110 protein-coding genes, 3 tRNA genes and 1 riboswitch (1 of these 114 running past the window's edge) are annotated in these 115,343 nt (G+C 42.6%); of the genes, 24 read left to right on the top strand and 89 right to left on the bottom strand.

What is annotated here, in order from left to right; translation table 11 throughout:
* From CLHUN_RS09865 to CLHUN_RS09760, 23 genes are all read right to left on the bottom strand, one after another.
* A protein-coding gene (locus tag CLHUN_RS09865) for a hypothetical protein (protein WP_080064419.1) crosses the window boundary here: on the bottom strand, nt 1-689 show its 5' portion. 679 nt of this gene lie to the left of the window's left edge; only the first 689 of its 1,368 coding nucleotides appear in the window; its start codon is at nt 687-689; the stop codon falls past the left edge of the window.
* A 48-nt stretch (nt 690-737) separates the two neighbouring features.
* On the bottom strand, nt 738-2,096 hold the full coding sequence (locus CLHUN_RS09860) for a hypothetical protein (protein WP_080064418.1): 1,359 nt from the start codon (nt 2,094-2,096) through the stop codon (nt 738-740).
* Nucleotides 2,072-3,298, bottom strand: a complete 1,227-nt coding sequence (locus tag CLHUN_RS09855) for an O-antigen ligase family protein (protein WP_080064417.1) — start codon at nt 3,296-3,298, stop codon at nt 2,072-2,074. The genes CLHUN_RS09860 and CLHUN_RS09855 overlap by 25 nt, the downstream gene beginning before the upstream one ends.
* A 62-nt stretch (nt 3,299-3,360) precedes the next feature.
* Nucleotides 3,361-4,449: a glycosyltransferase gene (locus CLHUN_RS09850; protein ID WP_080064416.1), complete on the bottom strand. Its 1,089-nt coding sequence runs from the start codon at nt 4,447-4,449 to the stop codon at nt 3,361-3,363.
* Nucleotides 4,450-4,483: 34 nt separating this feature from the next.
* On the bottom strand, nt 4,484-5,587 hold the full coding sequence (locus tag CLHUN_RS09845) for a glycosyltransferase family 1 protein (protein ID WP_133051103.1): 1,104 nt from the start codon (nt 5,585-5,587) through the stop codon (nt 4,484-4,486).
* Between the two features lie 10 nt (nt 5,588-5,597).
* Nucleotides 5,598-7,010 carry a sugar transferase gene (locus CLHUN_RS09840; protein ID WP_165755719.1) on the bottom strand — a complete coding sequence of 471 codons (1,413 nt, stop codon included), beginning with the start codon at nt 7,008-7,010 and terminating at the stop codon, nt 5,598-5,600.
* A gap of 301 nt (nt 7,011-7,311) precedes the next feature.
* A complete protein-coding gene (locus CLHUN_RS09835; RefSeq protein ID WP_165755718.1) occupies nt 7,312-9,225 on the bottom strand; it encodes a sensor histidine kinase in 1,914 nt (637 codons plus the stop codon).
* Complete coding sequence (locus CLHUN_RS09830; RefSeq protein WP_080064412.1) at nt 9,209-10,384, bottom strand: response regulator; 1,176 nt, start codon at nt 10,382-10,384, stop codon at nt 9,209-9,211. The genes CLHUN_RS09835 and CLHUN_RS09830 overlap by 17 nt, the downstream gene beginning before the upstream one ends.
* Nucleotides 10,385-10,613: 229 nt before the next feature.
* Nucleotides 10,614-11,147, bottom strand: coding sequence for a 2-oxoacid:acceptor oxidoreductase family protein (locus CLHUN_RS09825; RefSeq protein WP_080064411.1), 534 nt, complete (start codon nt 11,145-11,147; stop codon nt 10,614-10,616).
* Nucleotides 11,144-11,278 (bottom strand): hypothetical protein, encoded by a 135-nt coding sequence (locus CLHUN_RS22685; RefSeq protein WP_278247532.1) that lies wholly within the window; start codon nt 11,276-11,278, stop codon nt 11,144-11,146. The genes CLHUN_RS09825 and CLHUN_RS22685 overlap by 4 nt, the downstream gene beginning before the upstream one ends.
* A 3-nt stretch (nt 11,279-11,281) precedes the next feature.
* Nucleotides 11,282-12,028, bottom strand: a complete 747-nt coding sequence (locus CLHUN_RS09820) for a thiamine pyrophosphate-dependent enzyme (protein ID WP_080064410.1) — start codon at nt 12,026-12,028, stop codon at nt 11,282-11,284.
* Nucleotides 12,029-12,077: 49 nt separating this feature from the next.
* Complete coding sequence (locus CLHUN_RS09815) at nt 12,078-13,133, bottom strand: 3-methyl-2-oxobutanoate dehydrogenase subunit VorB (RefSeq protein ID WP_080064447.1); 1,056 nt, start codon at nt 13,131-13,133, stop codon at nt 12,078-12,080.
* An 81-nt stretch (nt 13,134-13,214) separates the two neighbouring features.
* Complete coding sequence (locus CLHUN_RS09810; RefSeq protein WP_080064409.1) at nt 13,215-13,421, bottom strand: 4Fe-4S dicluster domain-containing protein; 207 nt, start codon at nt 13,419-13,421, stop codon at nt 13,215-13,217.
* A 265-nt stretch (nt 13,422-13,686) separates the two neighbouring features.
* A complete protein-coding gene (locus CLHUN_RS09805) occupies nt 13,687-14,403 on the bottom strand; it encodes an ABC transporter ATP-binding protein (RefSeq protein ID WP_080064408.1) in 717 nt (238 codons plus the stop codon).
* A 129-nt stretch (nt 14,404-14,532) separates the two neighbouring features.
* Nucleotides 14,533-15,936, bottom strand: coding sequence for a hypothetical protein (locus tag CLHUN_RS09800; protein WP_080064407.1), 1,404 nt, complete (start codon nt 15,934-15,936; stop codon nt 14,533-14,535).
* An 11-nt stretch (nt 15,937-15,947) separates the two neighbouring features.
* Entirely contained in the window at nt 15,948-16,730 is a 783-nt protein-coding gene (locus CLHUN_RS09795; RefSeq protein WP_080064406.1) for a hypothetical protein, read from the bottom strand.
* 76 nt (nt 16,731-16,806) lie between these two features.
* Nucleotides 16,807-17,184: a GntR family transcriptional regulator gene (locus CLHUN_RS09790; RefSeq protein WP_080064405.1), complete on the bottom strand. Its 378-nt coding sequence runs from the start codon at nt 17,182-17,184 to the stop codon at nt 16,807-16,809.
* A 149-nt stretch (nt 17,185-17,333) separates the two neighbouring features.
* The gene (locus CLHUN_RS09785; protein WP_080064404.1) at nt 17,334-18,014 is read right to left on the bottom strand and encodes a nucleotide-binding protein; all 681 of its coding nucleotides are present in this window, start codon (nt 18,012-18,014) and stop codon (nt 17,334-17,336) included.
* A gap of 33 nt (nt 18,015-18,047) precedes the next feature.
* Nucleotides 18,048-18,824 carry a tRNA threonylcarbamoyladenosine dehydratase gene (locus tag CLHUN_RS09780; protein WP_080064403.1) on the bottom strand — a complete coding sequence of 259 codons (777 nt, stop codon included), beginning with the start codon at nt 18,822-18,824 and terminating at the stop codon, nt 18,048-18,050.
* Nucleotides 18,825-18,883: 59 nt separating this feature from the next.
* Entirely contained in the window at nt 18,884-19,483 is a 600-nt protein-coding gene (locus tag CLHUN_RS09775) for a flavodoxin family protein (RefSeq protein ID WP_080064402.1), read from the bottom strand.
* Nucleotides 19,484-19,627: 144 nt separating this feature from the next.
* A complete protein-coding gene (locus tag CLHUN_RS09770) occupies nt 19,628-20,500 on the bottom strand; it encodes a hypothetical protein (RefSeq protein WP_080064401.1) in 873 nt (290 codons plus the stop codon).
* Nucleotides 20,501-20,596: 96 nt separating this feature from the next.
* Nucleotides 20,597-20,929 carry a hypothetical protein gene (locus CLHUN_RS09765; protein WP_080064400.1) on the bottom strand — a complete coding sequence of 111 codons (333 nt, stop codon included), beginning with the start codon at nt 20,927-20,929 and terminating at the stop codon, nt 20,597-20,599.
* A gap of 25 nt (nt 20,930-20,954) precedes the next feature.
* The gene (locus CLHUN_RS09760; RefSeq protein WP_080064399.1) at nt 20,955-21,812 is read right to left on the bottom strand and encodes an amidohydrolase family protein; all 858 of its coding nucleotides are present in this window, start codon (nt 21,810-21,812) and stop codon (nt 20,955-20,957) included.
* 189 nt (nt 21,813-22,001) lie between these two features.
* On the opposite strand from CLHUN_RS09760, the gene CLHUN_RS09755 reads away from it, so the two are divergent.
* Nucleotides 22,002-22,193 carry a ferredoxin gene (locus CLHUN_RS09755; RefSeq protein WP_080064398.1) on the top strand — a complete coding sequence of 64 codons (192 nt, stop codon included), beginning with the start codon at nt 22,002-22,004 and terminating at the stop codon, nt 22,191-22,193.
* A gap of 99 nt (nt 22,194-22,292) precedes the next feature.
* Here CLHUN_RS09755 and CLHUN_RS09750 read toward each other — a convergent pair whose 3' ends face one another.
* The 4 genes from CLHUN_RS09750 to gpr all read right to left on the bottom strand — a co-directional run bounded on the left by CLHUN_RS09750 (nt 22,293) and on the right by gpr (nt 27,448).
* The gene (locus CLHUN_RS09750; RefSeq protein ID WP_080064397.1) at nt 22,293-23,138 is read right to left on the bottom strand and encodes an AraC family transcriptional regulator; all 846 of its coding nucleotides are present in this window, start codon (nt 23,136-23,138) and stop codon (nt 22,293-22,295) included.
* A 103-nt stretch (nt 23,139-23,241) separates the two neighbouring features.
* Entirely contained in the window at nt 23,242-25,215 is a 1,974-nt protein-coding gene (gene ligA / locus CLHUN_RS09745; RefSeq protein WP_080064396.1) for an NAD-dependent DNA ligase LigA, read from the bottom strand.
* A gap of 114 nt (nt 25,216-25,329) precedes the next feature.
* On the bottom strand, nt 25,330-26,043 hold the full coding sequence (locus CLHUN_RS09740; protein ID WP_080064395.1) for a M50 family metallopeptidase: 714 nt from the start codon (nt 26,041-26,043) through the stop codon (nt 25,330-25,332).
* Nucleotides 26,044-26,440: 397 nt separating this feature from the next.
* On the bottom strand, nt 26,441-27,448 hold the full coding sequence (gpr, locus tag CLHUN_RS09735; protein ID WP_080064394.1) for a GPR endopeptidase: 1,008 nt from the start codon (nt 27,446-27,448) through the stop codon (nt 26,441-26,443).
* 208 nt (nt 27,449-27,656) lie between these two features.
* Between gpr and CLHUN_RS22125 the strand changes: the two genes are divergently transcribed.
* Complete coding sequence (locus CLHUN_RS22125) at nt 27,657-28,079, top strand: hypothetical protein (protein ID WP_165755717.1); 423 nt, start codon at nt 27,657-27,659, stop codon at nt 28,077-28,079.
* Entirely contained in the window at nt 28,000-28,446 is a 447-nt protein-coding gene (locus tag CLHUN_RS09730; RefSeq protein WP_080064393.1) for a hypothetical protein, read from the top strand. Before CLHUN_RS22125 ends, CLHUN_RS09730 begins: the two co-directional genes overlap by 80 nt.
* 84 nt (nt 28,447-28,530) lie before the next feature.
* On the opposite strand, the gene CLHUN_RS09725 is transcribed toward CLHUN_RS09730, so the two are convergent.
* Nucleotides 28,531-29,859: a hypothetical protein gene (locus CLHUN_RS09725; protein ID WP_080064392.1), complete on the bottom strand. Its 1,329-nt coding sequence runs from the start codon at nt 29,857-29,859 to the stop codon at nt 28,531-28,533.
* 665 nt (nt 29,860-30,524) lie between these two features.
* On the opposite strand from CLHUN_RS09725, the gene rpsT reads away from it, so the two are divergent.
* The gene (gene rpsT / locus CLHUN_RS09715) at nt 30,525-30,782 is read left to right on the top strand and encodes a 30S ribosomal protein S20 (RefSeq protein ID WP_080064390.1); all 258 of its coding nucleotides are present in this window, start codon (nt 30,525-30,527) and stop codon (nt 30,780-30,782) included.
* Between the two features lie 84 nt (nt 30,783-30,866).
* Here rpsT and hemW read toward each other — a convergent pair whose 3' ends face one another.
* Nucleotides 30,867-32,009, bottom strand: coding sequence for a radical SAM family heme chaperone HemW (gene hemW, locus CLHUN_RS09710; RefSeq protein ID WP_080064389.1), 1,143 nt, complete (start codon nt 32,007-32,009; stop codon nt 30,867-30,869).
* 308 nt (nt 32,010-32,317) lie between these two features.
* On the opposite strand from hemW, the gene CLHUN_RS09705 reads away from it, so the two are divergent.
* Nucleotides 32,318-33,670, top strand: coding sequence for an MATE family efflux transporter (locus CLHUN_RS09705; protein WP_080064388.1), 1,353 nt, complete (start codon nt 32,318-32,320; stop codon nt 33,668-33,670).
* An 81-nt stretch (nt 33,671-33,751) separates the two neighbouring features.
* Here the strand turns inward: CLHUN_RS09705 and CLHUN_RS09700 are convergent, their stop codons facing one another.
* From CLHUN_RS09700 to CLHUN_RS09615, 18 genes are all read right to left on the bottom strand, one after another.
* A complete protein-coding gene (locus CLHUN_RS09700) occupies nt 33,752-34,141 on the bottom strand; it encodes a VOC family protein (RefSeq protein WP_080064387.1) in 390 nt (129 codons plus the stop codon).
* Between the two features lie 45 nt (nt 34,142-34,186).
* On the bottom strand, nt 34,187-34,522 hold the full coding sequence (locus CLHUN_RS09695; protein ID WP_080064386.1) for a YnfA family protein: 336 nt from the start codon (nt 34,520-34,522) through the stop codon (nt 34,187-34,189).
* Between the two features lie 174 nt (nt 34,523-34,696).
* Nucleotides 34,697-35,509: an alpha/beta fold hydrolase gene (locus tag CLHUN_RS09690; RefSeq protein ID WP_080064385.1), complete on the bottom strand. Its 813-nt coding sequence runs from the start codon at nt 35,507-35,509 to the stop codon at nt 34,697-34,699.
* A gap of 71 nt (nt 35,510-35,580) precedes the next feature.
* The gene (locus CLHUN_RS09685) at nt 35,581-36,744 is read right to left on the bottom strand and encodes a YibE/F family protein (protein WP_080064384.1); all 1,164 of its coding nucleotides are present in this window, start codon (nt 36,742-36,744) and stop codon (nt 35,581-35,583) included.
* 174 nt (nt 36,745-36,918) lie between these two features.
* On the bottom strand, nt 36,919-38,454 hold the full coding sequence (locus CLHUN_RS09680) for an alkaline phosphatase (RefSeq protein WP_080064383.1): 1,536 nt from the start codon (nt 38,452-38,454) through the stop codon (nt 36,919-36,921).
* Between the two features lie 108 nt (nt 38,455-38,562).
* Nucleotides 38,563-39,192, bottom strand: a complete 630-nt coding sequence (gene thiE, locus CLHUN_RS09675; RefSeq protein ID WP_207559153.1) for a thiamine phosphate synthase — start codon at nt 39,190-39,192, stop codon at nt 38,563-38,565.
* The gene (thiM, locus tag CLHUN_RS09670; protein WP_080064382.1) at nt 39,182-40,003 is read right to left on the bottom strand and encodes a hydroxyethylthiazole kinase; all 822 of its coding nucleotides are present in this window, start codon (nt 40,001-40,003) and stop codon (nt 39,182-39,184) included. Before thiM ends, thiE begins: the two co-directional genes overlap by 11 nt.
* 68 nt (nt 40,004-40,071) lie before the next feature.
* The gene (thiC, locus tag CLHUN_RS09665; protein ID WP_080064381.1) at nt 40,072-41,400 is read right to left on the bottom strand and encodes a phosphomethylpyrimidine synthase ThiC; all 1,329 of its coding nucleotides are present in this window, start codon (nt 41,398-41,400) and stop codon (nt 40,072-40,074) included.
* 100 nt (nt 41,401-41,500) lie between these two features.
* Nucleotides 41,501-42,307 (bottom strand): bifunctional hydroxymethylpyrimidine kinase/phosphomethylpyrimidine kinase, encoded by an 807-nt coding sequence (gene thiD / locus CLHUN_RS09660; protein ID WP_080064445.1) that lies wholly within the window; start codon nt 42,305-42,307, stop codon nt 41,501-41,503.
* An 89-nt stretch (nt 42,308-42,396) separates the two neighbouring features.
* Nucleotides 42,397-42,512: riboswitch (TPP riboswitch) on the bottom strand.
* A 346-nt stretch (nt 42,513-42,858) separates the two neighbouring features.
* On the bottom strand, nt 42,859-43,254 hold the full coding sequence (locus tag CLHUN_RS09655) for a hypothetical protein (protein WP_080064380.1): 396 nt from the start codon (nt 43,252-43,254) through the stop codon (nt 42,859-42,861).
* A gap of 97 nt (nt 43,255-43,351) precedes the next feature.
* Complete coding sequence (locus tag CLHUN_RS09650) at nt 43,352-43,936, bottom strand: thymidine kinase (RefSeq protein ID WP_080064379.1); 585 nt, start codon at nt 43,934-43,936, stop codon at nt 43,352-43,354.
* Between the two features lie 239 nt (nt 43,937-44,175).
* Nucleotides 44,176-45,147, bottom strand: coding sequence for a tocopherol cyclase family protein (locus CLHUN_RS09645; protein ID WP_080064378.1), 972 nt, complete (start codon nt 45,145-45,147; stop codon nt 44,176-44,178).
* Between the two features lie 150 nt (nt 45,148-45,297).
* Nucleotides 45,298-45,738 (bottom strand): Fur family transcriptional regulator, encoded by a 441-nt coding sequence (locus CLHUN_RS09640; protein ID WP_080064377.1) that lies wholly within the window; start codon nt 45,736-45,738, stop codon nt 45,298-45,300.
* The gene (locus CLHUN_RS09635; protein WP_242656486.1) at nt 45,725-45,862 is read right to left on the bottom strand and encodes a hypothetical protein; all 138 of its coding nucleotides are present in this window, start codon (nt 45,860-45,862) and stop codon (nt 45,725-45,727) included. The genes CLHUN_RS09640 and CLHUN_RS09635 overlap by 14 nt, the downstream gene beginning before the upstream one ends.
* A gap of 134 nt (nt 45,863-45,996) precedes the next feature.
* On the bottom strand, nt 45,997-47,643 hold the full coding sequence (locus tag CLHUN_RS09630; RefSeq protein WP_080064375.1) for an S-layer homology domain-containing protein: 1,647 nt from the start codon (nt 47,641-47,643) through the stop codon (nt 45,997-45,999).
* 248 nt (nt 47,644-47,891) lie between these two features.
* Complete coding sequence (secA, locus tag CLHUN_RS09625) at nt 47,892-50,624, bottom strand: preprotein translocase subunit SecA (protein ID WP_080064374.1); 2,733 nt, start codon at nt 50,622-50,624, stop codon at nt 47,892-47,894.
* A 238-nt stretch (nt 50,625-50,862) separates the two neighbouring features.
* Entirely contained in the window at nt 50,863-51,264 is a 402-nt protein-coding gene (locus CLHUN_RS09620; protein ID WP_080064373.1) for a hypothetical protein, read from the bottom strand.
* Nucleotides 51,265-51,282: 18 nt separating this feature from the next.
* Nucleotides 51,283-51,585 (bottom strand): YerC/YecD family TrpR-related protein, encoded by a 303-nt coding sequence (locus CLHUN_RS09615; RefSeq protein WP_080064372.1) that lies wholly within the window; start codon nt 51,583-51,585, stop codon nt 51,283-51,285.
* Nucleotides 51,586-51,803: 218 nt separating this feature from the next.
* Between CLHUN_RS09615 and CLHUN_RS09610 the strand changes: the two genes are divergently transcribed.
* Nucleotides 51,804-53,216, top strand: coding sequence for a hypothetical protein (locus CLHUN_RS09610; protein WP_080064371.1), 1,413 nt, complete (start codon nt 51,804-51,806; stop codon nt 53,214-53,216).
* Between the two features lie 90 nt (nt 53,217-53,306).
* Here the strand turns inward: CLHUN_RS09610 and CLHUN_RS09605 are convergent, their stop codons facing one another.
* The 6 genes from CLHUN_RS09605 to CLHUN_RS09580 all read right to left on the bottom strand — a co-directional run bounded on the left by CLHUN_RS09605 (nt 53,307) and on the right by CLHUN_RS09580 (nt 60,694).
* On the bottom strand, nt 53,307-53,846 hold the full coding sequence (locus CLHUN_RS09605; RefSeq protein ID WP_080064370.1) for an ECF transporter S component: 540 nt from the start codon (nt 53,844-53,846) through the stop codon (nt 53,307-53,309).
* 35 nt (nt 53,847-53,881) lie between these two features.
* Nucleotides 53,882-55,132: a homoserine dehydrogenase gene (locus tag CLHUN_RS09600; RefSeq protein ID WP_080064369.1), complete on the bottom strand. Its 1,251-nt coding sequence runs from the start codon at nt 55,130-55,132 to the stop codon at nt 53,882-53,884.
* 90 nt (nt 55,133-55,222) lie between these two features.
* Nucleotides 55,223-55,663, bottom strand: a complete 441-nt coding sequence (locus CLHUN_RS09595) for an ACT domain-containing protein (protein WP_080064368.1) — start codon at nt 55,661-55,663, stop codon at nt 55,223-55,225.
* A 155-nt stretch (nt 55,664-55,818) separates the two neighbouring features.
* Nucleotides 55,819-57,318 (bottom strand): threonine synthase, encoded by a 1,500-nt coding sequence (thrC, locus tag CLHUN_RS09590; protein WP_080064367.1) that lies wholly within the window; start codon nt 57,316-57,318, stop codon nt 55,819-55,821.
* A 148-nt stretch (nt 57,319-57,466) separates the two neighbouring features.
* Nucleotides 57,467-59,455 (bottom strand): methyl-accepting chemotaxis protein, encoded by a 1,989-nt coding sequence (locus tag CLHUN_RS09585; protein WP_080064366.1) that lies wholly within the window; start codon nt 59,453-59,455, stop codon nt 57,467-57,469.
* Nucleotides 59,456-59,620: 165 nt separating this feature from the next.
* Nucleotides 59,621-60,694, bottom strand: coding sequence for a patatin-like phospholipase family protein (locus tag CLHUN_RS09580; RefSeq protein ID WP_080064365.1), 1,074 nt, complete (start codon nt 60,692-60,694; stop codon nt 59,621-59,623).
* 251 nt (nt 60,695-60,945) lie between these two features.
* On the opposite strand from CLHUN_RS09580, the gene motA reads away from it, so the two are divergent.
* Nucleotides 60,946-61,743: a flagellar motor stator protein MotA gene (gene motA / locus CLHUN_RS09575; RefSeq protein WP_080064364.1), complete on the top strand. Its 798-nt coding sequence runs from the start codon at nt 60,946-60,948 to the stop codon at nt 61,741-61,743.
* Nucleotides 61,744-61,746: 3 nt separating this feature from the next.
* Entirely contained in the window at nt 61,747-62,472 is a 726-nt protein-coding gene (locus tag CLHUN_RS09570) for a flagellar motor protein MotB (RefSeq protein WP_080064363.1), read from the top strand.
* Nucleotides 62,473-62,538: 66 nt separating this feature from the next.
* Here the strand turns inward: CLHUN_RS09570 and CLHUN_RS09565 are convergent, their stop codons facing one another.
* The 4 genes from CLHUN_RS09565 to CLHUN_RS09550 form a co-directional block, all read right to left on the bottom strand.
* Nucleotides 62,539-63,675 carry a tetratricopeptide repeat protein gene (locus CLHUN_RS09565; RefSeq protein ID WP_242656485.1) on the bottom strand — a complete coding sequence of 379 codons (1,137 nt, stop codon included), beginning with the start codon at nt 63,673-63,675 and terminating at the stop codon, nt 62,539-62,541.
* 29 nt (nt 63,676-63,704) lie between these two features.
* Nucleotides 63,705-64,979, bottom strand: coding sequence for a bifunctional folylpolyglutamate synthase/dihydrofolate synthase (locus CLHUN_RS09560; protein ID WP_080064362.1), 1,275 nt, complete (start codon nt 64,977-64,979; stop codon nt 63,705-63,707).
* Between the two features lie 95 nt (nt 64,980-65,074).
* Nucleotides 65,075-65,659 (bottom strand): hypothetical protein, encoded by a 585-nt coding sequence (locus CLHUN_RS09555; protein WP_080064361.1) that lies wholly within the window; start codon nt 65,657-65,659, stop codon nt 65,075-65,077.
* 228 nt (nt 65,660-65,887) lie between these two features.
* Nucleotides 65,888-67,240, bottom strand: a complete 1,353-nt coding sequence (locus CLHUN_RS09550; RefSeq protein WP_080064360.1) for a glucose-6-phosphate isomerase — start codon at nt 67,238-67,240, stop codon at nt 65,888-65,890.
* Between the two features lie 290 nt (nt 67,241-67,530).
* Here CLHUN_RS09550 and CLHUN_RS09545 point away from each other — a divergent pair, with 290 nt between their 5' ends.
* The gene (locus CLHUN_RS09545; protein WP_080064359.1) at nt 67,531-67,758 is read left to right on the top strand and encodes an alpha/beta-type small acid-soluble spore protein; all 228 of its coding nucleotides are present in this window, start codon (nt 67,531-67,533) and stop codon (nt 67,756-67,758) included.
* A 69-nt stretch (nt 67,759-67,827) separates the two neighbouring features.
* On the opposite strand, the gene CLHUN_RS09540 is transcribed toward CLHUN_RS09545, so the two are convergent.
* Entirely contained in the window at nt 67,828-68,718 is an 891-nt protein-coding gene (locus CLHUN_RS09540) for an oxidoreductase (protein ID WP_080064358.1), read from the bottom strand.
* Nucleotides 68,719-69,047: 329 nt separating this feature from the next.
* Here CLHUN_RS09540 and CLHUN_RS09535 point away from each other — a divergent pair, with 329 nt between their 5' ends.
* Nucleotides 69,048-69,605, top strand: coding sequence for a TetR/AcrR family transcriptional regulator (locus CLHUN_RS09535; protein ID WP_080064357.1), 558 nt, complete (start codon nt 69,048-69,050; stop codon nt 69,603-69,605).
* A gap of 152 nt (nt 69,606-69,757) precedes the next feature.
* Here the strand turns inward: CLHUN_RS09535 and pheT are convergent, their stop codons facing one another.
* Both pheT and pheS read right to left on the bottom strand, forming a co-directional pair.
* Complete coding sequence (gene pheT, locus CLHUN_RS09530; RefSeq protein ID WP_080064356.1) at nt 69,758-72,139, bottom strand: phenylalanine--tRNA ligase subunit beta; 2,382 nt, start codon at nt 72,137-72,139, stop codon at nt 69,758-69,760.
* 12 nt (nt 72,140-72,151) lie between these two features.
* Complete coding sequence (pheS, locus tag CLHUN_RS09525) at nt 72,152-73,183, bottom strand: phenylalanine--tRNA ligase subunit alpha (RefSeq protein WP_080064355.1); 1,032 nt, start codon at nt 73,181-73,183, stop codon at nt 72,152-72,154.
* 706 nt (nt 73,184-73,889) lie between these two features.
* Between pheS and CLHUN_RS09520 the strand changes: the two genes are divergently transcribed.
* The 3 genes from CLHUN_RS09520 to CLHUN_RS09510 all read left to right on the top strand — a co-directional run bounded on the left by CLHUN_RS09520 (nt 73,890) and on the right by CLHUN_RS09510 (nt 76,739).
* Nucleotides 73,890-75,068 carry a hypothetical protein gene (locus tag CLHUN_RS09520; RefSeq protein ID WP_080064354.1) on the top strand — a complete coding sequence of 393 codons (1,179 nt, stop codon included), beginning with the start codon at nt 73,890-73,892 and terminating at the stop codon, nt 75,066-75,068.
* 47 nt (nt 75,069-75,115) lie between these two features.
* Complete coding sequence (locus CLHUN_RS09515) at nt 75,116-76,063, top strand: coiled-coil domain-containing protein (protein WP_080064353.1); 948 nt, start codon at nt 75,116-75,118, stop codon at nt 76,061-76,063.
* Between the two features lie 70 nt (nt 76,064-76,133).
* Nucleotides 76,134-76,739 carry an ABC transporter permease subunit gene (locus CLHUN_RS09510; protein WP_080064352.1) on the top strand — a complete coding sequence of 202 codons (606 nt, stop codon included), beginning with the start codon at nt 76,134-76,136 and terminating at the stop codon, nt 76,737-76,739.
* Nucleotides 76,740-76,805: 66 nt separating this feature from the next.
* On the opposite strand, the gene CLHUN_RS09505 is transcribed toward CLHUN_RS09510, so the two are convergent.
* The 9 genes from CLHUN_RS09505 to CLHUN_RS09465 all read right to left on the bottom strand — a co-directional run bounded on the left by CLHUN_RS09505 (nt 76,806) and on the right by CLHUN_RS09465 (nt 86,336).
* Nucleotides 76,806-79,160, bottom strand: coding sequence for a glycoside hydrolase family 94 protein (locus CLHUN_RS09505; protein ID WP_080064351.1), 2,355 nt, complete (start codon nt 79,158-79,160; stop codon nt 76,806-76,808).
* A gap of 98 nt (nt 79,161-79,258) precedes the next feature.
* Nucleotides 79,259-80,296 (bottom strand): LacI family DNA-binding transcriptional regulator, encoded by a 1,038-nt coding sequence (locus CLHUN_RS09500; protein ID WP_080064350.1) that lies wholly within the window; start codon nt 80,294-80,296, stop codon nt 79,259-79,261.
* Nucleotides 80,297-80,486: 190 nt separating this feature from the next.
* Nucleotides 80,487-81,284: a TrmH family RNA methyltransferase gene (locus tag CLHUN_RS09495; RefSeq protein WP_080064349.1), complete on the bottom strand. Its 798-nt coding sequence runs from the start codon at nt 81,282-81,284 to the stop codon at nt 80,487-80,489.
* A gap of 25 nt (nt 81,285-81,309) precedes the next feature.
* Nucleotides 81,310-82,044, bottom strand: a complete 735-nt coding sequence (locus tag CLHUN_RS09490; protein ID WP_080064348.1) for a PHP domain-containing protein — start codon at nt 82,042-82,044, stop codon at nt 81,310-81,312.
* 35 nt (nt 82,045-82,079) lie between these two features.
* Nucleotides 82,080-82,418, bottom strand: a complete 339-nt coding sequence (locus tag CLHUN_RS09485) for a DRTGG domain-containing protein (RefSeq protein ID WP_080064347.1) — start codon at nt 82,416-82,418, stop codon at nt 82,080-82,082.
* Nucleotides 82,419-82,449: 31 nt separating this feature from the next.
* Nucleotides 82,450-83,772 carry a [Fe-Fe] hydrogenase large subunit C-terminal domain-containing protein gene (locus CLHUN_RS09480; RefSeq protein ID WP_080064346.1) on the bottom strand — a complete coding sequence of 441 codons (1,323 nt, stop codon included), beginning with the start codon at nt 83,770-83,772 and terminating at the stop codon, nt 82,450-82,452.
* Between the two features lie 90 nt (nt 83,773-83,862).
* Nucleotides 83,863-84,285: an ATP-binding protein gene (locus tag CLHUN_RS09475; RefSeq protein ID WP_080064345.1), complete on the bottom strand. Its 423-nt coding sequence runs from the start codon at nt 84,283-84,285 to the stop codon at nt 83,863-83,865.
* A 3-nt stretch (nt 84,286-84,288) separates the two neighbouring features.
* Nucleotides 84,289-84,645, bottom strand: a complete 357-nt coding sequence (locus CLHUN_RS09470) for a hypothetical protein (protein WP_080064344.1) — start codon at nt 84,643-84,645, stop codon at nt 84,289-84,291.
* Between the two features lie 38 nt (nt 84,646-84,683).
* Nucleotides 84,684-86,336: a nucleoside kinase gene (locus CLHUN_RS09465; RefSeq protein WP_080064343.1), complete on the bottom strand. Its 1,653-nt coding sequence runs from the start codon at nt 86,334-86,336 to the stop codon at nt 84,684-84,686.
* Between the two features lie 333 nt (nt 86,337-86,669).
* On the opposite strand from CLHUN_RS09465, the gene CLHUN_RS09460 reads away from it, so the two are divergent.
* From CLHUN_RS09460 to CLHUN_RS09450, 3 genes are all read left to right on the top strand, one after another.
* Complete coding sequence (locus CLHUN_RS09460) at nt 86,670-88,292, top strand: peptide chain release factor 3 (protein WP_080064443.1); 1,623 nt, start codon at nt 86,670-86,672, stop codon at nt 88,290-88,292.
* Nucleotides 88,293-88,348: 56 nt separating this feature from the next.
* Nucleotides 88,349-88,425 (top strand) — tRNA-Gln (locus CLHUN_RS09455).
* A 3-nt stretch (nt 88,426-88,428) separates the two neighbouring features.
* Nucleotides 88,429-88,504 (top strand) — tRNA-Lys (locus CLHUN_RS09450).
* Nucleotides 88,505-88,647: 143 nt separating this feature from the next.
* On the opposite strand, the gene CLHUN_RS09445 is transcribed toward CLHUN_RS09450, so the two are convergent.
* Nucleotides 88,648-89,442, bottom strand: coding sequence for a class I SAM-dependent methyltransferase (locus CLHUN_RS09445; protein WP_080064342.1), 795 nt, complete (start codon nt 89,440-89,442; stop codon nt 88,648-88,650).
* Nucleotides 89,443-89,517: 75 nt separating this feature from the next.
* Nucleotides 89,518-89,594: transfer RNA gene (locus CLHUN_RS09440), tRNA-His, on the bottom strand.
* A 296-nt stretch (nt 89,595-89,890) separates the two neighbouring features.
* On the opposite strand from CLHUN_RS09440, the gene CLHUN_RS09435 reads away from it, so the two are divergent.
* Nucleotides 89,891-90,067 carry a zinc-ribbon domain-containing protein gene (locus tag CLHUN_RS09435; protein ID WP_080064341.1) on the top strand — a complete coding sequence of 59 codons (177 nt, stop codon included), beginning with the start codon at nt 89,891-89,893 and terminating at the stop codon, nt 90,065-90,067.
* Between the two features lie 62 nt (nt 90,068-90,129).
* Here CLHUN_RS09435 and CLHUN_RS09430 read toward each other — a convergent pair whose 3' ends face one another.
* From CLHUN_RS09430 to CLHUN_RS09420, 3 genes are all read right to left on the bottom strand, one after another.
* Complete coding sequence (locus CLHUN_RS09430) at nt 90,130-91,194, bottom strand: aldose epimerase family protein (protein WP_080064340.1); 1,065 nt, start codon at nt 91,192-91,194, stop codon at nt 90,130-90,132.
* 129 nt (nt 91,195-91,323) lie between these two features.
* Nucleotides 91,324-93,108, bottom strand: a complete 1,785-nt coding sequence (locus tag CLHUN_RS09425; protein WP_080064339.1) for an ABC transporter ATP-binding protein — start codon at nt 93,106-93,108, stop codon at nt 91,324-91,326.
* Nucleotides 93,108-94,853, bottom strand: a complete 1,746-nt coding sequence (locus tag CLHUN_RS09420) for an ABC transporter ATP-binding protein (RefSeq protein WP_080064338.1) — start codon at nt 94,851-94,853, stop codon at nt 93,108-93,110. The genes CLHUN_RS09425 and CLHUN_RS09420 overlap by 1 nt, the downstream gene beginning before the upstream one ends.
* Nucleotides 94,854-95,140: 287 nt before the next feature.
* On the opposite strand from CLHUN_RS09420, the gene CLHUN_RS09415 reads away from it, so the two are divergent.
* Nucleotides 95,141-95,992, top strand: coding sequence for an AraC family transcriptional regulator (locus tag CLHUN_RS09415; RefSeq protein WP_242656484.1), 852 nt, complete (start codon nt 95,141-95,143; stop codon nt 95,990-95,992).
* A 374-nt stretch (nt 95,993-96,366) separates the two neighbouring features.
* On the opposite strand, the gene CLHUN_RS09410 is transcribed toward CLHUN_RS09415, so the two are convergent.
* Nucleotides 96,367-97,182 (bottom strand): ZIP family metal transporter, encoded by an 816-nt coding sequence (locus CLHUN_RS09410; protein WP_080064442.1) that lies wholly within the window; start codon nt 97,180-97,182, stop codon nt 96,367-96,369.
* 424 nt (nt 97,183-97,606) lie between these two features.
* Here CLHUN_RS09410 and CLHUN_RS09405 point away from each other — a divergent pair, with 424 nt between their 5' ends.
* Together CLHUN_RS09405 and CLHUN_RS09400 are read left to right on the top strand one after the other, a co-directional pair.
* The gene (locus CLHUN_RS09405; RefSeq protein WP_080064336.1) at nt 97,607-98,557 is read left to right on the top strand and encodes a CAP domain-containing protein; all 951 of its coding nucleotides are present in this window, start codon (nt 97,607-97,609) and stop codon (nt 98,555-98,557) included.
* Between the two features lie 179 nt (nt 98,558-98,736).
* Nucleotides 98,737-99,003: a hypothetical protein gene (locus CLHUN_RS09400; protein WP_080064335.1), complete on the top strand. Its 267-nt coding sequence runs from the start codon at nt 98,737-98,739 to the stop codon at nt 99,001-99,003.
* A 97-nt stretch (nt 99,004-99,100) separates the two neighbouring features.
* Here the strand turns inward: CLHUN_RS09400 and mscL are convergent, their stop codons facing one another.
* On the bottom strand, nt 99,101-99,511 hold the full coding sequence (gene mscL, locus CLHUN_RS09395) for a large-conductance mechanosensitive channel protein MscL (RefSeq protein ID WP_080064441.1): 411 nt from the start codon (nt 99,509-99,511) through the stop codon (nt 99,101-99,103).
* Between the two features lie 365 nt (nt 99,512-99,876).
* Nucleotides 99,877-101,439, bottom strand: coding sequence for a hydroxylamine reductase (gene hcp, locus CLHUN_RS09390; RefSeq protein WP_080064334.1), 1,563 nt, complete (start codon nt 101,437-101,439; stop codon nt 99,877-99,879).
* Nucleotides 101,440-101,563: 124 nt separating this feature from the next.
* Between hcp and CLHUN_RS09385 the strand changes: the two genes are divergently transcribed.
* On the top strand, nt 101,564-102,241 hold the full coding sequence (locus tag CLHUN_RS09385; RefSeq protein ID WP_080064333.1) for a Crp/Fnr family transcriptional regulator: 678 nt from the start codon (nt 101,564-101,566) through the stop codon (nt 102,239-102,241).
* Between the two features lie 5 nt (nt 102,242-102,246).
* Here CLHUN_RS09385 and amrA read toward each other — a convergent pair whose 3' ends face one another.
* From amrA to CLHUN_RS09365, 4 genes are all read right to left on the bottom strand, one after another.
* Nucleotides 102,247-103,644, bottom strand: a complete 1,398-nt coding sequence (gene amrA / locus CLHUN_RS09380; RefSeq protein ID WP_080064332.1) for an AmmeMemoRadiSam system protein A — start codon at nt 103,642-103,644, stop codon at nt 102,247-102,249.
* A gap of 109 nt (nt 103,645-103,753) precedes the next feature.
* Nucleotides 103,754-104,326, bottom strand: coding sequence for a response regulator transcription factor (locus tag CLHUN_RS09375; protein WP_080064331.1), 573 nt, complete (start codon nt 104,324-104,326; stop codon nt 103,754-103,756).
* Nucleotides 104,323-105,711, bottom strand: coding sequence for a sensor histidine kinase (locus tag CLHUN_RS09370; RefSeq protein WP_080064330.1), 1,389 nt, complete (start codon nt 105,709-105,711; stop codon nt 104,323-104,325). Before CLHUN_RS09370 ends, CLHUN_RS09375 begins: the two co-directional genes overlap by 4 nt.
* Before the next feature lie 187 nt (nt 105,712-105,898).
* On the bottom strand, nt 105,899-107,074 hold the full coding sequence (locus CLHUN_RS09365) for an iron-containing alcohol dehydrogenase (RefSeq protein WP_080064329.1): 1,176 nt from the start codon (nt 107,072-107,074) through the stop codon (nt 105,899-105,901).
* A gap of 176 nt (nt 107,075-107,250) precedes the next feature.
* Here CLHUN_RS09365 and CLHUN_RS09360 point away from each other — a divergent pair, with 176 nt between their 5' ends.
* Nucleotides 107,251-108,321 carry an FIST signal transduction protein gene (locus tag CLHUN_RS09360; RefSeq protein ID WP_242656483.1) on the top strand — a complete coding sequence of 357 codons (1,071 nt, stop codon included), beginning with the start codon at nt 107,251-107,253 and terminating at the stop codon, nt 108,319-108,321.
* Between the two features lie 46 nt (nt 108,322-108,367).
* On the opposite strand, the gene CLHUN_RS09355 is transcribed toward CLHUN_RS09360, so the two are convergent.
* Both CLHUN_RS09355 and CLHUN_RS09350 read right to left on the bottom strand, forming a co-directional pair.
* Nucleotides 108,368-108,979 carry an HDIG domain-containing metalloprotein gene (locus CLHUN_RS09355; protein WP_080064328.1) on the bottom strand — a complete coding sequence of 204 codons (612 nt, stop codon included), beginning with the start codon at nt 108,977-108,979 and terminating at the stop codon, nt 108,368-108,370.
* A gap of 140 nt (nt 108,980-109,119) precedes the next feature.
* Complete coding sequence (locus CLHUN_RS09350) at nt 109,120-109,659, bottom strand: phosphohydrolase (protein ID WP_080064327.1); 540 nt, start codon at nt 109,657-109,659, stop codon at nt 109,120-109,122.
* Between the two features lie 197 nt (nt 109,660-109,856).
* Here CLHUN_RS09350 and CLHUN_RS09345 point away from each other — a divergent pair, with 197 nt between their 5' ends.
* Complete coding sequence (locus tag CLHUN_RS09345; protein WP_080064326.1) at nt 109,857-110,579, top strand: EcsC family protein; 723 nt, start codon at nt 109,857-109,859, stop codon at nt 110,577-110,579.
* A 241-nt stretch (nt 110,580-110,820) separates the two neighbouring features.
* On the opposite strand, the gene CLHUN_RS09340 is transcribed toward CLHUN_RS09345, so the two are convergent.
* The 6 genes from CLHUN_RS09340 to CLHUN_RS09315 all read right to left on the bottom strand — a co-directional run bounded on the left by CLHUN_RS09340 (nt 110,821) and on the right by CLHUN_RS09315 (nt 114,848).
* Nucleotides 110,821-111,753, bottom strand: coding sequence for a polysaccharide deacetylase family protein (locus CLHUN_RS09340; RefSeq protein WP_080064325.1), 933 nt, complete (start codon nt 111,751-111,753; stop codon nt 110,821-110,823).
* Between the two features lie 799 nt (nt 111,754-112,552).
* A complete protein-coding gene (locus CLHUN_RS09335; protein ID WP_080064324.1) occupies nt 112,553-112,900 on the bottom strand; it encodes a hypothetical protein in 348 nt (115 codons plus the stop codon).
* A gap of 139 nt (nt 112,901-113,039) precedes the next feature.
* Nucleotides 113,040-113,351 carry a hypothetical protein gene (locus CLHUN_RS09330; RefSeq protein ID WP_080064323.1) on the bottom strand — a complete coding sequence of 104 codons (312 nt, stop codon included), beginning with the start codon at nt 113,349-113,351 and terminating at the stop codon, nt 113,040-113,042.
* Nucleotides 113,352-113,517: 166 nt separating this feature from the next.
* Nucleotides 113,518-113,832 (bottom strand): TfoX/Sxy family protein, encoded by a 315-nt coding sequence (locus CLHUN_RS09325; protein WP_080064322.1) that lies wholly within the window; start codon nt 113,830-113,832, stop codon nt 113,518-113,520.
* 100 nt (nt 113,833-113,932) lie between these two features.
* Nucleotides 113,933-114,250, bottom strand: coding sequence for a carboxymuconolactone decarboxylase family protein (locus CLHUN_RS09320; RefSeq protein WP_080064321.1), 318 nt, complete (start codon nt 114,248-114,250; stop codon nt 113,933-113,935).
* On the bottom strand, nt 114,234-114,848 hold the full coding sequence (locus CLHUN_RS09315; RefSeq protein WP_080064320.1) for a TetR/AcrR family transcriptional regulator: 615 nt from the start codon (nt 114,846-114,848) through the stop codon (nt 114,234-114,236). The genes CLHUN_RS09320 and CLHUN_RS09315 overlap by 17 nt, the downstream gene beginning before the upstream one ends.
* Before the next feature lie 151 nt (nt 114,849-114,999).
* On the opposite strand from CLHUN_RS09315, the gene CLHUN_RS09310 reads away from it, so the two are divergent.
* Complete coding sequence (locus CLHUN_RS09310; protein WP_080064319.1) at nt 115,000-115,317, top strand: hypothetical protein; 318 nt, start codon at nt 115,000-115,002, stop codon at nt 115,315-115,317.
* The last annotated feature ends 26 nt before the right edge of the window (nt 115,318-115,343 follow it).

The raw sequence follows: 115,343 nt of genomic DNA, 5'->3' as shown, positions 1-115,343 counted from the left end.
AAATTCCTGAGATTATTGTATTCTCCCTGCAAGTCTACAAAATTCATGCCTGTTTTCGCGGACCTGAACTCTTTGCTCTCTGCATGCTTGTCAATCAGGTATGAAATAATGCCGTTTACTTTTCCCTCAAAGATTTCTGCCCTGTCCAAATAGTCATACTGTCCGGAAATGTCCTTATCGGAAAGATCGGGCAAATTTGATTGATTCAGGTATTTTTCAGCATAATACCTGTCATAGCTCTGCATTATGGCATCAAGCATATTTCTGGCATAAACACCGCTTTTATCGCTCCCCACCGTGTAGCTCACATAGTACTGAACAGGATAATAGGTATACTCTTCTCCCGCCTTAACCTTGGATTTCTTTATTTCATTTACCTGATCAGGTATGAGTGGTGTAATTACAACTGAACGCCTCACATCCTCTGTATTTATAGCAAGATTCAAGTCTCTGATGGCACTGGCTATAATGGAAGGAGTGATAATTTCATAAATATCAAATTTGTCACCTTTTGGATTCAAACCCTTTTCCGCATTGGCATCATTGTATTTGATAAGTATCTCCGCAGTATATGTCTGGTTTCTATTAACATAAAAATAAGCACAGCCAATACCTATGATAAGAATAATCACCACCAATAACTTCCATTTATAAACAGAACGAAATACATCCCAGATAGTAAGCTCCATAAAACTACCCCCAAATATCAATTAGTATAAAATTAAAATCCTGTTCCACTATGCATCAGACACCTGCAGCAATTCTTTTTCATTAGCTGCTCTGCTCCGTGAAGGCCGTCTGCTCTGCGGAGGCTTTCTGATTTCCATAAATACAAGCAGGACAAGCATGCCCAGGAAGGCTATAAGCCCGTAAAACAGGGCAGTCTTGATATATCCTGTGGTAAGCAGGTTTCTTATGCTGAAATCGGAAACCTTGCAGTTGATATAATTTTTGTTTTTGTAATTATAATAATCTTCAAGGGTGTCCTGAGAATTCTTGGCGTATTGTTCAAACTTTGCTTCTATTTTTCCTATCATTTCATCACAGATGCTTTTAAGCCTTCGTTGTTCTTCCGGAGTTATGGAGGTATCCGAATAGTCTTTTATAAGCTTGTTTCTGTTTTCTATTTCCTTCTTCAGGGTTTCTGCATTCACACCGGCATTCAGGGCTCTTTCGGTCAAGTAGTCCAGCCCTGTTTTTGTCTTATTCATATACAGATCGCTGTTCTTGTCAATTGAAGGAATGAAAAGTGAATAAACGATTGTGGAATCATAGGTTTGCATTCCCAGCTTGCTTACCTCATTCTCTTTTAAATACTTTGAGTATTCAACACTCAATTTTCCGATATCGTATTGAAGCTTATTGACCAGCTCCTGTTTATCTTTAGCAATTCTGGAGGTGTACACAAATGCTCTTAGTGCCGCTATATCTATTTCATTCAATCTCTTGTATTCATCTATTAGGTTTTCAAAACTCACATTTGTTTTTGTGGAGAGAAAAGACCCGTTCTCATACTTTTTAGCCGTGAGATAGTCTATGATGGATTTGGCCTTGCTGCTGAAAATATCCGGCACTTCAACATATTCATAATAATTCAAATCAAAATTGTTTTCAGAAAGCAAAATGCTTCTATCGGTATGGGTCTCTTTAAAGACCTCCTTATAGGTTTCAAACAAGGTATTGAGCAATTCTCTGGTGTGATTGGGAGAAAACTTTTTCTTCTGAGAATAGCTAAGCACATATTCATTTGGAAAATAGGTGAACTCTTTTCCTGTGGCCCTGGCAGCTTTTATCCTGTCATTAATGCGTGCCGGCACAATAGGATAGATGTTAATGCGGCTTCTCAAATATTCTACAGTAATATTCGGAAGGTCCAGCTTGCTCAGAGTCCTCTCCAATACTTTGTCAGAAGTGATTTCAAACATATTGAACCTGGTGCCGTCAGGATTAATCCCCTGCTCCGCTCCGGGATAGTTGATTGATATTGTCATGATACCATAGTTCATTTGAAGGATCGCCTTCAAAGAAACGCCCAGAAGCATTGCTATAAACACCATCAATACAATCCACTTTATATTTTTTCTGATTGTTTCCATATCAAACCATCCTTTACACCATCTTCATCATATTGAAAATTCATACCTGCCATCATCAGGATATTCCAAAAAGGCTTGTAATAAGCATACATTGTAAGTGTCATAGACAAGACAAGCATGCCGAACAAACTTACAGAAATCACCGGACTTTTTTTAAACTTACCCATGATTCCTACTGCAAACATACTGAAAAACAGCATCATTCCTATAAAGCCCTGGTCACACCATAGCTGCAGCCAATGGTTATGGGCGACTCCGTGCCCACTGAAGGCATTTGCAAAAAACACTGCGGTAGAGCCCAGTCCATATCCCAAAATCATTCCTTTTTCACTTTGCTTGATTGCATCAATTGTAATCGTCCATAGCTGCAGCCTCCCACTCCCCTGATCCTCTTCCAGACTGCTGATGCTCAGCCTTCCTTTAACATCCTCCGGCAGCATGGGCACAAAAAAATAGATGAAAACCATTGAAAGCAGTATAATCCCAAACAGTATTTTCACTTTATTAATGGCGCTTGTCCGCAGCGCAAAGAACACATATACCATAACAGCAGCAAGAACGGCAATAAGGCCGCCTCTTGAGCCGGTTCTGAAAACGACAAACACCATTGCCACCAACAACAATATATAAAAAATCCTGAATCTGTTTTTGAGGATAATTTTTTCTATACAAAACAAAACCGGCAGTATAAAATAACCGCATAACTGATTGGGGTCCTCACTTCCGCCTCCTATCCCCATTGTCACCCTGCCGCTGCCCTCTTCCAGGCTCACGCTTCCGATCAACATGATTGCCGTGGTTATTAAACCCACAATCACCCATGAATAAATCAGCAAATCACCTTCCCTTTTGTTGTATACTTTTAAGGTTATGAGGAAGAAAATTGCCGAGGTCTCAATGGTACCTCTCAATATGACAATTGCACCTTCACTTTTTAAAAGGAACAGGCTGCCAATGGAATATAAGAGATAGATGCCCAGCAAAAAATGAATGCTGTTGAATTTAATCCTGGTTTTCCCTATAAAAAGGTTGCAAATCAAAAAACCGCCCACAAGAATGGAAATATATTTAAGCAGGGAAGAACCACCCGGCAGAGGCACTATGGAAAAAGGCATGCATATGAAATACAAGGCGGCCAGCAATGCACCCAGGCTTATCTTCTGTTCTTTAAATTTGGTAATAGCCTTAAATTGCAGCTTCAATTCACTCCACCTTTTTATATAACTTCATATTTATATAACTTCATATTTATATAACTTCATATTTATATAACTTCATATTTATATAACTTCATATATTGACCGGTAACATAGTCCATATCAAACGCCTTTGCCTTTTCCATGTTATTTTGGGCCATCTGACACTGCAGTCCTTTATCCTCAATAAGCTTCAAAATTGCTCCGGACAAACCTTCGGCATCCCCGGAGGGCACCAAAAATCCGTTGACCCCATCCTCCACAATATCGGGAACTCCTCCCACTTCCGTCACCACTACCGGCAGCCCCACTGCCATAGCTTCAATAACAGAAAGGGGCAGACCTTCAAATAATGAACACAGTACAAAAATATCCGCCTTGCTCAACCACTTCCGTACCTCTGAAGAAATCCCTGCAAACTCAACCTTGTCACTGATTTTATACTTCTCCGCAAGAGACTGAAGGCTGCTTTTTTCTTCACCCTCTCCGACAAATACAAGTTTTGCATCTGACTTTTGCTTTAATACCAGGTTAAAGGCCTCTATAAGCAAGGCCTGATTCTTCCTTTTTGAAAGTGATGCAACATTTATAAGTGTACATGAAGCCTGCGTTTTCATTTGTTCTTTCGGAGAAAACTTTTCAATATCTATTCCATTATAGATAATGGGCACCTTTTCAGGGGCTAAGCCATATTCCTTTATAATGCCTTGCTGTATAATATGGGAAATAGCCACAGGTACGGTATTTAAATGCCGGTATGCCAGGCCTTGAAGTATCCTGTGGGCCTTCCCCAATTCCATTGAAGCCATATTGTGAACCGTATGTATACTTCTGCTTTTCCTATGGAACATAAACCATGGCAAAGCATAAATGGCCGCATGCAAATGGGTATGAACAACATCAGGCTTGATCTCCGACAGGGTTTTCCATAATTCCATAAAAGTCTTGATATCAAAGCCAAGTTTTTTATTTAAAAAAATCATCTCAATCTGATGCTCTCTCAATAACTTTTCATATGGATAATCCCGGCTTGGATAAAGACAGATTATTCTGACATCATGCCGGGGATTAACCCGTATTGCCAGGTCGGTAATCAGCTTTTCCGCACCTCCTGTGCCTAACAGTTGAATAATATGTACAATTTTTAGCCGCCCCAACTATATGCCTCCTTCCGAAAAACCTTCCCCTGTCTCACTGCAGATAGAAATCCTGAAGCCACCTGGCTTGTTCCCTGATGTCATACCCCGCATCAACTATGGCCTGTCTCATATTTCTCCTCACATAGCCGTTTTTACATTTCAAGATCATATCCGCCCAATGATTTGCCGGGCTGGAAAGCGGAATAAAGCTGCACAACCCCGTCACATCTGTCTCCCGGGTCACAGCATCAGAAAAAAAACATTGCAGGCCGGCAGCCTGTGCCTCTATTCCCACTACCGGCAAGCCCTCATAATGGGAGGGCAACAAAAAAACATCCATCCCCTGCATAAGTTCATTTATATCCGGCCGCTGCTCTAAAAAAACCACGGCAGCTTCCAGTCCCAGTGCATGTACTTTTTCTATGATTTCCTCTTTTCTTGAGCCTGCACCTATTAACACCAGCCTGGCGTCACTGTCTCTCAAATGAATCTCAAAAAATATATCTAAAATAAATGCATGATTTTTCTCATACTCAAACCGCCCGATGTGGCCTATTACAAACTTGTTCTCCAACTGCAACCCAGCTCTTACTCCTGCTCTTATCTCCTGGTTAAAGCTGAATTTCTCTGACTGTATTCCATTTCTAATAAGCCTGTAATCAGAGCGTCGCAGGATATTGCGGCCAAAGGCATATTTACCTGCTTCATTGGAACAGGCAAAATAATGCTGGGCACAAAACCTCAGGGGCAGCATGAGTATCCTCTCTGCAAATCCTTTTAGCGTTCGGTTCACAGATGTTGAATGTGAGTGGATTATGACTTTCTTCACACCATGCAGCTTTGCGATTATGCTGTAAATTACGCCGACGCTTGTAAGGTGTCCGTGCACCACTTCATATTCCTTGTGAGTCCTGAAAAACTGATCCAATGCTTTGACATACTTGAAAATATTTTTAAAAAACAATCTGGGAAGAATGTATATTTCCCCTCCCAATTGCCTTATCTCATCGTCAAAAACACCTGCCTCCTGATAATTGAGCAAAAAATCAAATTGTATCTTTGAATGGTCAATATTTCTGTAATAATTCATAATTACCATTTCTAATCCACCATAATGCATTTTCCCTGCAATTACCAGAATACGCTTAACAGCCACCTGACCCACCTCATACACATTTCTCCAAGGGAACCTTATCCTCCGTCTCCGCAGAATCCAGACGTTTGCAAAATTCTTGCGCCCTTCCTACTCCCTCTGCACTCTCTTTGTCAAATATAGCTTTCACTGTCAGCAAAATTATTTTAATATCCAGCCAGAAGGAATAATTGCTTATATAAAGCAAATCATACAGGGTCTTGTCCTCGGGTGTAGTCATATATCTTCCATATACCTGGGCCTGCCCGGTGATACCGGCCTTCACCACGAACCTTTTGTCATAATTCTCAATATACCCGCAGTACTGCTCTATAAATACCGCCCTCTCGGGTCGGGGACCGACAATGCTCATAGCTCCTGTCAAAACATTAAAAAGCTGTGGTAATTCGTCAAGCCTGAAGGTTCTCAATATCTTGCCGATTCTCGTAATCCTCTTATCATTCTCCGAGGCTAAAACAGGACCGGTTGAACCTTCGGCATTCTCCACCATGGTTCTGAATTTATACATCTTAAATGCCTTTCTATCCGTGGTAATTCTTTCCTGATAATAGAAAACAGGACCTTTGGAATCAATTTTTATCAGGAATGCAATGAGAAGGTACAGCGGAAGACCTGCTATTATACCAATTGAAGCTGTAATAATATCAAAAACCCTTTTTATGATTTTCTCATATTGGCTCAGCTCAAAAGATTTAATTCTGAGAACAGGCGTATCATCAAAGATTGTAATTTCTTTTTTCATCAGACTGGTATTTCGGAAATCAGGAATAATATAAATCTGTTTTTTTTCTTTAAATGCCTCTGATATTAATTGCTTGCTCAAATCCTCAGGAATGGAAGGGCAAATAAAGATACTTTGATATTGTTTGAATTCGTTTTTCAATAATGACTCAACGGCCTGCTTATCCTCAACATCAATCTGAATGTACCAGGCCTGATGCAGCTTGACATAGGCGTATTTGATTTTTCTGGCCAGGGCATTGTCAACTGCCTTTGATTCTATAACCAGAAGCTCCGCCTTACCTTCTGCATACTTAATGAATACGGAAACAATCACCTTATCAAGGCAAAGAAACACAAACATTGAGACAGCCATTATGATGAAAAACTGCTTATCCGGCAGTGTTAATAAAGGATTAAGGACAAAGCCGGCCACAATGGTTATGGCATTTACCAGCAGGGTAACCGCCAGTATGGATAATATGATTTCCTGTACGTTTCTTTTCTGTGTGGTATAGAATTCATATGTATATAGCATGATAAGGGTAACCGTTATGTAGATAGCGGGCAACTGCAGGGAAAAAAACATACCCGTCTGTCCGAAAAGCAGCATCGCTGCGAGAGCATAACTTATGATAACCGCTAAAATATCACTTAGCACAATTACAAAATCAACAAAAATATCATTATGCAATTTTATATCCATGTTCAGAACCCTTCCCAATATATGAATAATCAAGTTATCATGACTAAAGCCTGTAAAATTTCCCATCTCCAGCAGTCTGTAACCTCTTAAACCTATATTGCCCGGAGAAATTTAACCGCCGGCAATGTATTAATTCAGATGTTACAGGCCACAAGTGTGATTTGAACATTCTTATCTAATTATATACTTGGATTCTGAACATTTTCTGAACATTTTCTGAACATTATTTACTTTTTTTACATTTTCTATCATATACCGCGTTTTTACGGCATTCTTCATGTCAACGGCGGGCAGGTGGTGCTTAAGCCTTAGAATACGGAATTTCAAAGTAAACAGCCGTACCCGTCCCCTCCTTGGAATCTATATGAATGCATTCACCATATAAAAGCCTTAGCCGGCTGTTAATATTCCAGAGACCTATACCATCAGAACCTGAAGCCTTTTCAAAAACCTCTCTGATTTTGTCCTGCTGCATTCCCACCCCATTGTCTTTTATGCAAAAAAGCACGGTAGCCTGTTTCCTGCAAATAATCACATCTATCCTGCCGCCTTCCGGACGCGGCATGATTCCATAGCGTACCGCATTCTCAACAAGGGGCTGCAGGATGAGGGGGGGAATTTTCATATCTATATCCCTGTCTATCCGGTAGCAGATCTGCAATCTTTCTCCGAAACGTATTTTTTCAATGTTAATATAGGTTTTAAGGATCTCAATTTCCTTTTCAATGGGAACCAGGGCTTCCATATCTTTAAAATTAAAACTGCTTCTCAAATAATCGGCCAATTTAACAGTCAGTTCCCCTGCCTGTTCAGGTTGGTCAATACATAAAGCTGCAATGGAATTTAACGTATTATATAAAAAATGCGGTTTTATTTGAGAACGCAAAAAAGCGATTTCTGCCTTGTCAAGATGACTGGACATTTGTCCCATGGTCCAATAGGTTTCAAAAAAGCGTATGCTAAGAAAAAAGATTAACGTGACCATAAAGGCAACCATACTGAATTTTGAAAACAATATGTCTGACTTCAGGGAAAATGTGAACAGCAGGATGTCAGAAGCATAAAGATTCATAAATATAACGGAAAACAGCAAGGTCAGCATCTCAAATTCCTGTCTTTGTTCACCTTTAATATATTGCACAGCCACGCTTAACAAAAGTATCATGAGAACAAGTTGGTTAATTACCGAAAAAACAGCCTGAACCTGAGTGTAGAAGCGGATTGATGCAAACAGGTCCACTAATATGTTTGTTCCATATATGATACATATCATTTTTAAGCCGACGCTTGAAACTATTCCTTTTTTCAGTTGATAAAAAAACAATATGAGTGTGATAAATGCAGCAGAGGTACAAAGCTCTTTTATTCTATATGCCGAACTGAAGGACCAGTTTATAATTGTTAAAATAGTCCTCTCGTTCATCAAGACATTGTATAATGCAAAAAACAGACAAAACAAGGCAAAGGTTAAAAATACAAAATCCTTCCGGCCGGAAATGCGTGCCGTAATAAAAAGAATCAAATAAATTAAGGCAATGGTTAAAATGCTGATAAAAATTCCAAATTCAATCAGGTTGTCCTTTTGATGCCGGTGCAGAAGTTCCGGTGCTGTCCCCAGATAGATGGAGACAGAAATTCCAGCATTGATATACTCATAATTTGCAGCCTGCACAATAATTTCAAGATCGCCGCCGGTATGATCAAAAAAACCTATTTGAGGAATATTGCTGTATTGGCCATTTGTAGGCTTTTTGGACGGAACACCGTCTTGCAGGAGCTGGGCACCGTTCACGTATATCCTGCTTGAAAAACGAATGTTGTTTTTTTTGATACCAAGACTTCCGCTGTACCGGAAATCTTTAATAATCATACGGTATGTGGCACAGCCGTATATTGGAAAGGCAGTACCGTCAGCACCTTTTTTGCTCCATTGGTACGGAACCTCCATATATCCTGTAAGTAATGGGATATTTTCCGACTTTCCCTTAAAATCCTCAGGACTCAGCAATTGATTCCAATAGAATTCCCACTGGCCGTCCAGAGCGATGACCTTATTTCCCTCACCGCTCCAATTATCAAGCGACAGGACGCCTTTTTCCACTCTGTTGCCAGAGCCTTTCTTATCATCTGAATTCCACAGCATTGAGCTGCCCAGCAAAAAAAGTGATACCAGCAGCAAACATGCACAGACAATAATCCTATGTATTTTCCCCATTGAAATTCTCCCGTATTTCACCTTGTTCATCGTCCCGAATAAAGTGAAAATACTCATCAAAAGCAATCCCTAATTCTTCTCTGTATATTTTTTGTACCTTATTGTAGTGATTTCGCAAAGAAGTGTAGTCACCCATCTTTACGTATAATTTCATAAGCTTTCCGTGGATCTCATCCAGCAGGGCATTCTCCCGGATAATTAGCTGCAGGCATTTCTCCGCCCTGACATATAACCGTTTTGCTTCATAATATTCCGACATGCTGTTCAAAATCCTGATATAGTCTTTAGTATATCTTTCACGCTCTACTTCCGCCCAGAAATAATCCTCACCCTCAAAGTAATCTCCCCTGTACAAATTGAATAGCTTTTCGGCAAGCTGTATATTCTCTTCGTTAATATCAATCAATTCCAGAATTTCTTCCATTTCGGTGATGTCGCAATAAAATTTCTCCGTATCAAACAGGTAGCTGGAATTCCTGTAAATGACACATCCGTCAATACCTATATTCTTCAGTGTCCTGCGAATGGAATAAATACTTGTATGTAACAGCATGCTGGCTTTTTCAGGATCAGAATCAGGCCACAGGGCCTCTATTATTTTGTTTTTATGTACCAATTTGCCTTTGTAATGTACAAGATAGGCAAAAAGCTCAGCAGACTTTGCCGTTCTCCACAGCACCGCTTGCTTTTCCTGTTTGCTGTTAAGCACCTCCAAGCCTCCAAAGCACAAAATACGATATGCCTTTTCCCGTGTGCCGGCATCTCCGCCGGCATTATTTGCCGGTCCCAAGATACCTCTTGATGTCAAAATCCTCTCAACAGTTTTTCGGAACCGTTCTTTGGAAACGGGCTTTAAAAGGTAGTCCACTGCGTTTAATTCAAAAGCCTTTACTGCATATTCTTGAAATCCGGTCACAAAAATGATATTGATTTGGGGATTTATAGAGAATAGTTTTTCCGCCAGGCGGATTCCATTCATCCCCGGGATTTCCATATCAATAAACGCCAGGTCGATTACCTGCTGTTCACACTTTTTTATCGCTTCTTTATATCCTGTGAAGGTACCAACCAGCATAAGGTTTTCTTTATATGGTTTCAGCAAATGTTCCATCATCTTAAGAGCCAATATTTCATCGTCCACCAATATAGTTTTAAGCATCTTTCTATTCCTGCCTTTCCCTAAAGGGTTACCAATTTCAGTATTAATCGTCTATAGGGCAACAGGTTTATTATACTTTGCTTTTTTGGGTTTTACAAGAATTCCTGAATAAGAAACTTCTGCCAGGGCAAATAAAAATTCAGACCATAAGCCTGTTATAGTCTGAATTTCAAAATCAGATTCATTTAATTTACATGTGATTCAGATTGGTGAAATTAAAAAATTTATACTAATAGTTGCAGCCCATATCAAGAGCCTTCATTTCTTCAGGTATCATATGATGCTTCTTGGCAGGCAATACCTTTTTCAGCGCCAGCTCAAAGCTTTCCTTGGACACTATGCCCGTCTTCTCAAGGAGCTTGCCCAAAATGATTATGTTGGCATATGTAAGGTTTCCCATATCCGAAGCAAGCTGGGAGGCCGGAACTCCTGCAAAATCTATGTCCGTTCTCTTGGGTTTGGCGTCAACCAGTGAACTGTCCGATATGATCAGACCATTTGGCTCAACAAGCTTTTCAAATTTTTCAAGGGAAGGCCCGTTCATAACTACCAGGACATTTGCCGTGTCAAGAATTGGAGAACCCACAGGCTCCTCTGAAATTACAACCGCACAATTTGCAGTACCGCCTCTCATTTCAGGCCCGTAGGAAGGAAGCCATGACACATATTTGCCCTCCAGCATTCCGGCATATGCCAGCAGCCTTCCCGCCGATAAAATCCCCTGGCCTCCAAAGCCAGCAATAATCAATTCCAACTGCTTCATGCTAACCTCCAATCACGTGCTTTAAGCACGTCAGAAAAAAGTAATAAAAAGACACTTGTGGCTTTTTTCATGCGCGAAACCTGTTTTCGCGCCGGGAAGGGCAGAAATGAAACACTCAATGCTTTCTTCATGCTTTACACCTCCAAATCCTTCCCCTTAAAGTTACCTAACGGATAAAACGGCACCATATTCTGTTCAAGCCATTTCAAGGAGTCCACAGGATTTATGCCCCAGTTGGTGGGACAAGTGGAAAGTACCTCTACTATTGAAAAACCCTTTTGGGCTTTCTGAACCTGAAAGGCCTTCTTGATGGCAGCCTTGGTCTTATTTATGTTTTTAACGTCATGTACCGAGGTTCTTTCAACATAAACCGCTCCCTCCAGAGTTGAAAGCAGTTCACAGACCTTTACAGGGAAACCGTGTATTTCCGGCTTTCTGCCGTATGGAGACGTAGTGGTTACCTGATTCAGCAGGGTTGTAGGAGCCATTTGGCCCGAGGTCATACCATAGATGGCATTGTTGACAAATACCGTTGTTATTTTCTCACCTCTGGAAGCGGCGTGAACGATTTCCGCCGTGCCTATGGCTGCCAGGTCTCCGTCTCCCTGGTATGTAAATACAAAGTTGTCAGGATGCACCCTCTTTATTCCTGTGGCAACTGCCGGAGCTCTTCCGTGAGCAGCCTGAACGAAATCACAGTTGAAATATTCATAATTATTGTAGGCGCAGCCCACAGGTGATACACCTATTGTAGTTCCTTCTATCTCAAGTTCGTCAATAACTTCAGCTATGAGCCTGTGTATAATCCCATGTGTACATCCGGGACAATAGTGAAGGGACAAATCTTTTAAAGCATGAGGCTTTTTAAACACTGTTGCCATTTTCATTTTCCTTTCCGCTAATATTCAGCGACGTGATATTATAATAAAATTATTTTAAGATTTCCCTGATCTTGTTCAAAATCTCTTTCTGGCTTGGAACCATGCCGCCCATACGCCCGTAGAAATGCACCGGACATTTGCCGTTAACTGCAAGGCGTACATCTTCAACCATTTGTCCTGCGCTGAGCTCGACGCTCAGAAAAGCCTTGGGCGTTCCGGCATACTGTAGGAAAGCGGCGGCAGGGAAAGGCCAGAGTGATATGGGACGTATGAGCCCTACCTTTATGCCTTCCTTTTCGGCAGACTTTATAACATTTTTGATAATACGTGCAATCGTGCCGTAGGCAGTCACTATTATATCCGCATTTTCACAGTTGTAGGTCTCAACAAGGACTTCCTCCTGCTCTATCTGCCTGTATTTTGCCTGGAGCTTCATATTATGCCTTTCAAGAACTTCCGGCTGAATGTATATGGAGGTGATGTCATTGCTTTCCCTCTGCATTTTTGTGCCCGTTGTGGCCCACTTCTTATCATCGTGGTATATTTCTTCCTCATCTTTAAATTCCACGGCTTCCATCATCTGACCCAGCATACCGTCACCCATTATCATGGTAAGTATCCTGTATCTATCTGAAATATTAAAGGCCTTAACCGTTAATTCATAAAGCTCCTGAACACTGGAGGGAGCCAGCACTACCATTTTATAATCTCCGTGTCCCCCGCCCTTGACTGCCTGAAAATAGTCGCACTGTGCCGGAAGGATACCGCCCAGTCCCGGTCCGCAGCGTACAATATTCACGATAACGGCAGGAAGTTCTGCACCGGCAATATAGGAAATTCCTTCCTGCTTCAGGCTGATTCCCGGGCTTGAGGAAGAGGTAAGCACACGTGCGCCCGCTGCTGCTGCCCCGTATACCATATTTATGGCTGCAACCTCACTCTCCGCCTGAACAAATGTACCATTTATTTCCGGCATTTTTTTTGCCATATAATGTGCTATCTCTGTCTGCGGTGTGATAGGGTAGCCGAAATAATGCTTACAGCCCGCTCTTATGGCTGCCTCTGCAATTACTTCATTTCCCTTCATTAATAACTTTTCTGACATATTAAACTCCATTCCGCTGCCTTGCAGCAACAAATAGTTATAAAAGAACAATTTTGACATACAGGCTGTATTGCCGGTGCGTTATTTTTCAACCTCTATAACGCAATCAGGGCAAATGGTTGCACAGAAAGCGCAGCCAATGCATTTCTCCATTTCGTCCACGCCTGCAGGATGAAATCCCTTCTGGTTCAATTTGTCGGATTTCATTATGACAATTTTCTTAGGACATACTGTTACACAAAGCTTGCAGCCTTTGCATCTTTCCTCATGGAATATTGCTTTTGCCATTTTTAAAACCTCACTTGTATTTTTTATTTTAGCCAATTACCACTACAAATTTAAAATCCCGGGCCGGATTGAGTTCAATCAGCAGTAGCACTGAAGGCCGGGGATTCAGACAGACAATTGACTATACGATTATTTAGTAATTTAGAGAACTAAAACTATTGTTTATTATAAAACTCTTTGAAGCTATTTGCAAGTTAACCCTTTCCATTTATTATGCTGTTTTAGTGTTTTTTTGCAGGATTAATCCGGAGGGGCTGCAATAAATCTATTCCAATATACCCCGGTATTTACTCTCCTTGTAACCTGCCAGCTCCATAATCACCTGCGACAGTGTCTTACCCTGGATTTTCAGGTCATCCGGGCACACATCCGCCTTTATTCTTCCATTTTTGAGAACAAGGGCCCTGTCAATAAAATTTTCAATCTCATCAATATGATGTGTACTGATGAGAATAGTTTCATCTTCCCTTATACTTGCTGCCATCAGCTTTATAAAATCCTTCCGGGCAATAATATCCTCTCCCAGAAAGGGCTCGTCCATTATTATGTATTCGGCCATTTTTGAAAAGCCGGCACATATTTCCAGCTTGGCTTTCTGACCATATGAAAAGGTTTTTATTCTGTCGTTGGGCTCCAATTCAAAAAAACTGATAAGTTTCCTGTAGCGCTCCCAACTGAATTTTTTAAAATAGCTGCAAAGAAATTCACCGTACCGGTATGGTGTCATAAAAGGAAAATAGCTTCCCTCATGGGTTATAAATGCCATACGGTCATATATATCCCTCGGATTCCTGCCATCCACAAGCACCTGCCCCGACGTCAATTCCAGCAAGCCTATTGTAATCTTTAAAAAGGTACTTTTACCCGAACCGTTTTCTCCAAGAATACCAACAACCTCTCCGGAATTAATTACCGCACTTTCGTCCATAAGTCCAAGTGCCTTTGTTCCATAATATTTTTTTACATTTTTATATTCTATCATTTCATCTCCCACCTACGCGCATAGCGCGTACACAAATAGTAATGAAAGACACGTGGTGGCTTTCGCTGCGTGAAAGTCACTTTGACTTGCCACATGTATCTTTCACGCTAGCACCTCTTTAGCAGCTCTTCAGGTTGAAAACTTGACATTGCAGAAACGTCTGGCATCAAATGTGTCAAAGCCTCCGGAATCAGGGCCGTTTTGCTGCCTGTATATGAGATCCTGCACCGCATCGGATATGACTTCTCCCTTGTAAAGCAGCCTGCTGTCCCACCGGGACCTGTCATAGGCAAAAATGAAATAATTCTCAGGTCTCAATCCGCTGACAAACACTGAGTCCTTTGCTGCATACCCGCAAAAAATCAAAAGTTTGTTATTAACTACCGAAACATTCTCCAGATAGGTATATGTCTCTCCATCCACTTCAAGACCTTGGATAAAATATTCCAGAGTCAGTTTTTTATCAAGCTTTATTCCTACAATAATATCCTTTTCTTCCTTAAAGCAAAGGTTGAGGTTGTTTTCGTTGACAAAGAACTGCACGTTGTCACTTATTTCACTTCTGCCGAAATTCCGTACCTCAAGCTGGTCTATAAGTTCCCCCGTCTCCGGCTCATAAGCCCTGAAGGTAAGAACATCCTCTATAAGCAGGACCAGGACCAGTTTTCCCTGTACGCATTTCAGGGCGACAACCTCGGTATTTTTGTTGTCCTGCCTGAAGCCTGCAAGCTCGGTCACCCGTCCGGATTCTTTCTTGTTATCCCAGTCAGGCCAAACACTCCACTCGTCAATCCTGTATATTCCATTTGATCCCCTGGAGGATTTTTTTGCAGGAATGGTAAAATATAAATTTCCCGCAGCTTCAACTATGGAATCCATCTGGTTGCCTTTTCTGACAGGTATATTGGAATCGGAGCCGCCGGAGGCAATGACTTCTTCTCCGTCTTCTGTCTTCCGGTAGGTCTTCGTAAATTCAAACTCCATTTTATCCGACTTTGCACTGAGTCCGCTTTTAAATTTAATTCTTGTAAATTCACCAATCTTATCTATGTTTACATATAAGTCAATCTTGTCGGAAAGGGTTTTCCGGTCTGTATACTCTCCTGTACTCTCAGGCTGCGGCCATGTCTCCCCGCTGTACACCCGGTCACCCACGGTTTTTGAGGGTGTCTCGGCAACTTTAAGGTTTGCATCTGCTGAAACCTCTCCCGACACATTATAAACATAATCCGGGAAATCATAAAATGCCCAGTTTCCGGAAGACCATTGCGATCTTTCCATATCCGACTCACTATCATAGAAGCTGAAGTTTTTATCCACCTTGCCGTCTCTGATGCTGAAACGCAGCCCGTGATATTTATCCCGGACCACACCGCTCACGGTTATATCCCTGAGAAAGGCACTGTTCCCCTGAATATCCTTGAGGTATAAGGTTTGATTGTCTCTCTTTCCTATGATTATTCCCATAAGCAGGGCAATGACTGCCAAAGCTGCTGCCGCAGCAATTAGTGCCGTATGCCTTCCAGTTTTCATATAATACCCCCTCAGTCCAATATGGTGCTCCTCTTAGTCCAAATAAGGCATTGCCTTATATAATATACTGTGAATACCGAAAGAATGAGGCTGTAAATATAAAGCCTGCCCCCTCCTCCCGGGTTTTCGGCCCTGAGCCTGCCGGCCAGGATGAATACCATCAATATTACCTGTATTGCAGGTGCTGTGATGTATAAGAATTTTTTAGACAAAAAACAATACACAGAATAAAGTACCCCCGTCACAACGGCCAGATACATGAAAGCGGTGCATATGAAGCTCCCCACTCCCAGCGGATACAGGATTCTAAGAAAACCGGAGCGTACAAAGGCCAGAAACAGGCCGTTTACAGGTTCTTCAAATCTGATAAGACCACTTGTTTCAGTTACGGCAAAGGTTGTTGAAAACAGCAGATACCCCAGAAAAATGCTTATTAACTGGGAGGCCAGCAGCAGCAGCATGCCAGTCAGGCCTGACAACAGCTTTGAAACAAATATGCTGCCCCTGGAGCCGGGTATGGTCATAAGAGTATATATGCTCTTACTTCCTGAATAGTTTGACAGTACACTGTAAACGCAGACGGACAGAATCAGTACCAGGCATATAATAAAAACTATTGCCGTACCCGAAATATCTATCAGTTTTTCAAAGGGTATATATCTTCCAGGAGGATAATTTCTGTTTGAAATACACAGAAGCAGGTTCTGTCCTGCTATAAGCGCAAAGCATACAAGTAGTACCGCCCTCAATGTAAATGTGACTTCGAAATTAAAAAGTTTATAAAGCTTCTTCATAAAACCCCCGCTCTGTACTATCACCATAATACACAGATAAATCCCACCCGAACACAAACGCAGGTCAGGCTATTCTCTAGTCGCTGTCCCATTTATCTGTCAGCATCTGTATCACTTTTTTAAAGGATAGATTAACTTCCTTGGCAGCCGAAACAAATTCATTCACCATAGCTTCAGTAAGCTCGGCTTCTATTTTTGAATATATGGGAGCATCCACATAAACCATGCTGCCCACATTTGTATTTGTGACTATGAAGCCCTCATCCTCCATCAATTTATAGGCTTTTTGAGCCGTATTGGGATTAATGTTCAAAACTGCGGCCAGTTCGCGTCTTGAGGGCAGCTCTGTGCCGGTCTGAGCCTGTCTTAACAGTATTTTTCTTTTAACAAACCCGGCTATTTGAATATAAACAGGATCCTTATTATTCAGTATGAGACTCGAAAAATCCAGCACTGGCCAGCCACCTCCGCACAAGTGTATTATATCACTAATACACAAGGGTGTAAATATCGCAGCCGGTAAAATTTACAAATCCACGTCCGTCAGCAAAGTGTCCGTGGATTGTATGTATGGCTTTAGCTATATGTTTTGCGCTGCTGAGTCTAGCCCCTGTTCCAGGGAAGATGGATCAGCTTTCTCATTGCAAGCACTTCAGAACCGCATAAGCCGCTGCTGTCAAGCCTTCCCACAACTTCTTCCATGCCTGCGGTTATTCCAATGGGTATTCCAAGCTTTTCCGAAACTGCCGAGATGGTTTCATTACCTTCCAGCAGTATTTCAGGTGAGGTTTCCTCCAGCAGGTTGCTGTTATTTATCAATTTGGTAACCTTAATATTTGCACTATCCTCAATAAGTGCAAGCATCTCCATAATTTTTTCAGGGGTATCGGTCATACCCCTTCTGGTATTAATGACAAAAAACATTTCGTAATCATCGTTCAATATTTCTTCCTTAAATCTGGATACCGCCCTGGCGCCCAGATCGTCGCCGCCAACATCCAGCACAACCTTATATTCCTTATTCTGAAACAGAGAATAAATCTCCGGCGGAATGGCAGGTACATCTACATTTGTGTTTGCATATAACGGCAAAACAACCCTTATATTGTTTCTTTCCAGCTCTTCTCTGGCATCTGCTGTGCGGAAATACGGATTGACAATGTCAAAATCCACTATTGAGGTCTTAAGACCCGACTCGGCCAGCTTCAAGGCGGAATTAACCGCCACTTCGGTCTTTCCGCTTCCGAAGTGGCCGGTGAAAATATTTATACGTTTTTCAAACATCTTTATCTCCGTTTCCGATTTGCCTGTATAACGTCAAATCACCTGCTTACTTTTATCCCACTCTATAATATCCTTTATTACTTCTCCGGCAATTATCAAGCCCATTACCGACGGCACAAAGGGAAGGCTTCCCGGTATCTGATGCTTGACCGTGCATTTTCTTGTGGAGCCCTTTGGACAAATGCAGCCCGCACTGCAGCTAGAACTTTCAGTTTCAACAGGCTTCCTGGGCTCCTCCTTGGAGTAGACCACTTTGAGCTTCTTGATTCCTCTCAGCCTCAGTTCTTTTCTGACCACCTTTGCCAGAGGGTCCACGGAGGTTTTATATATATCCGACACCTCAAATCTGGTGGGGTCCAGCTTATTGCCTGCCCCCATGGCACTTATAACAGGTATTCCCAGCTTATCCGCCCTTACAACAAGATCGATCTTTGCAGTAACGGTATCTATGGCGTCTACAATGTAATCACAGGTTGTGTCCAATATCTCCTCCGCAACCTCCGGCATATAAAATTTTTGAATTATCTCCACCTGGCATTGAGGATTTATTTCCAGAATCCTGTCCCTCATTGCTTCAACCTTGGGTTTACCTACTGTCTTCCGAGTGGCATGTAGCTGCCTGTTCAAATTTGTCAGGCATACACAGTCATCATCAATCAGTACGATTTTACCAAGTCCGCACCTTACCAGGGCTTCAACGGTATATGAACCCACACCGCCCACTCCGAAAACTGCAACCTTGCTGTTTTGCAGTTTTTCCAACCCTGCTTTTCCTATGATCAATTCATTTCTTGAAAACTCATTCAGCATATAAAAACTCCATTTGTATATTGTTGATTTTAGTTATCTTCCTGTCAGGTAAAGCCTGCTTATAAATTCCTTATTCCCACTGTGGCGCGGCAAACCTCCACCAATCTCCTGCCGGATATTGCCGTCCGCTTTACGGCGTTTTCATCATCCTTTGCAGGCCGCATGGCACAAACACCGTGGTGCCCGCAGTCGTCGTCAATATATCCGTCTCCCACTATAATCATACCATTTACCAGCATCATATCGTGCATTGCCTTTAGAGCGGTCTCCTGGCCTCCAAATCTGGAAGTCCCCACACTGACTCCGACCCCCGCTTTGTTGTAAAGCCATTTATTTGCCCTTATCCTTCTGGTTTTATCAAACATGGCCTTGAGTTGTGCGGAAACACTGCCGAAATATACCGGACTGCCGACTACAATGCCGTCGGCTTTCTTCATTATTTCAAAAGCCTCTTCAAGGCGGCTGCCCTTATAGCAGATGCCGGTGCACGGATTGGAGCAAGCGGTGCAATACCCGTTCTTCTGCTCATTCATTATCTTTCCTATGTCCAGCAAGATGGTGTCGGCTCCCTGCCTGGAGCATTCCTCAAGCACCCTGCCCACCAGAAAGCTTGTATTTCCGTCCTGATTCGCACTGCCATTAAGGCCCACGATATACATTCAACATCACTCCAAAACAAAAAATATGCGTACTCATAAAAGAATACACCAATTGCGTGATGAAAACAAGTTGCCTCCGGTGTGCCGGTATAAATACGCAGGAGATAAAAACAAGACCTTCCGCCGGATGCCTGAAAGGACCTGCTATTCTATCACCCGCTTTGCCGTCACATTATACAGCAGTATGTTTTCCATGGATTTTTCCACTCCGTCCCTGGCACGTTTATTCTGCCTGAGCTGGCAGGTATTATTGTCCTGCCACTTTATAAAGTCATAGCTGTATATGGAAAATTTATCATTTACCTCCCCATGAGCAGAGAGCTCATTGCTGTTAAATAACAGACTGCCGTCTTTGCAGTCAAAAATTATCACGGTGTTTCTCTGGTTGCCTGATATATTCTGAGGACAGGACAGATATGAGCAAGCATTATACTTGCCGTCTGAGGACAGATAAAAATTCCCGAACAGTCCGATTTCCTGATAAATTTTTTCCAGCTTTGAGTTTTCCAGATCATAGGAATACAGCGCAGAATGAAAATAATCATATTCGGCCTTTCCCTCAAACAGGTAATAAATTTTTCCCATTTTTTCATTGAACAGCATATTTTTTATTACAAAGCCTTTTCCGTGCTTTTCCCTTAATTTGAACATATTTCTGATTTCTTTCAGCTTAACAGGTTCAATATCGCACCTTATGAGCTTTTCCTTGAGCTTGTATGTCAGGTTCAAGGTGACAAGTCCATAATTGTCTTCCGCCATAAAGGCATGCAAATCCACCTGGTTCTTATTTCCCAGTATAGCTATCTCTTCTTTTTTTACATAGATACTGCTGTTCATGCTTTTGACAGACCCCGATTCCCATCGGGCCTTTTTTTCAGTCCCCGTCTCCCGGTCTTCCCTTGCGGCAGGATAAGGATTCTTGCTGCTTTGAGCGGGGGGCTTGCTGTATAATATGGTCCCGCTTATTAAAACAGATATAAAAATAACATACAGTATAGATAAATATAGTCTCTTCATAAATGTCTCCATCTCAAAATATCTATATTGTATTTTATACAAATATGTTAAATGTATTTACATTAAAAATACCAGATAGTAAAATTTTTATGGTCTTTACCTTATTACCGCATCTATAACCAGCAGGAAAACGCCCGACAGTACAAGTGTGAAGCCATTAAGGCCCAGCAGTATCCCTGCTCCTTCCTTCCCCGGCTCATCCTCCTCCATATTCTGTTCAACTATGTCTGATACAGTCACTCTGCTCTGATTTTTTGCAATAATTATTAATATACCTGCAAGAACAGCAACCAACCCAATGAGGAAATAGGTTTCCTTCAGATTAAAATTAATTCTTTGAGAAATCAAATATGCCACAAGGCAAAAAACTGCAGCAATAGCCACACTGTAAACCAGAGTCAGCAAATACTTAAGCCTCCATTTGCTCATTTGACACCTACCTTCTTTCTATGCATTACAATTTAAAAAGTCTTTTTGCATTGCCGCTGAAAATAAGTTCCTTCTGATGATGGTCCAGTTTAAAATTCATTATCCTGTTCAAATCATGTATAGGGCTTCCCCATGGGAAATCCGAACCGAATATAATCCTGTCCGCGCCTACTTCGTTAATTATTGAAACCACCTGGCCGTCATCAAGCCAGCTTGGTTCATTTACATTCATTATATCGGGATAGCCGGTAATTACAATTGAAGTGTCCAAAAATACATTGGAATATTTTTTTGATACTTCCAGGCACCGGTCAATCTGGCCATCTGCCATGTGGGCAAGTATTACAGGCAGTTCAGGGTACTTTTCAATAACGGGTACTATACATTCAAAATCAGAATATTCATTCAATCTGGCATTTGAAACACGTCCGCAGTGTATCAGCACTGGAAAGCTCCTTTGGCTGCATGTCCTGAAGAGTTCATCCAGCCGCCGGTCTCTGACATCAAAGCCCTGTGCCATGGGATGGAGCTTAATGCCCCGGGCTCCTGCATTTATGTAGTTTTCTAGATGCTCAGTCAATACTCCTTCCATTTCCGGATGAAAGCTTACCAGAGGAATCAGCTTGCCTCCGGAATCCCCACCTGCCTTCAGAGTCCACAGATTGTTTTGATGGACTATTTTGGGCGGAGCGAAATTAACCATCACAGTCCTGTCAATGCCGCCTTCCTTCATGTTATTTAAAACATTGCTTATGGTTCCATTACCCGGATTGGCAAACTCTATATCATAGATTTTGTTAAAGGAAGCTATAATTCTTTCTGCAATGTCATCACTGGCAAAAGTGTGAACATGACTGTCTATTACCTCTATATCATTAACCATTTTAACCTCGAAGCCGTATATAAACCGCTTGCAATTTTCTATAATTTAATTTTAATATAACTCAACTTAAATTGAAAATCAATATTTATAAGTACATTGTATACACATTTTTTTGATCCGCCGTCAAGGCATATTATCAGAAATTATTGTAATAATAATTTTGAAACAAATTAATCAGGAGGTAATAAAATGAAAGCATCTGTAGATCAGGACGGCTGCATCAGTTGTGAATTGTGCGTATCAATTTGCCCGTCGGTATTCAGCATGAATGATGATAACAAAGCTGAGGCCATTGAGGACGATATCCCGGAAGAAACGGAACAAGATGCCGAGGACGCCAGGGACGGCTGTCCTGTAAGCGTAATAAACCTGGAAGAATAAGCCCGCTAAATAGCGATTACCGATGAAAGGCAAGCCGCAGGATTGCTTTTCATCGGTAATCATATATCGGTACTCCGGTTGAGTACCGCCAAAAAATCCTTATTGTTCCGTAACCACAGGAATCCATATTTCAACCAGATACTCCTCAGAATCAACATCATTTGAGAAGTATTTTTCTATGGTTGGCAAAGCAGACTGCTTATAGATGCTTTGAGGCAGGAATTCCCCGTAAATCCGTGCCCAGGTGTTGCCCAGCGTCGGATTGACAGGTCCGATGGATTCAAATACCAGCCACGTGGATTTCGGAACTGTAACTGTCTTCAAATCACTTACATTTTCGTAAGCAGTCTCAATACCCACCATATAGTCATTGAACCCCTGGTCGTTAAACCCGAAACACATGCCGTATGTATTGCCGTCCACTCCCACTTCCGCAAGTCTTTCAATTGTACCGTCTTTTTTGCAGGTATTCCAGAACTCCGGTATTACATTGTCCTCCAGTGATGAGGATACTATTTTTCCGGCAACCTTAAAGCTTTCTCTTTCTACAACACGATAATTCATCTCTGCATCTCCCCTGATTTTTAATGTAAAGGACAAGCGCGGAAAGGATTTGAGCTTGATATTCTGCTGCCGTGCATTTGCAGGCGGAATTCCATGCATTTTTTTGAAGGCTACACAGAAGGCATCAGAAGACTCATATCCATATTTGACAGCAAGATCAATCACCTTGCAGTCGGTGGACTGGAGCTCAAAGGCAGCCATTGTAAGCTTTCTTCTGCGGATATATTCCGAAAGAGTAATTCCCGTCAGCAAGGAGAAGGTTCTCAGAAATGCTCCTACGGGACACAGCACGATTCTGCCTATCTCATCATTGACTATTTCATCCTCCAGATGCTCTTCGATATATGCGATAACTGAATTAAGCCTTTCAATCCATTCCATTCGGCTTCTCCTTTCACTACAATTATAGTTCCTCTCATAAAAATCATCCCGTTATTTATGGAGCAAAAAATATAGGGGAGCTGTTTGCTATTGTCTTATTGTGCTATTGAGGCCTTTCGCCACCGTTGAGCCATTCCACAAACTGGCTTTCGGTAATGATGCTGATGCCCAGTTCCTTGGCTTTTTTGTTTTTGGAAGAGCCCGACAGGTTGTCGTTATTTATGAGATAATTGGTTTTGTTAGTCACAGAGCCGGTTACCTTTCCCCCATTTGCTTCAATAACCTCCTTCAGCTCATCACGGTTTTTAAACTGCTCCACTGAACCTGTAATTACAAATGCCATATTTTCAAAGCTGCTCCCCGTTTCAGAGACCTCTATTTTTTCAAATTCCAGTTCCTTGAGCAGGTCTTCAACAATCAGCTTCTTTTTAGGGTCTGCAAAGAACTTGACATATGCCTCTGCCATGACCTCCCCGATTCCGCCGATTTCCACAAGCTCATCAAATACCGCATTTTGAACGGCCTCCCAGTCATATTTAAAGTATCTGCAAATCAGCTTTGCATTTGACAAGCCTACATTTGGTATTCCAAGACTGTAGAGAAGCCTTATCACAGTTGATTTTCTGGCTTTATTAACGGATGCTGTCAGCTTGTTGAAGGATTTTTCGCCAAAGCCCTCCATTTCAACAATTTCCTGCTTGAACCTGTCAATATGGAATATATCGGCCAGTTCTTTTATAAGTCCCTTTGAAATCAACTTTTCTATGGTAGCCTCAGACAGCCCCTCAATATTCATGGCATCCCTGCTTACAAAATGAGTGAAGGACTTTATTTGCTTGGCCAGACATTCATCATTCAGGCAATATAAAAACTTGACTCCGTTTTCCTGCCGTAATTCCGTTTGAGCTTCACAGACAGGACAGTGCTTTGGAATACCTGCCGCCCCGCTTCTGGTGAAATTTTCAGAAATCTGAGGTATTATCATATTTGCCTTATAGACACCTATGGTATCTCCTATGCCAAGTTCCAGGCCTTCCATGATGCTGATATTGTGTATGCTGGCCCTGCTGACGGTTGTACCCTCCAGCTCCACAGGGTCAAATATTGCAATAGGGTTAATAAGGCCTGTCCTGGATGCACTCCATTCTATATCAAGAAGTTTTGTTTCCTTGATTTCATCACGCCATTTGAAGGCTATTGAGTCACGGGGAAATTTGGAGGTAGAGCCCAGAGATTCTCCATATGCTATGTTGTCAAAAGTCAGAACCAAACCGTCGGATGGAAAGTCATTTCCCTCTACCCGGTCATAAAACCACTGCACCGACGCCTCTATGTTTTCTGAATCCACCTCTTTGTACTCCACTATTTCAAAACCCTGCTGCTGTATCCATTCAAGCTGTGCAATCCTGGAATTGTTATATTCCGCATAATCCGCCCTTACCAGAGAAAACGCAAAAAAATGTACATTCCGCTCTGCGGTGATCCTGTTGTTTAACTGGCGCACAGAACCGCTGCACAGATTTCTGGGATTCTTATACCTGGCATCCACATCATCAATTTCACTGTTTATCTTCATAAAATCCGAATAGCGTATTATTGCTTCGCCACGCAATACCAGGGTGTCCTTGTAGGCAATATTTACCGGCAGATTTTTGAAAACCCTGGCATTATTTGTGATAACCTCGCCAATTTCGCCGCTGCCCCTGGTTACAGCCTTCACAAGGTTTCCTCCCTCATAGGTCAGAACTATGGTCAAACCATCCAGCTTCCAGGACAAGACACCCTTCCGATTCCCAAGCCATTCTTTCAGAGCGGGCACCTCTTTGGTTTTGTCAAGGGAAAGCATAGTTGTTTCATGCCTCTCCTTCGGAAGGTTTGAAAGCACTTCATAGCCCACATGTATGGTAGGACTGTTTGATAAGACAACTCCTGCTTCCTTTTCCAGCTCAACAAGCTCGTCATACAGCCTGTCATATTCGATGTTGGGCATGATTTCACGGTCCTCCATGTAATATGCCTTTGCAGCCTGGTTTAATATTTCAATTTTCTCCTTCATTATCTGAAGCTTGCTATCCATTTAATATCTCCTTTAGATGTATGATAATTGAGTAGTTATCTCACAGTTAATGCCTGTATGAATTTTACCAATAGATTTGCAGGGAGGCAGGGTGTCTGGGCTTTAAATATGGCCTCAGTACTTTTTTGAATACCTTCCGGATTTATTTTTTCTGCCTCTGAGCAGGATGACATAGACTGCGAAAAGAGAGATCCCCAGCCAAAGCACACCCCATACTACCGCAGGCGTATGAGTCAGTCTGGAAATAAGAACTGCGTCCGTGACCGGCATCCGGTCCAGCCTTATAAATCCAAATGCCTGGTTAACCTGCAGAAGCACGGTATCCACAAAGGTATCATATATGGCGTAGGTAACACTTCCTATCCCTATAATCTCAATAACCCAGTCATGGAGCCTGTCATTCTGTATCATATATATAATCAGCGCTGCAATGGCAAACACGACCGAGTAAAGCATGGTGAAGGATAATATACCCGAAAACCTGAAGGTGACCCCAAGAAAAATAATCGCAATGACACCTATTATGTATTTCTTAAACCTGGTGTTTTTCAAAAGCAATATGCAGCAGGCAAAGAGCACACTTCCCAGATAGCCTCCATTTGCAATGAGAAATGACGAAAGCCAGTCCTTGGGAAGTGAAGTAACATGACCGCTTTCATTGAAGTATATACTTAGTCCGGTAACCTTGCTTCCGGTTATTGCCGCCATAAATGCATGTCCCAGTTCATGAAGAAAAACTGTAAACAATTTGATGGGTTTTATGAAAATTGTATTCCATAAGGCCATCAGAACAACAAAGATAATAAAAATTCTCCAGGGCTGCTTCATTTGATTTCTCCATTCAGGATTTTATGTACTGCCCACTTCCGGACGAGCTTCAAATAACTGCTTGTATATGGCACTTTTGGCGAAAGCCGTCCTTGCGTGACTTGCAAACTTAATCTGTCAAACACTTTATTAACCAGTGGTCTGCAACATCTAAAACCTATATTGCCCGGCAATGTACGGATTCAGATGTTGCAGACCACCCTCACAACCAGTTGATTCCTAATAAAATTATAACCTGCAACCAAATAAAAGAAAAGTTATTCTATTCCAATTTTTTATTTCCTGCGGCTTTCCCTTATACCGCAGTTGTGCCGGCATCGAGCCCAGCCTGTCCCAATACCTGCACAACCGGACACCTGCAGAATTACAAGCTGGACTCCGTCTGCCGGAGCTTTAACTACATGAGGTACTTTTCCATTTCCTGCATGCCTATTCCCTCATGTAAAGCCATATTCAACCCGTTTGCCACAACCTTTGAAACCCTGCTGATAATATCGTCTATTTCCTTGGGGGTAACAATAAGCTGCCCTACAAACGGATTCAAGGCCTGTTTTATCAATTCATATTTTTCCTCCCTGTCTATGTTCTTAAGAGTACTGTAAAAGCTGGAATCAGAGGGAGACTCCTGCATCAGACTGTCTATTATCAGGTCCATGGCATCATTGGTAAGTGTGGCGGCATCCACCACTGTAGGAACTCCGATGGCCACCACAGGCATACCCAGAGTGGCTTTGCTCAGTTCCATCCTCTTGTTGCCAACCCCTCCTCCGGGAGCTATACCGGTGTCGGCAATCTGTATAGTGGTGCTGACACGTTCCATATTCCTTGCTGCCAATGCATCTATGGCTATAAGCGCATCAGGTTTTATCCTGTCCACCACACCCTTTACTATCTCACCGGTCTCGATTCCCGTAATTCCCATAACACCCGGGGAAATGGCACAAACCGGTTTCACACCCTCATCCACATGCTCAGGGACAAATTCCAGAAGATGCCTGGTCACCATCAGGTTTGATATGACCTTCGGACCCAGGGCATCGGGTGTGACATTCCAGTTGCCCAGCCCCACAACCAGGGTCATTGCATCGGGTTTCAGGTTGAGTATGGCCTTTATTTCTCTGGACATGGCATCTATGGTCTTCTGGTTGACTTCGGGGTTATTGTCCTTCAATTGAGGGATTTCAAGAGTGACATAGTTTCCCATTGGTTTTCCGATGGCCTGTTCGCCGGTTGGAGAGGTAATTCTGACTCTTGTTATTTTGACATCCTCATCACCTGCATTTTCAACCTCCACTCCCGGAGGGGATTTATGCTCCTCAGCCTGTTCTTTTGCCTGACTGCTGTTCATAAATATTTCATGTGCCTCAATTACAAGGTCAGTACGCCTGTTTGACAAATTTACCATAACTCGGCTCCTTTCTATAGCTGACAGAAAAATTGGTATACCGGTATTATTTCAAAAAAGCTTTGATTTTAGTATCAGAATTAAAGCTTATTTTATGAACTTTTGTATAGTAAAATCCACGTTCATGCTAAGATACAATACTAATATTGAAAAATTTAGAATTTTATAGTATTGTTTTGCATAAGTAACACTTTAGAATGAAAAAAAGTTGCTAAGTACCGATGTGGCAAATATAACAAATGGTTTTATGATAAATAGTGGTACTGGTCGTAGAATTGAGGCTACTAATAAAGAAAAAATCAAAGAGTTCATTAATATGTTGGATGAAAGAACCTACAGGAAAGCACTTAGAACTGGTTATTTATATACTTACGATTTTTATTTCGGAGATAAAATGCTTCTAGCAATAGTTGGTTGTGGAAACAATGTACATATTTATAATCAAGAAAGAACTATAGATGCATATTATGACGTGAGCAAAGAGATATCACTTGCTTGGATTGAAAAATGGTTTAATTCGATTAGGTCAAAAAAATATTGGAGTGTATTTTATGAAAAAAAAATTATTATGGATTATCATTCCCTTAATCTTGATAGTATCTATTTCTGTGCTATTATTTATTCAGATTAAGTACCCAAAAAAGACCTTTAGTGAACTTCTTGGAACGAATGAGTCAAATATAACAAAGGTATTAATGGTAAATAGTTTTACCGGTCATAGAATTGAGACTACTAACAAAGAAAAAATTAAAGAGCTCGTCAATTTATTGAATAATAGAACCTATAGAAAAGATTTCAAGCAGACAAATAGAACTGGTTATTTATATGCTTACGATTTTTATTCTGAGGATAAAATGCTTTTCAGAATAGTTGGTGGCGGAGATTATGTATATATTTTTAATAAAGAAAGAACTATAGATGCATTTTATGACGTGAGCAAAGAAATATCAATTTCGTCGATTGAACATTGGTTTAATTCAATCCCCTCAAAAAAATGAACATCTAATTTATAATAAGATATCAAAAAAAGACAAAGCCTACAGAGTCTGCTTTGTCTTTTTTGATACTATTTAATAAATATACTAATCGATCCTAAAGTTTATTGAAGAAAGGGTAGAATATTCTCTGCCATAGGCTATATAAACCGACCCTCCTGTTGAAGTCATTTGGGAGTTATCATATGTATCTATATACTGATGTCCGGATGAGCTTCCATTACGTATAAACTCTATATAACCAACTCCAGTAACCGAATGATTGTTAAAAAATGTTTGACCAGTCATAGAAATAATTGATGGTCCATAGCTCAAGTCAGATTTCACAGTATCCCCTGATGCATATCTATTTGTATTTGATGCAGCCCCATTATACCCTTTATAGCGTGCAACAGCTATAAGTCCATATCCTATATTATTTAAATCTGTGCTACCTTGACCGGATTCATCAAGTATTGTCTGCATGTTATTACGTAATAAAAGTATAGTATTATCAGTATCTACAGCACCTGTCGATTTATTTTTTAAAAGATTTGTTTTGCCTCTTGAATAATGCCAATAATGAAATATATTATATCCAGAAGTAGGGGCACATCCCGAAGGACCATCCCACAAAGAAGAAGTATACTGCTTTTGATTGGTAACACCATTATAATATTTTGAATTAATACTGCTATAAGGGTTATTGAACTCAAACGAAAGACTGTCTGTTACCCCGTCAGTATCAGTACCTATGTCATAAAGTGTAATACTCGATGCCAATACCTCAATTTCATCCCAAGTCTGATGGCTTTCGCTGTTTACACTCTTTTCAGGTGCCAATACTGGTGTATTCTCTGATGCTGGAATACTCTCTAACTTATTCTCAGAAATCAAATCCGCTGAACCGTCAGTATAATCAACCTTCGCTCCAAATTTTCCCGGTGCAAGCCAAACTACTTTTTTTGTCCTGACTTTTTTGAAAGAATTCAACGAATCTATTGAAGCAATTGAATCCATGCCAATTTTGCTATCTGCGATATTCAAATCCTCCATAGCTTCTTCGTCAAATTCTGTGTTGTTAACAGTGTAAGAATAGCTTAATATCGGAAAATCATTCTTGTTATTAGCTATTTCAACATAGCCTGCTGGCTGCTCACCAATCTTCAAATTAACAATATAGCTATGTAATTCATTTGAAGCATCAAAAACCTCTATAGGCTGTAGTGCAGTAACATTCCTGCCCTTCCAAGAAGATTGTTCATTTAGAGCTTGGTCAAACTTAACCTGATACAATGCTGCCGCCACCGCCTCAGTTTTAGATACCTCTGAGCTGTATTCCAAGCTGCTGTTTGCATTAACTGCCGGTGATGCAGATACAGGTACTAGCAAAGACAAGCTGATAAATAAGCATACACTTAACTTCTTTAGTGACATAATATACCTCCGTCATTAATTAGATTTTAGTCTAGTTGCTTTTGGGACTTTTACAGTATAGTATATGATTTTTGAATAACATGTAATATTCTGTAAACAATAAGCAAATTCAGCACTCCTGACAATTAAAACTCAAAAACATTTTTTAAAACTGTATATTTTTCTATTTTCCACACTATTCAAAGTCTGACTTTTATTTAAAAAAGTGATTACTATGTACCTCATCCGACCTAAAATTATATATATAACTTTTGTTCTTAAAATTCTGTTAATAGGTTATTTGCTCTGAATTACCCAATTTTTGCCCCTGCCCAACCTTCTTCTCCCTCTTCTTTCGCGTCAGTTTGCTATCCACCTTAAATCCAATTGCTGTCTTGGCGGTCGGTGGCACATTATTCTCAAACATCCTCCCTACATGATACATTAGTCTCGAAATTTCAAGTGCAACATTAGGCTCTCTGAACTTATTCATATTATACAGAAAGAATTGGGCATACTCATTTGCTCGGCAAAATAGAAAAATAAGGGTTAATGCTTGCATTTTCAAAAAGTTCATGGTAAAATATCATCTGTTATGGGCAAGAAGCGGTAATTTTACCGATTAAATATTTTTGTTTTTTTTGCTCACGTATTATGCGAATATAGGCTCGCAGGAGGTGAATAATTTGCCAAATATCAAATCTGCAATAAAGAGAGTGAAAGTTACTGAGACCAAGACTTTGAAGAACACTATCAGAAAATCTGCTCTTAAGACTACTGTTAAGAAATGTAAGGAAGCTATTGCCAATGGTGAGGGTGCTGCTGAAGCATACAAAGCAACAACCAAGGCTCTGGATAAAGCTGCAGCTAAAAATCTGCTTCACAAAAATACCGCTGCGAGAAGAAAGTCAAGGTTAGCTAAGGCTATTAACGCGGCAAAATAATTTTTTCATAAAAGCAAAAACTCAGGTAAAAGCACCTGAGTTTTTTTGTATTGTATGTAAATTTTGGGCTGCTTTGGCTGCCTGCTAGACAAATTCCACAAAAACCCTGTTAGCCAGGTCCAATCCCAGGCTTGTAAGCCTGATTCCATGGCTGTCTGTCTCAATAAGCTGCTGGTTTTTGAGTTTTTCAACCTTGGAAGCATAGGTTTTAAACATATCCTGATTGAACCTGTCTTCAAAAATATCCCTGTTAACTCCGTCAATCAGCCTTAATCCAAGAAACATGTATTCGGACATCTTCTCACAGAAATCCCTTACAAACCGTTCCTCAACAGGCTTTTCACCTCTCATCAGATAATCTGTATAGCCTTCGATGGAAGCCTGGTTTTCAAACCTGATGTCCTGAAGGAAGGAATGTGCCCCGGCACCCAAGCCCAGATACTCCAGACAGTTCCAGTAAATGAGGTTATGCCGGCACTCACGGCCTTCCCTGGCAAAATTTGAAAGCTCATAATGCCTGAAGCCCTGTTGTCTCAGGTAGTCAATTGCATAATGGTACATTTCCCTGTCAGCTTCATCCTCCATCTCAATAAGCTTGCCTGCTTCTTGCATATCACCGAATTTTGTACCTTCTTCAATCTTCAGGTCATAAGCTGAAATATGTGTTACGTCAAGGCCGGCCAATATGTTCAAGGTCTCCTTCCAATCTTCCATTGTCTGTCCGGGTATTCCGAATATTACATCTGCATTGATATTATCAAAGCCCGCGTTTTTAGCCATTTTTATGCTGGAGATAAAATCTTCGGAGGAATGCTGCCTTCCCAGAAATCCCAAAAGCTTTTCCTGATAAGCCTGCAAACCTATACTTAACCGATTTATTCCATATTGCCTGTATGCCCTGAGCTTTTCTTCCGTAATAGTGCCCGGGTTGCTTTCGATGCTGATTTCGCACTGCTCTGAAACATTGTACTTTTCCCTGACCGCATCCAGAATTTCTCCGATAAAACGGTGCTCCACACAGGATGGAGTTCCCCCGCCGATAAAAATGGTGCCGATATTGTTGTATACCATTTCCTTCCGGTACAGGTCAATTTCTCTCTGCATGCAGGCGAAGTACTCTTCAGCCAGGCCAAGCTTCCCCACGTAGGAGTTAAAATCGCAATAATTACATTTTGAGCCGCAAAAAGGAACATGAATATAAAGACCGGTTTTATTCATAAGTGACATACCTTCATCTCCTTTTGGTAATAATTTGATACACCTCTTATTTTATACTACCATATCATGATATGGTATTCCAACTTCTGCTATACCACTTTTTCACAATATTCAGCTCAAACCCCTCAGGACCATATAAAGACCCTTGCCAAAAAGCTTTTTCAACCGGCGTCCCTGCTGAAAAATAGGTTTTATTTATATATGGCATTATGGTATACTATTGGCCGGCAGCATCTAAAACTTATATCAGCCGTAGGAAATTTCCGGATTTGGATGTTGCCGGCCAATAAATAATATTCTTGAAACTGGTGATGAAAATGAAAACTAATGATGCATCCAGGGCCTTTTACAAAATGGCCTTCTCTCTCGTTGTTCCAATGGCACTTCAGAACCTGATAAATGTAGGAATATCTTCAATTGACGTCCTGTTGCTGGGCAAAGTCAGTGAAACCGTTTTGTCTGCCGCCTCACTGGCCGGACAGGTTCAATTCATAATGGTGCTGATTTTTTTCGGGCTGACCTCCGGAGCGGCTGTTTTAACTGCGCAGTATTGGGGCAAAGGCGATAAGGAAAGTATTATAAAAATAATGGGCATATGTATGAGATTCTCCCTGGTAATATCTTTTGTATTTACCTCGGCAGTACTGATTTTTCCGTTTCAGATCATGAGCATTTTTACTGATGAGAGCGATGTTATTGCAGAAGGGGTAAAGTATTTAAGAATTATATCCCTGTCCTATATTTTTATGGCCGTAACCATGATTTATCTGAATGTAATGAGAAGTGTAGAGAGGGTTTTGGTTTCAACCGTTGTATACCTTATCTCGCTTATTTCCAATGTGGCAATTGCTGCTGTTCTTATATTCGGCCTGTTCGGCCTTCCCAAGATGGGCATACAGGGTGCCGCCATTGCGACACTGGCGTCAAGAGGCTTTGAATTGGCAACTGTTATTGTATATGCCCGCAGGTATAACGATGTACTGCATTTCAGGCTTTCCAGCCTTTTTATAAGGGACAGGCTGCTATTCAAGGATTTTCTCAGGTACTCCATTCCAGTTACCCTGAATGAACTCATGTGGGGAGCCGGGGTCTCAATGAACGCTGTTGTTATCGGCCATCTGGGCAAGGCTGTGGTCTCCGCAAATTCTGTAGCTCAGATTTCCAGACAGCTTGCAACAGTCATAGCCTTCGGCCTTGCCAATGCAACAGCCATCACCGTGGGGAAGGCTATAGGAGAGAATAAGCTGGAAACTGCAAAGGATTACTCCCTCCGTTTTATAAAGCTCAGCATACTGGCGGGAATGGCCGGAGCTGCCGTTATTCTTGCTGCCAGGCCTGTAGCAATGTCGGTATTGAATCTGAAACCGGTTACCCGGGAATACCTGTCGGTCATGATGCTTGTCATGTCCTATTTCGTTGTGGCCCAGGCCCTCAATACCACTCTTGTGGTTGGAGTTTTCAGGGCAGGCGGAGATACCCGCTTCGGCCTTTTTCTTGATGTTGCGACAATGTGGGGCGGGTCAATTCTTATTGGAGCTTTGGCAGCCTTCATTTTTAAATGGAGCGTTCCGGTAGTGTATATCATACTGATGAGCGACGAGCTGATCAAAATACCCATTACCCTTGCACGGTACAAAGGCCGCAAATGGTTGAACAATGTTACCCGGTAACCCTCGGTCTGTCCCGTATCATTGACTTTTACGCATCATGAATACCCTTTTTTCTGCTGAGGGTTTCCAGTGCCGGAAGCATCATACGCACAAATACCAGAATACTCCGAATTTGTCAATTACATTTGCACAGCAGGTGTTCCACGGTAGCGGCCCCAGTGGCAGCAATACATTTCCGCCCTCGGCCAATATATTGTATGCCCTTTTGACCGCCTCCTCATTTCCAAGGCTGACACCAAAATTCATTGTAGGGTAATCGGCAGAAGAATGCCCTTTCATAAGCTCGCTTCCCACCTGGCTGCCTGCTTCGCTGACCGCCATCAGCAGCTCTCCGTCCAGGTAAAGTTCCACATGCATGAAGGTTCCGTCGGAATTCCTCACATTATATCCCAGTTCGGTTCCAAAAGCACTCTGATAAAACGGTACCGCTTCCTCACTGCCTTTAATATAAGCCTGCAAGGATATTTTCATAATGCACCTCCGCGGAATTTTTAACATATTTATATATCGGATTTTCTAAGCCCTTGGATAATACATGATTATTCCCACACCTACCAGAGCGATTGCACCGCCGATCAGATCAATCTTATCCGGAAGGACCTTGTCTACCTGCCAGCCCCACAGTATTGAAAGCACAATAAATATTCCTCCATAGGTTGCATATACCCGTCCAAAAGAGGCGCTGCCGGGCTGCAAAGCAGGCACAACTCCGTACAAGATAAGAATAACCGCGCCGGCAATCCCATACAGGATGCCTTTCCCCTCCCTTAACCACAGCCAGACCAGATACCCGCCGCCTATTTCAAAAATACCGGCCAATATAAAGTAAAACAAAGATTTTACGATTTCCATAAAAAATTCTTTTCCTCCCAAACCGCCTGCACCAGCAGCCCCTTTCCACCGGAAAACAGGTTCTCCCCTTCCGGCATGCAGGCTGAACTTAACTCATAGCAACACAACTAACTATAAGTATAAATTGGTATGAATTTAAGTCAAGGAAATTTGAAGGACAGCGGCTATTGACGCTTACTTCTCCGCAAAACTCATCAGCTCCTCGTTGAACCGGTCCTTCTCATCATAAAAGGTAGCGTGACCGCTGTATTTGAAAGGTACCAGTTTTGCATTTTTGATACCCTGCTTTTGTATCTCGCCAAGCGTAAAGGGCACAACCTTGTCATGTATACCGTGAATTATCAAAGTAGGAACCTGGATTTTAGACAGGTCGCTGAACAGCACCTCATTCAACCAGGTATTTGCAATGGCAGCCGTTGACCAGCCGGCAGCCTGCAGTCCAAGCTGAAAAAACCAGTTTGACAGCTCAGGCGTAATATATTGGAAGAAAAATATATCTGCAAAATCCCGAAGCATTTTTGGACGGTCATTATAGGTTCCTCGAATTATTTGCAGCACTGCTTCCTTGTCTATTCCATATGGAAAATTAGGCCGTTTGATAAGACTTGGAGCGGCAGCATCGAACAGTGCCAGCTTTGATGCCCCGAAGCCGTTGTGCCTGGCCATATACCTTATTGCAATGGCTCCGCCCGTTGAATGTCCTCCAAGTGTAAAATTGTTCAGCTTGATTGCCTCAACCACATCCCGCACATCGTCAGCCAGCCTGTTATAATCATAGCCCTCCCAAGGTTTGTCGGAATATCCAAAACCTCTGGTATCTATTCCAACACACCTGTATCCCATTTTAGGAAGCTGGTCAAACTGGTATTCGAACAATTTCGTACTTCCCGGCCAGCCGTGTAAAAACAGAATGGTCTTATTCCCGGACGGATTAAGATCTTCCACATACACCTTTACATTTTTCTCCACATTAACAAAATATCCCATGAATACCTCCATGTAAAAATTAAAATCTACAATAAAGTATTCAATTTATCAAATTATTGTGATAGCAGGTATTACAAATGTTCCGCATTAAGCTGGCCGGTTTCACTTCCTGCTTCCCGGCCCTCGGTGAACATTATGCCGGAAAATATTGCAGTCAGTGGTGCCACAGCTACCAAGCCGAAATTTCCCACCAGCGTGTGAAATATTTCAGCGGAAACGTACTTCAGGTTGAGTATGTTTACTATGGGCGTACCCTGGGCCATAAACACCATCAGAAGGCCTATAAAACCGCCTGAGTACGCCAGCAGCAATGTGGTGGACATTGTACCCATTACAACCTTTCCTATGTTAAAGCCCGATTTGATTGCCTCTCCGGCAGACATACGAGGATTCTTTTCCACAAGCTCATGGACAGCGGCGGCAATATCCACCGCAACATCCATAAGGGCTCCGGCAGAAGCAATAAAAGTTGCCGAAATAAAAATGCTGGTGAGATTCAAATGTCCATAGCCTGAATAAAGCAGGCTTTCAGAAAAAGGCATTATGGCCCCGTGAATTTTAAAAAGCTGTCCGAACAATACCGCCAGTACACAGCTCAGAACAGTGCCCGACAATGAGCCGGCTATGGCCGCCAGGGATTTTCTGTTGCAGCCTCCCACCAATAATATTATAAAAACCGTAAGGAAGGCCACAATGAACATTGAAATCAATATGGGATTCCAGCCCTTAAGGAGAGCGGGCACCAGCACCTTCCAGATAACTATCACCGACAGGATGAAGGACAGTATGGCCTTGGCGCCTGTCCAGCCTGCAAATACCAGCATCAACAACACAAAGCCGGCAAAGAGAATAAGCTCAAGATTAATTCTGTAATGGTCAATCAGTGTAATATATTTAACGGAGTTCCCTTCATAATCTATGACTGCCAGCGCCTTATCGCCGGATACAAATATCTTGTCCATTTCCAGCTTGCCGATCAGATTGTTCGTCCCTTCCGACTCCAAGCCCTTAAAACGTCCATCCAGTATCTTTACGCGGCATTTCTGTTCACCCTGCTTGATAATTCCTGTATCATAAAGGTTTGAGTTGTTTGTATCCATTATCCTTACAACTGCCCTGACACTGTTATTATATGCGGCCTGTTGGAAGCCGGTGGGTAAGCTGCAAAGTACTATTATCAGCAATACTACGGCTATGGCGGCTATTCTGTCCGGCTTAAAAAATTTTTTCAGCATCCTTAAATGTTCCTTCCCATAATTTATTGACATACGGTTTAATTATCCGGCAGCACAAGGTTAAGTATTTCCCGCAATACCCGGATATGGCTCTAACCGCTGTGTCAGACGGAAATACCTGACACAGCGGTTTGCCCTTCAAAGGTCTCTTCCATTTTTAAGCTGTAATAATTATTATCTTACCTTTGTGATTGCTGAAAGCTTTTTGTTTATATCCGTATCGTCATATGCTCCGTAGAATAGCTGGTAGCCTGCGCCGATTGCATATACAGGCACTGCCAGACCTGAATGTGAATATGTAGAGAAGTTTATTCCCGCCTTGTTATCCAGTATATGATTGCAGGTTACGGTCAAGGGCTCATAGGTTCCATAAAGTAAATAGTCTGTTTCTGTACTTGTCACCTTGGAAGCACTCATTGATTTTCTCAAGGCATCCCTGAGCCTGACCATTTCATAATCCGTAAGCACCAGTTCAGGATTCTTCCCGGCATCAGCATCGGTTGCGGAAATCAAACCGTAGCTGCTCTTTATGTGAGGAAGCAAATCCTCAAGCTTTGCAGAAGCCGGCTTGGTTTTTTCCTTGTATTCCGCTACAAGCTTGTCAAATTCCACATAGGACCTGCTTTGTTTCTCCAGCTTTTCAAAGAAGGTGGAGTATTCCGTTCCTGCGAAACCAATGCTCATTCCTCCTGTCTCGTGGTCGCCGGTGACTATTATCAAGGTTTCGGAGGGATGCTGGTAATATACCTTCAATGCCTCCTTTACGGCGTCATTCAAAGCAATGGTATCATGGATAGCTGCCGCTGCATCGTTGGCATGGCAGGCCCAGTCTATTTTGCCGCCTTCAACCATCATAAAATAGCCCTTTGGGTTATCCAATACTTCAATGCCTTTTCTTACAAAATCGGCAAGGCTCAACTGCCCGGTTTTGCGGTCAAGCTCATACGGCATGGAATAGCTGTCGTTTGCGGCAGTTATGGCTGTGGGGTCAAGTGCAAGCACCTTTCCTGAACCGTTATTAAGTCCGAGAATATCATTTTTGGTGGTTGCAACCTTGTAACCGCTTTTCCTGGCTTGTTCAAGAATATTTACGGCATTTGCCACATTGGCCTTTTTTCCGTCGGGATCAAGAAAATAGCCGCCTCCGAAATAGTCAAAGTTGCTCTTTACCAATTGGGCAGCTATATTGTAGTAATTTCCTCTGGAGGCCTCATTTGCATAAAAAACGGCAGGAGTAGCGTGGTCCAAGGTAACAGTTGTTACGATTCCCACCTTATAGCCTGCCTTCTTGAGCTTTTTGGATATTGGTTCATAGCTTGTCTTTTTCGCCGGGTCCATATTGATAATTCCGCCATAGGTCTTGTACCCCGACGCCATTGCAGTTCCTGTGGAAGCCGAATCAGGTATGAAGGATTCCGCATCATAGGTATCTGCGCTGCCTACTCCCGGAAATTTTGTGAAATCAAGAGTCTTTATTGCAGGAGTACCGGTACTTTCCCTGTTTCCCAGGTACATCTGGGCCGCATTGATTTGAGGAGTACTCATTCCGTCGCCGATAAACAGGAAAACATATTTTGGCGCGGTTCCCGAATAAGTATTGTTTGTAGAGTACGGTGAAGGGGATGCGGAAACCGGGCCTCCCAATAATGCGGCAGAAATAAATGCAAACAACATCAGTAATGACAGTGCAGCGATTAATCTTTTTTTCATTAAAACACCTCCAAATTTTTTTGGTACAGTGTCATAATAATTAAATAGTTTTAAAAACATATTTGATTTTTGTTAAATCTTTATTGATTAACCTGAATTTTACAAAATTCAAACAAACACCGACTTCAGTTCTTTTGCAGCAGCTTCTATATCTTTTTGTGAAATAATTGCAGAGACAACGGCTATTCCATTTATGCCCGTATCCTTCAATTGGGCTGCATTGCTGAGATTTATACCGCCAATTGCCACGATTGGCACCGTTACAGCCTGCCGCACAGCCAGCAGCCGCTCCCTTGTAATTACGCCGGCATCGGTTTTTGTATTCGTGGAATACACCGCCCCCACACCTATGTAGTCAGCCCCGTCGCTCTGAGCCTGTAAAGCACTTTCCACGGAGTTTGCAGAAACTCCTAATATTTTTCCCTCTCCTATAATTTTTCTCACCGCCCGTGCAGGCAAGTCGTCCTGTCCCACATGTACCCCGGCGGCATCAATGGCTACGGCTATATCAACCCTGTCATTTATAACAAGAGGAATATTATATTTGTCAGTCACCGCTTTAACCTTAAGGGCATTTTCATAAAACTCCAGTGAAGACGCAGTCTTTTCCCTGAGCTGGACAAGGGTGCATCCGCCTTTAATGGCATTTTCAACAGCCTCTTCCAGTGTTCCGGTGCTCATCAGCTCCCGGTCGGTAACCAGATATAAGGTATAGTCAATGTCAATTTTATTTTTCATGTATCCTGGCCCTCTCCAATAATATTTTTTCATCCAGCCGGCTTATGGCATCTATGATGGCCACATGAAAGCTGCCTGTGCCCTTGCCGCCTGCCGCTTCATATGCAAGCTCTCCAGCCAGGCCCATTGAGGCTATACCTGCAACCGCCGCCGTATAGGCATCTTCACCTGCACCGCAGTAAGCGCCTATGAGGGCTGTTGTCATACAGCCTGTTCCCGTTACCCCCGACAGCATTTTATGACCGTTGCTCACAGCGGCAATCCTGTTTCCGTCGGTTATAATATCGGTTGCACCTGTAATTGCCGTAACGCAGCGCAGTTTTTTTGACACGGAAACCGCTATGGCCAAGGCATCTCCTGCTGCAATATCCTCCTCCGAGGCGTCCACTCCTTTTGTATTTGAGCCCAGCCCTGCTATGTGGGATATTTCAGACATGTTTCCTCTGAGCACGCCCACCTTTATTTCAGTAAGGATTGTCTTTGTGGCCTCATTTCTGAGAGCCGAAGCACCGGCCCCCACAGGATCGAATATTACAGGTATGCCCAGCAGGTTGGCTTTTTTACCTGACGCCAGCATTGACTCAAGGGTTCTCCTGTTCAAGGTGCCTATGTTCAGCACCAGTGCCGAGGATATTGCAGTAATGTCGGCAGCTTCACCCAGGTCGTCCGCCATTATGGGAGAAGCACCTACAGCCAGGATTATATTTGCACAGTCATTGACCGTAACATAATTCGTTATGTTATGTACAAGAGGTTTTTTATTTCGAAGGACTGTCAGCAGTTCAGCCGCTGTTTTTATTATGTCTCTCATATTTTTTCCCTTCCTATTTAAGTATTCTTTTCAAGCTTTCTTTTCAAGCTTTCTCTTCAGAGTATTCTTCATACGGCTGTTCCGGCCTGTTTTTCCGAACAGAACTCCACTGCTTCTCCCGCAAGTATTTTGTTGGTGGTCCTCATGGCGCACATTTTTCCGCACATGGAACAGGAATTCTTATCGGCGGGAGGAGCACTTTCAAAATATGCCCTGGCTTTTTCTCCATCGATGGCATAGGAGAACATTTCCTCCCAGTCTATTCTGCGCCTGGCATCACTCATTTTGTTGTCAATCTCCCGTGCGTGGGGAATACCCTTTGCAATATCGGCGGCATGGGCGGCTATTTTCGAAGCCACAATGCCCTCCTTTACATCCTGCAGGTCGGGCAGGCGCAAATGTTCGGCCGGAGTTACATAGCACAGGAAATCCGCCCCGTTTGCAGCCGCTATTGCGCCGCCGATTGCAGAAGTTATGTGGTCATAGCCAGGCGCGATATCTGTTACCAGAGGCCCCAGCACATAGAAAGGTGCTCCGTGGCACAGCCTCTTCTGTATGGCCATATTTGCGGCAATCTCATTCATTGCCATGTGGCCGGGGCCTTCCACCATTACCTGCACGTCCTTTTCCCAGGCACGCTTTGTAAGGTTTCCAAGTTCTATCAGTTCACCGAGCTGTCCCGCATCCGAGCTGTCATGTATACTTCCGGGCCTCAAGGCATCCCCAAGGCTGATTGTTACATCATATTCCCGCAGGATTTCCAGAAATTCATCATAGAACTCGTAAAAGGGGTTCTCATTTCCTGTCATCTCCATCCAGGCAAACAGCAGGGAACCTCCGCGGGACACAATGTTGGTGAGCCTTTTAGAGCGTTTGAAGCACTCAACCGCCCTCTTGTTAATACCGGCATGTATGGTCATGAAATCCACTCCTTCTTTCGCATGAGCTTCCACAACCCTCAAGAAATCCCTGGCCTTTATTTCCATCAAATCCTTCTCCAGATAACCTATGGCGTCATACATAGGCACTGTTCCTATCATTGCAGGTGAACGCTCCACCAGTTGCTTCCTGAAGGTATTTGTCTTTCCGTAATTGCTTAAATCCATTATGGCCTCTACACCGAATTTTATGGACATATCAACCTTGTCCATCTCTTTTGTGTAGTCGGCACAGTCTCCGGAAATACCCAGATTGACATTGATCTTGGTTCTGAGCCCTTCTCCGATGCCCTCAGGGCTCAAGGCCTTGTGGTGAATGTTGGCTGGAATGGCAACCCTTCCGCAGGCTACCAGCGCTCTTAGCTTTTCTTCCTCCATAAACTCCTTTTCAGCCACTACAGTCATTTCCTTGGTGATGATTCCTTTTCTTGCAGCTTCCATCTGGGTTTTATATGACATGTCGCTCTCCTCTCCAGCAGGCTGGAATGAGCCGGTCAGTCCGGCTTCCCAACTGCAGTCACAATATTGGTAATTTTATGTTCAGCAATTGACCCGGCCTTTAAACATATGGAACCAGGCCTTCCTTATACAGCTTGTAAAAGTGGTTTGTGGGTCCGTGCCCCTTTCCTATCTCAAGGGAGTGCTCTATTGCCATGGTTACGTACTCCTTGGCCTTTTCAACCGCAAGACGGCAATCCATTCCCAGAGCCAGGTTTGAAGCAATAGCTGAAGACAGGGTACAGCCTGTACCGTGTGTGTTCCGGGTAGGTATTCTTCTGGTGGTGAAGCTGTGATAAGCATTTCCGTCGAAAAGTACATCTTCGGCAGCACCCTCTCTGTGGCCTCCCTTTATCAATACTTTCTGCGCCCCCATTTTATGTATGATTTCTGCGGCTTTCTTCAAGTCCTCCTCTGACGAAATTTTCATTCCGGCCAGGGCTTCCGCCTCCGGTATGTTGGGAGTAAGAATATACGCAAGAGGAATGAGCTCCTTAATAAAGAACTCAAGGGCATTTTCCTTCATCAGCGCGTGTCCTCCCTTTGCAAGCATCACAGGGTCTATTACCACGTTTTCCGGCATATATGCCCTGAGCCTTCCGCTCACAGCCCTCATGCATTCTTTTCCCGACAGCATCCCGATTTTAACCGCATCTACCTCAATATCTTCAAATACCGCCTCCATCTGCTTCTCAATAATATCAGGCCGTATGTCCTGAATATCTATTACCCGGCAGGTATTTTCAGCGACAACGGAAACCACCACACTCATTCCGTAAACCCCGTGAGCCGAAAAGGTTTTCAGGTCCGCCTGAATGCCTGCACCGCCGCTGCAATCGGAGCCGGCAATGGTCAATACCTTTTTCATTATAAGTCCTCCCTTCAAAACAGCTTCCGTCCAGGCTCCCCCGGACAATAAAAAATGCTTCCCCGTCACAGGCAAGCATAATAAATAATCATATACATCACTTTGCTTCCCTACAACGGTGTTAACCGACAGGTTCCAAGGGTCAGGTTCTACCTTCTCAACCATATTGAATTGATAAACTAATATGGTCCCCCCACAAAAATATTAAGTTGTTTGTGCAGTGTGACCAGCAACCGCCGCACTGTGTCTCTTCCCTGCAATAAAAAAACGCCTACCGCAGTGGTAAACGCTGTAATCAAAAATCAAACCGCTTCTTGATCCGTGCTTCCCTTCGACGGTGTTAACCGACAGGTTCTAAGGGTCAGGTTCTACCTTCTCAACCTATGGTATATTCCAAAGGTCCCCCCGCAACTGTTTATTGAATTTTAACATATTCCTGATTATATGTAAAGGAATTTGCCCAAGCCTGGGAATTGACAGCAGCTATTATTATATATCACGCACAAAAAAAATGATAGGAACGAGCCTATCATTTTTCATTTATCACTTGATTACACTGCATTATGAACAAATGAAGCTATACTGCTTAAGGGTATATCCGTTACTGATCCAACATTATATACAGGGGTTCCGCCTCCGCCGCCATAGCCTCCGCCATAATTCTGGTTGAAGTTGCAGCCGTATCCGCTGTTGCATCCGCCGTATCCATGGCTGTTCATATTATCACCCATGTCACCGTTCCCGCAGGAATTTCCCAATGAACATCCCGGTGCAGGACCAATTCTGGTAATCAGTCTGACAAAGCACTCGTTAACCCCTAATATTACCCCGGTAAATCCACAGCCGGACTGTCCTCCACTCTTTGTGAAAATAGTTACAGTTTCACCTATATATTTTGACAGCAGGTGGCAAAAATTATCGTTACAACCAAAGTTACCGTCTCCCATATTATTAAGCTCCTTTCTTTATTGTACTACTACTACTTAATAATAATTTATGTTAACCCTTATGAAAGTGTTACAGGGAAACGAAAATTTTTAGCCGCTACCTGCCCGAAAGCACTCCATCATGCCAGTGCGCCCTGCAAAGGCTGATATACCTGTCATTTCCGCCAACCTCCACCTGTTCGCCCTCTTTTACTATTTTATCGCCCTGGTATCTGGCATTCATTATGGCTTTCCTGCCGCACCAGCAAATGGTCTTAACCTCTTCAATGGTGTCGGCCCAGGCAAGCAGATACTGGCTCCCCTCAAACAGCTCACCCCTGAAATCCGCTCTCAGCCCGTAGCATATAACAGGTATCCCGTCCCGGTCCACAAGCCTGGTCAGGTGATACACCTGCTGCTTTGTGAGAAATTGAGCTTCATCTATGATTACGCAGCTTATCTCCGAAGGTTTATTTATATAATCCTGCACCAGTTCATAAATATTGCTGTCGCTATGTACAAGCAGGCATTCCTCTGTCAGACCGGCCCTGGATTTGATAATGCAGCCGCTTTCCCGGTTATCAATGGAGGGCTTTAGCAGCAGGACCTTCTGACCCCTCTCCTCATAGTTATACTTGACCATAAGTGCATTGGCAGTTTTTGAACTGTTCATGGCACCATATCTGAAATACAATTTAGCCATAGCTACCCCCAAATTTTTTAGTGGTCTGTAACACCTAAAAGTCACATATTGCCGACGGTTAAATTCCCGCAGAATTTCGTTGTCGTTCTTGCCAATACATACAATACATACAGTATTGCCTTCGGCCTCCGCCTTATTCTGCAGAAATTTTCCTCGCCGGCAATATCCGTTTCAGATGTTACAGACCACTAGTAGATTTACCATAATAGTATACCCTATTTCAGACGCTGTTAAAATTGTCAAATGGCAAATTTCTTGAAGTTCCCGGCCAACTCAAGGCCGGTATTCTCTCCGGTGTCGTGGAATATGATTTTTCCGGGCTTTTCAACAAGCAAGACCTCCACGGTTGATGTAATGGATTCGGTTATTTCCACCTCCATAAGTCCCTTTTTAGGAGCTTTCAGCATTCCGCCGCCGCCCACTGCCACCTTAAGACAGAGAACACTCTTCCGGTCCTCTACTTCAATATTCAGAATCTTCTCATGAATTTTTAAACATTTTAACCTGGCTCCGGTGTATGTTGCAAATCTGAAAAAACTGCCTCCAACCTTCAGGAAGGCTATGAGACCGTCAAATTCCCGGCCCAGCCATGGAATGGACGCAATTGAAAACATAAGGGATGTATCCCTGGTCTTAAAGCTGTTGCACTGCAGCCATATCCAGGAATGTGGAAAGGACTTGCCCCAATCCTTTTCAACATAGCCGCTGCCCTCGTTAAAAGCAATATGCTTCCCGTTATAATTTATAAAGCCCTTAAGACGGCTGTGGATATTGATAATCCCATGGTGGCATTCCATAAAGGGTACAAAGGAATAGGGGCCCATTATGCCGGGATTCAACAGGCTCTTGGGAAACGGCACTATATCTGTAAAATCTATTTCACCATAAATGGACGTATTCTGTGAATTTAACTCCAGCCTCATTCCCGCTCTGCTGAAATAATTGTCCATAATGCTTATTTCAAGTTCCCTTTCAGAGTATGAAAACTCTTTCCTGGGAAAATTGAAATATTCTGTGAAGCCTGTCTTTGCATCAATAAACTGGATGAATGAGTGCCCCCTGTTTTTTGAAACGGCTACTCCGGGTATAACGGCAATAATATTCTCCGAGGCCTTGTCAATTATTTTATAATACCAGCCCTCAAAATAATTGTTATGCCTGTATTTGCCCTGAAATATCTCAGGGTTGAAAATCCTTTTTATCAGGTACATATGGTCCTCCGCGCACATAGCTGCTATGTGGGAGTTTCCCCAATAAAATGTGACGTTATTCCTGATAAAGGCTATTTATATCTCACCGCCACAATATTAAAGGGTGGTTCAACCCTTGGTCAAACCACCCCTGTATCCTGTTTTAAATGCTTAACCCCTGCAATTTCTGCACAGGCCATAGAACTGTACTCTATGATCCTTTACCAGAAAACCGTTTTTCTTGAGAATCTGCTCTTCAAGTGAATCCAGCAGGTCCTCCTCCACCTCCGAAACCGAACCGCAGGAGCTGCAGATCAAATGGTGATGCCTGTGGTCCTCATTTGGCTTCACCAGCTCATATCTGCTGAAACCGTCATCAAAATCCAATTTGTGCACCAGCCCCAGCTTATCCAGAAGTATCATGGTTCTATAAACTGTAGCCAGCCCTATTTCAGGATGTTTTACCTTTACCATGTTAAATAGTTCTTCTGTGCTCACATGCTGGCCCGTACATTGAATCAAAGCTTCCAGAATAGCGGACCTCTGACCTGTAAATTTATAGCCGCATTCCTTTAATTTTTCCTTCAAAAAGCCACTATCACCAGTAATCAACAAAAAAACTCCTCTCAGGTTTTTTGCAGGTTTTCCACAAAGAGCATCCCTTACAGTCTTCGCACCCCTTCTTTTCAAAATATATTTTACCACATCTCAGAGATTTTGTATTTTCTTTTTTCATGTCATTTTCCTGCATTTCAGCTTGAAATGCATACCTGCACCCAGTCCACTTGACAAGCATGCTTTGTGTCCAAGGTCCGTCAATTCATATGCCGGGTCCTGTGACATCTGAACAATTTTTTATGTGTATTGCCGCTACCTGGGTTCTATTGATGCTGGATTTTGTATTTTGCCCGGCGACATGGAAAATCCCCCCGGGTAATCCAGCAGGGCGGCCGTCACCCTTACCGCTTCAGCCCTGGATATTGTATTCCGCGGTCTGAAGGTTCCATCGGGATAGCCGGAAAGAATATTGTTCATGGACAGCATTATGATTGACTTATTGGACCAGGAATTGGTTTCAGGACTTACATCGCTGTAGACCTTCTGTGCAAAATTAACGGTGTCAGGGCTGAATAGAATCTTGTCACAGATTACGGCAAATTCTTCCCTGGTTATATTCTTATCAGGATGGAACATATTATTTTCATAGCCGGCAAATATGCCATATTGTCTTGCAATTGCTATCTGCTTTTGAGCCCAATGCCCCGCAGTATCAGCAAAGGGTTTGGAGCCGGTTTCATTTTGCAGTCCCAGGATTTTTACAAAAATCGCCGCAGCCTGGGATCTGGTCAGCTTTCCTTCCGGGGCAAACCTCTTGTCCGGAAAGCCTGAAATGATGCCTTCCTGCGTAAGCTTGAGAATATAGCTCTGAGCCCAATTATTTTCAATATCTGAAAAGGGTCTTCCAAACAGCCATAAGCCGTAATTCTTCCAAAAGCGCTGGGGTTCCTGCCCAAGTGCCCAGCTTCCCGCGCCGGCCAGCTTGTATTTGGATACCAGCAGGAGCTTTTTCTCTATGGATGCCTCATTTTCATACCAGATGTCATAAGTTCCTGCAGAAAGCCGGCTGCTGCCCCAGATATAAGCATTGTCGGTGTCTTTCACCACCAGTGTCCCGCGAGCGCACTGGGCCGTATTATCGTACCCGGCGGAAAACTGTAAGGAGGCTGCCAGCCTTTCCACATCTGCTATGGTAATACCGTAACCTCCGGTTGCCGCCCCCTGTTTCCAGTACCTGCCGTAAAAGGGTATGCCTATTATTATTTTTGCGGGCGGTACGTATTTAAGAGCATAGGTTATGGACTCCTCAACAAAAGACAGGCTTGCAACGGCTCCGGGAGAGCCTCCTGTGTAATGCTCGTCATAGGCCATGATAAATATGGAATCACTGCTTTCACCCAGCGTCTTATAATCATAAGAGCCCTGCCAGCCGGTATTGATGCCCCAGGGATTTGCAGCCACACATACCCAAAGGCTTTTGTTTCCTGGAAGTGCCGCTCTCAGCAAACGGACAAAATCAGTAAAGCTATTCCTGTCAGCCTCCGTAAGGTTCTGGATATCAATATTCACACCGTCGCATTCCAGCTCCTTCACCTTTGCCGCTAATTCAACTGCAAAGGCAGCCCTGTTTGTCACTGCTGCCCGCCCAAGAGTCCGGTCCCAGTTGTTGCTCAAATATGGAATTACCTTGATGCCCTTCGCGTGCATGCTGTTCACAAAAAGTGCATCTGCTTTTGAGGTAACCCGCAGGGTACCGCTGCTGTTGATCTCAAAATAGTCGGGGCACACGGTTGTAAGATTAGCACCGGTTGCAGCCACACTGTTGATATAGGTTGCGGTATTTCCTCCGTATAAATAGCTTAAGCTTTCATATGCACAGGCCTTGTTCTCAAAAAAAAGCTGGGAAAAAAGTCCGGCCATAAGCAGGACAATAAAGGCAAATCTTTTTTCAGGGCGCATTTCAGCAGACCTCCCGGATGTATTTGCCTATTATTTTCTGCAATGCTGTCCCGGATATTCACAATTCGGCCATATAATTTTTTCCCGGCAAAGGAGGAAAGCTTTCACAACAATAAAAATACCGCAGAGCCAGGGAAAGCTATATTCTCCCCAAACGCTGCGGTACTGCCCGCTTATTAAATTAACCTGCTGTTCTGCTCCACGGGCTTGGCTTGTATTTTACAGTTGGAAACAACCATGACTCATGACTATTTGCCGCAGCAGACCTTGTATTTCTTTCCGCTGCCGCAGGGACACGGATCATTTCTTCCAACTCTTGAATTGTTTGTAACAGGCTTTTTAGGCTCGTCGTCACCATGACTTGCATTAACAGGCTCCGCCACCTTTTCGCGCTGCGGCGCATGCTCCCTGTCTATTCTTGATCTCACAAGCAGTCTTATGGAATCCTCCTGAATGGTTTTAATCATTTCCTCAAACATCTGGAAGCCCTCAAACTTGTATTCTATTACCGGATCTCTCTGTCCGTATGCTCTGAGTCCTATTCCATGCTTAAGCTGATCCATGGCATCAATGTGATCCATCCATTTTTCATCAACCACTCTGAGCAGAACAACTCTTTCCAGTTCTCTCATCAGCTCAATGCCGATGTCGTTTTCCTTATATTCATAGATTTTATTTACAATTTCCATGAGCTTTTCTTTCAGGTCTTCCTTGTCAAAGTTTGACCTCTCTTCATCAGATACGGCCAGAGCACCCTGTGGCAGGAACACACTTTCAAGATAATTTGTCATTGTATCCCAGTCCCACATATCTGCATATTGATTTTCAGCACAGTAGGTTTCAATAACATTATCAATAAGGCTTTCAAACATTTTGATGAAGTAGTCTCTCAAATTGTCGCCGTTAAGCACAGTTCTTCTCTGTGCATAAATAACCTCTCTCTGCTTGTTCATAACGTCGTCATACTGCAAGACTCTCTTACGTACATCAAAGTTTCTGCCTTCAACCTTCTTCTGGGCATTTTCAATGGCATTTGAGAGCATTTTATGCTCGATGGGCTGGTCATCCTCCAGGCCAAGGGCATTAACTATGCTGGTAAGCCTTTCTGAACCGAACAGTCTCATGAGGTCATCTTCCAGAGAAATGTAGAATCTTGATGAGCCGGGGTCGCCCTGACGGCCGGAACGTCCTCTCAACTGATTGTCAATACGTCTGGATTCATGCCTTTCAGTACCTATAATATGGAGACCTCCGGCCTCAACAACCTTCTCCCTTTCGGTATTTGTTATCTGCTTGTATTTATCATTGAGTTCCTTAAAACGGCTTCTGGCTTCAAGGATAAGCTGGTCATCGGTATCGTTGAAGCTTGTTGACGCACTTATGAGCTCTTCAGAATAGCCCAGTTTTCTCATTTCCTGCTTTGACATGAATTCAGAGTTACCGCCCAGAACTATGTCGGTTCCTCTGCCGGCCATGTTTGTGGCTATTGTAACAGCTCCCAGCTTTCCTGCCTGTGCAATGATCTCAGCTTCCTTGTCATGGTATTTGGCATTCAGCACCTGGTGAGGTATACCTCTTCTTTTGAGCATGGCACTTAAAAACTCGGACTTTTCTATGGAAATAGTACCTATAAGTGCAGGCTGGCCTCTCTTGTGACCTTCTGCAATATCTTCAATTACCGCATTAAACTTGCCCACTTCATTTTTATATACCACATCCGGGTTGTCCTTACGGATCATTTCCTTATTCGTCGGGATAACAATAACATCCAGCTTATATATGGTGTTGAATTCATTTTCCTCGGTTAACGCAGTACCTGTCATACCGGCAAGCTTTGAGTACATCCTGAAGTAATTCTGGAAAGTTATTGTGGCAAGGGTCTTGCTTTCTCTTTCCACCTTTACGCCTTCCTTTGCTTCAATAGCCTGATGGAGACCATCACTGTACCGTCTTCCATACATCATTCTTCCGGTGAATTCATCTACGATTATTACTTCCCCATCCTTGACCACATAGTCTTTTTCATTTTTCATAAGTCCATGTGCTCTTATGGCCTGGTTTACGTGATGTGAAACAGTCATGTTTTCAGGGTCTGACAGGTTCTCCAGTCCGAAGTACTGTTCGGCCTTTTTTATGCCGTTTGCAGTGAGTACGGCAGTATGTGCCTTTTCATCAACTATATAGTCTTCGTCGTATACTGTATCACTGTCAACCTTGTCATCCATCTGCTTGATTATTTTTGCCTTCAGCTTCAGGGCAAAGGTATTGGCCTTTTTATACAAATCAGTGGATTTATCTCCCATACCGGAGATAATCAGAGGAGTTCTGGCTTCATCTATGAGAATGGAGTCAACTTCATCCACAATGGCGTAATGCAGGTCCCTCTGAACCATATCCTCCTTGTATATGACCATGTTATCCCTGAGATAATCGAAGCCCAGTTCATTGTTTGTGCCATAGGTAATGTCACAGCCATAGGCTTCGCGTCTTTGTTCATTTTCCATATCGTGAACAATAAGCCCCACCGTAAGGCCAAGGAAGGTGTAAATCTTCCCCATCTGCTCACTGTCACGCCTTGCCAGGTAGTCGTTTACAGTAACCACGTGTACGCCTTTTCCTGACAACGCGTTAAGATAAACCGGCAAGGTTGCAACCAGGGTTTTACCTTCACCGGTTTTCATTTCAGATATCCTGCCCTGGTGAAGCACAATACCTCCAATTAACTGAACCCTGAAATGCCTCATGCCCAGGACTCTCACCGATGCCTCACGAACCACGGCAAAAGCTTCGGGCAGGATGTCGTCCAGAGTCTCCCCATTTGCCAGCCTCTCCTTGAATTCTGCTGTTTTTGCCTTGAGCTGGCTGTCGGTGAGCTTTTGTATATCCGGCTCCAGAGCCTCAATCTTATCAGCCAGGGGATAAATCCTCTTTAACTCTCTATCACTATATGAACCGATTATTTTTTCCAAAAAACTCTTCATTTTTTCCTCCTTAAGTAATTAACTTATAATGGGCCTGTGCTGCCCATATTAAAATAAATAGCGGAAATATATTTTTTCCATGGTTTGCCTAAACCCCACAAAATAGTACAATGCTAAAGGTTTTTGGGCATATTTCTTAAAAGTGACAAAAATTTCTGCCAAGCGCATATGGAAAGTCTTCAAATGTAATGGTAAAAACTGTTGCAGCAAAACCTGATAATCCTGTCAAAGGAAACAGTCAGATCCGGCAGGCAGCCGGCGGAGACGAGTCAGTCAGGCTCAGAAAATAGCGCCTGAAATAGGATGATTTCTTTATGCTAAAGCATATTGAAAAAACAATAATAAGGACCAGACCCTCTGTCAAAGGGGTTGCGGCCGTAAAATCAGAATACTTGCTCCTGATGGTGTTCTTTAAATCTATTGCATTTTGTGAAACAGCCTTGAAAAAGGCGGCAGGTGTTCCTTTTTTTCTTTCTACGCCGTTGCCGGCAGTCTGATCGACAGGGTGGATATCCTGCATTATATCAAGCCGTGCAAAGTTTACAAGGTAGTAGTCGATTAAGTCCGCAGATAAATAAGCCCCGCCTTCGGAGGCCAGTGCAGATAAAATTATTATGCTCAGAAATAATTTTTTAAACATCTACCTTACCTGTCTTTCCTATTTTGCCTTATTCTTTTCCTGCAGTCTGTCAAGCACCAGGTTATATCCGTCAGCCCCATATACAAGACATCTGTTTACCCTGCTGATTGTGGCGGTACTGGCACCGGTTTCGTCGCAGATATCGGTGTAGGTCTTTTTGTCACGGAGCATTTTTGCAACTTCAAGTCTTTGTGCCAGAGCCTTGATTTCCGCAATGGTGCAAAGATCTTCAAAAAAATTGTAGCATTCTTCCCTATTATTTAAAAGTAATATAGCATCGAACAAACTATCTGTATGTTCATCTCTAAGCTTGGAATTCATATATGACAAACTCCTAACGATTATCTATAATTTTTTCTATATTTATATCTCTAGTGAATACAATAACAGCTTTTTTTTAAACAGTCAAGGTTGGCAATTACCGTGTAACATTTTCCAGGGAATGCTGCTGCAAATCTTAATTCTATCCTGGGGTAAAAATGAATACAAATATAACGTAAGTCTAATGATCCGCTGCTTGCAGTGAAATGGAGGAAACAATGAACGGTTTGGTTATAATTACAAACAAACAAAAATTATTAATATGCGTGGTTGCTCTTATTTTTATAGTTCTGTCGGCTTTCCTGATTACGCGGCTGGATTTTCCAAAAGCCGCCCATACAGGCAGTGCAAAAATCAGCAAGGTAATGTCTCCCGAGAATGAAAACCAGCATTTGAAGGATATCCTATCAAGCATTTTGCCTGCTGATGATGAAATCCTTTATGAAAACAGCGGCAGGGATTTAATAAGGAAAAAATCAGATGTCCGGCTTACGGAACCCCCATCCTCGGAAATCATAACCAAAGGTAAAAAGCTGTCCTACCTTTTCGTATTTTCCGACGAGGAGTATTTAAGACCAATATATACAAACCTGTGGAAGCAATCCTTTTATCAGGGCTGGCTATACCTGCCGCGAAAAGTGATTTCCGCCCGGCACAGCCTCTTTACCTATTCCGGCGGCGCAGGAAAGGTCTTTGATATTGAGGGCCAGCTTGGGTTTTACCCCAATGTCTCTATTGATAACCAGAATTATTTTAATTTCCTGATTTATAATTTTGACCTGGAAAATATAAGTCAACTGGGAAATGATATTGCCATTTCCGGCAAACCGGCAAAAAAAGGTGTCCAGATAATTTCCATAAAAATAGAAGATGTGGCCGCGCTCATAAATGAAAACCGGAACATAACCGCTCACCTGTGTACTCCTGCAGGTTATGAAATAGATTATCAGAATATCCCCTTTTCAAAGGGCTCCAATAGGATTGAAGATTTCGGGCCGGTGCAGGAGTCCTACACAGAGAGCTCTTATAATGGAACAGATTTATCTTCGCTGGAAATAAGCCAGCAAAATCTGATTTTAAAAAAGGAGCTGGCATTTTTTGTCTCCGACTCCACTAAACCCATATATTTTCAACCTAACGGAACATATCAGACTGCCAACAGTCCCACTGAAACTGCGGATATTGAGGAAGCCCTCAATGGTTTCAAGCCAATAAAGTTCTCTTTCCTTTATAATAATAAAAAATATGCCAGCCCTGTGTATCACCCGGGCTGGAAGGATCACTATGAGCGTGACTGGTGCTATATCCCCCGCAAGATGTACCTGAACATGAAAAGAGCCTATGTACTGCCTCCCAATAAAGAGGTGGCAGCCGACCTGCTGGGAGAATTGGGGTTCTTTGAGAAATTTTCCGGTGTTCCGGAAAATCAGGCGAGTATTGCTGTCAAGAATTTTTCTGTCAGCAAGGCAGGAATTTTTGAAGACAATATCCTGCTGGTAGGTACTCCTGCCCGGACAGGTATGCAAATAGTCGGAATAGACAAAAAAAATCTTGCCGGCTTGAAGGAGTATACCGTCAGGCTTGTTACATCCGACGCATGTGAAATAGACAGCGATATTCTGAGTGATTGACAAAAGCGCATAGTCAGAAATACCCTGTAAAGCAAACAGAATTTTAACTGTCTGCTTTTACAGGGTACAACTTATTTATCGAATGTTGTACTAGTTCAAGCTTTTTATAGGCTTTCTCCTATCCAAAATTGCTGTAAATACATATGCAAATACCGCACTGGCTCCACCCTGGACAAGATTTCCCGGTACTTCGGAAATAATTGCGGCTATGGCCAGAGAATTGTCTATCATCCTGTAGAAAGTCAGTTCAAGTATAAAATACCCCGCCACAATAATAAGCGCGCCTGCAACCACTGCCACAACCCTTCTTGCATACGCAGGCCTCTGTCCTTCCCTTCTGCCTGCAACAGCTCCTACCACATAGCCCTCGATGCCCTTGACTATAAAGGTGATAGGTGCAAATATAAATGCACCGTATGCAATGTCAGCCAAAGCCGAGCCGATTGCACCGGCTACAAGACCCGACCTTTTACCCAGCAATATGGCTGCTATCATAATGGCTGCATCCCCAATATTGAAGTATCCGGGAGGAACAGGACTTGGAATGTGCAAAAACGGCAGATAGGTTATTATAAAGACCAAAGCAATCATCAAGGCTGTAAGTACAATTTTTCTTACGGATATTTTCATTTATCAGCAACCTCTATTCCTGTGATTTGAATATTCTATTCCTCTTCTATTCTTATATTATTTGCAATATCCATAACTGAATTCATGGCTTTAAGACCAACCAGCTTTTCCTTGATTTCCTTTTCCATAAGGACAGGCGTAAGAAAAGCAACCTCAACACCTTGAACCTTTGAACCCAGGTCAATAAATTCAACCTCCCCGAATATTGCCTTTATATCGCTTCTTGCATCAGCGGCCTTGTCTGTTGCCACTCTGACAAGAAATTTAGCCGGACTTTCCTCAATGGCTATGACATTATTTTCATTATTTCTCACCCATACATTTTTAGTGCCATAGTCGGGATGCTTTGCTATATCTATAATATCTGCAACAACAGCACTTGCCGTTGGAAGCTTTCCCGCTCCTCTTCCATAGAACATGGCATCTCCTATGGCATCTCCTTTGACAACGATGGCATTGAATACGTCTTCTACATTTGAAAGAGGATGCTCCTTTGAGATAATGGCCGGGCTCACACGGGCAAATATTTTGTCTCCAAGCTTTCTGCTTATGGCTATCAGCTTTATAACTCCGTTCATTGCTTCGGCATATTTCATATCTGCCGTAGTAACCTTTGTGATGCCTTCGGTATAGATATTTGAGGAATCAACATATTCATTGTAAGCTATGGAGGAAAGTATAGCCAGCTTTCTGCAGGTATCGTGCCCCTCTACGTCAGCAGTGGGATTCTGCTCCGCATACCCGTTCTGCTGCGCTTCCTTCAATGCAGCCTCAAAGCTCTTCCCTTCCTTCTTCATCTGGGTGAATATATAATTGGTGGTTCCGTTTAAAATACCAGTAATCCCTTTTATTTCATTTGCTGCAAGGCACTGATTCAAGGGGCGGATAATAGGAATGCCGCCGCCGACACTTGCTTCAAAAAGGTAGCTTACACCCTTCTCACTGGCCAATTGCAAAAGTTCAGGCCCCTGTGATGCCACCAGCTCCTTGTTTGAGGTTACAACACTCTTCCCCGCCTCAAGGGCCCTTCTGGTAAATTGAGCAGCAATGGTAGCACCGCCAATGGTTTCAACAACTATATCCACTTCTTTATCATTAAACACATCATCTGCATTTTTAGTAAGGACATCCTTATCCGGACTGTCGGGAAAATCACGTATGTCCAGTATCCATTTAACTCTTATTTCAGTCCCTGCCCTCTGGGCTATACTCTCACTGTTTTTCCTTATGACCTCGGCAACCCCCGAGCCAACCACTCCATATCCTAGAATTGCTACGTTTACCATTTAAACCTCCAAATCCCCATATGTGAACAGCCATAAATCCTGACTAAAAAATTGCACATTGGACTAAATATATATTTTCTGATTTTTGCACTACCTTGCAAGTATTTCACATCTTCTTACTCCCTCAATCTTGCTTATCTCACCCATCATATTCTGGATATCCTCCTTCATTTCAAAGGTCTCAATCGATATGGTAACATCAGCAAGACCATTGATGGGTATATTCTGGTTTATGGTCAGAATATTCGCATTAGCGGCTGCGATTTTATTTATAATACTGGATAGTATCCCAGAAAAATCTTCTACAACAAAAAAGAGAGTTATTACCTTTCCTCTGGATGTTTCATAAAAGGGGAAAACGTAGTCCTTATATTTGTAGAAAGCACTTCTGCTTATTCCGACTTCCTTAACAGCATCATTGACAGTTTTTATCCTGCCGGTACTCAGGATTTTTTTTACTTCTATGACTTTACCAAAAACCTCCGGCAAGATAACAGAATCAACTAGAAAAAAAACCGATTCCCGCTTCATTAAGTCCTCCTGTCCACCCAATGCGTACAATTGTATTTCCTTGGTGTAATATTAGCACAATTTTTCAATTATTGCAACACATATTGCATCACAAAAAGGAGCATTAATCCTATACGGATTAATGCTCCTATAATATTTGCCTGCTTTCGGAAATCCTATATATTAAGGGCTTCCTTTACCTTTTCAATCATATGGGTCGGTTCGCAGATTTCCTTGTGCAGAACCGGTTTCTTATCAAGCTCCTTCAGAGGTGCCGGTATAGTGAGTCCGGACTTCTCAGACAGTACGGAAAGCAATTCAAACTCAGTCTTTCCGTTAACCGCGCCCTCCCCTGCAATGGCCTTAACAACGCTTTCATTGAATTTGAACGGGCTGGCGGTGGAAACAATCACTGCCTTTGTAACATCACTGGTGGATATGACATACTTGTCATAAACATCTACCGCAACAGCAGTATGCGTATCCAGGACATAACCCGTCTCCGAGTATACGCTTTCTATTGTCTTTAAAGTATCTGAATCATTTGAGTAACCTGCCCAGAATACATTTTGAATCTTCTTTTTTGTCTCCTGGTCCACCGCATAGGTTCCTTCATTTTTCAACTTGTTCATCCAACCGGCCACCTGCTCGGAGTTACCCTCCGTAACCAGATACAACAATCTTTCAAGATTGCTGGAAATCAGTATGTCCATGGAAGGTGACAGGGTCTTTTTAAATTCTCTGTTTTTATCGTAAACACCTGTATTTACAAAGTCAGTAAGCACATTATTGTCATTTGAAGCACAAACAAGCCTGTTAACGGGCAGCCCCATCTGCATGGCATAGTATGCGGCAAGTATATTTCCGAAATTACCTGTGGGTACAACAAAATTTACTTTTTCTCCCACTTCTATCTCTTTGTTTTTCAGCATATCTGCATAGGCGGAAAAATAATAAACTATCTGAGGAACAAGCCTGCCCCAGTTTATAGAATTTGCCGAGGAGAACTTATAGCCGTTGTCCTGCAGAAGAGCCGCAACATCTTCATCGCTGAATATCCTTTTTACACCGTTCTGGGCATCGTCAAAATTTCCGTTTACGGCTATGGAATATACATTGCTCCCTTCCTGGGTAACCATCTGCATTTTCTGCACCTGGCTTACACCCTCACTGGGATAGAATACGATGATTTTTGTTCCTTCTACATCCCTAAAGCCTTCAAGGGCTGCCTTGCCCGTATCTCCGGAAGTTGCCACCAATATGACTATTTCTTCCTTCTCTCCGGTTTTTTTCAGAGCCTTCACAAGAAAATGCGGGAGTATTTGAAGGGCCATATCCTTAAAAGCACTGGTAGGTCCGTGCCAAAGCTCCAATACATTCACCGAGTCGTAGAGCTTATGCAAAGGCGCAATAGCCTCCGTTCCAAACTTCTGAGCCGTATATGCCTGATTTACGCAATCCGTCAATTCGCTGATAGTATAATCATCCAGATATCCTTCAAGAATCTTCAAGGCTCTTTCCTGATAAGTCATCTCACTCATTTTCTGAATGTGTTCATTGTCAAAATGAACTGTCTTTTCAGGTACAAAAAGACCTCCGTCAGCCGCAAGACCTCTCTTTATCGCTTCAGCAGCGCTGACATTTGAACAATTCCCTCTGGTGCTTCTATATAACATTTTTACCTCCTGCAAGGTGAACCCGGTATCAGCGGTTCAAACTTCTATAAATAAATGAATAAATTAATAATTCCCTGTTTCATTAAACCTTATGATATAATAAATGCTCAAAAAATGCAAATCCAATGCTGAATTTCTGCAAAAATTCTTACATTTTAAACTGGGACATAAGGTAATGAAGTCTTTGTACACTGTTCTGAGTATTTTCAGCCTGCTTTGTAACCAATTCAGTCATATTGGCTATATCAGAAGTCTTTTGTGCAATGTTCTCCGTTCCTTCCGCACCCTCACCGGCAGCCCTTGTAACATCTCCGATTGCCTTGCTTATATCCTGTATTGACGCCAGAAGCTCTTGTGAGGTTGCGCTGAAATCCGTTACCAGTTCGTTTATCATGGAAGCATCCTTGCTGTATTGTTCACCTGTTGCGACCATCCTTGTGTAGTCGTTTGAAACCTGGCTTTCGAGAAATTCCAGAACCTGGCCGGAATTTTCCTTAAGGTTTTCCACCGCTTCAATCACGGTTTTTGTAACCTCCTGAATCCTCACTACCGTGTGCTTTGAGTCATCCGCAAGCTTTCTTATTTCATCGGCAACCACGGCAAAACCCTTTCCGGCTTCTCCGGCTCTTGCAGCTTCTATGGCAGCATTTAACGCCAGAAGATTTGTCTGGGAGGTAATGTCCAGAATTCCGTCTGTCAATGTACTTATTTCCGCAACTGCATTTGATTTCTCTATCGCTTCTCTCAGTCTGTCGTTAACAGCCACTCCAATTTCCTGAGCTGCAGCCTGTGAGTTTCTGGCGGTAGCCTTCAGTTCCTCTGCTCTTTCACTTATTTCTGCGGCAGTTTTTGCACCCTCCTGAGCCTTTGCGGCAATTTCACCCACGGCGTTTTCTATTTCGCAGGTGGAAGCAGTCATCTCCTGGGAGGAGGCGGCAGTTTCCTCCATACCTGCAGAAAGTTCCTCTGTGGTGGCCGAAACGTCTTCAACATTGGAATTAAGTCTGTCAATATTCCCTGCAATCTCATTTACATCCGACTGGACAGTTTTTGTAACCTCCAGAACCGAATTGAAGGACAGGCGGATATTATCTGTAAAGATATTGAAGGCCTTTGCCATATCACCAATTTCATCCCTGGATTTTGTTTTAAAATTAATGGTTAAATCCTTATTCTTTCCTGCAGACTCTATGGCATCTCTGAATTTTTTAACGGGTCTTGTTACGGAATGTGCGACAAAGAAGGCCAGAAGCGCCACAACAAGGATGGTTATGACTGAAATAAGATAGTAATTGTTTCTCAGGTCCAATATGTCCTTAAAGACTATGTCACTATTCACCTCCAGTGCAAATATCCAATTTGTACTGGGTATTCTGGTGTATTCAATCATCTTTCCTGCACCGTTAAAAGTATAATTCATATGTCCGGTTGTTCCGCCTTTGATTTTGTCAGCCAGCTCCTTATACTCGACATTTTCTTTAAAATCCGTATTTATCAGTTCCTTTTCAGGATGCGCCAGTATTATTCCGTTGGCATCAATGAGAAAACCATGACCTATGCCGCCCAGTTCCAGATTGGTTACCATACCTGTCAGGGTATCCAGAAGGATATCCTCTGAAACAACTCCATAGAACTTTCCTTCCTTATTCAATAATGGGTAGCCTATGGACACGGCATACTTATTCGTTACCTTGTCAAGATAGGGATCTGAAAAATAGAGCCCCTTTTCAGGATGTGCCTTCACTCCCTGATACCAGCCCCGGGTTCTGGGATCATAGCCATCATCCGGCACCCAGCCTGACCCGTCAATGAAGGTTCCGTCTTCAAGACCTACATATATATCCGATATGTTTTTTGCATTCGTTTCCGCCTTCAAGGCCTGAAGATGCTCAGCGGTAATATCTTCTTTGGTCTCGGCATTGTTCAATACCAGCCCTATTGTTTCCACAACCTTTGCATTCTCATTAATCCAGCCGTTTAACTGGTTGGCAACTCCCGAGGAAGTTGCGGTGAGCTTATCCTTTATATCCTGTTCCGCCTGATTCTTTATAAACGAATAACCAAGCAACGCCACTGGTATAAACGATATGATTGCTACTACCACAAAAAAAGATATAAGTTTTGCTTTAAGTTTCATAAGTAAACCCCCATTTAGTACGCATATTTTATCGTCATTGACAAAATGCGAGCTTTTTCTACATGTCTTTTTAAATTAAATATACTATGTGAGTCATTTTATTGTCAATCAAAATCATTGGCAGTCAGGTTATTTTAGTCCCTTTCATCCATTTTTCAAGGTCAATTACCTCCACCCCCAGTTTTTCTTATGCATGTTAATAAGAAGCTTCTGAACGGCAATTTTACCCTGCTGGTACAAAAACTGCATGTTTTCGGGACTGATATCGAAGTCCAGAAAGGATATGCTTCCGGTGTTAATGTGAGCAATATTGTCTATGTTGTATGAGTTTTTAGGTACTCCGGTATCATGCGAAGAAGAAAGCAGCTTCTTCAGTATACTTTCGGCCTGCTGCAGCTCTTTGGGCTCCTTTCCTTCGAGTTTCAGGCCTATAATATTGGACTGTGCACTGTCTATAAGCCATACCGGAAAATTGTCAAGCACACCTCCATCAATTATAAAGTGCTGTTTCATATAATAGTTCTCTTTTTTCATAAGCACGCAGGGCCGGAATACAAACGGTACGGAAGTGCTCATTCTCACTGCTCTTGCCACCTCGAACTTGTCAGGGTCTATATTGTACAGGGCAATATCGTCAGGCAGAACTATCACTTTTCCGGTATTGGCGTCTACCGCTGTCATTCTGACCTTATAGCCTCTTGGATTTACCTTGTCGGGAATTCCTCCCCTGAAATCACTGAAGGTGTATACGCCCTTATTTGCCAGCAACTGCCTGATCCACCTTTCCAGCAGCTCGCCATCCAGGAAGGCATTCTCCTGGCTGAAGGCAATGAGGTTGCTCAGGAAATTCCCGCGGATACCCTTGAAATCTTCCTTATATCTTTTCATATTTTGCAGTTCCGGATAGTCCTGCATATACAGCAAGGCTTCTATGTCGCTGTCGCTGACAGTATTTCTTTCCTCCATAAGCTTCCTTATTCTTAATCCGATTGAAGAATTAAGACAATCACCCCCTCTTATCTTTAATATGCTGAAATCAAATTCTCTGAGAATCCTTATAAGCTCTCTTGAAGTATAACCTGCTCCAATCAGTGCTCCAATCATGGCCCCGGCCGATACTCCCGCTATATTGCCAAAATACCTGTATCTTTTTTCCAATTCCTCATAGGCTCCCACAAAGGCTATACCCTTGATGCCCCCACCGCTGAGTACAAGATTTAAAGCATTATTAACATCCATTTGAAATTTCCCCAATTTAAATCTTTCTAAAGTATATATATTACTATTTTGCAATAAATAGTATATTTAACAGCCCGGTTAACTCAAATGGAAAATTATATTTTGCATAAAAGTTGAAAAAAGTGTTTCAAATATTACCGGCTCATGGTAGAATTCTTATGATGAAACTCTTTTTTTCTGCTTAATCTACCATTTCTTATAAGCAGTTACCGAAATATTCAAAATATTACATATAATTTATGAGGTGCTAAATGGATATATTTTTACTTATTGGAGTTGTTATGGGGTTCCTGGCAGTGGTTGTGGGAATGATTGTAAAGGGTGCTGATGTTACCGTTCTTTTGAATCCGGCTGCGGCCATAATTATCATAGTTGGAACCATTGCAGCCGTTATGAATTCCTTTCCAAAAAGGGAATTTCTCAAAGTCCCGAAGATTTTAGGCGTTTTATTCAGAGATAAGAAAAAGGAAAACCCTGCGATAATGATTGAAAAGATTGCCGAGCTTTCTCAGACTGCAAGAAAAGATGGTCTGCTGTCTCTTGAATCTGTAATTCAGAATATTGACAACAAGTTTTTGAAAAAAGGTCTCGGAATGGTTATAGACGGAATAGAACAGGAATATATTACCGAGGTGTTAAACAGTGAGATAGACAGCATGGAGGACCGGCACAGGGCAGGAGCAAGCATATTTTCAACGGCAGGAGGAGCAGCGCCTACGCTGGGAGTTCTGGGAGCCGTTATCGGTCTTATAGGTGCTCTTGGAAACCTGAACGACACCGAGAAACTTGGTCACATGATTGCGGCAGCCTTTGTTGCCACACTTTACGGTATATTCTTCGGCTATGTAATTTGCCATCCTTTTTCTTCAAGATTGAAGCGTAAATCCCATGAAGAAATAAATACCATGCGCATAATGCTGGAAGGCATACTGTCCATTCAAGCCGGTGAAAATCCCAAAAGCATCATTTTGAAGCTGTCAGGCATGCTTGAACCCAAAGAAAGGGCAAAACTGGAGCAGAACACTGAAAATGCTGGAAAGGCAGGATAAAATATGTCCAAAAAGAAGGTACATCATGAGGAGCACGTTGATGAAACCTGGCTTATACCTTATGCAGATATGCTCACTCTGCTGCTTGCTCTTTTTATAGTAATGTTTGCAATGAGCCAGTTGGATAATGCTAAATTTCAAAAAGTCAGTGAACAGTTCAATATTATTTTTTCAGGGGGATCAGGGGTTCTTGAAAAAGAAGGCACGTCCTTAATCCCCATGGAGGATCTTCCCTCGCTGAATAAGCAGGAAGACGACATAATGGAGCAGATAAAAGAGGATATCGAAAAGGAAATCAAGGGCAACGGCTATTCCGACAAGGTCAGTGTTACCTTAAACGACGAGGGCCTGGGAATTTCCATTCAGGATGTGGTGCTGTTCAATTCGGGCAAGGCGGATGTGCTGCCGGGGGTTCACGCCATGCTGCTGCATGTGTCAGATATTGTGAAAGGCCTGGATAATGATATAAAGGTTGTGGGGCATACCGACGATATTCCCATCAATACTCCTCAATTCAGGTCAAATTGGGATTTAAGCGCCATAAGAGCGATAAATGTTATGAATTTCTTTATTGACAATGGAGGCTTGAATCCTGAGAGGTTTTCCATACAGGGATTTGGCCAATACTCACCGAAGTATGACAACTCAACTGTGGAGGGAAAAGCAAAAAATCGGAGAGTGGAGATTGTAGTTATACGTAAATACCCTTTGGAGCAGGACGAGAAATAAAATAAAAAGGAGCCGTTGTTTTGGTCGCTCCTTTTTTTATTTTTATCTGTATTTTATTATTTACTGCTATTGAATGGAACTCAATCTGCTTTTTGCATATTTTACATAGGATGACTGCGGATACTGGTTTATAAGCTTTTCATATGCCTCGGAGGCTTTTTGCTTGTCGCCTTGCTCGACATAACTTTTACCAAGTATATAAAGGGCTTTATCTCCGAAAGACCACTTGTCACCCAATTTAAAGACCTTTTCCAGCTTTTCTATTGCTTCCTGGTACTTTTCGCTGTTATACAGCGTGTTTCCCTGGGTAGTGAGCAAAGATGCGGCCTTAGGGTCAACGTCCTTTTTAAGTGAGTCATATTTTTTTTTCAGATCTGCATTTAATTCTTCAACAGGGATAGTACTCAGTTTGTCGGAGGCTTCTATATATTTTTTCTGACTGTTGAGGGAAGTTACCTGGGACAGGTCTCCCGACAGCTTATATTGCTTCAATTGCAGGTTTGCAGCATCAAGCTGCTTCTGAAGCTCCAGGTTCTCGGCCAGAGCCCTGTCATAATCTTCATTTGTTGCGGCATTTGCAGCCGGCTCATTATCAATGGGAGCCTCCCCTGAATCTTTAGCTGCCATAGCAAAGAACAGGACTGCCGCCACCAGGCAGACAATTCCAAACAGGTTAAAAGCAAGTGCAACCGAAGGCTTTTTAAGCTGTTCTCCAAGCTTTTTAAAAAGTATATATTCCTCCTGTACTTCCGCTCCCCTGTGTTGTTCCTCCCTCTTACCAGCTTCTTTTTTGACCTTGGAGGGTTTTTGAGGCTTTACGGCACTTTTGGCAGGTCTTGAGCTCTTCTTCAGGTGTCCGCCCTCTCCTGAGGTTATAAAATTCAGGTAATCCGCAGCTTTTAATACGGTATTTTCCCCCTGAACCACCTTTCCAAACAATTCCTGCGCCTTATCCAACTGATTGGTATAGGCATAACACAGGCCCAGCAAATTTACGGCCTCATAAAAATCCGGGTTTACAGCTATGACTCTCTTAAGTTCAATCATTGCAATATCTTCGCTGCCGGTCTTAAGGTATTCAATAGCCTTGTTGTACGCTTTTACAGAATCAATTACTTTTTCGGATACCTGGTTTTCCTGAGAAAATCTATCTATATCTATAGGTGTAAAACTTTTGATTTCCTGATTAATATCCATGAACATTAACATCGGCTCCCTTCAAATATAAACTTTTATTTGAAAATTTCTCTTATCTGGCCAATCATATACAGCGATCCAAAAGCGCATACCACACTATTTGGGCCGGCATTATCCAAGGCCATTTTCAAGCCATTTTTTAGATTAATTCCATCTTTAACGTATCTTGAATAGCTATTAAGTTTTTCTGCCAGTTCACCGGAAGACAGCGCTCTTGGACTATCAGGTGTTACAGTGATTATAAGACTGGCCTTTGAAGCCATAAGCCCCATAATGCCATCATAGTCCTTGTCCCCTAAAAATCCGACAATAAATATCTTTTCCTGATGAAGAAAATATTTATCAAGGGCTGCATTCAGTGATTGCGCACCTTCCAGATTATGTGCCCCGTCTATTAAAATCATCGGTCGGGTATTTATTATTTCCAGCCTTCCCGGCCAAACAGCTCTTGCTATGCCATTTCTGATATTATTATTCTCAATTTTGTAGCCTTTATTTATGAGCATTTCGCAGGTGTCGATGGCCACTGCGGCGTTATAAAGCTGGTGTTCACCCAGCAGTCCCATCTGAAGGCTGTGATAGTCCTTGTAATCGAACATCTGACCTTCCAGCCCGGATTCTTTAATACTCAGGGTTCCAAGCTCCACCCAATGCAGCTCTGCTTCCAGCTCACCGCAAACCTCTTCAAAAACCTTCCGAACTTCAGGAGGCTGCGGATAAACCACAACAGTTCCGTGTTTTTTGATGATTCCCGCTTTCTGATAGGCTATCTCGGCCAACGTATTTCCCAGTATGTCTGTATGATCCAGGCTTATGGTGGTAATGACGGCAACCTCCGGGGTATCTATGGCATTGGTGGAGTCATATCTTCCGCCCAGCCCCACCTCCAGAACAACCATATCACACTTCTGCCTGCAATAATATTCAAATGCCACAGCAGTAATTATCTCAAATTCAGTAGGATGATCCCTGCCCAGTTCCAGCATCAAGTCTATCTTTTCTTTCACAAAGGAAATTATTTCCGACAATTCCTCCGGCTCTATTTCCCTGTCATTAACCTTTATTCTTTCTGTAAATCTCTGTATATAAGGTGAAGTAAATATTCCTGTCCTATAGCCGGAATCCATTAATATGTGACTTATAAATGCAGTTGTTGAGCCTTTTCCATTGGTTCCGGCCACATGAATGAACTTAAGCTTTTTTTGAGGATTTCCCATAAGATCCAACAGCATTGTTATACTTTCCAAACCCAGCTTACTTCCAAATTTTAGTGTGCCATGAATATATTCCATGGCTTCCTGGTAATTCATTTTTTACGGCTTCCTCCAATTGTTAAAAAGAGTGAAATTTCCTAAGCTTCATGTACAAATAAACAATATCAGTTTTTGCCAATACAGTCAATTCCCTATTCCAAAAGCCGGTTAATTTCACTTTTGGTAAGATATGCAGTATTTATGCCCATACTTCCAAGAGCCGCATTATCAAATATGACCATCCTCGAAAGCTTGAGCCTCTCCTCTTCGTCAAGGTCAGCAAACGCAGACAGGTTGCTTTCAGAATCATCAGTTGAAAGATAGTACCTCAGTCCTTCTGAAGGCAGCAATTCTTTAAATTCCTGCTGGCACCAGATTTCACCCGGTATCAGTGCATATGTCTCAAAACCTTCTACCTTCTTTCCCTCCAGAGATATTGACAGCACTCTTCTTCTCTCACTTTCAACAGTCTTTTTGTTCAAATATTCGATTCCCAACTGCTTAAGCCCTTCCATAAATTTTTCAGAAAGCTTTTTTTTATCAGAGGCATCCATATTCAAAAGTGAACTGTTCAATTCTATAAATAGTGAAGCATCAGCTTTAAGGGCAGAAATTATTCTGTAGCTCACCTCCGGGTTCTCCATTCTTTTTCCCGAATAGGACAGGGAAAAGCTTGATATCTCTTCATTGTATTTGTTTTCTGCATTTGAAAGCTTTAGCTTAATCTGCTTATCCATGGTAAGTCCCTTCTTCTTGAAAGTTTATGTTGCTTCGACTGATTTTATTATATACTTCCGGTTAATAATTGTGAATAGCACGTGTGAAATACGGGAAATAGCCGGAAATGCCCGCTAACCATGACCTTTTGAAGGCTGCAACCGGCATATATGAAAACAGCGGTACATAAGAATTCCTTCTCATATACCGCCAACTGGTTTAACTGTTTTTTAACTGTTTTTTATGGACTATTTCCCCAATCTTGCCTCAAGCTCTTTCTTTTGCTCCTCATACCCGGGTTTTCCCAGCAGTGCAAACATATTCTTCTTGTAAGCTTCAACTCCCGGCTGGTCGAAAGGATTGACTGCCAGCAGATATCCGCTGATTCCGCAGGCCTTTTCAAAGAAGTAAACAAGATTGCCGAAATAGTATTCATTCAGTTCGGGAACATCGATGACGAAATTAGGCACCCCGCCGTCAGTATGCGCAAGCATGGTTCCTTCCAAGGCTTTATTGTTGACAAAGTCCATCTCCTTGCCGGCCAGGAAATTCAAGCCGTCTATATTGTCCTTGTCTTCCTTTATGGTAATGCTCTTCTTTGCTTTTCCCACATGTATTACTGTTTCAAACAGGTTCCTGAGCCCATCCTGTACATATTGCCCCATGGAGTGCAGGTCTGTGGTAAAATCCACACCCGCAGGGAAAATTCCTTTTTGATCTTTTCCTTCGCTTTCACCGTAAAGCTGCTTCCACCATTCTGTAAAGAAGTGCAGTGACGGTTCATAGTTTACCATAATCTCTATGGTCTTGTTCTTATTGTACAGGGCATTTCTTGCAGCGGCATATCTGTAGCAGTCGTTGTTTTTAAAATCAACCTCTTTGTAAAGTTTGCAGGCATCGGCGGCACCTTGCATAATCCTGTCTATATCCGCACCGCACACTGCTATAGGTAAAAGGCCCACTGCCGTCAATACGGAAAATCTTCCGCCTACGTCATCAGGTATTACAAAAGATTCATAGCCTTCCTCGTCAGCAAGCTTCTTTAGAGCTCCCCTGGCCTTGTCGGTGGTGGCATAAATTCTTTTCTGCGCTTCCTGCCTGCCATATTTATTTTCCATATACTCCTTGAAAATTCTGAAAGCCACTGCAGGTTCAGTGGTAGTTCCCGACTTGGAAATAACATTTACCGATATTTCCTTTCCTTCGATGAGTTCCAGCAAATCACTTACGTAAGTGGAGCTTATATTGTTTCCCACAAAATAGATTTCCGGGGTTTTACGCTTGTTTTTGGGAAGCATGTTATAAAATGAATGGGATAACATTTCTATTGCAGCACGGGCTCCAAGATACGAACCCCCTATGCCTATAACTATAAGAACCTCCGAATCCGCTTTGATTTTTTCCGCTGACTTTTTAATTCTTGCAAATTCTTCCTTGTCATAATCAAGGGGAAGATCCACCCAGCCTAAAAAGTCATTTCCTGGTCCGGTTTTGCCGTGCAGCATTTCATGTGCCTGCTTTACATATCCTTCAAAATAATTGATTTCATAATCGCTCAAAAAATTCGAGGCCTTTGAGCTGTCAAAAGTGATTCTTTCCATTTAAATTGCCCTCCGTATTTACTATTTACCTTCCATTATTTTTGTAAAAACTCGTGTTTATCCCTAAGTATACCAAATGAAACCAGCAATTTAAAGTTATATTCCAATTTTATTACATTTTTAAAAGTGCTTTACTAATCCTTTTTTATCATTCAGGCCCAGTATTCGAAATATTTACTAGGTGTCAAATTTCTCTTTTGTTGCAAAATATACTCAGGAATCTTTAAAGCATTTTTATAGGTTCCTGAAGCAGAAGGCTTAATTATTTTTTACCAAAAAGGAGAATTATTATGTCAAGACCAAAAACACCACTTGTTGAAGATAGCAGAGCAGCATTAACAAAATTCAAAATGGAATGTGCTGCTGAGATTGGAAGAACTCAGTTTACAAAAGAAAACAACGACCATTACAAGGGAGACCTGACCTCCAAGCAGAACGGCTCCGAGGGCGGACCCATAGGCGGACAAATGGTCAAGAAAATGGTTGAAGCCTATGAAAACGGTATGAAGGGCAAATAGGCACATATGCTGTTGCTAAAGCCATTCTCCATTACAAAAGCAGAAATTAAAAAACAGTTGGGATAAATCTCAACTGTTTTTTAATGAAGCCGATGCCATTCTGCCCATGCTGGCTATCAGCATCCTGTTGAACCTGTCATATGATTTGTCGGACAGAAGCTTTCTCAAGAAGATAGAAGGCTTGGCCAGGAATCCGGCTATATACCGTGTTTTCGGATTATTTGACCTGATTGCCTTTTCAATAACTCCTGCTATGAGTTCCGGATTCATTGTTTTTCTTGCATACCTTGCCATTATGCCTGAACCCGTATCAGAATTTGCCTGACTGAAAAAAGCCGCATGTCTTCTGGCCATTTCTCCATATGCGGAATTTCCGGAAGTTTTCAGCAAGTTATCCCCTGCAATACCGGCCCATTCGGTTTTGATTCCACCGGGCTCTATGACAATAACATCGATTCCAAAATCCTTAAGTTCCATACGAAGGCAGTCACTTAAGCCTTCAACCGCATATTTTGCAGAATGATACCATGCTCCAAGCGGCTCATAAATTTTACCGCCGATTGATGATATATTTATAATTTTACCGTATTTTTTCTTCCGCATATCCGGCAATACCAATTGAATCATTCTGGACATGCCGAACACATTTACCTCAAACTGGCGTCTTGCCTCATCAACCGGTACATCTTCAAGTGCGCCGTAAGAACCGTAACCGGCATTGTTTACAAGAATATCGATACCACCGCTTTCGGAAGCAACTTTATTTACTGCCGCTACCATGGACCCATCCTTTGTTACATCCAATTCCACAATATTTATTCCCTGCTCCTTCAGGTCAGCCATTTTTTCAACTCTCCTGGCTCCGGCATAAACACAGTACCCGGACTTATTCAAATATATTGCCGTAGATCTGCCGATTCCCGAAGATGCTCCTGTTATAAATACTACCTTTCCTGTCAAAGAAATCCCTCCTCTTGTCTGGAATATTAATTCCAAACTTATTATATATCCAAAACAGATAATTGTCAAATATTTTTAGAATATTTATTCCATATAAAAATTAAAATTCTAAGTTATAATAAATATTTAAAGCATTTAATCACTATTTAAAATTTTTATTAGAATTTTAATTCCATTATAATATTAATAGAACAAATTACTTTTGACTTGTATAAAATGTATCAAATGAAAACTGGAATATTTCCTCCATTGTTGACATTGAATCCTATAGAATATACAATTTAATAGAAAATTAAAGGGAATCGCTTCCTTAAAACGAGGTGTCAAAATTGGGAAAACGTGAAGATATATTAACGGCAACACTAGAGCTGATTACTGAGGAAGGCCTGCAGTCAGTCACTTTTGCCAAGATTTTTAAACGTGCAAACGTGGGTTCAGGTACACTGTATAATTATTTTCAAAACAAGGAGGAATTGGTCAACGCCTTATATAAAGAGATAATCCGGCATATGTCCGATTTCTGTATCCAGAATTACGACCCCGCCGCGCCACTCTATGAGAGATTTAAATTTTTTCTGAAAAAAATAGCGGACTTTTCAATAGCTTACCCAAAAGAGCACTGGCTTGTAGATAATTTTTCACATTCGCCGTATATTTCAGAGGAATTGAGAAATATTGAGGACCCTACCATGAAGGAATTTTTCGCGGTAATTCTTGAGGGCCAGAAACAGGGTCTTATCAGAGAAATGGATATCATGCTGTGCTGCTCCATAGCAGGCGGAATTGTCACCTCTGTCATCAAAGGTTACCTGAACGGAAAGTATCTGCTTACGGAGGTTGAAATCCAGCAAACTATTGAGGCTTGCTGGAAAGCAGTAAAAGTTTAGACCTTATCCAGATTGCTTCAATTATTTCTGTAATTAACTTGAAATTACAGATGAATATATAGCGATACAAAATAAAAATCCTCCGGCCAAATCTTTACTTCCATGACCGGAGGATTACATTTTTTAAAGTTTTTACTTGACCAGTCTGCAGCTTACCTCAGCGTATGGCCTGCACTGTTCATGTAATCTATGAGACTGTTTGCAAAAGCGTTTATTTCATCACTTGACAAGGTCTTTTCAGCAGAACCGATTATAAATCTGAAAGTCATACTCTTTTTGCCTTCTGGAAGACCCTTTCCGTTATATAGGGTCACGAAGCTGAAGCTGTTGAGTAATTCCGATTTAAATCCGGCAATATCTTCCCCAACCTTATCAAAGGTAATGGCATTATCCACCAGGAAGCTGTAGTCAAGCACCACTTCGGGAAATTTTGAGGGATCCTTATACTTAATGACCTCCGGAGCCATGGCCTGAAGTACCTCACTGTTTATTTCCAGCACGGCAACATTCAGCTTCTTACCTATATTCTTCTTAATCATAGGATGAACAACACTTATATAACCCATGAGCTTTTCACCGGCAGAAACATCCACCGATTTCATGGGGTGCACCCAATTGTACCTGCATGTACAAACAGGAAAATCAACCCTGGAATTCTTAAGTGCTTTTGCAATAAAGGCGATTATTCCTTTCAGGTCGTAGAACAGCTCGTCTTCGCTCTTGATTTTGCTGGCTGCCAATATGCATATATTTTTGTGCTGCTCACACTTTTCCGTTGTGGCTGCGGCTTCAAATACGCTTCCTATTTCAAACAGTGAAAAATCCTCATAGGACTTTTCATTTCTTTCAGCAAAGGCAAGCATTCCCGGAACCATGCTGTCCCTTAAGGTATCGGCATCCTGTGCCTGCGGATTCAGTACCTTTACCCGTCCGTGGGTCTCAATTCCCATCCTGCCGTTAAAGCTGTTGTCATACCAGATATAGCTGTTTACTTCGCTTGCACCGAATCTTTCTGAAAGCAGTTCTTTGACCTTGTGGTCCAAAAGCCTTTCCTCGTTATATTCCAGAGGCTTTAAGGCCACCTCCAGGGTTTGAGGCTGTATGTTGTCATAGCCGAAAATTCTTGTGATTTCTTCTATGATGTCAATCTTCATGGTGATGTCCTTGGTGGCTCTGAAAGTAGGTACCTTTATTTTAAAGGTATCACCTTCCACTTCAACCTTGAATTCCAAAGAACGTAAAATTTCCACCATCTTTTCCTTTGTCAGGGTGTTGCCGATATACCTGTCGATATAAGGTTTCGTTATGGTAATATCAATTGGCTCCAGCTTTTTGCAGTATACGTCGGTTAAAGCAGAAGCAAGCGCTACATCGGGCTGTATATCCTTTAAGAGCTTGACAAATCTCTTTATTGCCGTAACTGTCATATTGGGGTCAAGCATCTTTTCATAGCGGGCGCTGGCTTCTGTACGCAAACCGATTTTAGTTGAACTCTTTCTTGTGGAGGAACCCTCAAAATTAGCAGACTCCAATAATATGGAAGTTGTGTCCTCAAGTACCTCCGAATTTTCTCCTCCCATGATACCGGCTATGGCCACTGGCTTTTGCTTATTGCATATGAGAAGCACCTCTTCCGGCAGCTTTCTTTCCGTTCCGTCAAGTGTCCTGAATACAGTGGGCTCCTTTGTGGCCCTGACTACAATACCGTCTTCAACCTGTCTGCTGTCAAAAGCGTGCATAGGCTGCCCCATTTCAAGCATAAGGTAGTTAGTCAGGTCAACCAGCGGAGAAATCGGCCTCATTCCGCAGTAGAAAAGTCGTACCTTCATGTTCATTGCGGTCTGAAGCTTCTTGACACCGTCTATTTTCAGCCCGGAATACCTGAGACATTTTTCAGCATCCTCCACCGTGATGTCGAGCTCCGGCTTGGTCTTTGCCGCCTCCAGCCCATCCAACTGCATGGGCTTAAGCTCCCTGCCGTATATGGCTGCTATCTCACGTGCTATTCCATAATGTCCCCACAAATCAGGCCTGTTTGTCAAGGATTTATTGTCTATTTCAATAATTACATCATCTATATCAAGGATTGATTTGATATCCGTTCCAGGAGCGTAATCACCCTCAAGTACCAGCAGGCCGCTGTGGTCGTCGCTTATGCCCAGTTCCTTTGCAGAACACAGCATACCAAAGCTCTCTACCCCAACAAGCTTAACCTTCCCAAGCTTGGGCATATTTTTTACCGCCCCCCCGATTTTAGCCAGGGGCACCAGGATACCCTCTGCAACATTGGGTGCGCCGCAGACTATTTGGAGAATACCGTCCCCGGAATCCACCTGGGCGATTTTCAATTTTTTTGATTCCGGGTGAGGTACAACGCTCAGAACCCTGGCAACTACCACATCCTGTACCTCCCGGCCCACAAACTCCACTTCTTCCACCTCGGCAGTGGACATGGTAAACCTGTACCACAGCTCTTTTATATCTATCCCGCTTAAATCCACGTAATCCTTAAGCCAATTTAATGATAATTTCAACTCGTTTCCCTCCTACCTTACAGAAAATTGTTCCATGGCTCTTAAATCACCTGAATTAAGAACACGGATATCGCTTATTCCATATTTCATCATAGCAAGTCTGGTCAAGCCCAGTCCAAAGGCAAAGCCCGTATACTCCTCGGGGTCTATGCCTCCATAGCGCAATACGTTGGGATGCACCATACCGCAGGGAAGAAGTTCTATCCAGCCTGAATGCTTGCAGGTGGGGCATCCCTTTCCTCCGCAGATCATGCAGTTCAAATCCAGTTCAAAGCCCGGTTCCACAAAGGGGAAAAATCCTGGTCTGAGTCTTATTTTCACATCCCTGTTGAACACTTCGGACAGCAAAAGCTTCATAACATATATAAGGTTTGCAATGGAAACATTCTTATCAATCATCATTCCTTCCAACTGGAAGAAGGTGTTCTCATGAGATGCGTCGGTGCTCTCGTTGCGGAAGCACCTTCCCGGAGCGATTACCTTCAGAGGTGCGCCATACTTTTGCATGGCTCTTACCTGGCAGGGTGAAGTATGGGTTCTCAGCAAGGAACCGTTTTCAAGCCAGTAGGTATCCTGCATGTCCCTGGCCGGATGGTGCTTGGGTATATTTAAAGCCTCAAAATTGTAAAATTCCTCTTCAGCTTCAGGACCGTCAACAATATTGAAGCCCATTCCTGTGAAAATCCTCTCGATTTCCTTTTGAACAATGGTAACAGGATGAAGTGAGCCAAGCTTGAACTGGGTTCCCGGCAATGAAATATCAAAGCTGGAACCGCTGCTTAAGGATTTCTTTACGTCATTGGCACTGAGTTCACTGAATTTTGCTTCTAAAAATCCTGTCAATTCATTCTTTAACTCATTGGCCTCCTGTCCAAACTGCTTTCTTTCTTCAATGGCCATGTTCTTAAGGTCCTTAAGCATTTCAGTCAATTCGCCCTTCTTGCCCAGAAGCCTTACTCTTAGTTCTTCTACCTCGCCACTGCTTGCCGCCTGCTTGATTTTATCAAGAGCAGCGGCTCTTAACATACTGATTTTTTCAATCACGCGTATAATCTCCTTTCAAAATCCTATGGATATATCAAAAGTGTGAAAATTTACCAAAGTCAATAGTAATTGACTTTATGCCTGCACTGTTCACAGGTGACACGCCACCCTTGTTCCGGCTCCGGACTGTGGGGCTTCCTGCCTCTTGAGTACTGCAAGCGCTGCTTTTAAGACATAGATAAAGCCTCCATCCCCAAAGGGACGAAGGCATTCTTCGCGGTACCACCCAGTTTTTTTGAAGACAGCCGCCGTAAGCCCTGACAGCCAAAAGATAACTCAATCTTCAAACTCATTGCAATTTTAACGGTATTTACCGGCAGTTCCTACTGTAATCCGTCTTAAAGCCATAATACATGCAAGCGGAAATCAAAGTCAACCTTAATTGACTTTAGCACTGGTTCAGAACGCAGCTCCGGAGGGAACTTGGGCTGGTATTCCGTTAAAAGCACTTACAGCCAAGCCATATAACCGCCTGAATTTGTCAACACGGTACCGGCTTCTTGGTGCCTTCTCTCTGTAACGTCATGTCCTGCTTACTTTTCTCCATCATAGCTTTTATATATATTTTCTTAAAATATCTTCTTGCTATTATAACAATATAGGTAAAAATATTCAAGGGTGAGTTTTCACCTCTACTTGACGGTAATTTTTACAGAATATACAATAACAATAGTTGTTAATTTATTATTTTCTCAGAAAGGTATATATGAGCTATCGGAGATTAACCCTGATAATTGCCGGACAATTGGCGCTTTTATTTCCAGTTGTGTTTATGGCACTCAGATTGTTCCAAGGAAATACCGACTATCTTATTGCTTTTATGTTTTTTACAATTATTTTTTTATATACAGTCAGTTTTGTTATAAAGGAAATTAAAAATGTAAGAATTGATAAAAAATCAGGCATTCAAAGTGATATAATGATTTTTCATAATCAAAAATTACTATATAAATCACATAAGGACAATATGCCGCCCATTAGGCTTGCAACCTTTAGTTATTGTGACAAAGAAGAATACATAAGTCTTAGTGGAGATTACTCAAACATAAAGCTTATAAAAGGAAACCACTATAAAGTCAAATATTATAAAAATAGTGGTCTCCTGACCGACATAACACTTTATAAAGGGAGAAAAATAGGAAAAGCCATATCGAAAGTTTCAGGTGACCGAAAAGTATTGGGTGGGCCAAAAACCATTTTTTCATTGCTGGTTAACCTTTTACTATACGGGTTACCTGTATTTATTTTATTTTGGGGTGCTTATGAATTTTTCAAATTCCTTCAAAATGCACTCCTGATGAGCAAAAAAGATATTTTACTGATACAGCCTGATTTCCTTAAATCTACTTTCATTATTTTCGGCTTTGCGGCAATAATGCTGGTATTTCTGGAAAAAGTGGAACCAATAAGTTTTGGGAAATTAAATGACATCTATAAGAAAATTGGATTTCATAGAAGCTTGTCTATCTTATTAATATCATTTTTTATTGTTTTGTCAATTATGTTTAACACATATGTAAAAATTTCAGAAAACGGAATTGTAATGCATAGTATATACAGTAATAAGGTATACCCTCTAAAATCTGTTGACTGTATAAAGACATATCCTTATTCTTCAACCTACAGAAGAAAAGTCACTCTGAAATTGCAATACACTTTGTTTTTGGAGGATGGTCAGGCAATTGAACTGAATAAATCAAGAATCTTCTGGGATAAAGTCAGTCGGCTAAATGCAGCATTTTCCAGTCAAGGCGTTCCAATACGAAAAGGTTGCTTAGCCTATCCAGACAGTGTTGATTTATTTTTAAGTGAAGACCTGGATGTTGAGCGCGATATGGATAAACTGAAAGAAGTACTTATAATTGAAGAAATACCATTACATTAAGTGTTAATGGAGGAATTTAATAAAATCATTTATAGGAGGAATTTCACATGGACAATAACAGCTTTATGGAATTGAAAAATAAAATTGCAGCGCTGCCCGTATTGCAGGAACGTATGAAAAGTCTTTCCGGAAGATTGTATCAGGCCCAGGATGATGTCAAAAGCCTGCTTCGCAGGTATCAGTCCGAGGCATTGGATGTTGACGGGCTTCAGGAGGATAAGCTGTCCAATACTCTGCTTAAGCTCATAGGAATGCATGAGGGAAAGGTTCACAAGGAGACTCGTGAAATGCTTTCTGCAAAGCTGGAATATGACAAGGCTGTGGAAAGAGTAAAGCTATTAACCGATGACAGGGCTGAACTTGCCGGCAAAATCAGTGAATTAGCCGAGAGTAAAAAAAATTTTGATGCTGAATTTGAAAGACGTGAGAGCTTGCTTCGAAGCAGAATAAGCGGTGAGGCATTTATTTCCTATACCCAGTTGGAAAACAGGCAGCTTAATCTGTCCAGACAGTTGGCCGAAACAGAAGAAGCCATTCATGCTGCAGACCGTGTGATTGCCGCCGCTTCCAGCGCCCTGGGACATCTGGACAGTGCCGAAGGCTGGGCTACATACGATCTCTGGTCGCGCGGCGGCATACTCAACCACATGGCTAAATATGAGCATATCGATGACGCCCAGGCACAGTTGAATCATTTAAGTTCTCTGATAAAGGACTTTGAAAACGAACTGGAGGACGTGAACATGCAGCAGGTCTGCCAGAACGTGGGAATAGATTCCACTACAAGGGCTGTAGACTTCTGGTTTGACAACATATTTACCGACTTGAATGTCAGGGATAAAATCCGCGAGGATATATCCCAGGTTAACCTGCTCATCAGCCAGGTTGAAGGTATCATCAACAAGCTGGAGTCCAATAAGGCGGAGCTGGTAAAAGGTTTGAACGAAGCTCAAAGAGATAAGGATAATCTGGTAATGGGCTTCGAAATATCTTAAATATAAGGAATTCAATACTGTGTCAACTAGTTTTTGAATTTATTTCAAGCAGACTTAAGGAGGTTTTTTAATGGATAGATCTTCAATGTCAATGTCTCTGCTCTTGCTGGACGGTCTGGGAACCACGCTTTTTATTGCTCTTGCTTCACTATTAATATGTATCCTTCCCGGTTCACTGCTTTATTGGGGAAGGAAAAGCGGAATTAAACCCCTATACATATTGTGTACGGCCTATGTGGAATTTTTTGAAGGCATTCCAATAATCGCACAGCTTTTCTTCCTGTATTACGGCCTTCCAATACTCTCACCTGCGCTGTCGCTTACAGCGCCTTTGACCGCCATCATTGTCCTGTCTCTTAACGGTGCCGGAAATATTGCCACCTTCAGCAAGATGTTTTCACAGGTTGAAGGCAGCAGCCCTACCTTCAACAGCAAGGTTAAGACCCTTGTACTCTCGGCTGTCAAGGTATTCGGAGAGCTTGTCAAATACTCTTCCCTGCTGGCAGTAATCGGAATAACCGAACTGATAAGAGCGGCGAATATGTCCATGCAGGCTAAAATGGACATTTCCTTTATGGTAGGGGCTGTTATAATTTACGGTATAATAAACCTGACAGTTAAAATTCTTATTAAAGTGCTTCAAAGGCGATTTTCAGGTACAAAAAGGGACAGCTAGGCTGTCCCTTTTATTTTCTTAAAATCTCAGATTGTTTATACTGTATCACTCATATTTCACATCAGCCTACAGCATTACCACTACAACATTATGCTCTGTTCCCGCCTCGTAAACGGGTATCTTTTCAACTTCCTTCCCATCCACTGTAATACTGGAAACTCCACAGCCAACCTTGTTGGGGTTATGTACCTCAATATTATAGGTAACACCCCTGAATACCCTCCTAGCTTTAAAACCCTGCCATTGGGAAGGTATACAGGGATCCACCTCAAGGCTGTCATAACTTGCTCGGATTCCGAGAATATGTTGTGAGGAGGACACCATATTCCACGCAGCAGTACCTGACAACCATGAATTTCTGCCCACTCCGAATTGAGGATGCTCTTTACCCAATATGTTCTGGCAGTAAACATAAGGTTCAACTTCATATAGTTCGGCATCCTCGTTTCGTTTTCCGGGCAGAATCTGAGAGTAATATTCAAAGGCCCTGTCTCCATGACCCAGCATTATTTCAGATATCATCACCCACGGATTTGTGTGCAGAAAAATTCCACCGTTTTCTTTTGTCCCGGGCGGGTATGTTGTAACACCGCCCTTTGTTTCATCGTATTCGGTATAAGCCGGATACATTGTAACAATACCAAATTTGGAATTTAAATATTTATAAACGGACTCCATGCATTTCTCTGCTTTTTCAACATCGGCAACCTTTCCGAGTACAGCCCAGGACTGGGAATTTATAAATATCTTCCCGTATTGGTTCTGCTCACTTCCGATTGGCTGTCCAAAATCGTCAAAGGCCCGTTTGTACCATTGTCCATCCCAACTGCTCTCGTTGATGGCAATCTTCATTTCTTCAAACATTGCTTTATATTTTTTGCACAGTTCATGCTTTCCAAGATACTCATACAGTTCTATCATCTCTGAAGCCGCTCTGCAGTATAGCATGGAGGTGAATACACTTTCGGCTATACCTTTTCCGATATCCAGATTCAATGTATCGTTCCAGTCTGCACGTCCTGCCAGGGCTATTTTGTTTGGCCCCCTGTTATTATGAGTAAATGCCAGTGCCATGTCCAGATGCTCCATAACGGAAGCCGAGCTGGACTTATCATTGTACAGTACAGACTGCTCCAGAAACCCGAAGTCGCCGGACTCCTTGACATAGGCGTTAACCGCAAGAATCAGCCACAGATGGTCGTCCGAATACCAGTCAAACAATTTGACCGGCGCATCACCGACTCCGCCTTCCCCGGTCAGAGGGAAGAACAGGTGATATGCCCTTCCGTCGGTATACTGGCACTGAAGCAGCTTTATTATCAGTTGTCTGGCCTCATCAGGAATTGTGTGCATTACACCAAGGGTATCCTGGGCACTGTCACGGATTCCCATTCCTCTGCCCAGCCCCAGTTGATACAGTGAAACAAAACGTGACCAGTTGAAAGTGGTCTTGCACTGGTACTGGTTCCATATGTTTACAAAAAGATTCATATCTTCATCCGGGGTCTCTACACTAAGTTTACCCGTATAGCTGTCCCAGTATGCCTTAAGCCTGTCCAGAGCCGCCCGTGCGTTCTCAGGTGAAAGGTAGTCCTTTATGTCTTCTCTTATGTTTTTCCTATCTTCAGCAAAGCCCAGGATAAAAACTATCTCCTTTTCTTCCTTTGCCTTAAGGTCCAGTTCTATGCAAAACGCGCCAACCCCGTTCATCCTGTAGGATACGGAATTGCTGCAGGCTCCCTGCTCAACCGCCAGAGGGTTGCTTTCAGAGCGGTATTTCCCTATGAAAGCCTCCAGATTGGTATCATAACTGCTGACCTTTTCGGCGGTTGCAAAAAAGGCGGCATTGTCGCTTATGTAATGGGGATAATAGGTGATGATTCCATCCTCATATCTGCCCTGATTTATCTGCTGAACCCAGTCGACATTCTGCTGATCCATAACGGCCTGCCAGAAGCAGAACTCGGAATAGGCAAATACCTGAAGCTTTTGACTCACAGTCCTTGTATTATTCACCTTTAAATGCCATATTTCAAAATCCTTATCGTCAGGCACAAAATAGGTGACTTCACCGGTGACTCCCTGGTATTCACCTGATAGTACCGTATATCCCATACCATGCCTGCAATTGTAATCATCCAGCTTTTTCTGGACCGGCTGGTAACCCGGATTCCAATATTCTCCGTTTTCTCTGTTTCTTATGTAAATATACCTTCCAGGTCTGTCGGCAGGTATATTGTTATATCTATACCGTGTAACCCTCCTGTTTTGAGGATCTTTATGGAAACTATAACCTCCTCCGGTGTTGGATACTATGCCCCCATATGCACCGCTGCCTATGTAGTTTATCCATGGAGTAGGCGTATCTGGTCTGGTTATAACATATTCCTTGTTTTTCTTATCAAAATATCCGTACCGCATGCAAACCTCCTGAGGGGTTGGGAGCGTTCCCATTTTTAATATTCATGTACCAAACAAAGCTTAATCATAAGCACCCTTCTTGGGTGCCTGCAGGGAAATCACCCCACATCCGACTGCAACCTCTTAACCAACGGTCTGCAGGAAGTGCCCTGGTATATTTCCGTTTCAAATGTAAGTACTTTTGGCTCAGTGCTCTTATCATTTATATTGTCAATTATCAATTTAACCGCCGCCTCCGCAATCTTTTCCATGGGCTGTTTCATGGAAGTGAGCCGCATACTGGACGGAATAAACCGCAGCACCTGATAGATATTGTCAAAACCTACCACTGACAGTTCCTGCGGAACTCCCACACCCAATTCAACAGCCTTTTGGACAGCTTCATAGCCCTGCAGGTCATTGAAGGTAAACAAGGCAGTAGGCGGCTCCTTAAGGGAAACCAGCTTTTCAACTCCTGCTGCTCCGCTGTTGTCACCGGCATTGGTAAACACCACATAGTCCTTGTTATAGTTTATGCCGGCGGAATTAAGTGCTTCTATATAGCCGTTCATCCTGTCGGAAGCGGCTCTGTGATTTAAATTTCCGGTAATATGTGCAATTTTTTCATGTCCCATATTTATCAGGTAATCCACTGCCCTTTTCGCACCGGAAAAATTATCTATTATTATATTATTTATATTCAAATCATTAAAATGATTCTCTATCAAAACCAGAGGAAAGTTAATGTTTTCTATCTTCTGCACAAGTTCTCTGTCTCTGGTGTCACTTCCGAACAAAATCACACCGTCTGCCGCTCCTCCGGTAAAGTACTGCACATATCTTGCCTTTGCATTGAAATCGTCGTTCGAACTGCAAAATACCATGTTGTAACTATAGCCGGAAGCATATTTTTCCAATAAATTGGCCAGTTCCAGATAAACAGACGTATTGAATTCGTTATAAATGACGCCTATCACTCCGGCCTTCCTTGATACAAGGCTGCGGGCCGCCTGGTTGGGAATATAATTCATTCCTTCAATAGTTTCAAGTACTTTCTTTCGGGTGTCTTCCCTGACGCCAGGCTGATTGTTTATAACTCTTGATACAGTGGTCTTTGAAACACCCGCTGTTTTTGCTATATCGAATATATTAATCAAATTGGCCTCCTGATAGGGAACGCTCCCATTTAAAACTATTATATATTAACTCTTGTTTTTAAACAAGTTATTTGTAAAAAAATCTGGAAATTTTTATAAATCCTAGTTGGAATAACCTGCAGTGCTTGTTAATGAAGTTTTTTAGCAGGCAAATCTGCAAGTCCCGGGAGGACGAGTATTGAAAAACAAATCACAATTTGTTCTGCCTTACAAATTCGTAAATCATTATGGAGGCGGCTACTGATGCATTCAGGGACTCAGCTCTTCCCGGCATGGGAATCCTCACCAGCTTGTCCGACAGTGCAGCAGTTTCCTCGCTTATCCCGTTTGCTTCATTTCCTATTATTATGGCGCTCCTTAAGGTCAGGTCTTCATGATAATAATTGTTTTCTCCCTTGAGATGGGAGGCTATGATTTTGTAGCCCTTTTTTCTCAACGTTCCAAGTGCATTTATGATATCCACGTCCTCAATAATGGGGAGATGGAACACAGAACCCATTGTGGAGCGGAGCACCTTGGGAGAGTATGCCTCCACGCAGCCTTTTGTCATCAGCACTGCCGAAATTCCTGCCGCATCAGCAGTTCTTATAATGGTGCCGACATTGCCCGGGTCCTGAAGACTGTCCAGGACAACTACCGCTTTGCCGTTATCCAGCGCAGCTTCCATGTCTGCCGGCTGCTTTCTCAAGACAGCGAGCACACCCTGGGGAGATTGAGTATCGGATATCTCTTTAAAGAGCTTTTCGGGTACGCAAAAAATCTGGTCACATACCTTTGAGAGTCTGGATATAAGCAGACTCCCACCGTTAAGGCTCTCAAGCCTGTCCGAAATCACGGCTTTGACTATGTTTTGCCCGTTGTCCAAGGCATCTCCCACAAACCTGATGCCTTCAACAAAATAAAGCTGCTGGGCATCTCTGTACTTCTTCTGATGCAAAGCCTTTATGTCCTTAATCGTATTATTCTGACCGCTTGTTATAAAATTCAATGTCAAATCCTCCGGACTAATGTTTTTACTTAAACTCCTGTTTCCAACCCGCTTTCAAAGAGTTTAACACCGCTCTCACCTCTTTGCAGTCTGCTTCAAGAAAATTCTCACGTTCGCTGATGTATCCCAGATAATGTGCATCAGAAGAAAAAAGCGTCTTCATATTTCTTATGGAAGGATGCTTTCCGGTTAACCGGCAGACCTGGTTTTTTTGACTCAGCTCCACGCAGGTTATGCTTATATCCTCAGGCATAACGCCGAAGCTTTCCAGCAGCGAATTTGACTGTCTGTCAATATGAGCCGGGATTACAGCCCCTTCCAACCTGTCTTGCACCACATCATATACTTCATTTATCGTCATTGCAGCAGGGCATAAAAGCAGCCGCTCTTCAACACCTGTTATATTGTCATCATCATCCAGAATCAACTGCTCTCCAAAGATTCCTTCATTATTTCGTATATGCGGCAGGTGCGAATATACCCATTCCTGCATCTCCTCCGCTTTCCCGGCATCGGGGAACAGGCACAGCAAATGTATTTCCTCCGCTGTCTCAACCTCCATACCCGGAATTACCAGCAGCGGCCTGTCTTTTGCACAAGAAATACATGCCCTGACATTTTTGCAGGAATTATGGTCGGTGACTGCGATAACATCCAATCCCTTTAAAATACTCATATTTACAATATTATTGGGTGTCATATCCTTGTCTGCACATGGAGATAATGCAGTGTGGATGTGTAAATCGTAAGCCAGCTTCAATAGCCACCACCTCCGGGCGGATGTTTAAAACAGTCTCAGAGCAGCTCTGACTGTATGATTTTTCTGCTTATCTCAAAAGAGTTAAGGGCAGTACCTGCAATAATTATCCCGTTCTCATTTGCTCTTTTCAGAGTCAATTGCTCAACTTTGATGCCTTCGGGAATTATTACACAGGCAACTTCGGTCATCAGTGCCACCGCAGGCACATTTACATTTGTAAGCACCGTTATCCATGCATCGCCCTTTTGTGCATGCGACATGACCCAGCTCAGCAGGTCACATATATACAGATTATCAACCTGGGTTTCCAAAGCGGATATATTGTCCGTCAGCAGCTCTCCTGAAATTATTTTGATCAAATCCCCAACATTCATATATATTTAACCTTTCAATCATATCCTTTTTTTAACCGTCTTCCTCCTGTCCGTCACTGTCCATAACCGGCGGGACCTTGCCTCCAAGCTCCACCATCTCCTCCGCCAGATCCCTTATTCTTTGTCTGAGCTTGAAAATACAGTCCGTCTCATTGGCTATTTCTCTTACAATGTCCTCAGCCAGTGCCCTGCAGTTTGGTGCTCCGCAGGCACCGCAGTCAAGTCCGGGCAGGCCGTCATATATGCTTTCCAGCTTTTCAAGCTTTTCCATGGCCTTCAATATATCCTGATCAAGCTTCATAACCGGCTTATATTCTACATTTGATGTCCAGACCAGCTCTTCAAAGCTTTTGGGCGGCATTTTTTCAATACTGCTGACAGGCGCCTCCAGAATATGCTTTTTCAGTGTGGTTTTTGCCACAAAAACATTGGCTACCGTAAGCGGCCCTCCCAGACAGCCGCCCACACAGCAAAGTGCTTCAACAAAATCCACGTCGGAAAGCCTGTCGCCTTCTATTTCGTCCAGAATTTTAATCACATTGTGAATCCCATCAACTGCAAGTATCTTCTCAGTGGGCAGTGCCCCGCTTTCCCCTCCCGCATTGGCCCAGTCCAGCCCCTCAAGTCCCGCCGCCGAATACCTGGCAGTGTTATCCGGGCTTCCCAGCTCCGCAAGCACCTTGACAAATATATCCTTCATGGATATGACGCCGTCCACATAGGAGGTCTGCTTTTCATAAGGAGATTTCACACTTGTAACCTTTGCAGGGCATGGAGAAATAAAAAATACTCCTATTTCCTCCTTTGGAATATTGCTGTTCTTCCCAAGCTGGGCCTTGACTATTTTGGCGGCCACCTCCATAGGAGATTCCAGCTTTACTATGTTCTCAATCAGTCCCGGAAATCTGACCTGTATCAATCTCACAACACCGGGGCAGGCCGAGGATATCATGGGCTTTTTGACAGAAGGGTCCAGAATCATATGCCTTGTTGCCTCGCTTACTATTTCCGCAGCCCGTGCAACCTCAAAAACCTGGTCAAACCCGATACCCTTCAAGGCATTTAAAATATTGTCCCTGGAATATTTCTTGTCAAACTGCCCGTAAAAGGAGGGTGCCGGGATTGCAACCCTGTAGCGGTAATTTTTGATTACGTCAAGTTCATCACTTATGGCTGTTTTTGCATGATATGGACAAACACGTATACATTCGCCGCAGTCTATGCATCTCTCCCTGATGATTCCCGCCTTGCCCTTTCTGACCCGGATTGCCTCTGTGGGACACCTTTTAATGCAATTTGTGCAGCCTCTGCATTTATTCTTATCGAGATTAACAGAATGAAAATACTCGTTCATAATAACCTCCACGCTCCAAATGTAAGGTAATTCATTTCCAAGGTCAACCAGATTTATTGCCGCTCGGTGGAACTGCTTGATTCACAAGGCCTATGCAAAATTGACTGTTATGGTTACAGTGGTTCCAACTCCCACCTGAGTCTTTATTTGCAGCCTGTCGGCATATTTTTTCATATTGGGAAGCCCCATACCTGCACCGAAGCCCATTTCTCTTATATTATCCGGGGCGGTGGACCAGCCTTCGGTCATGGCCAGTTCCAGATCAGGTATTCCCGGACCGTTGTCGGCTATATTTATTACCACCCTGCCGGCGGTTATCTCCACATCAGCCACACCTCCGCCGGCATGGATCACCGCGTTTATTTCCGCTTCGTACATGGCTATGGCTGCCTTTTTAATTTTTTCTGCGGGAATACCTATCTGAGACAGGATTTTTTTCACATTGCTGGAGGCCTCTCCTGCGGCTATAAAATCATTGGAGGGAATGGGGTAGCTTAACCTTACAGTGCTCATGCCCTACCTCCCGGTGCCCAACCCGCCCTTAAGGCCGGCCTCGTACAGGATGCCGCAGGCGGGAAACATTGTGAGGCTTGTTGCCATTATGACAATGTTCTTTTCACGGGCCAGTTCAACCATATTTTCAAGGGGCTGCTTCCCCCTCACAAAAATTACCGCCTTGATATCCATCATTTCGGCCGTCCTGATAACCTGCAAATTAATCAATCCTGTGAGCATAACAACATTTTCAGTTACATAAGCCATTACATCGCTCATCAAATCCGAGCCGCAGGCAGAGGTAACCTCATAATCCAGAAGGTTGCTGCCTGTCAAAACCCGTGCATTTAACAATTTGGAAATATCAAGGAGTTTCATTGACCTCACCTCTCATAAGTTATTAAATCGACTCATTCTCAAAAAAAGCAGCTTCCGCCCACAAATTCCTTTACTATTGAATTATTGGGAACATCTTTGCCATCAACAGGCAGAAAATAGCTTAAAAATTCTATGAGCCTTTTGACTTCCGAGTACCTCTCATTTTCCGGCCCCAACTGCAGCAAAAGCGGTTCTGCAAGTGTTTTCAGCAGGCAGAGCTCATATACCAGCGACGAGTTAAACATAATATCGGCATTTTCCTGATAGGGAAATATGTTTTTCTCTTCTCCTCTTCTTACAGAAGGCCACCTGTTAATTGTATTAATTGCGGAACAGCCTCTGAACTGGTTGTCCCGGACAATCCTCCTGATGATTCTCGTATCGGTGGAGGGTATCCTGTTGTGGTCATCTATATTCATTGAAGTCAGCGCACTTACATAAATCTTGTATTTATCTTCAGGTGAAATGGAAGCAGTGAGCTTGTCATTGAGTCCATGTATTCCTTCTATTACAAGTATGGTGTTTTTATTCATCTTCATCCTTTGTCCTGAGGCTTCTCTTGAGCCGGTCTCAAAATTGTACACCGGTACTTCCACCTCAAAGCCCTCCAGCAATGCCGCCAGATGCTTGTTGAACAGCTCCACGTCTATGGCTTCAAGGGCTTCATAGTCGTATTCACCGTCTTCATCCCTGGGTGTTTCCTCCCTGTTCACAAAATAATTATCCAGGGATATGGTTTTGGGAGCATACCCGTTTACTCTAAGCTGGATGCCAAGTCTGTTGGCAAAAGTGGTTTTCCCTGAGGAAGACGGCCCTGAAATGAGCACTATGCGTTTTTCTTCCTCGTGGTTCGTGATCTTGTCTGCGATTTCAGCTATCTTCTTTTCGTGGAGGGCCTCACTTACCCTTATAAGATCACCTATTTCTCCGGCTTTTACAATATCGTTCAAGGCACCTACATTCTCAACGCCCAGAATACGCACCCATTTCTTGTATTCGATAAATACCTTGAACAGTTTTTTCTGTTCTTCAAAGGTGGGAAGTTCATCAGGCTTGCCCTTTACCGGAAATTGAATCACAACTCCCGGCTGATGGTATCTGAGACTGAAGCATTTAATATAACCCGTATCGGGAACCATATAGCCATAATAATAGTCCTCATAGCCCCCGCAGTTGTACACCGTTACATAGGGCTTCTGCCTGTGCTCCAGAACTTCATACTTGTCAAGCCTTCCCGTCTTTTTATAAAGTTCCCTGGCAGCTTCTGTGGAAACTGTCTTTTTTTCAAATGGCAGCGCACAGGCTACAATCTCGTTCATTTTTTTCTGGACTGCCTCAACATCAATTTCGGTGAGTTCCTCATCCCCCCTGATTTCGCAGTATACACCGTTGCTCATGGGATGGCTGATAACGGCATTTCTCTCCGGAAAAAGCTCATTGACGGCTTTAATGAAGATAAAATACAGGCTTCTCCTGTATATCCTCATGCCGTCCTCATCGGTAAGATCAATAAATCTGAGCCTGACATCCTCAGTAAGTTCATAGCTGAGCTCCCTGATATCATTGTTTACCCGGGCAGCTACTATGTTTGATTTATATGAAGACTGAAATCGTTTTGCCAGTTCAAGCAGTGTGGTCTTTTTTTCTATCTCATATTCTTCATTATTAAATGTAATACGAATTTTGTCCATTAATGTCCCTCCGGTTATTACTTTTATATTATGGAATTATCCAAGCTGTTATAAATATTTTATATTATTAATAGCATATATTCTATATACATAAAAAATATCCTTTTATTAATGATTTTTGTCTTTTGTCTGCAAGCAATTACTATTTGACACCATATTGGCTATAATATAAAATGAAATCTGATTGTTAAAGCAGATTTGGTAGCGGCTGTCTTAAAGCAGTGCTGCCACGCTTATGCCTATTATAATTTTTTATAACCTTAATTATGGAATTACGGGAGGAACGTGCCCGGAGTTATTGGACTATATAAGTTCCGGGTCACACAAGATCAAATGTCAGATATTAAAAGTGAAATAAAGAAAGAAGTTGCCCGCAGAAAAACCTTTGCCATCATATCCCACCCTGACGCCGGTAAAACCACCCTGACGGAAAAATTGCTCCTTTACGGGGGTGCCATAAGGCTTGCAGGTTCTGTTAAGGCAAGAAAGGCAAATAAGTATGCCGTGTCAGACTGGATGGAAATCGAGAAACAGAGAGGTATCTCCGTAACCTCCAGTGTAATGCAGTTCGATTACAGCGGCTTTTGCATAAACATTCTGGATACCCCGGGCCACCAGGACTTCAGTGAGGATACATACAGGACCCTGGTTGCCGCGGACAGCGCCGTCATGCTCATTGACGGAGCCAAGGGTGTTGAAGCCCAGACCATCAAGCTTTTTCATGTTTGTAAGCTGAGGGGCATTCCTATTTTTACCTTTGTAAACAAGATGGACCGTGCCAGCAAGGACCCTTTCGAGCTTATGGAGGAAATAGAAAGAGTGCTGGGCATACGCTCCTATCCAATGAACTGGCCCATAGGAACAGAAGGCGACTTTAAAGGCGTATATAACAGGAAGCTTAAGCAGATAGAGCTGTTCGACGGCGGCGAGCATGGTCAGTCCCAGGTTTCTTCCACAGTTGGAAAGGCTGATGACCCTGTTTTTGCCGACCTGCTGGGAAGCCACTATCATGACAAGCTGTGCGAAGACATAGAATTGCTGGACATGGCGGGTGACGAATTTGACAAAAAGAAAATCCGAAGCGGTGAGCTCACCCCCTTGTTTTTCGGAAGTGCCATGACCAATTTCGGAGTGCAGCCGTTCCTGGAGGAATTCCTTGAGCTGGCTCCCTCACCTGGCATTGTGGATACCGCAGAAGGCGAAGTCGATCCTGAAAGCGATAAATTTTCAGGTTTTATATTTAAAATCCAGGCCAATATGAATCCTACCCACAGAGACAGACTGGCCTTCCTGAGAATATGTTCCGGCAAGTTTTCAAAAGGCATGTCGGTAAAGCATATGAATACGGGAAAGGAAATCCGTTTGTCACAGCCCCAGCAATTTATGGCACAGGAGCGCACCATTGTGGATGAGGCCTATGCCGGAGATATTATAGGCTTATTTGACCCCGGCATATTCAATCTTGGGGATACTCTTTTTGAAGGTAACGGCAATGTAAGGTTTGAGGGCATTCCCATTTTCCCCGCCGAGTATTTTGCTAGGGTAACACCTGCCGACACCATGAAGAGAAAGCAGTTTATAAAAGGCATAGACCAGCTTTCAGAGGAAGGAGCCATACAGGTCTTCAAACAGATTGACATCGGTATCGAGGCTTTGATTATCGGAGTTGTAGGCGCCCTGCAGTTTGAAGTGCTGGAATACAGGCTGAAAAATGAATACGGTGTGCAGCTCCGCCTGCAGAACCTTCCTTACAGGCACGCACGCTGGATAGAGAACGAGGGGCTGGACCCCAGAAAGCTCAATCTGCCAAGCACCGCGGTAATTGTGGAGGATAAGCTGGGGAGAAATTCCATACTGTTTGAAAACGAATGGTCCATCAGAATGGCCGAGGAAAGGAATAAGGAACTGAGGCTGGTAGATATAGCAACACAGGATTTTAAAGTGAAAAAAATATAACCAATTTGCTTGACAAAAAGTGCAAACCTATTTATAATAGGTTTTGCGCTTGACGTTGGGATGTAGCCAAGCCGGTAAGGCACCAGACTTTGACTCTGGCATTTCGTTGGTTCGAGTCCAGCCATCCCAGCCATTTGACCCATTAGCTCAGTTGGCAGAGCACTTGACTTTTAATCAAGGTGTCCGCAGTTCGAATCTGCGATGGGTCACCAAAAAAGACCCTGTATACATTGTATGCAGGGTCTTTTTTTATCCGATATTATTGGATTAAACTCATTGTGCCGGTTAAAAATGTGGTAAACAGGCTAAAGCCGTTGGATGCTTCCCTCTCCGAACGAGCTTCAAATAGGAGATATTAAAGCTTTTTTGCCCTCAATATATACGACAGCGGTATACCTGAATTGTTCAGGTGGGCCAGGCTTTCTGAAACGTCGTGCTGAAATTCTCTCAGGCTTGAGATAATCAGGTTATTGCAGGTTAGGGAATTCACCAGATTGGAAAAGGTGTGGGAATAGCTGTAGAAGGTTTTTGAACTGTACTCCTTCCCGCTCATATAAAATTTTCCGTTGCTTTCTTCCCAGGGCTCCTGCCTGAAATATGAATTTACAAGCTTGCCCGGAGCATTTTCATCATAGTTGTCTTCGCTCTGGAAAGCCAGCATATTGGTAACAGGATGCATATCACTTATTATAAGTATACCGCCCTTTTTAAGACAAAGTGAAACCTTGCTGAAAAGGCGGTTCAAATCCTGAAACCAGGTTATTGCACCAATAGTAAAAAATATCAGGTCAAAGCAGTCTTCATACCTTTCATCCATATCCAGTATATTGGCTGAAACAAATGAACAGCGGGTATTTGTCCTTAAGGCAATATCGTTTGCCCATGCCACCATATTTTCGGCTATATCAAAGCCTATTCCCTTCTCCGGCCCCAGCTTCATAGCGGCCAGCAATTCCCTGCCGTTGTTGCAGCAAAACTGTCCTATGGTCTTGTTTTTCAAGTCAAACGTCTGTAATTCCTCCCACATTTCACTTTCCAAAAAGGGGAATTCTTCCTCCCCCAACCTTTTAATAATATCCTCGCACCAGCCCGGAGTCCGGTGCTCAAAGGCCTCTTCCCAGGCCTCCTTGTTTGATTTTATATAATCCATGTAATCTCCCTCCAGCAGTCATATTTCCCTTTTAAAGTTAAAAAAGGCATAAGCAATAAAGCTTATACCTTTTAATGGGGTGAATAGTGGAATTCGAATCCACGGCCTCCAGAGCCACAATCTGGCGCTCTAACCAACTGAGCTATACCCACCATATATCATGTCCCGCAAGACACATTTGATATTTTACGGTACAAAAGAGCTTTTGTCAATAGCTTTTAAAATTTATTTTCATATCCTGTCCAGTCCTTTCAAGTGGTTGCCGTGCAATAGTTGTGCCGTTTTAATATTTTCCAGAATTAACAAATTTCTTGCTAAATATTTCTTAAAATAGTATAATATAATTGCTAAGGCTTATAATTTCTTATTCTCATTTGTACAATCCTTTTTCGCCCCGTATGTTTAAGTTCTTATATGCTCAGCAATAAAAATTTTTGGAGGTAGTCCAATGCAAGACAAAACTCTTACTTGTAAAGATTGCGGCGCAACTTTCACATTTACGGTTGGCGAGCAACAGTTTTATGCGGAAAAAGGATTCACAAACGAGCCTGCCAGATGTCCTGATTGCAGAAAAGCAAAAAAAGCATCACAAAAGAGCTACAACGGCGATTACGCTAAAAGATAAGTTTGTACTTCAATCGCATTACAACAATTAAACCCCTGGTTTTGTCCAGGGGCTTTTGTTTTTTATCTGATTCCGAATTTGTATATGGTAGTATGACGGTATTTATCTCCCGCCTTCAGGACAGGTGACGGAAAATGCTTGTGTTTCATTGCATTGGGGAAATACTGTGTTTCCAGGCACAACCCGCTTCTTTTGCAATATACGGTGTCGCCTTTTCCTATGATATCCTCTTCCTTGCTGAGATGATTTCCAGAGTAAAACTGCACTCCGGGCTTGGTAGTGAATACCTGCATAAGGCGCCCGCTCTGAGGATGATACAGCTCCGCAGCCACCCCCTTCAGATTTCCCTTTGTATTCAACACCCAGTTGTGGTCGTAGCCGCTGCCGTTGACTATCTGGATATCTTCACTGCTGATGCCTTCGGCAAAATACTTGAGGGTGGTAAAATCCATCACCGTTCCCTTGACACTTCTTATTTCCCCTGTGGGAATGCACTCATCATCCACAGGAGTGAAGCTGTCCGCATTTATATATAGCTGATGCTTCAGCGCATCTCCCGAGCTATGGCCCCCAAGATTGAAATAGGCGTGGTTTGTAAGATTTATAACAGTATCCTTGTCGGTAACCGCAGAATAGTCGATTACCAGTTCGTTATCTCCGGTCAGAGAATACTCCACCCTGACATCAAGGTTTCCCGGATAATTTTCTTCTCCGTCCGGACTGGTGTGGGTGAGCACAAGCTTTTCACAACCGTTTCCAGCAATGGTCTCAGCCTTCCATACTACATTGTGAAAACCGGTTATTCCTCCGTGCAAATGATTTTCTCCATCATTTTTCACAAGCTCATATACTTTGCCGTTAAGCTCAAAGCTTGCATCTTCTATTCTGTTTGCATGCCTTCCTATTACGGCTCCCAGGTAAGCGGGATTCTCCAGATATTTGTCAAGACTGTCGTAGCCAAGTGTTACATCGTCCATATTGCCGCTTTTGTCCGGCACGGAAACAGCTACTATTATTCCTCCGAAATTTGTAATATCCACCGACACATTTTTTAAATTTGTCAGGGTGAAAAGGTCTGCTTGTGTGCCGTCTGGCAAAGTACCGAAAAATTTTCTAGTAATGCTCACTATCTTGTTCCTCCCCAATGTATGAATATTTAAATAAAATATTTGAACCAGTGGTCTGTAGCTTAACTTCCAAAATTTATTTTATTTATATCATAATTCAATATTTGCCACATGTAAAGTACGCTGTTCCTATACGGCTTTCATTACACTGAACTGCGAATTGTACAGCTTGTAATAATGACCCTTTGCGGCAAGCAGCTCCTCATGGGTTCCTCTTTCCACAATTGACCCTTTGTCGATATACATGATGCAGTCGGCATTTTTAATTGTTGACAGCCTGTGGGCAATTATAAAGGATGTCCTGCCTTTCAAAAGCCTTTGCAGGCCGTTCTGCAATGCCAGCTCCGTTCTGGTGTCTATGCTGGAGGTAGCTTCGTCCAATATAAGTATGCGGGGGTCTGCAAGCAGTGCCCTGGCAAAGGATATCAACTGCCTTTCCCCGATGGACAGGCGGGTGCCTCTTTCATTTATTTCAGTGTCATAGCCATCCTTCAGATTGATAATAAAATCATGGGCGCATACTGTTTTAGCAGCCTGTATGGCTTCCTCGTCGGTTGCCTCCGGCCTGGCATACTTGATATTGCTCATTACTGTTCCCGAGAAAAGGAAGGTGTCCTGAAGCATCACACCCATCTGCCGTCTGATGGAATTCAAGGTTACATCCTTCAGGTTTATTCCATCAATTAATACTTCTCCCTCCTGAACATCATAAAATCTGCTCAGCAGGTTTATTACAGTGCTCTTTCCCGCTCCTGTGGGGCCTACCAGTGCTACTGTGCTTCCGGGCCCAAACTCAAAACTGATATTATCAAGTATTTTATTTCCTTCTTCCACATCATAGGCAAAGCCCACATTTTTAAACTCAACCCGTCCCTTTACCTGGGGCATTTGGGCTGCACCAGGCTTGTTGGCTATTGCCGGCTTTTCGTCTATGGTCTCAAATATCCTTTCCAGGTAGGCCATGGCATTAATCATGGCATTATAGAAATTACCCATGTTGGTTATGGGCAGCCAGAATCTCCATATATAACTCACAAACGCTATGAGTACACCCACCGATATGTCCTGAATCCACATTATTCCTGCAAAATACAGCAGTACCACACCCCCTGTTGAGATGGTGTCAATTATGGGCCAGAGGATGAAATTGGATTTGATAAATTTCATCCATGCTTTTCTGTAGGCTGTGCTCAGCTCGTGAAATATTCCCTCATTCTGCTTTTCACGTGCAAAGGACTGAGTGACCTTCACTCCGCATATGCTTTCGTGTATATAAGCGTTGAGATTGGACTGTTTCATGCTGAGAGCCTGGGTATTTCTCCTCTGTATGTTCTTTATGAACATTATTGTTATGATAAGCGGCGGGAGCCCCAGCAAGCTTATCAAAGTAAGCTTGACATTTATAAAGAGCATGAATGCCACAATACACACCAGTGTGAACATGTCCGTGATAAAGTTTATAAAACCGTTTGACAGCAAATCGCTGAGGGAATTGACATAATTTATCACCCTCACCAGGATTTTGCCGTGTGGCCTGCTGTCATAGTATGAAAAGGGAAGCTCCTGCAGCTTGTAAAAGATATCCTCCCTTAGCTTTTTCACAATATTATTGCCTATTGTAGACATGAGCCTGACCCTGAATTTGAAGCAGACGGCATTAATTACAAGAGTTGCCGCAAATATGCCCGCTAAAACCACAAGCCCGGTTACATCCCCGTCAGGTATCCTGTTGTCAATGGCATCCTGTACCAGCACAGGCCCCAGCAGGTTTGCCACGCTGGCGACCAGCATCAGCATTACGGTTACTGCCATTGTGAGCTTATAGGGCTTCAAGTAGCCCAGAAGCCTTATAAGGTCTTTAAGCCTGAACACGGATACCAATTCTTCATCTATATCATATTTATTTCTTGCCATCAGCCCACCTCCTGTACTGTACCGGCATCAAAATCTCCGAACTGTGTCAGATAAACATTATAATAATAGCCCTTCTGTTTTAAAAGTTCCTCATGTGTGCCCTGCTCTATAATATGTCCTCCGTTTAACACAAGTATATTGTCGGCATTCTTCACCGACGCAATCCTGTGGGCGATTATAAAGGTTGTCTTATTATTATAGAAGGATCTCAAAGTCTTATGTATTTCGAACTCGGTTTCCATATCCACACTGGAGGTGGTATCATCCAGTATAAGTATTGAGGGATCTTTAAGGATAGCCCTTGCAAGTGCTATTCTCTGGCGCTGCCCCCCGGACAGTCCCACACCTCTTTCACCGATGATGGTATCATAGCCTTCGGGCAGGTTTGATATAAAACTGTCGGCGTCGGCTATTCCGGCAGCCCATTTGACTGATTCATAGGGTGCATCCGGCACACCGTAAGCAATATTTCCTTCGATTGTGTCCGAAAACAGGAATACATCCTGCATGGCCACAGCTATCTTCTCCCTGAGGTTTCTAAGGTCTATGTCCTTTATATTGACGCCGTCGATAAGAATTTCCCCCTGGCAGCAGTCATAGAATCTGCATATCAGATTTACAAGAGTGGATTTTCCTGAACCGGTAGGTCCTATGATGGCTATTGTCTGCCCGGGATTTACCTTGAGATTTATGCTCCTGAGAACTTCTTCTGACTCATAGCCGAAGCTTACGTTCTTAAACTCAACAACTCCCTTTATATCATTTTCTGCCGGTTTCTCAGCATTGCTGATTGAGGTTCCGGTGTCAAAGAACTCTCTGATTTTGTCGGCGGAGGCATTGAAGCGCTGAACGTCATTTATGAGCCAACCGCTCATTTTCATGGGATTGCCGAGAGCCCATATTATTGAGTTGAAGGTTACCAGCTCTCCCAGGGTTATCTGCCTGTTAATTGCCAGGATACCCCCGATAATGATTATTGTAAGGGAAAGGGTTCCCGCAAGCGAATCAATAATCGGAAGGTACTTGGACCATACATTTGCAGAATCCATATTTTTCTGCCTGTAGGCTTCATTTTCCCTGTCAAACTTTCCTATCTCTATTTTCTCTGTTGCAAAGGCCCTTATAACCCTGTTCCCGCTGATATTTTCCTGAACCACCGAATTCAGCCTTGAAAACTGCTGTCTGATAGCTGAAAAGGTGGGCCTTACCTCACTTGCAAGCTTTATGGCTGCCCATGCAAGAAACGGTATTACCAGCAGCATTATAAGCGTGAACTGCCAGTTTATTGTGAAAAGCAGTATAACTGCAAACAGAAATATTACTGAATTCTCAAAGGACATATATATGACCCAGGCTATAAAATGACGGACCGTCTCCATATCGCCGGTCATTTTAGCCATGATATCCCCGGTCCTTGTGGTATCAAAAAACTTGAAATCCAGTTCCTGAAGTTTTTTGTACATGCTCTCCCTGATTGTCATAAATGCACCCTGGGATACCTTCTCAAAACTTATTTGATAAGTAAACCTTATTATTGCTTTTGCTATTATGGCACCCATTATCAATACAGACAGCTTCACAAGCAGCCCTGTCTGCCCCTGCCTTATTACCTTGTCAACTATTACACCTGATACGTACGGCGACACCATGCTCAGAGCCGATGCAACCAGGGCCATAATCAGACTGACGCATATTCTGAGCTTGTATTTCCGGACATAACCCCAAACCCACTTGATATTCTGCATAAAAAGTATCCTTCCTTATTGACTGTACTTAGTACTATTATAATGAGTAAGTCTTTTTATAAAATAGATATTCTTTACCTGGTGATGTATATTTTTATCCTTTGTTGCACTCTACTTTTGTTAATGTTTCATGATTGGAATCAATGCGACTTTATGGTAACATAGAATTGTTACCGTATACCGGGTTTATATTTGCTGTTTTCTGCCCTTGTACCCTGCTTAACTGTACACAGGCGGAATTGGAATTATTTTAAATTGATAAGTTATAGGAGTGATTTCTTTTGTGTATGCCAGAGGTGAGAGCCGAATGCTTTAATCCAACCTTGCTGTACGCGTTTAACCATGTGCTCGACAGTGAAAGCAGTTTAAAATATCACTCTCATGATTTCACAGAGATAAAGGTTATACTGTCCGGTAATTTTACTTATACAATTGACGATGTGGATTATGAAGTAGGCAAGGGCAGTATTATCATTATGAGGCCGGGAGTGAAGCATCTTAAGAAAATTCCTGCCGGAGTGCAGATTGAAGAGTTCAATTATGCCCTTGGAGACTTTCAGATTAAGAACCTCCCCCCCAATTTTATGATTGAGACTGATGCCGAGCACATTTATACCATGCCTCTTTTTCAGCCCGATATTTTTAAATGTATAAATGAAACCCTGTCGGAGCAGGAAAAAAACGAGCCCTATTGTGATCTGGTGATTAAGGCCAGTATTCTTAAGCTGACCTCCCTGCTGTACAGGGGAATGAATGCCAACAGGGATAAATCCGATAAAGCCCGGCTGAATATAACAACCTCGGAGAAAACCAATATTGTAAATACAATACTCCAATATTTAAGCCAGAACTATATGAAACCCATATCCCTGTACAGACTTGCCCACAATATGTACCTGAGCCCCGTTTACATCTCCAAGATATTCAAGGAGGAAACCGGAGAATCCCCCATCAACCACCTTATAAGGATAAGACTTACAAAGGCCAATGAGCTTTTGAACTCAGGAAATATCCCCATTAAGACCGTTGCCAGAAACGTGGGCTATGAAGATGCCTACTATTTCAGCAAATTATACAAGAAATATTACGGCATACCGCCTTCGGCGGAGAAAAGGATAAATTCCAGGGTCATCAGTTAACTCGTCGTGCCAGTTAATAAAGTCATTAAGAGGCAAGTTTGCAATTCACGTGAGGACGACTTTAAAGAAATGCGCAGTATGATTAAAAGCTTTTGCTGAAATTGTAGGCTTTGCGCATGCTGCTTTGGCAGTTAAATTGACAGGACGTCAATTTAGGCAGCACCCGAGGCCTGGATGGCCGAGTTGCTGCGGCGGCTAAAAAGGCATGCTAGAGAGTATTACAATTTTGCCAAAAGCGTTATATACAAGCATTTATTTCAAGCTTGTCCGGGAGTGAATAGCATTCTCTTCCTGTTATCACATTTTTAATTAGCACAACTGGTTAAGTTAACGGTCTTAAATACCTGGATTCATACATTGCCGGCGATTAAATCCTATCCAAGGGCAACGTCCAGTATCATCATTATTGCAAAACCGATAATACAGCCGGCCGTCGCCAGATGGGTACTTTCATGGGAGCCGCTCTGAGCTTCGGGTATGAGTTCCTCCACCACTACAAATATCATGGCGCCTGCGGCAAATGCCAGGGCGTATGGCAGCACCGGCTTTACAAACATTACCAGGGCCGCTCCCAGCACTCCTGCAATGGGCTCGACGATGCCTGAGGCCTGCCCGTAAAAGAAGCTTTTGCTGCGGGAAAGTCCTTCACGTCTCAGGGGTATGGATACCGCCGCCCCCTCAGGAAAGTTCTGCAGCCCGATACCTATGGCAATGGCCAACGCAGACATCAAGGACCCGTCGGTTATTCCGTTTGCAATTGCTCCAAAGGCCACACCGACTGCAAGGCCCTCCGGTATGTTATGCAATGTTATGGAAAAAACCAGGAGAATGCTCCGCTTCAGATGTGTAGGTATGCCCTCGCTCTCTCCCTCTTTGGAATTCAAGTGCATATGCGGTATTATCCTGTCTGCCAGGTATAAAAATGCCGCTCCTCCTATAAAACCTATGGCAGCCACAAGCCAGGCAGGAATTGCCGAATCCTCCGCCATTTCTATTGCAGGAGCCAGCAGCGACCAGAAGCTTGCGGCAATCATTATCCCAGCCGCAAAACCCAGCATGGTATTTAATACCCTTCTGTTTATTTCCTTGAAAAAGAACACCATTGCCGCTCCCAGCGCAGTCATGGCCCAGGTCATCAGAGTTGCCAGCAATGCCAGAAAAATATGATTTTGACTACTTAACCATTCCATCACAAATATACCGCCCTTCATCTTCTATTATATTTGAATGCCTCACATTAAATTTCTTTTCATTTATTCCCCCATTTTACCATGAATAAACAGTTTTTTTGCTTTTTGAATATATATTTTCAGATTCTTTGCTGCCAATTTGTACAAATTCCGTTTGTTAGTTTTATGTCAACCTAATAATGGGATATTCCTGTGGCTGTACGGGTTACCTCCATTTTTCCAGGACTCCAAAGCCTTTGTTTATGCGGGTTGCCATAAATTGGGGGGTTGTTTCGCTGGAACAACGGTGTTAACATAATGCCCATACCCCGGCAGGTGATGAAATTACGCTGAATAACCCATTGAACAGAGGCATCGTTCAAAAAACGCTGATTATGTGCATGAAGAACACACGTAAATTAATCAGGACTAAGGAGGTAATACCATGAATAACAAAAAAACAACATTAATATCAACTCTTGCAGCATCTGCAATAATAGTATCAATTTTCGCCTTCAACAGCAATGCTGTGGAATGGGGATCAAAGACAGCATATGCGCCTGGTGTCACAGCAACAGCAACAGCTTCAGATACTGCTGCCGCAAAGAACAGCACCGTACAGAAGACAGTTTCAAACACTGTGGCAGAAGCAGCAGCCAACCCAACAGCAGTTGAAGAAGTAAAGGCTGCCGCTGCAGATGCCGTACCACAGATAAAAAGCATATGTTCCACCGGTGCAAAGCCCTCAATTAAGGTTTCATCCGGCAAGAACAGCACAAATGCCACTACCGTAACAAGTGTCACTAATCAGCAGCCAAATGCCAATTCCATCAAAACCGGATTGGATCAGATATTAAAAGCATATGCCGGAGGATTAACAAAGAAGGTGCAGAATTCCAACTGCAACAGTACTTCCAACAAGGCTTCCACCACTGCCGCCAAGCCTTCTGCCAAACCGGCAGCAACAAAACCTGCAGGAAGCACGCAGCCTACACCTGCTGCAAACGGGGATTACAGCGCATTTCAAAAGAAGGTAGTTGAACTGGTTAACAAGGAAAGGGCAAAAGCAGGTCTGAAAGCCCTGAAAATAAATTCCGAGCTGGGCAAGGTTGCTACTCTGAAGTCACAGGATATGGCCAAGAACAACTATTTCGATCATAATTCACCAACTTACGGCTCACCCTTCGATATGATGAAAAGGTTTGGAATAACCTACAGAACTGCCGGAGAAAATATCGCAATGGGACAGACCTCGCCGGAACAGGTTATGAACGGCTGGATGAATTCACCCGGACACAGGGCAAACATCCTTAAGGCTTCCTTTACACAAATCGGTGTAGGCGTTGCCAAGAATTCCGCAGGAAGATTGTACTGGACACAGCAGTTTATAGGATAAAAAGCATATATATTTCAGCGTTAAGGGAGCATGGCAAACTACTTTTAAAAGGTAGCTTGCCATGCTCCTTTCCTTTTATCCTTTACCCGTTTTTTCTTCCTTCACTTGACAATACTTCCTATAAAATATATCATTCTCTTAAATGTACAAAAATTCTCCATAAGGAAAATGGTGGCTCTATGAAAAAGAACGCAGCTATAGCCTCGTTATGTGTGATGGTGCTTGTATTTGTTATCGGAATTATACTGATATTATCTTCTGCAGCTATAGGACAAGGTTTTGGAGATGCTGCCATGAGAAGTAATGGCGGCTTTATTGATACTAATAAATATGAAAGAATAATCGAATCCAACACATCAAATTTCAGGACAGTTGGACTGGTATTATCGGCCTTTGGGGGAATGGGAATTCTTCTCAGCGGTCATTCTCTATATAAGGAACTCTGATTTTCAGTAATATAGGATGAGAAAAGTCCGGTTACCCAGTAAACAGGTCAAGGCTTCATAACCGGCCTTGACCTACTTTTGACCTATTCCACAGGTATCAGCGGAGTTTGTTCTCCTTGAGCAAATCTCTTATTTCTGTCAGCATTGCAAGTTCCGCAGAAGGTGCTACGGGCTTATCTTCCGCTTTTTCCTTTCTTCTCAGGACATTTATAAGCTTTACCATGGAAAACACCACAAAAGAAATTATGATGAAATTGATAATCTGCTGGATAAATGCTCCGAAATATATTGCGACCTCAGGGGCGTCCCCCGACTTTTCAGCCAGAGTCCATCGGAAATCTTCAAAATTAATCCCTCCTATTACAAAGCCTATTGCCGGCATTATAACCTGATTTACCAGAGACGTTACAATTGCAGTAAATGCAGAACCGATTATGATACCTACCGCCAGGTCAATGACATTGCCTCTTGAAATGAATTCCTTAAATTCAGATATAAACTTTTTCATATGACACTCCTTTATTTTGTTTACCTTGCTATGTATTATATATGTTATTATATTATTTATCCTCATAATCTTCCAATATTATTTAACTTGTTGTGCTGGTTAATCTAACAGATAAATTTGTATGCCACGGGGATGGCTTTAAAGAAATGCGTAAATTTACTATTAATATTCCTTTGATATTTGAAGGGGATATTTTATTGCAGGAAAAAAGTCAAATACGTCTTAAATGCCGCCGTACATACAAAAACGCCCTGAGCAACTTGAATTTCAAGCCGTTCAGGGCGTTTCCGCTTTTGGTTTGGACAGGGTTATGTTTATTCATATATATGCGAATTTTAAAGAGGGCCTGTAAAATTCACAGTGATTTATCCCAGAATCTTTTTCAGGTCGGCATCAGGAGTTGATACCGGACTGATGTTGAAGTTTTCAACAAGTATATTAAGCACATTTGGAGAGATAAAAGCCGGGAGTGTAGGTCCAAGGTAGATGTTCTTAATTCCCAGTGAAAGCAGTGTCAAAAGGATACATACCGCTTTTTGCTCATACCAGGAAAGCACCAGTGACAACGGCAATTGGTTGATATCACATTCAAAGGCTCCTGCAAGTGCTGACGCAACCTGGATGGCGCTGTATGCATCGTTGCACTGGCCCATGTCCATTATTCTTGGAAGTCCGCCGATTTCTCCTATATCCAGGTCATTGAAACGGAACTTGCCGCATGCAAGTGTCAGAATAACAGTATCCTTCGGAGTCTTTTGAACAAATTCGGTATAATAGTTTCTGCCCACCTTGGCACCGTCGCAGCCTCCAACCAGGAAGAAATGTTTGATTGCTCCGGCTTTTACAGCGTCTATCACCTTGTCGGCAACCGAAAGAACAGTTCCTCTGGCAAAGCCTGTAGTCAAGGTGTCACCGCCATTTATACCTGTCATTCTCCTGTCTTCTGCATATCCACCCAGTTCCAGGGCTTTGCTTATAGCCGGTGTAAAATCTTTATTATCATCAATATGAACCATTTCTGGATATGCTACAACCTCAGTGGTGAATACTCTGTCATGATAGCTTGGCTTTGTAGGCATGAGACAGTTGGTTGTGAATAACACTGCTCCCGGAATGCCGTCAAATTCCTTTTGCTGATTCTGCCATGCAGTTCCGAAGTTTCCCTTCAAGTGAGCATAAGCCTTAAGCTTGGGGTAAGCGTGTGCCGGCAGCATTTCACCGTGAGTGTATATGTTTATGCCCTTATCCTTGGTTTGTTCCAGCAATAAATGAAGATCATAGAGATCATGACCTGAAATAACGATGAAGGGACCTTTTTCGATTGTCAAAGGCACTTTGGTTGGAACCGGGGTACCGTAGGTCTCAGTATTTGCTTGGTCCAGCAAGGCCATACACTTAAGGTTTACCTTACCTGTTTCCAATACCAGAGGAAGCAGCGCATCTGCGTTCAAATCCTCCCCGATAGCTCTCAATGCGGTGTAAAAGAAACCGTTTACTTCTTCATCATTATAGCCAAGCACCTGGGCGTGATAGGCATAAGCTGCCATACCCCTGATACCGAAAAGTATAAGTGACTTTAATGAACGGATATCTTCATTGTCATTCCAGAGCCTGTTCATATCATAGTTTGCTGAAAAAGCGGAGCCAAATTGAGCCTTTTCCTTTTCAATATTCTCAATCTGTCTTTTAATTGAAGCATTATCAAAGCTCACATTTGTAATTGTTGTAAATAAGCCTTCGATAATAACCCTGTGAGTCTGAGCTGTGGGCTGTGCCTTTTGAGCAGCATTTGCGAGGGCTATCAACGCACCGGTCAGTTCATCCTGATAATTTGATGTATCCGCCTTTTTGCCACAGACTCCTGCGGCACCGGTGCAACCCTTTCCACCTGCAGTTTGCTCACATTGAAAACAAAACATTTCTGACATATAAATTGCCTCCTTATATTTAAGCTGTTTTTTTAACTTGTTAAGTTTTTAATTGACTTTATGAACATATTGTACTAAACTAAGGGCATTAAATCTGTTGCATTTGCAACAAGGAGAGAACTTTATGAGAAAATATTTTCCACTGCTAAAGACAGTTACTATTTTTGAAAGTATAGATGAGGATCAGTTGGATAATATGCTTGGATGCCTGGGTGCCAAAACACAGACCTACAGCAGGAATGACATAATCTTTCTGGCTGACAGCAGGATAACCTCAGTGGGTATAATCCTTTCGGGCTCGGCGCAGATAGTAAAGGAAGACGTTACGGGCAACAGGACCATAATGTCCAAACTATCGGAGGGAGATATGTTCGGGGAAGCCTTCGCCTGCGCAAATGTGGACAGGATACCCGTCACAGTTTTAACCACCACCGGCTGCGAGATACTCTTCATCCAGTTCAGCAGAATAGTTACAACCTGCAGTTCTTCCTGCGGGTTTCATACAGCCTTGATAAAAAACATGCTTCAGCTCATTGCACAAAAAAATATTTTGCTTAACAACAGGATGGATATACTGGCCAAAAGGACCACCCGTGAAAAGCTCATGGCCTATTTTTCCATGCAGATAAAAAAATGCGGCAGGAACAAGTTCAAAATCCCCTTTTCCAGGGACGAGCTGGCTGACTTTCTTTGCGTAAACAGAAGCGCGCTGTCCCGAGAGCTATGCAACATGCGGGATGAAAATCTGTTGACCTTCAATAAAAATGAATTTGAAATACACAGGTGGGCTCTTATTGACTGACGCCTTCAACCCTCCGCCTCTTTAAATCTTTCAACCTTGAATCTTTCCAGCCGGTAGGCCTGACTTTTTCTTATGCCTGCCTTCTTGAGAGCCACCGAAACCTGCTCCTCACTGGAATCTATACCCTCAAGCATGGGCAGCAGCAGCCCCCTCTTTCTTCCTGCAGTCACTATTACTCCATATTCTTGGGGGTCCAAGGCCTGGAAGCTGCATTCCTCCGGAGCATCCAGCAAGTCCACGGAAATATCCGCCTGGTATAATTCCTCCTCCTTCAGAGGAGAAAACCTGGGGTCATTAAAGGCGGCAGAAATGGAATTGCTAAGCAGCTCTTCTCCTACAGAAGCAGTTACAGCCTCGATTGTACCAATGCACCCCCTCAACTGTCCGGATATTTTAAGTGATACAAAAACCCCCTTCTTTTCCCTAAGAAGCTCCTTGTCCTTTATATCCTTTACAGTAAGCGGTCTTCCTGTTTTGAACCAGGTTTCCAGATTCCTTCTGACCAATCTTGTATATGGGGGGCCTTCCTGCAATTTCTTTACATGTGCTTCCTTTCCAAGATTTTTTATTTCTTCATAAATGGAATAGCCCTCCGATATATTGAATCCTGCCACACCGTAGCCAACTCCGAACGGACCCTCATAACTGAGGATTTCCGCCTTTGCACTGGTTTTGTCAAGTGCCCCTGCCAGTATATATACAGACCTGAGTCCGCATTCTCCGGCTTGAGCAACCATATTGCCGTCAAGCTGGAACAAGCCCTTAAAATCACCTTTACCCAAAATTTCCATAAGCCTGGTATCAAATTTGCTTCCAAACGGGCTAAAGGGATATGGGCCATTCTTCAAAAGCCTGTGGGAAAGATCACCTGACGCAATCATTACGGCCTCTGTACCTGTCTTTTTACAGGCTTCTTCAACAGCCATACCAAAGCAATACAGTTCTACCGGCGACAGCATACCATATGTGATGTGTACAATTTCATATTTATCCGGATTTTTTATGAAATACAGCGGGACAGCCGTTCCATGATCCAGTTCAAGTGTCACGCCGTATGTCTTTGCATTTTCCCTGTTCAGTGCCACTGTGGGGATTTCCGACTTAGCAGCCTGCTTGAGGATTTCCCGTGTCAGCCTGGTGTTGATTTTCATGTTGAAACTGACCTGTGCCGCCCCAAATTTGCTCAAGTCACCCCGGAGGTTTTCCATATCTGTAAGCGCAACCGCATCATTGAATACAGTGCCGTGAGGCGTGACAATTACGAGGGTGTCCGCATCCAGCTTTTCAATTTCCTCACCTACCATATTGCAGCCGTCAATGGTTTTCTGAAGCTGCTTTTCCTGACCTTTGCCCACCTCCGGAACTATCAGGGGTGGGTGTGGCATTAAATAGTATCCTTTCATATGAGCTCCTTATATAATTTTAAGCTTATTTTGAGCTAAAAAGCTGATATTTATATAACCATTATAACTGATGAGTTATTTTTAAAGGGGACATATGCTTAATTCGCCTCTACCTGAGAAGTTTTATCAACTGGTTGGTGTTCTTAAGTCCCAGTTTTTTCAATATACTTGTCTTCTGATTTGATATGGTCTTGTTTGCAGACTTTATTTCAATGTTTTTTCCTATTATCATATCCAGCACGCTTTGCTCCGCTATAGACAGATCCTGAAGGATTAATTTCCTGATAAGCAATTGATGGGGCGTTGTTCCGTTTGCAATATATCTCACTGTGTCACATAATATGGAAAACTGGCTTTTATACAGATAATCGGCTGCAAATGCCTTCTTGACCGCATATTCCACTGAAAACTCCGTTTCCAGGGAGGTAAGTATAATAACCTGTGCACCTGTCTGAAGCCTGATCTCCTTTGACAATTCAACACCGTCAAAATCTGAAATCGAAAGGTTCAGATCCATAATTACTATCTGTGGCAAATGCTTGCAGGAGAGCTTTATGGCATCCTTGGGATTTGTGGCTATGCCTGCGCACTGAAAATCAGGCTCCTTTGAAAGCTCCTGCTTTATTAAAAATGCAAAGTCCCAATCATCCTCTACAATTAATATTTTTATAATATCATTCATTTTGTACCAAACTCCTTTCTCTTTATCCTTTTTAAAGGAAAAAATAAGGTGAATTTAGTTATGCCCTTCTGGCTGTAAGCAGTTATGGAACCATCATGGGCCTGCATTACGCTTTTGCAGTATGAAAGCCCTATTCCGAAATTTGTATTGTTCTTCTTTGTTGTATAAAACGGCATAAAGAGCTGGTTCATCTGATCTCTGGCTATTCCTGCACCGTCATCCGTTACCTCTATAAAGTAGCCGTCTTTTTTACGGAAGGCGGAGACTGCTATATTCCCTCCGCAGGAAATAGCTTCTGCAGAATTTCTCAATATGTTGCAGATTACCTCAACAATATCCCGGGCATCACATTCTATAAAGACATCCTCCCTTAGCTCCACGGAAATATTCGCAGTTCCGGCACATATTTGCCTCAAAGTCTCCATGGCTTCCGAAATAAGTCCGGACGCACTTCGTACATCTTTTCCCGCGTATTTGGGCGCAAGGCATTTGTTGGTCCTTTCCGTGAAACCCACCAGTTGTCCTGTTGCACGTTCAATAATATCAAGCTCCTCCAGCCTGGTGTCGCCCAATTTCTTCCTTATGCTGTCAACGGACCAGCTTATTTTGGTTGCCTGGTTTTTTACCATATGATTTATGTACTGCGTACCGGGACCCATAATCTGCATTTGAGAATTCCAGTCGTACTTGACCAGAGATACCTTAAGTCCCATAAACCCCTCCTTATATGCCATATAGGCATAAAACAGCAGCAGGCCCAGTATAAGATACACATTTCCCTTCCACAGTTTTTTAAGTCCTTCAAAATCAAGGGCATGAATAATAAAAACAGCAAACAGCCAAAAAAAATACGGCAGCGAGAAAGCTTTCAAAATTATTCTTTTGCGGCGCTTGACTGCCATATCCTCCTCACGTACTATGCCCCCGAGCATTGCAATAAAGCCCCATACTGCATAGCCTATGTTGTATGCTGACATGACATACCAGAAACTTTTGCTGTGAAGCTGATAATATTTGAAGTTTGTCGGATGGTATATGAATAGGATAACGATGATTATAAGAATTGTTCCCGCCTGCACTAATGGAACAGTTGCTTTTTTACGCCTGTCATAATTTGCAAAGAGCAGGGACATGGTTATGATGCATAAGGGGGAAAGCAGATACAGCACCGAAATGAGGCAGCTATCCACAGTCACATAAAAGTCATAGCTTATTGCAGGGTAACTCTCCAGCAGAAGTGGTACGATATTTTCCAGTAAAAATTCCTTAAAGGTACCCACCGAGGTAACAAGAAAGCAGAAGGCCATCCACCTGTTGGTCCTGTTGCCGCCTCCGGAATACAGGAGGAAACCGGCAATAGCCCATAATCCCAAAGTCAAAATCATAAAATATACCTGTTGTTTGTATTTAATATCAGAAACATTTTACCATAACTGACATACGATTCAATAATACAAAAGTAATATTTCCCTATACTTTTGTATTATTTGATAAAAATTGTCGGGAATTAAAAACAGCCCGGGACAAAGGGCACGGCCTTTTATCCCGGCTGTGCAAACCGGCCGGATAAAATTACAAAGCCAGCTTGTATATTTCATATACATCATCTGCCGTGAGCTTTTGGAAATTTCCCACATGTGTACGGCCTACCGTGCATTTGTCCGCCATTTCCCTCAATCGGTCACTTCCGATATTTGCATGGGACAGTCGTATGGGCAGACCCATTCTCACATACCAGGCCTCCAGCCTTTCAATCATTTCAAAAACAATCTGCTCCTTGTTATCAAAACTGAAATCCACATTAAATACCCTCTGGGCAAATTGTATGAACTTATCCACATTCTGCTTGTATACGTATTTCATCCATGCAGGAAACACTATGGACAAACCCGCACCGTGAGCAATATCATAAACCCCGCTTATTTCATGTTCAATGTCATGGCTGCCCCAGTCACCTATTCTGCCGGTGTTCAGCAGATTGTTGTGCGCCACGGCCCCCGCCCACATTATTTCGGCTCTTATATCATAGTTCTCAGGATATTTCAGTGCCAAAGGCGCATTATTCAATATGGTTCTTATATTTGCCTCCAGCAATCTGTCCGTAAAGTCAACATTGGAAACCTGCGTGAAATACCTTTCCATCAGGTGCGCAAGGATATCACTTGCTCCGCAGGCAGTCTGGTATGGCGGCAGGGTATAGCTTGTCTCAGGATTCAGAATGGCGAACTTGGGAATTATCGCTTCTGTGCCGATTGCCCGCTTGAACCAGCCTTCCTCATTGGTTATTACAGATGCAGTGGAAGATTCGGAGCCTGCGGCAGGAATGGTCAGCACAACTCCTACCGGAAGAACCTTTGTCAGTTCACCCAGTTTTGAATTGTCCATATACAAATCCCATATATCACCGCTGTAACAGGCACCTGCTGCAATGGCCTTTGCAGAGTCTATTACGCTTCCCCCACCAACTGCCAGGACAAAATCAATATTGTTCTCCCTGCACAGCCTTATGCCCTCCCGGACAAGGCTCAATCTCGGGTTGGGAACAACTCCCCCCAATTCCATGAAGAACAGCCCTTCCTCCTCAATTGCCTTTACGACCTTGTCATATACTCCATTTGCTTTGACAGACCCTCCGCCGTAGTGAAGCAGTACTCTCTTCCCAAACTTTGCAATCTGCGCACCGGCCTGCAGCTCGGTATCCTTACCGAATATAATTCTGGCGGGGTTATAAAATTCAAAATTAATCATAGTCTTCTCCTTTATAATGTATTTCTTGCGTTTATACAGTAACAGAATCCAAAATATAAAACCTTATTTTATTTTACCACAATAAAAAGTTTACAAACAAATAATAGATTCCTTATTAACCTGTGTTAAAATATAATATATTTGCTAGAAAATTGACGAAAAATGGAGGGTATCCTATGTACATTGAAAATTTAGAAGCCTTTAAAAGTTACGCAAACATGCTCCAATTAAGTCCTGCAGAAAGTTTGATGATATTTGTGGGGGATAAATCCGAACCAACCCTGGAAGAACTTATGAATTACCTGAACAACAAAAACATAAGTTTTTTTGGCGGTATATATTCCGGCCTGCTGGTTGGGGACAGGAATGAAAGAACAGGCTATGTCGTCAAAAAAGTCGAGCCTGTGTATTCCACCCTGGTCCTGCCTTTTATGATGAGGCTGAAGCTGGATGTTTCAGAATACGAAGGTGCTACGGCTATTGTTGTGGCAGACGGACTGTCCAGCAGGATAAAAGACCTTACCGACACAGTTTATGGCAAACTGGGAAATAAGGTAACTTATGTCGGCGGCGGAGCAGGTTTTTACGATATGTCCCACAGGCCCTGTATTTTCAATAATAATGGCATTTACAAGGATGCGCTTCAGCTCTGCATTGTAAAATCCAAAGCCAGGGTTGCTGTTGAACACGGCTGGAAGAAGCTGCGAGGGCCTTTTAATGTAACCGGCTCCAACGATAATATTATTACTGAACTGGACAATGAAAAGGCTTTTGACATATATAAAAATGTTATTGAGGAAGAAGAAAATATCCTGCTCTCCCAGGAGGGCTTTTTTACCTTTGCAAAAGACCATCCCTTCGGTATAGATACCGGTTTTGACAGGGTCATAGTAAGAGATCCCATTGCAGTCAACAAAAATGGTGAAATTGTTTGTGTTGCCACCATACCACAGGGCTGCCAGGTACATATATTAAAGGGGGACTCCCAGCTTCTTCTGGACTCCTCCATAAGAATTGCCGGCATTTGTGCCGCCGATGCCCCGGAGGAATACACGCCTCTTCTGTTTGACTGTATTTCAAGAGCCATGTTTCTGGAAAACAAGTTTACAACAGAGTTAAAAAACATACAGGAAAAAATGAGATATGAAGTTGAAGGGGCCCTTTCAATAGGTGAAATCTCTTCCAAGGCCAACGGAGAAATTGTAATACATAATAAATCCACCGTACTTGCCCTGCTGCATGAATAAAAAACATAAGGGAGGGACAGGAAGCTATCTTCCGCCCTCTCCTTTTCTACATGTCTGAAACCTTCAGCAGGAACTTTTCTATATTGCCTGTCTCCTCAGCCTGATTGGCTCCAAGCCTTCCCATCCGGTCACAGAAGCCCAGCAAAGCCACTTCTTTTATATCTGTCCTGCTTTTCATTTTCTTTACATCGGCAAAGGGCAGGTTGTTTATAACAAATAAAATCTGCATGTGCCATCTCACCAGTTCTGCAACCTTTTCAATAAAAATCTCATGGTCTGTAAATTCCTTCAGAAACTTTACCGTAAGTTCAGCTCCCGCTATATCATGGTCATAGGAGGTAATCCTGCCCTTACGGATTTTTGTGGTAGCGGGTTTTCCTATATCGTGGAGCAGTGCAGCCCACATAAAGGCTCCGGGGTCACTGCTCTGTACCTTGACCTTTGCCGCCTGATCAACCACAAGCATTGTATGGTTCCACACATTACCCTCGGGATGATGTTTGGGAGACTGGTCTGTCTTTTTTAATTCCTTTAACATAACAAGGGGATAACTCCCGAATAATTCTGAACGGGACAATTCTTCAATATAAAGGGAGGGCTTATCATCCTCCAGTAAATGTGACTGAATATCAATAAATATCTTGCTGGCTCTGTCCATTTTTTCTCACACCTTGAACTTGTTTAACTGATAGTTTTCCTTTATATTGCCCTATTATTCCTCAATATTCTCATAATTGCAGCAAAAGGAGTATTCCACAACAACTTTATTGTGTCTTTTTTTCATGCGGCAGGGTCAGCCTATTGCTCCGTCAGTTCTCCGAACAAGCCAAGGAATTCCTCCTCGACGCTTGCAAAAGTTCTCTGTGAAAAATCCTGCCCCTCGGAAATATATGGCCTGGTCTCAAATAATTGGACATCCATCAGTTCATTGAATTCATAATACAGGAGGGAATCATCCACAGAATATATCTGCAAAAGCTCGGCTTCTGATATGTCTCCCAGCCCGAACCTTTCGTATATTACCTTTTGAAGCCTGTCTTCAATCTCAAAGTATTCCGGCAGATTTCTTTTTACAGGCCTTGTCAAATCAGAGATATAGCTTTCGCTTGCGTCGTGCAGCAGGCAGCCCAACTGTACTCTTTTTGAATATCCTCTGCTGAGGGCCTCCCTGCAGCAGCCTATGGAATGCTGGGCCACTGAATAGAAATGCCTGAAATGCCCGTTGGCCCTTGTCATCATCGACAGTGCATGAGCAATATCTTCAATCTTTATATCCTCCTTAATCGGTTCCAGAGGATAAAATCTGGTTTTGGTAAAGGTTAATATGTAGTCTGACATATCTTTTCCTCTCAGCTAACTAAACATTTTATTACAGTATAGCATAAACAAAAGCTAAACCCCAAATATGCCCCGGTTTGTTTGCAATCATACAAAACCTGTCCGGCGGCGTATATTAACATATGCATGATAAATAATGCCGTGCAGAAGCTGGTCATGCAGACCTCTTTTCATGATATTTTTAAGGAGAGCAAACAATGTACAGTTACGAACAAGCTGCAATGGAAGAGTTGGGACGCTGGCAGTGTGAGATGCTGAAGCAGCCGTCACTGGCCAGCCGCCTCAGTAAAGGAGTTCAGAACAAGGTAAATGGACTTATTCCGGAAAGAGCACACAGGGTTGTTACAGAGACAATAAAAAATATGGTGAGGGCGGTTTTATTCGGCTCTGAATTAACCTCTGCATTGCCCTTGGCAGGCGCCTCTCTGGAAGTAAGGGAACAGCTTGTCCGGGATAAAATCGGTTTCTATAGGAAAACAGCGGCAGCCAGCGGGGCCTGGACCGGTTCAGGAGGCATATTCCTGGGAATTGCTGACTTCCCTATTCTTCTGAGCCTTAAGCTTAAATTTCTTTTTGATGCCGCCTCTATATACGGATTTGATATAACAGACTACAAAGAGCGCCTGTACCTTTTATATGTCTTCCAGCTTGCCTTTTCAAGCCAGCAGAAGACCCGGGAAATATACCTCCAGGTACTGGATTGGAAAAGCTTCTCCGAAACTCTGCCGCAGGATATGAACTCCTTTGACTGGAGAAGTTTTCAACAGGAGTACAGGGATTATATCGATCTTGCCAAGATGCTGCAGCTTGTTCCTGTTATTGGTGCGGCAGTTGGCGCGGTGGCAAACTACCGCTTGATGGATAAACTGGGGGATACCGCTGTGAACGCATACAGACTGAGACTTTTTGACAGCCTGTAGAAATATCCGTAAAACCAAACTGCTTTCAAAGCCGGCTTGCAAGCCTAATCTGCCTGGCTGACGAAGGCTTTGAACCGTAATGGACTTTGTTTGATAAAATAAATAAGAAAAACCGTCATCTCTGTTATTATATGAGATGACGGTCATCATAAACTTTTGATTATTTACCCTGTCTACTTGACGGGGAGCACACCACTGATACGCTTGTGCCTTTTTTTATTTCAGTTATAAATATAAGTCCCTAGGGTACATATGTATAGGCCTTATCGTCAGTAGGACTCAATTTGACACCCTTGCGCTCAAACAACTGACTCAGGGTTACAAATTCATAGCCCTGATTTTTCAAGGTAGGTATTATTATATCCAGCGCTTCAGGTGTAGGATGGGGCAGCGGCTGTACATCGTGCATCAGGAATATGGCTCCGTCTCTGGCTCCGCTTATTATGGCATTTGCACGTTCCTGGGCACTGGTTGACTGAACCCAGTCATTGCAGGTAACACCGTTTACAAAAGTCAGGTCGATTGCACTTAACATGGTGCTGCTGATTGAAAGATTGGGGGCACGGAAGAATTTCGGAGTTGTGCCCGAATATTTCAATATTGCGGCATTCGTGTCGCTGACAGACTTTTTGATTTCTGCAGCCTGCATGCCGGACATGCTTGAATAACCCCAGGAATGATTTCCTATTTCACAGCCCATGTTTATGATTCTTCTTACTACAGGAGCAGTAGAATCATTAAGCTTCTGACCTATCATCATAAATGTGGCCGGAACCTTGTATTTATCAAGCTTATCCAATACCAGCGGTGTCAATGTAACATCCGGCCCGTCGTCAAAGGTCAGTGCCACAATTTTATTGTTTGATACAACCGGCAGTTTGCTGATGGTTCCCAATAAGAATTTCTGCAGGTTTGCCAGGTCAATGGCATCAACCGATGAGTCGGCATTTGTTTCTGCGGCTTCTTTATTTATAGATGTGGTCTTACCCAATATATAGGACTTCAGCAATGCAAAATCGATGGCATCAACACTGCCGTCACTATTCACATCTCCGCACTGTACTGCCGCAGCCGCAGCACTTTCAGCATTTATAACCGGACTCTGAACAAATATACACGATGCTATAAGTGCCATAATCAGAAGCACTCTTGTCAAATTCTTTAAATTACGCATTTCTCTACCTCCATAAATAACTTTTGTCTGTGATTTTTACTCGTGGCTTCAATCCGCTAACTTATCAAAAATAGCATAGGCATAATACTTTCAAGCCTGAAGCTGAGCTTAAGAAAGTAATATGCATACATATCAATCCCCCTTTACACATAAAATCAGGTAGTAATCCTTTTGATGTCAAGCTGAAAGCCCCTCTTAAAAATCCCGAAAACCTTATTATCATAAGCGCATATCATTTTGGTAAAATATACGATTTTTGAACAGCAAAAAACAGCTATAGCCGGACAGCCATCAGGACAGACATATCCGGAGAGTGTTCTATGCCTTGTGAACCAAATATTTGAACCAATAGTATGCTTGAGTGTGATGTGACGAGTTAGTGCAACAGGTAATTCAGTCATTTTACAGGTAAGAGTACTGATTTTATATATAGAGTTAATTACTATCGGCTAAAAAGCCGATGGTTTGGGTTTGAGGCTAAAGCCTCCTGAAGTACAGACTCTTAAAACTCAAACCGTTGAAACCTTCAAAACAAAATGCTTTAAAGCACATCTTCGCCTGTAAGGCGGAGGTTTCAACCGCAATTGACTTTATGACCACTATCTTTTTAATTGATTACTACTATATTTAATTTATGAGAATATCTTATCATGTAATATTGTGGATTTTCAACATATTTTTACCAATATTTTTATAAAACTGATTTAAAAAGCGCATAAAAAAAGCAGCAAAGCTGAAGAATCCCTTCGCTGCGGCCTTCACGGTCCATATGCCGGATGATGAAACAACTTATTTAATCTTATTTATCAGCCTCAAGTATTGCAAATATTTTTTCAGCCCAATCTCTTTTTTTATTAATTGCTGTTATAAGCGCAATAGGAAATAGTTCATCGGTAATTGCTATAGAAGCCTTTTTTTCAATCAATGCCATTTTTGAAGGCTCACCCTTTTGGGCCACCCTCTTCTCTGCCTTGAAAACGCATAAGCTTTTTTCGTCAATTATTTCCTTCAGATATGCGGCTATTTGCATTGTAAGAGCCGATTTCCTTACCAGCATGTATGCGGATATTTCGCCGGTAGGGGACCACTGGATGCTGCCCAGTTCTTTCATTTTTATATTTAACAAGAGAATTTTTTTCTTATCCATTGCAGTTCCTCCCTTATATGTCAAACTCTCTGCCCAAAAGCTGCAGCCTGTCCGCTGTCTGAACTGCAAACCTTTCACCTCTCCGCCGGCTTAAAACAATTCCGGCAGCCACCATGCCATGAGCCGGAATATTTTTTAGTCACAGTCCGTGAAGCTTTATAAATTTTTTAATAGTAAGGGAGGGAGTGGAGCGTTGATGGAGAGTATTAGCTGACAGATATTTCTGAGGAAAAACAATGGGGTCTATATTTTCAGATGCTGCTGTTTTTGCCGGAACAAAGGACTTTCTGCTTTCCCAATTGCTGTATGGCAGCAGCAGTAAATTTTTATATATAGCTTCAAGGATGCTGTGAAAGTGGAATGTATAATTTATGTTTGTAGTCGGATTCAGGAAATTACAAAAAGCCGTTTTTCTCTCAAATAAATATGTTTCCAATGTGAATGTTGACATATGGCCCCTCCTCTTACTAAAATTTAATCAATTGTTATGGAATCACCATAACTAGATTATATTTTATTTTTTGGATTAATGCCACGGAATCCCATAATGTTTAGGAATTTATGTTTCCCATGCCATACAGCCTATCAAAGGGTATAATCTATCCAAGTCTGTTTTCTTAATCAGAATCCTTGTCCTTGCCGTGGTGAGGTTCACCAAGCCAGTTTAATATTTTATCCGGCTGATATAACATGTAAAACTCCTTCAGCTCCGCTTTTATTTCAGGGGGTAGCTGATTCTTCCTTATACCTTGTATCGCACCCTCCAGAGCATATAGACGATGGATGCAGGCTGAAGAATCTATTAACCGTATTTTCAGCCATGCCTGCTTACTGCCGCATTCCTTCAACTGTTCACAAGTGGTAATCCCGACTTGATTGAGCTGCTTTTCAACCGCTTCCCCAATATTGGGCAGTTCAGATAATACCCCCACCCTGTTCACCTCCTGCACCTCTTAAAACTCTGCCTGAGCAGCATATTGCTTATATTGCCTGCAAGCCAAGCCTTGACCAGGCACATAATAGTCCGTTTGCCTATGGCTGCAATCCAGCCCTGTCATAGGCATCCAGCACAGGTATCAGACAGTGAGTAATGCCCTGTATCCCTGACACCGTCAAAGTCATCAGTATGGTGTCCCTAATTTCTTCTCTGGTAGCGCCTTCCTTCTTTGCCATTGGTGTATGGGCCACTGCCGCCGCGGTGTCTCCTTGAGCCGCTTTAATTCCCACAAAAACAAGCTGTCTCGTTTTTGCATCCAGTCCTCCCGTGTTTGAAATCGCCGAAATGAGATTGTTGAATGCCTCTGCTACCTGAGGTGCTTCCTGCTTCAGTGTGTCAAATGGATTTTTCATGATGTTCCTTCCTTCCCGCTATTATCAATTTATAATAATTATTACATAATTCCTTTGAATAACGCTGTAATACACTTTCTCCAGGAGCAAACAAATCACTGTTTTCCAAGTAATAATGAATGAGTCCCATCCACATATTAAAGAGCATGCTAAGGGGTACGTCTGTTCTTATAGATTGCCTGTCATGGTCCATGACCTGACTGAAATGCTGGGAAACGGCTGACTGCATATTAATCCATACCTCCCTTGCACTGACCGGAAGCATGCGGTTTTCTATGACAAGCCTTGAATAAAAAGACTCATATTCCGTAATCCCCTGCAGATGAGCAATCAAGAAGTCCTGCAAATTTGCACAGGATTCAGCTAATTCATGAGTACGTCCGGCAATACTTCTGCAATAAAACTCAACCACTCCTGCAATCAAGCTTTCCTGGGTTTCAAAGTGCAAAAACACTGTTCCATGAGAAACTCCGGCAGCTTGTGCAATATCGGACATTCGTGTGTTCAGGATTCCTTGCCTTGAAAACAATTCATATGCTGTTTCAAGTATAAGTTCTTTCGTTTTTTCTTTTTTTATTTGCCGCATTGTCTTTCTCATATAATGACCTCTGACTCACTGACTTTATAGTCAGTATATTTGAATAATACTGTTTTGTCAATAGCTTTAAAGTTGATAACTCAATCAATGAAAATATCAGCAACTTATGGTATTATTTTCATAACAGAAAAATTTAGGGGTGTATAAAATAATGAAAAGATTTATTTTTGGCCTGATCATTTTCCTTTTTGGTGCAGTAATTTTCGTGTTCAATTACATAGATGCTGTTTTGAATCCATGTAATTTCAATGGAATAGGTGGCCTTAAGGGAGCTTTTCTCGGCAGGGGAACTTTAGACATAACGGTTATTTCAGTAGTTGTCTTGCTGGTTGGTCTTGGTATTTGCGGCTTTGAAGCATTCAGAAAGAGAGACTGCGAGAAATTTTCTGTAAAAGCCTTCTGTGATAGAATAAAACACAGGAGGCTTTTAAATTATGGGAAGACCGAGAAAAACACCTGGGATGAGTGAAGGAAAGCAGAATATCATAAGACAAC

Origin of the sequence: Ruminiclostridium hungatei, assembly GCF_002051585.1 — a bacterium.
GTDB lineage: Bacteria > Bacillota > Clostridia > Acetivibrionales > DSM-1351 > Ruminiclostridium > Ruminiclostridium hungatei.
The sequence above is the reverse complement of the archived record's forward strand: the minus strand, read 5'-3'. Positions and strand labels throughout refer to the sequence as shown.

What these genes read in the sequence shown, in the direction of transcription:
- CLHUN_RS09515 (WP_080064353.1), top strand. Translation starts at nt 75,116, where the DNA reads ATGGACAATAACAGCTTTATGGAATTGAAAAATAAAATTGCAGCGCTG.
- CLHUN_RS09840 (WP_165755719.1), bottom strand. Translation starts at nt 7,010, where the DNA reads ATGGATATAAAATTGCATAATGATATTTTTGTTGATTTTGTAATTGTG.
- CLHUN_RS09405 (WP_080064336.1), top strand. Translation starts at nt 97,607, where the DNA reads ATGAATAACAAAAAAACAACATTAATATCAACTCTTGCAGCATCTGCA.
- CLHUN_RS09820 (WP_080064410.1), bottom strand. Translation starts at nt 12,028, where the DNA reads ATGGCAACAGTGTTTAAAAAGCCTCATGCTTTAAAAGATTTGTCCCTT.
- CLHUN_RS09400 (WP_080064335.1), top strand. Translation starts at nt 98,737, where the DNA reads ATGAAAAAGAACGCAGCTATAGCCTCGTTATGTGTGATGGTGCTTGTA.
- CLHUN_RS09795 (WP_080064406.1), bottom strand. Translation starts at nt 16,730, where the DNA reads ATGAAGAAGCTTTATAAACTTTTTAATTTCGAAGTCACATTTACATTG.
- CLHUN_RS09650 (WP_080064379.1), bottom strand. Translation starts at nt 43,936, where the DNA reads ATGGCTAAATTGTATTTCAGATATGGTGCCATGAACAGTTCAAAAACT.
- CLHUN_RS09785 (WP_080064404.1), bottom strand. Translation starts at nt 18,014, where the DNA reads ATGTTTGAAAAACGTATAAATATTTTCACCGGCCACTTCGGAAGCGGA.
- CLHUN_RS09685 (WP_080064384.1), bottom strand. Translation starts at nt 36,744, where the DNA reads ATGCTGAAAAAATTTTTTAAGCCGGACAGAATAGCCGCCATAGCCGTA.
- CLHUN_RS09345 (WP_080064326.1), top strand. Translation starts at nt 109,857, where the DNA reads ATGTACAGTTACGAACAAGCTGCAATGGAAGAGTTGGGACGCTGGCAG.
- CLHUN_RS09730 (WP_080064393.1), top strand. Translation starts at nt 28,000, where the DNA reads ATGAAAAAAAAATTATTATGGATTATCATTCCCTTAATCTTGATAGTA.
- motA (WP_080064364.1), top strand. Translation starts at nt 60,946, where the DNA reads ATGGATATATTTTTACTTATTGGAGTTGTTATGGGGTTCCTGGCAGTG.
- thiM (WP_080064382.1), bottom strand. Translation starts at nt 40,003, where the DNA reads ATGAGAGACATAATAAAAACAGCGGCTGAACTGCTGACAGTCCTTCGA.
- CLHUN_RS09470 (WP_080064344.1), bottom strand. Translation starts at nt 84,645, where the DNA reads ATGAAACTCCTTGATATTTCCAAATTGTTAAATGCACGGGTTTTGACA.
- CLHUN_RS09630 (WP_080064375.1), bottom strand. Translation starts at nt 47,643, where the DNA reads ATGCGCCCTGAAAAAAGATTTGCCTTTATTGTCCTGCTTATGGCCGGA.
- CLHUN_RS09725 (WP_080064392.1), bottom strand. Translation starts at nt 29,859, where the DNA reads ATGTCACTAAAGAAGTTAAGTGTATGCTTATTTATCAGCTTGTCTTTG.
- CLHUN_RS09315 (WP_080064320.1), bottom strand. Translation starts at nt 114,848, where the DNA reads ATGAGAAAGACAATGCGGCAAATAAAAAAAGAAAAAACGAAAGAACTT.
- CLHUN_RS09705 (WP_080064388.1), top strand. Translation starts at nt 32,318, where the DNA reads ATGAAAACTAATGATGCATCCAGGGCCTTTTACAAAATGGCCTTCTCT.
- CLHUN_RS09320 (WP_080064321.1), bottom strand. Translation starts at nt 114,250, where the DNA reads ATGAAAAATCCATTTGACACACTGAAGCAGGAAGCACCTCAGGTAGCA.
- CLHUN_RS09335 (WP_080064324.1), bottom strand. Translation starts at nt 112,900, where the DNA reads ATGGATAAGAAAAAAATTCTCTTGTTAAATATAAAAATGAAAGAACTG.
- CLHUN_RS09755 (WP_080064398.1), top strand. Translation starts at nt 22,002, where the DNA reads ATGAAAGCATCTGTAGATCAGGACGGCTGCATCAGTTGTGAATTGTGC.
- CLHUN_RS09740 (WP_080064395.1), bottom strand. Translation starts at nt 26,043, where the DNA reads ATGAAGCAGCCCTGGAGAATTTTTATTATCTTTGTTGTTCTGATGGCC.
- hcp (WP_080064334.1), bottom strand. Translation starts at nt 101,439, where the DNA reads ATGTCAGAAATGTTTTGTTTTCAATGTGAGCAAACTGCAGGTGGAAAG.
- CLHUN_RS09340 (WP_080064325.1), bottom strand. Translation starts at nt 111,753, where the DNA reads ATGCGTAATTTAAAGAATTTGACAAGAGTGCTTCTGATTATGGCACTT.
- CLHUN_RS09475 (WP_080064345.1), bottom strand. Translation starts at nt 84,285, where the DNA reads ATGAGCACTGTAAGGTTAAGCTACCCCATTCCCTCCAATGATTTTATA.
- CLHUN_RS09860 (WP_080064418.1), bottom strand. Translation starts at nt 2,096, where the DNA reads ATGGAAACAATCAGAAAAAATATAAAGTGGATTGTATTGATGGTGTTT.
- CLHUN_RS09375 (WP_080064331.1), bottom strand. Translation starts at nt 104,326, where the DNA reads ATGAATGATATTATAAAAATATTAATTGTAGAGGATGATTGGGACTTT.
- CLHUN_RS09765 (WP_080064400.1), bottom strand. Translation starts at nt 20,929, where the DNA reads ATGAGCAAATGGAGGCTTAAGTATTTGCTGACTCTGGTTTACAGTGTG.
- CLHUN_RS09330 (WP_080064323.1), bottom strand. Translation starts at nt 113,351, where the DNA reads ATGTCAACATTCACATTGGAAACATATTTATTTGAGAGAAAAACGGCT.
- CLHUN_RS09370 (WP_080064330.1), bottom strand. Translation starts at nt 105,711, where the DNA reads ATGATTTTGACTTTGGGATTATGGGCTATTGCCGGTTTCCTCCTGTAT.
- CLHUN_RS09815 (WP_080064447.1), bottom strand. Translation starts at nt 13,133, where the DNA reads ATGTCAGAAAAGTTATTAATGAAGGGAAATGAAGTAATTGCAGAGGCA.
- CLHUN_RS09600 (WP_080064369.1), bottom strand. Translation starts at nt 55,132, where the DNA reads ATGGTAAACGTAGCAATTCTAGGATATGGAGTGGTTGGCTCGGGGGTT.
- CLHUN_RS09355 (WP_080064328.1), bottom strand. Translation starts at nt 108,979, where the DNA reads ATGGACAGAGCCAGCAAGATATTTATTGATATTCAGTCACATTTACTG.
- CLHUN_RS09800 (WP_080064407.1), bottom strand. Translation starts at nt 15,936, where the DNA reads ATGAAAACTGGAAGGCATACGGCACTAATTGCTGCGGCAGCAGCTTTG.
- CLHUN_RS09830 (WP_080064412.1), bottom strand. Translation starts at nt 10,384, where the DNA reads ATGCTTAAAACTATATTGGTGGACGATGAAATATTGGCTCTTAAGATG.
- CLHUN_RS09775 (WP_080064402.1), bottom strand. Translation starts at nt 19,483, where the DNA reads ATGTATATCGTGGGCCTTAATGGCAGTGCGAATCAGGACGGAAATACA.
- CLHUN_RS09480 (WP_080064346.1), bottom strand. Translation starts at nt 83,772, where the DNA reads ATGAACGAGTATTTTCATTCTGTTAATCTCGATAAGAATAAATGCAGA.
- CLHUN_RS09550 (WP_080064360.1), bottom strand. Translation starts at nt 67,240, where the DNA reads ATGGAAAGAATCACTTTTGACAGCTCAAAGGCCTCGAATTTTTTGAGC.
- CLHUN_RS09545 (WP_080064359.1), top strand. Translation starts at nt 67,531, where the DNA reads ATGTCAAGACCAAAAACACCACTTGTTGAAGATAGCAGAGCAGCATTA.
- CLHUN_RS09565 (WP_242656485.1), bottom strand. Translation starts at nt 63,675, where the DNA reads ATGTTCATGGATATTAATCAGGAAATCAAAAGTTTTACACCTATAGAT.
- thiE (WP_207559153.1), bottom strand. Translation starts at nt 39,192, where the DNA reads ATGAAAAATAAAATTGACATTGACTATACCTTATATCTGGTTACCGAC.
- CLHUN_RS22685 (WP_278247532.1), bottom strand. Translation starts at nt 11,278, where the DNA reads ATGAAGAAAGCATTGAGTGTTTCATTTCTGCCCTTCCCGGCGCGAAAA.
- CLHUN_RS09435 (WP_080064341.1), top strand. Translation starts at nt 89,891, where the DNA reads ATGCAAGACAAAACTCTTACTTGTAAAGATTGCGGCGCAACTTTCACA.
- CLHUN_RS09615 (WP_080064372.1), bottom strand. Translation starts at nt 51,585, where the DNA reads ATGAATTCCAAGCTTAGAGATGAACATACAGATAGTTTGTTCGATGCT.
- gpr (WP_080064394.1), bottom strand. Translation starts at nt 27,448, where the DNA reads ATGGTAAATTTGTCAAACAGGCGTACTGACCTTGTAATTGAGGCACAT.
- CLHUN_RS09365 (WP_080064329.1), bottom strand. Translation starts at nt 107,074, where the DNA reads ATGATTAATTTTGAATTTTATAACCCCGCCAGAATTATATTCGGTAAG.
- CLHUN_RS09825 (WP_080064411.1), bottom strand. Translation starts at nt 11,147, where the DNA reads ATGAAGCAGTTGGAATTGATTATTGCTGGCTTTGGAGGCCAGGGGATT.
- CLHUN_RS09645 (WP_080064378.1), bottom strand. Translation starts at nt 45,147, where the DNA reads ATGTACCTGATAAAAAGGATTTTCAACCCTGAGATATTTCAGGGCAAA.
- CLHUN_RS09770 (WP_080064401.1), bottom strand. Translation starts at nt 20,500, where the DNA reads ATGAAGAGACTATATTTATCTATACTGTATGTTATTTTTATATCTGTT.
- CLHUN_RS09420 (WP_080064338.1), bottom strand. Translation starts at nt 94,853, where the DNA reads ATGCAGAATATCAAGTGGGTTTGGGGTTATGTCCGGAAATACAAGCTC.
- CLHUN_RS09750 (WP_080064397.1), bottom strand. Translation starts at nt 23,138, where the DNA reads ATGGAATGGATTGAAAGGCTTAATTCAGTTATCGCATATATCGAAGAG.
- CLHUN_RS09350 (WP_080064327.1), bottom strand. Translation starts at nt 109,659, where the DNA reads ATGTCAGACTACATATTAACCTTTACCAAAACCAGATTTTATCCTCTG.
- ligA (WP_080064396.1), bottom strand. Translation starts at nt 25,215, where the DNA reads ATGGATAGCAAGCTTCAGATAATGAAGGAGAAAATTGAAATATTAAAC.
- CLHUN_RS09620 (WP_080064373.1), bottom strand. Translation starts at nt 51,264, where the DNA reads ATGTTTAAAAAATTATTTCTGAGCATAATAATTTTATCTGCACTGGCC.
- CLHUN_RS09485 (WP_080064347.1), bottom strand. Translation starts at nt 82,418, where the DNA reads ATGAATGTTGGGGATTTGATCAAAATAATTTCAGGAGAGCTGCTGACG.
- CLHUN_RS09310 (WP_080064319.1), top strand. Translation starts at nt 115,000, where the DNA reads ATGAAAAGATTTATTTTTGGCCTGATCATTTTCCTTTTTGGTGCAGTA.
- thiD (WP_080064445.1), bottom strand. Translation starts at nt 42,307, where the DNA reads ATGAAAAAGGTATTGACCATTGCCGGCTCCGATTGCAGCGGCGGTGCA.
- CLHUN_RS09760 (WP_080064399.1), bottom strand. Translation starts at nt 21,812, where the DNA reads ATGGTTAATGATATAGAGGTAATAGACAGTCATGTTCACACTTTTGCC.
- CLHUN_RS09655 (WP_080064380.1), bottom strand. Translation starts at nt 43,254, where the DNA reads ATGGGAGACGGTAACTTTGGTTGTAACGATAATTTTTGCCACCTGCTG.
- secA (WP_080064374.1), bottom strand. Translation starts at nt 50,624, where the DNA reads ATGAAGAGTTTTTTGGAAAAAATAATCGGTTCATATAGTGATAGAGAG.
- CLHUN_RS09415 (WP_242656484.1), top strand. Translation starts at nt 95,141, where the DNA reads ATGCCAGAGGTGAGAGCCGAATGCTTTAATCCAACCTTGCTGTACGCG.
- CLHUN_RS09360 (WP_242656483.1), top strand. Translation starts at nt 107,251, where the DNA reads ATGTACATTGAAAATTTAGAAGCCTTTAAAAGTTACGCAAACATGCTC.
- CLHUN_RS09810 (WP_080064409.1), bottom strand. Translation starts at nt 13,421, where the DNA reads ATGGCAAAAGCAATATTCCATGAGGAAAGATGCAAAGGCTGCAAGCTT.
- thiC (WP_080064381.1), bottom strand. Translation starts at nt 41,400, where the DNA reads ATGTCATATAAAACCCAGATGGAAGCTGCAAGAAAAGGAATCATCACC.
- hemW (WP_080064389.1), bottom strand. Translation starts at nt 32,009, where the DNA reads ATGTCACTTATGAATAAAACCGGTCTTTATATTCATGTTCCTTTTTGC.
- CLHUN_RS09680 (WP_080064383.1), bottom strand. Translation starts at nt 38,454, where the DNA reads ATGAAAAAAAGATTAATCGCTGCACTGTCATTACTGATGTTGTTTGCA.
- CLHUN_RS09560 (WP_080064362.1), bottom strand. Translation starts at nt 64,979, where the DNA reads ATGAATTACCAGGAAGCCATGGAATATATTCATGGCACACTAAAATTT.
- CLHUN_RS09510 (WP_080064352.1), top strand. Translation starts at nt 76,134, where the DNA reads ATGGATAGATCTTCAATGTCAATGTCTCTGCTCTTGCTGGACGGTCTG.
- CLHUN_RS09445 (WP_080064342.1), bottom strand. Translation starts at nt 89,442, where the DNA reads ATGGATTATATAAAATCAAACAAGGAGGCCTGGGAAGAGGCCTTTGAG.
- CLHUN_RS09520 (WP_080064354.1), top strand. Translation starts at nt 73,890, where the DNA reads ATGAGCTATCGGAGATTAACCCTGATAATTGCCGGACAATTGGCGCTT.
- CLHUN_RS09385 (WP_080064333.1), top strand. Translation starts at nt 101,564, where the DNA reads ATGAGAAAATATTTTCCACTGCTAAAGACAGTTACTATTTTTGAAAGT.
- CLHUN_RS09635 (WP_242656486.1), bottom strand. Translation starts at nt 45,862, where the DNA reads ATGAAAAAAGAAAATACAAAATCTCTGAGATGTGGTAAAATATATTTT.
- CLHUN_RS09410 (WP_080064442.1), bottom strand. Translation starts at nt 97,182, where the DNA reads ATGGAATGGTTAAGTAGTCAAAATCATATTTTTCTGGCATTGCTGGCA.
- CLHUN_RS09780 (WP_080064403.1), bottom strand. Translation starts at nt 18,824, where the DNA reads ATGCTGAATGAGTTTTCAAGAAATGAATTGATCATAGGAAAAGCAGGG.
- CLHUN_RS09700 (WP_080064387.1), bottom strand. Translation starts at nt 34,141, where the DNA reads ATGAAAATATCCTTGCAGGCTTATATTAAAGGCAGTGAGGAAGCGGTA.
- CLHUN_RS09605 (WP_080064370.1), bottom strand. Translation starts at nt 53,846, where the DNA reads ATGAAAATATCCGTAAGAAAAATTGTACTTACAGCCTTGATGATTGCT.
- CLHUN_RS09835 (WP_165755718.1), bottom strand. Translation starts at nt 9,225, where the DNA reads ATGGGGAAAATACATAGGATTATTGTCTGTGCATGTTTGCTGCTGGTA.
- amrA (WP_080064332.1), bottom strand. Translation starts at nt 103,644, where the DNA reads ATGAAAGGATACTATTTAATGCCACACCCACCCCTGATAGTTCCGGAG.
- CLHUN_RS09505 (WP_080064351.1), bottom strand. Translation starts at nt 79,160, where the DNA reads ATGCGGTACGGATATTTTGATAAGAAAAACAAGGAATATGTTATAACC.
- thrC (WP_080064367.1), bottom strand. Translation starts at nt 57,318, where the DNA reads ATGTTATATAGAAGCACCAGAGGGAATTGTTCAAATGTCAGCGCTGCT.
- CLHUN_RS09595 (WP_080064368.1), bottom strand. Translation starts at nt 55,663, where the DNA reads ATGAAGCGGGAATCGGTTTTTTTTCTAGTTGATTCTGTTATCTTGCCG.
- CLHUN_RS09465 (WP_080064343.1), bottom strand. Translation starts at nt 86,336, where the DNA reads ATGGACAAAATTCGTATTACATTTAATAATGAAGAATATGAGATAGAA.
- CLHUN_RS09425 (WP_080064339.1), bottom strand. Translation starts at nt 93,108, where the DNA reads ATGGCAAGAAATAAATATGATATAGATGAAGAATTGGTATCCGTGTTC.
- CLHUN_RS09570 (WP_080064363.1), top strand. Translation starts at nt 61,747, where the DNA reads ATGTCCAAAAAGAAGGTACATCATGAGGAGCACGTTGATGAAACCTGG.
- CLHUN_RS09690 (WP_080064385.1), bottom strand. Translation starts at nt 35,509, where the DNA reads ATGGGATATTTTGTTAATGTGGAGAAAAATGTAAAGGTGTATGTGGAA.
- CLHUN_RS09610 (WP_080064371.1), top strand. Translation starts at nt 51,804, where the DNA reads ATGAACGGTTTGGTTATAATTACAAACAAACAAAAATTATTAATATGC.
- CLHUN_RS09585 (WP_080064366.1), bottom strand. Translation starts at nt 59,455, where the DNA reads ATGAAACTTAAAGCAAAACTTATATCTTTTTTTGTGGTAGTAGCAATC.
- CLHUN_RS09580 (WP_080064365.1), bottom strand. Translation starts at nt 60,694, where the DNA reads ATGGATGTTAATAATGCTTTAAATCTTGTACTCAGCGGTGGGGGCATC.
- CLHUN_RS09555 (WP_080064361.1), bottom strand. Translation starts at nt 65,659, where the DNA reads ATGGATAAGCAGATTAAGCTAAAGCTTTCAAATGCAGAAAACAAATAC.
- CLHUN_RS09460 (WP_080064443.1), top strand. Translation starts at nt 86,670, where the DNA reads ATGTCAGATATTAAAAGTGAAATAAAGAAAGAAGTTGCCCGCAGAAAA.
- mscL (WP_080064441.1), bottom strand. Translation starts at nt 99,511, where the DNA reads ATGAAAAAGTTTATATCTGAATTTAAGGAATTCATTTCAAGAGGCAAT.
- CLHUN_RS09805 (WP_080064408.1), bottom strand. Translation starts at nt 14,403, where the DNA reads ATGATAGAATATAAAAATGTAAAAAAATATTATGGAACAAAGGCACTT.
- CLHUN_RS09695 (WP_080064386.1), bottom strand. Translation starts at nt 34,522, where the DNA reads ATGGAAATCGTAAAATCTTTGTTTTACTTTATATTGGCCGGTATTTTT.